Raw genomic sequence first — 112681 nt, forward strand, 5'->3', positions numbered from 1 at the left:
CATGCCTTCGTTTTTTCTGGTGGCCGGCTATTTTTCCACCATGGTCATCGGCAGGAAGGGCAAGATGCCATGGCTCAGACAGCGCTTCCTTCGCCTTGGCGTCCCTTTCATCGTGGCCGTGCTCCTGCTTGGGCCATCGCAGCTTTTCCTGCTGAAACTGGCAGGTATCGCCAAAGGTGATATTCCCGCCGACCGGCTGCTCGCGAACCTGCCGGATTTGCTGTTTCCGGGTGAGCAATGGATCATGCATCTATGGTTCCTACCCGCCCTTATCGCGTATTCGGGTCTGCTTGCCGGCCTGCTATTTCTGGCGGGGCGCCCGCCCCTCGCCTATGCAAGAGACTGGTTCGGCAGGATGCGGGGTCAATATCCAGCCGCGTTTTTCGCAGCGCTCTGCGCCTTCCCTGTTTTATGGGAGCTGACGGTTTACGGTTCGGGCCTGCTTGCTGGCAAAAATGGGAACAGCCTTCTCGTTCTCTATGAACGGGCCTCCGACCCTTACGCGCGTTACGTACCGTTCTTCCTTATCGGGGCTTTGCTTCATCGCGACCGGGCTCTTTTTCACCGCTTCCGCCAGACGGGCATCCTCACGGGCGTCATCGCGTTTGCCGGGATCGCGACAGCGGTTACGCTGCGGTTGGAATATCCTTTTTCGAACTCGGCCCTGCTGATACTCGTCTCCACAATCGCCGCCGTGGCGGCAAGCCGCCTGCTGATCGATATCGCCTGCCGCTTTTTCGACCGGCCAAGCCGGCTTGCCAGGAGAATGACCGACGCTTCCTTCACCATCTACCTGGTTCACCACCCGCTGATTTATGCCTTCGGCACCCTCTTCATCCTGATCTCGCTGCCGCCGATCCTGGAATTCGCCATCATCGTCGTCGCCACCACGATAACGGCCTATCTGCTGCATCAGGCGATACGCCGTAGTCCGCTTGCCCTTTTTCTCTTCAACGGGATCCGCAAACCGAGGCAGGTGGCCAATATCGGCACACAGGTGCCTGTCTCCCAAACCCTTCGTTAATGATAAGGTGCTTATAATCCAGTTGCCTACTCAACTGGAAATGATGGCGTGTGGATTATGGCTATCCTCAACACGGCGGAAAAAGCCTTACCCGCAGGCCTGCGCGCTAAACTGGCGCCGCTGGGGGCAAAAATCGCCGTCGTCGTTTCCGGCAGAGACGATGTCTCCCGGGCCCAGCGCATGGCGCTCGTCGCCTTTGCGGTGCGCATCATCAGCGCCGGTATCGCTTTCATCTCCCAGATCATCCTTGCCCGCCTGATGGGCGAATTCGAATATGGCCTGTTCGCCTTTGTCTGGGTTCTGGTCATCCTGTTCGGCAACCTCTCCTGTCTCGGCTTTCACACCACCGTCATCCGCTTTTTGCCCGGCTACCGCCTGGAGGATGCCCATGACAAGATCATGGGTCTAACCTCGACAGCGCGTCTCTTCGCCATGCTTTCGGCCAGCGCGCTTGCATTTTTCGGTTTCGTCTTCCTGTATTTCTTCGGCGAGCGCATCTCCGCCTATTACCTCATTCCGGTTTCGCTGGCGCTTTTCACCCTGCCGATGGTGGCGCTTGGCGATGTGCTGAACGGGACAGCTCGTGCCAACGGCTGGGCGGTTTCAGCCCTCAGCCCCACCTATATCATCCGCCCGGTGCTGATCCTGCTGTTCATGCTGGTGGCGATCCTTCTCGGCGCGGAAAAAACCGCGACGACAGCGATGCTTGCGGCCCTTTTGGCCACCTATGTCACCACGCTTTTCCACTTCGTGTTCATGAACCGCCGGCTCAACCGGCATTTCCGCAGCGTTGCCCGCAGGGTGCATTTCCGTCCGTGGATACGGTTTGCCTTTCCGATGTTCCTGATCGACGGCATCGGTTTTTTGATGACCAACTCAGATGTGGTAATCGTCGGTCTATATCTGCCGCCGGATCAGGTCGGCATCTATTTTGCCGCGGCAAAAACCATCGTGCTGATGCAATTCGTATTTTTTTCCGTGCAGGCGGCTGCGGCCCCACGTCTGGCCGCGCTCATTGCTGCCAATGACAGGCAGGGGCTGGCCGGGTTCGCCAGCCAGGCGGCGCGCTGGGCCTTCTGGCCATCGCTTGCCGTTGGCTGTCTCGTGCTTCTGGCAGGGCCGTTTCTGCTGTCCCTGTTCGGTCCCGGCTTCGTACAGGGTTACAAGCTGATGTTCTTCCTCTTTGCCGGCTTCCTCGCAAAAGCACTGATCGGCCCGGGAGAAACGCTGCTGAATATGGCCGGCAAACAAAAATTGTGCGTAGCTCTTTATATTATTATCTTCGGTTGTAACATTATACTCAACATGGTGTTGATTCCGGTCTATGGTCTGACAGGCGCTGCGGCAGCTGTCGCGATAGCAATGTGTATAGAAGCTGTGCTATTGCATATTGCCATTCGCCGCACACTCGGGATCGTCCTTTTTGCCTTCAACGATCCCCGGGCGGGTCAAGACACTGGGAAGGCGGTGTAACGATAAGCATGTCCAGCGACCCAAAGAATCCGGATTTTCAGGACCCGCGCATCGCTGCGCTGATGGCGTCTACGGAGCGTGACCGCCCCGTGGCCGACAGCAGCCGGCGCGTGGGACGCGACGGCCGCGAATTCTGCATCTATCCTGGCCGGCTCGGTTACGACATGCAGGAAGAACTCGACTTCCTGTCCAACCGCGTCATGGAGGCAAATGTCTTCTTCACAGGGCGGCTTCTTGCACCCGCCATGCCGCGTATCGATGACAAGTCCGTGCGCTTCGCCCTTATTCGCGACGAGAACGGCGCTAGAAGCCGCATGCGCTTTCTGATGCCCTTCACCGTGGAAAAGCCAGGTTTTTCCATCGGTCCCTCCATCATCCGTGGCTGGGCCAACCCCTTCGGCCCTCTCGGCACGCCGCTGGTCGATACCGAAGGTGCCGCAGAAACGCTCGACAATCTTTTCGATGCCCTTTCCGACCGGGAAATGCGCCTGCCGAATGTTCTGGTACTGCCGGATGTACGGCTTGAAGGGCCTTTTGCCCGGATGTTCAAGGCCATAGCAATCAGCCGCAACCTGCCGGTGACGACGACTGGTAACTATCAGCGGCCGATGCTGGAGAGCCTTCTGGACGGCGAAGCCTATCTGCGCAATTCACTTGCGCCACATCATTTGCGGGAAATGCGCAGGCAGTGGCGACAGCTCGAAAAACTCGGGGCCCTTTCCTACACCGTTACCCGGCAACCGAAGGACATACGCTACCGCATGGAGGAATTCCTGGCGCTGGAAGCGAGTGGCTGGAAAGGCCGCAAACGCAGCGCGCTGGTGAATGACCGCTATCGCGCCGCCTTCGCCCGCGAGGCAATCACCAATCTGGCCGAAGCGGATGCGGTGCGCATTCACACCATCGATCTCAATGGCAGCGCCATCGCCTCCATGATCGTCTTCATGACGGCTGGCGAGGCCTATACGTGGAAGACCGCCTTTGACGAATCCTATTCGCGGTTTTCACCCGGCAAACTTTTGGTGCAGAAACTGACCGACTGGCAGCTGGACGACGCCAATATTCTGCGCAGCGACAGCTGCGCAGTGCCCGATCATCCGATCATGAGCCGCTTCTGGCAGGAACGGCAGGAAATGGGCACTCTGGTCGTCGGGCTTGCGCAGAACAGCGACCGTGACGTGCGACAGGTTTCCACGCAGGTGGACATGTATCGCAACACCCGCAACCTCGCCCGCAGCCTGCGCCAGAAAATCCTCTCCTTCGGGCGCAAGAACAGTTAATCCCGAAGGATGCCGCAGCATCCTTCGGTTTGGTATCTGACTATCCACAGGGCTGACGCTGCGTCAGCGCGAGGCCGTCCGGATCATCTTGCACAATTGGGTCAGTGCGGCGTCATATCCGCCGCCGAGAATATCGACACAACGACGGGCAAGCTTGATCTGCTCGTTTCGCGACATGTCGTTATAGGCCTGTATGGCATTGCGCATGCCACCGGGCGATACCGGCCCCGTGTTGCCGGGGTTTCCAGGATTGCCCGGATTACCGGGGTTCCCCGGATTGCCTGGCGAGCTGGAGCCGCCGATGCCAAGCCCGACACCAAGGCCAAGACCGCTCGATCCGCCCACATTCGCACCAACATTGGCATTGATGCCGCTGGAGCCGCCAACCGAAGCATTGGCGCCCGCACTGACACCGCTCGAGCCGCCGACGGATGCGTTGACATCCGCATTAACCCCGCTGCTGCCACCGACCGACGCGTTGACATCCGCGCCCAGTCCGCCACTGCTCCTGCCGCCGACATCAGCGCTGGCATTGACGCCATTGCTGCCACCCACGGAAGCATCGACACCGAGCCCACCGCTGCCATTGCCGCCCACACTGGCATTCACCCCGTTCTCACCGCCAATCCCGATATCCAGCGCGTGGGCGTTGACCGGTAAAATCAGACAGGCAGACAGTAACAAATTGCGAGAAAGCGCCCTCATAATTTCCTCCTATGAGTTCTGGCTTCTCCCGCCCCGCGTGGAAACTCCACGCAAACATCATAATTCAATTAGCAATTGTGTATATTCTAATTTATTAGTGGTATCTAATATTGCTTTAACGCCACAACCGTCGGTGTACCGATACGGGACGGACAAACGCGACTCTCCTTTCATTCCCCGCCCGGTAAAAGCTCTGAAATGAAGGCTGCAAACGCACGTCATTAGACAGGAAAAATCAGCTTTGGGGTTGCACGCATGCCATTGGCCGTGATAGACGCCGTGGCATTACCACCGTTGCCCCAATGGCGGAATTGGTAGACGCGCCGCACTCAAAATGCGGTTCCGCAAGGAGTGCTGGTTCGATCCCGGCTTGGGGTACCATTTCCAAAATCGCATTGATTTTCTTCGTTTTATTCCGGTCTTTCAAAAAGACCGGTCGATTGCTTCGCGGCCATCGAGACACTCACGAAACTTTGCTCATTCGCCCCTCGAATATTACCGGGCTTTCATTTGCCAGATGCAAAGGACTGGATTAGACGAATCCGGGAATACACCGTTGAACCGGCGACTTAATTTCGCCATCACGCCCGCCTTTTTGAAAGCCCGTTCGGGATATCTGCTTCTTCGTGAAGTTTGGGGAAAACATCATGGCCACTGCAACAACCGCCGACAACAGCCGCACGCTCGCCGCTCTTGGCGTAACGGCGGGAATGATCTTTACTGTCGGCTCCGCCCTCGGTTTCCAGCATATTGGCGGTTATACGCCCTGCGCATTGTGCCTTTTGCAGCGCGATCCCTATTACTACGCCATTCCGTTGGGTATTCTGGCCATAGCGACCAGCATCTTCAAGCTGCCGGTTCAGATCACGCGGCTGCTTCTCGCCCTCATTGGCGTGGCGATGCTGATCGGCGCCGGGCTTGGTGTTTATCACGCTGGTGTGGAATGGGGTTTCTGGGCAGGGCCTATCACCTGCGCCACGGGTGCGCCATCCATCACCACCAATGCCGGTGACCTGCTTGGCAATCTGAATGCCATCAAGGCACCCTCCTGCAACGACGCTGCACTTCGGGTGCTCGGCCTTTCGTTTGCCGGTTGGAATGTCATTGCAAGCGTTGCGCTTGCGGCCGTTGCCTTTTTTGGCGCGAGCCGGAAAAGCCGTTAAACGGAAAAGCCGCGTTGCAGTCCTCAGGATCAAGGCTGCAGCTCGGTATCCCAGTAAAGATAGTCCATCCAGCTTTCGTGCAGGTAGTTGGGCGGGAACAGCCGCCCGTTATTGTGCAAGTCCTGAACCGTCGGCTGGAAGGGCTTCTGCGCCGGGAACATGCCCGCCTGCTTGGGAAGCTTGCTGCCTTTTCTAAGATTGCAGGGAGAGCAGGCCGCCACGACATTGTGCCACGTGGTTTCGCCGCCATGGGCGCGGGGAATCACGTGATCGAAGGTCAGGTCGTCCCGCGTGCCACAATATTGGCATTCGAACTTGTCCCGAAGGAACACGTTGAAGCGCGTGAAGGCGGGGTTGCGGGTGGGCTGGACATAGGTCTTGAGGCTGACGACGCTCGGCAACCGCATGGAAAAGCTGGGTGACGACACCGCGTGATCATATTCTGCAATGATGTTCACACGGTCTAGAAAGACGGCCTTGATCGCGTCCTGCCAGGACCATAACGACAAGGGATAATAACTCAGTGGCCTGTAGTCTGCGTTCAGAACGAGCGCCGGCAGGGCCTGTGGTGAAACTGCAATCGTCAAGGGCTTCTCCTGATCGATTCGGCATCTGCACTTGTATATTAGGTCCGTTGTTACAGGATTGTGAAGCCCATAAATGCAGCGGAGAAGAGCTTAATTTTTCAGCTCTAAAAACGTCTTTTTTGCGTTCCGGACAATCGTGCGGCGAGATAGTCGTCTGGCCACTATCTGGTGATGCGCCCAGCGGTACCGAAGCGATTCGCCTGCCGACGAAGGCTATATTCGTTCTCACCCTCAATGCGGGATCAGTGATATAGTCAACGCGACGAACGATTGGGAAAGCAGAATGCGTATCTGTCGTTCTGTTGAGGGAAGGAAACGGCCATGATCTTGCGCAGGCACCAAACGGCAGCGTTATGGAAGGGCCTGGCGGCTGGCGCCTTTGGCGTGCTGATGGGCCTGCCCGCTTCCGCTTCTGCCCAGCAATATCAGAATTTCGAAGTCACGCCGAATGGCCGTGGCGGTGCGCAGGGAACGATCGGCGGGCGCAATTTCGAGGTCTACCGCAATTACGACCGGCCGCCGGCAAGTCGCAGCAACTCAACCGATACGCGGCGTGAGTACCGAAACGCTGTGCCACAGCAGACATGTATCATAGATGCCGAGGGCCGCACCCGCTGCAAGTAAGCGCCATCGCACCGGTTTCCCCGCTGTTCTATCTCGCTTTAATAAAATTGGATTTCGCTAAAAAGCAATCTATCGACTTAAACGGCCCGCAACGAAGGGTCGCTATGTTGCCATGCACAAGAGACAACAATCGGGCAGAGGCAGAGACATGGCGAAGAGACAAATCCGTCTGGCAAAGACTTTGGCAGTTGCCGTCAGTGTGGCGGCAAGCATCGCGACAATGGCATCGGCCGCCCCGCTTGCGGGCCTGGCGCAGAACCCGACCGCATCGCGTCCCGGCCTGTTCATGACGACAAGCCGCCCGACAATTGCACCCATCGCCTTCGCAAAATTTTGCGACGACGCCGCCGACCAATGTGTCCGGATTGGCGATCGCGACACGGTCGAACTGACCAAGCAGAAGCGCACGGAACTCCAGCGCATCAACGCCGAGATCAACACATCGATAATCTACACAAGCGAAGCGGACGGACAGGACGAATGGAATCTGAACCCCGCAAGCGGTGACTGTGACGACTACGCGGTGACCAAGCGGCAACGCCTTCTGCGCGCCGGCTGGCCCTCGGGCGCCCTGCGCATTGCCACCGCCCGCACCCCTACCGGCATAGGCCACGCCGTTCTGGTCGTCAGCACCAGCCAGGGCGATCTGGTGCTGGACAACCGCACCAACGTCGTCAAACCTTGGAAAGCGGTTGACCTGAAATGGATCAAGATCCAGTCACACGAAAACCCGCGTGTCTGGCTGAAACTCTAGGTCTATCTCGCACAGGATAGTCATCTTCGAACAGGAAGGGGGCGCTCCGTTCCTCTTCAATCGCCGCGGCGCGCCTTGCGAAAATCGACACCGGCTTTCGCAATTCCCTGCCCCGGATAGCTTTGTCCGACGGGGCTTTGGCTGATGCTGTAGCCGTTGCATGGACCCAGGTTTTACGGGCTCTGTGGCGTTGGCTTTCAACACTCTTGACCTCGTGCAAGAGAGACAGTATCGGCATCTATGCCTAAAGTGCTCAACTGGATTCGCGGTCGTAAACAGCCAGCCCCCCGCGACGACCGGAGGCGGCGCAGAATAGACCTCGGCGACAAATCTCCGTCTTTTCCGATCTATGCCATTGGCGACGTCCATGGCAGCCTCGATCTGCTTTTGCAGGCGGAACAGAAAATCCTTGCCGATCTCGCAAGCAATCCATCCCCCGCTCTGGTTATTCTTCTGGGCGACTATGTCGATCGTGGCCGGGATTCCTGCGGTGTTCTCCAGCATCTGCTGCAACCACCGCCGGCGCCCCTGCGCCGCATCTCGCTTTGCGGCAATCACGAACAGCTCTTCAGCGATTTCCTCGAAAATCCGCAAGACAACATGCACTGGCTGGATTTCGGCGGCCGCCAGACGCTTCTGTCCTACGGGGTCGATATCAGCTACTTCATGAACAACGGCCGTCTGCGGCTTCAGCCGTTCAGGGATGCGCTGATTGGCGCGATCCCGCAGGCCCATCGGCAACTTCTAGTCAGCCTGCCTATCTGCGTCCGCATGGGACCCTATTTTTTCGTTCATGCTGGCCTCAAACCCGGGGTGCCGCTTGAGGCGCAGACCGATGAGGACATGTTGTGGATCAGGGAACCCTTCCTGTCGGAAGGGGCGGGACTGGACCTTCTCATCATCCACGGCCATACGCCGGCGCCGGAGCCACAGACAGGTCCGCAACGGATCGGCATCGACACCGGCGCGTTTACGACGGGCAGGCTTACCATTTTAAAGCTCACGGATGCGGGGCCGCGACTTATTGCCTGATGGCTTGCCATCGTTGGATCAGGTTGCACCAGCCAGACGCATCACAATCGCGATTTATTTGCCCTTCAGAATATTGCCGAGCACCGTCATTTGCCGGCGGTTCCATTCGACAGCGTCAAGGAACGCATTGTTTCCCAATTCCTGCCGCTGCTCCCGACTGGAAGAGAGCCTCATAATGGCATTGGCAAAGGCCTGATGATCTCCATCTTCAACGACAATCACGCCACCACGATATCCTTCTGAAAGCCCCCTCACACCCGTCTGGGTGCTGATCGTTGGGACACCCGCAGCCAGAGCGTCAAGCAGTTTTATATTGATGCCCGTGCCAAGCGTGATGGGATTGATGGAAAGTGGCGCGCGCGTGAACGCATCCTTCAAGTTCTCCACCCGGCCAAGCTTGAGAACCCCCTCCATGTCCTCGACCTTTCCACATATGCTGCCTGCCAGCACCAGGCGAATGTCCGGACGGGCCGCCCTGACCAAAGGCAGGACATTGTGAAGGAAACTATTGAGAGAAATGACGTTCGCGTCGTTGCCTGAACCGAGAAACAGAAAATCAGCGGAAGTGAAGTCTTCCACTCTCTGGCCGAGATCCAGAATATGGCTCACCGTTTCAACCACCGGCGGCTCTCCTGCCAGCCGCTGCTTGAACGAACGTTCCTCTTCTTCCTGTATGGCGACAACGACATCGGCGCGGCGGAATGCCTTGCATTCCACGTCCGGCGGAACCGAGAACCAGTACCCAAATCTGTTGGCCGTGTTCACGAACGCCTTGTGACGATCGGCGAAGGAATCGTGCGTGTCGAGAATGCGAAGCACATCATCCGGCAGCCCAAGAAAAGCTCTCGAATGAAAGGCATATTCGACGATAACGGCGTTAATCCCGAGTCGACGCTGAAGATCCAGGACCTGCCTGCCTATTTCCGGATAATAGAACTCGTCGAGGTAATTGTAGAAACCGCTGTCGCGGCCAAGGAGCCGTTGAATTTTCCGACGGGTTCGAAATGCGGTCAACCCAATCTCGAACCTGAAGTCGTCGATGAGCCGTGCTGCAAACCCGCATCTTTCCCTGGACACGACGTGCATATGTCCGGCCCCAAACTCGACCTCATGGGCCGCGGGATCGAAATCAGCTATCATCGGAGTATCGACATAGACGAAATGCACTTCATGTCCGAGGCTACGCACGGCGCGTGTCAGCTGGAGAATCCTGTTCCGCGCACCCTCGTTGGCGGGAACGGCAGGGAATACGGAAACAAAAGCGACTTTCATGAAAATGACTCAAGGCTGCTTGGCGAAGGTTTCGAACACCTGAAAATTCCTTTTGGAAAGGTCCAGAATTTCAGGCAGCTTCTTCCCGACTTTTTCGCGAATCTCATCGGCCTGATCCACAAAATTGATCAAGGCATTCTTGATGCCATCATCCGTATGGAACTTGGCGGGCGAAAGCAGCTCAGCCGCGGAGAGACCGAAATGCTGGTACAACCCTTCGAACTTGCCTTGATACGCAATGCATATCACAGGAACGCCCTTGCCCAGCGCAGCGATCGCAAGATGCATGCGTCCGCTGACGAGGCCATCAAGTTTACCGGCAACGCCTTTTAAAACCGGGGCTGGCCATCTGCCATCCAGATATCGAACCCTGTCTGTCTGTGAAGATGGAGCAAGCTCGGTAATGGCCTTGAGGCAGGCTTGATCGCCCACGTCTTTCCGGTAGTCATGCGGAATGACCAGCCAGCAGACCGGTCTTGCATCGGCAACGAACTCCAGTGCTTCGGCCCCGCGCCTGATGATCGCCGCGATCTGCGCGCTATCCGCATTCTTGAACAGCATGGGATGCAGATTGAAGCCCATGACCCTGTATCCCTCGGCGCGCTTTCGCGCGATCCACGAGATCGTATCTTCATCGGGTTCCGATGGGACAAGGCTAAATGCAGAATCGGAAACCAGTGCCGCCTTGGCCGTGGCAAAGGCGTTCAGACGCTCGAGGGAAACAACGTCACGCACATTGAGCGACACCCCCGGATGAAGGGAGCTGTAGAACTTCGCCAAAGCGGGGTGCGGCGTTTCATTAAAACTGAAACCGAGGATAACGTTTTTGATCCCGGCAGCGGCAGCCAGATCAGCGCTTGCCAGAAGTTTTGCGCTGACCAGCGGATGATAATAGCCATCCATCACGTCGGCACCCACAACGACGATGCAATCGTACTTCCGCACCGAAAATTGCTGGGCAAGGGCCTGGATGAAGTCAGGCTTTCCAAAGATATCGACGGTAACAAAGCCTCTCTGCAAAGCAGAGTCGCCAAAATTCGTTCCGTCGACGAGGATGTCTATCTCGACATCGGGATTGCTCGCACGGGCATTCTGCACGGTCGCCGTGATCATCGCGTCATCGCCGGCGGAACCGAACAGGGTGATGGGATCACCAGCCACGATCAAAAGCCGGTTCAGCCGATCTCCGACATTGATAGGCTTGATACTGTGCTTCAGCTCTTGCAGATCATTGAAGAGTTGCTGGACCGCATTATCCAGATTGCGCCGCTCGTTATATTGCACCAGCTTCCGACGCAGTGGTGCAGGGAGTATTTTTTTCACGAGCTTGCGCATTTTCTTTCCTTTCGAGAACCGATTTTGCTCATGATGAGGGCGATGGCGGACCGGGCCTCGCTTCTCGCGGTCAGAGCCAAAAGCAACAGATATGCGACGCCAAACATACCACCGAGCAGGATGCCGGATACGAGGTCGCCCGCACCCAGCATTTTAACTTCAGGTCGCATCCACTGAACGAGCAGGAAGCAGAGACCGCTGGAACCGAAGCTTGGCAAAAGCAGGAGGAAAATTCTCCACAGCTTGATGCCGAGTTCCCGGGCGACAAAATAAAATGTGAAAGGCGTCGAAGTGAGCTGCCCGAAGACAAACACGATGACGATTTCCCGGATGTTTTCCGTCGGGACAAGCAATATCAACAGGATGGTAGAGATTGCCTTGACCGTCCCGGCAATCAGCACCTTATCCGGCCTGCCGCGTGCGGACAGAAACGGGCCGTTTTGAAACTGGACGCATTGCAATGCACCCAGCAGCAGCAGCGGCCGCGCAACCGCGTCGGCACCCTGCCATTGCGCGCCGAACAGGACGTTGCAGATCTCTGGCGCCAACGCAGCCGAGAGCACGAAGATCGGTGTCGAAAAGATCGACGATATGGTGATGGATTGCTTGTACAGTTCCGCCATGCGCTCCCGCTCGTGCGATATGCGGGACAGCACCGTCAACGAAACATCATATAGCGCCGCCTGAAGCAGCTGCATGAGAAGCTGATAGAGCCTGCTGCCGACGGTGTAGAGCCCAAAGAGGGCAACCCCGTAACGCCCCAGGATCATCACGTCGATCAGCCGCGTGGCTCCGAAATCCACGATGCGCAAACCGAGAGCCGACGAGCCGAAGCGAAGCAATTCGAAAAAAGTGTCGGGCTTGAGCGTGGTGCCCGGAAGCCAGTGCGGTTTGCGCCAGAGCCAGATCAGCGTCACAATGGTTGCAACATAAGTCTGAACGACGAGGCTCCAGACGCCCAGGCCCATGATGGCGAAAGCAATCGCAACGCCACCGCCGATAATATTCGAAATGAAGGTTCTTATTGCCAGCGGCTTGAACGCGAGCGCACGCCGATAATTGACTTCCTGAAAAAGCGAGGCGGTATTCAGCGGCAGCAATATACAGATTGCCACGATGATCGGTGCCAGCCCTTCCACCTCGAACCAGCTTTCCAGTCTGGGCGACAGCAGACAAACAACGATGACAAACACCGTTGCCAGCGCAACGGACACATAAAATGGCAGATTGACGTCGCTTGGCTCCAGATTTCGTTTCTGCACGATCGCATCTGCGAAACCGAACTCCGACAGCATCTGGATGAGCATCAGAACCAGGCCCGCCGTGGCGACCATGCCGTAGTCGGTGGGGCTGAGGAACCGGGCAAGAACGATGAAAAGAATGGAGGTAAAAAGCTTTCCACCCCAGTTCTGGACGATGGACCAGAAAACGCCTGTTATCGCGGCGCTGCCTATCGAACTTTGCTCCGCCATCAACCTGCCGCCTGCAAAGCCGGTCGTGACAGCCCGACCACCGCAGCGGCCAGAAAACGATCGAAGTCCAGCTTGGGGAAACGGACTTTGCCGATATTGCTTTCTACCATGTGCTCTTTCCTTGGAAGAAACGCTTGCAACGGACCCGGTCCGTTGCCGGTCTAAGATGCGCGTAAGGTTCGGCTTTCCCTGCTTTTCGCCAGCACGTCCTCGTAGAGCTTCACATAGTTCTCACCCACCCGGCGCGAGGTGGATTCCTCGACGATATTTCCGAAATCGGCCTCCGTCGGCAATTGCTCGCGCGAAAGCGTCAACACCCGGCGAATGCGTGCGGCAAGGTCCGTGGCGTTGCCCGGTTCGAACAGCCAGTCGTGGTTGGTCTCGCCGATCAGTTCCGGAATGCCGCCCGAGGCAGCGCCGATGACCGGAACCCCCATCGCGTAAGCCTCGTAGATGGTGCGCGGCGAAGGTTCAGCCCAGAAGGAGGGAACGATGAGCACATCGATCTCTTCGAAGAATTCCTTCGGCTTTGCCCAGCCGACGAACTCGATCGGCAGGTCGCCGGCCTGGGCCTTGAAGCGTTCGATGGAATCGTCCATCGCGTGGCCGGCAACAAGACAGCGCCAGTTGCCGTGGCCGATTTCCCTGAAGGCATCGACCATGTTGCCGACACCCTTTTCCGTGTTGATGCGGCCGATATAGCCGAAGGTCATCGGCTTGCCGGTTCGGTCGATCTGCCTGCGTGCGACCGGGTCGCCCTCCGGAACCGTGCAGGAATAAAAGATCACACGGCGCATGCTTTCCGGCAGGTGATGGAAAAGCCCGTGATCGACATGGGTTTTAAGGATTTCCGTGCCAACGCTTGCCACCGCGCCGATGTAGCGCTGCGTGAATTTCTTGGTGAAATTCACCACCTGACAGCCGAGATGGATGTGTTCGCAGGGCTTGCCGCCCTTGAACATGGCGGCGTTACCGCACAGAAGATCATATTCGCAGATCGTGTGGACGATCGGAATGTTGCGTTTATGCGCCGCCCGCCACACCAGCGTCGTCACATCCAGCAGCGAGTGCGTATTGAGAACATCCGGCTTGAAATCGTCAAGAACGGCTTCGAACTGCTTCTCGACGTTGAAATTCCATTGCTGCTTGATCTTCTGCATACGCCTTTGCTGCGGCGTATATTGTGGCCAGTCCTCGAGCCAGAAATCGTTATTGTGGAACATGCGGTAGACGCTGACGCCATTGCGCACCGTTTTGGGTTCGGCCTGCCGCTCTATGCAGGCGGCACCGACCTCATGTCCCATGGAGACGAGTTCCTCGGCAAGATGTTCGACCGAGCGTTCGCACCCGCCAACGATATGCGGCGGATAAAGGCTGCTGAGATGGAGAATTCGCATACGGATACGCTCTATTTCCTTATCGAAAATTTATGACTTCCGCTTGGCCTCGCCCATGTTGCCGGATACTCCGGGACCAATGAGACATGTGCAAAAAACACAAAAGGCAGAGCAGATTTAACGCTTGAAAATATGAATAACCAAAAATCCACTTTCAAAAAGCACGGGAACTGACGGCATTTCAAGTGCTTTTTTTTCGCGGCGCGACAAAAGTCATGCCGTGTTGCGAAAAGAACCTGTCCCGTGTTAGCTTCATTCTCATATGGAAAAACGTACGGGCGGAAGCGGTGAATTCTGTTTCGTCCGCATATAATATCATTAATTTATATATTTATTTCATTTCAGAAACATGGATTTGATGGCGAATGAAGATGCCAAAAACTTCCAGGACAATCTGACATATTGAGAGGCGCCGCCGATATGATCGCGGCTGCTTTTTATAATCTCGCCGGAATGACCAGGAGACGCAGATGAACGGAAAACAGCCGATCACCATGGGCCACCTGACACGGCGCGGCCTGCTTTCAGCTGCACCTTTCGCACTGGTTGCCGCCACGGGTGTGCGCCCCGCTTTCGCGCAGACTCAATCCGTTTTTTCGGCCAGCACGGAAGTCTTTTTGGACAGTGTGGGCGTGTGTGGCCATTTCGCCCGGACAAACGGCATTTATCCGGAAAGCTTCGAGCGCATCCTGCCTGAACTGGAAGCGCTTGGTGTGGGCCACCTGCGTGACGAGGGACTGATTACCGCAAGGGACAGCCGCAACAGCCCGGCTTTCCAGCGCCTGCGCAGGATTGTGGCGGCCAACGTTCGCCTCACGATCATCTGTTACGACAATCTCAACCCCTACGTCTCAACGCCACTGAACAGGATTGCCGATTTCTACAACTGGTGCGACGGCGGCATCGAAGTTTTCGAAGGCAGCAATGAACCGACGCTGACGAAAGACCCGGCCAATGCGCCGCGCATTTCGGCAGAGCATCAGGCTGCACTTTTTGCAACGATCCGCTCAACTCCGGCCGTGAGCAACGTACCGCTTGTCGCGCCAAGCTATATCCAGGCGAATACGGCGCTGGCGCTAAACCTGCAGAACGTGTGCGACTTCGGCAATATTCACCCCTACGCCGGAATGGAACATCCCGAAACGACTGGGCCGGGGGCGCTCTCCAAATCTGTCGCGGCCTCGGCGCATATAGCAGCCGGCCGGCCGGTGATCGCCACGGAGATTGGGTACCACACCTCACTGCAACCGAAGACCTTCCATTTTCCCGTCACCGAAGGCATCAAGGCGCGCTACATGCCGCGCACGCTCCTGTGGTCCTTCATCAGCGGCATCCGCCGGGCTTACATCTATGAAATGGTCTCCAGCTTTGCCGAAGACGAGACAAATCCGGAATCGTCCTTTGGCCTGCTGCGCCACGATCTGAGCCGGACCCCTGCGTACGGGGCCGTTCGTGCCCTTCTTGCGCTTTGCAAGGCAAGTCGACAAACAGAGCCAGCGGAACGCAGCCTCGCTTTCCTCAACGATGATTCCGAAAGGTTTTCCCTGCGCCTGACAAGACCAGACGGCGCGCTGCTCGCCCCGGTGTGGCTTGGCATACGCGGCTGGCAATGGCCGGCGCGGATCGAAAATCCGCCAACCGAACGTGCAACGGCCTTTTCGGTAACCGGCCCGCATAGCCAAGTCATCGCGCACCGGTTCGGCGATGACGGTTCCGTAAGCCAGCGGGTGATCGCAAAGGAAGGTGGGCAATACCGGCTTTCCGTCAGCGACCAGCTTACGGTGCTGGAGGTTTTCTGAACGCGTGCGGGCGAAAGCCGACAAATTTTATATATCGTGTCAGCCTATTGCATGATAGCCTTCTGAAATAGAGGACTTTTGCTCGCTGCTACGAGCGCACAATATTACTGTATAAATTTTTTCTTTTTATAGATGATGACGATGCAAAAAATTGAAAAAGCGCCTGTTTCCGGGGCGCAGCGTCTCGATATTCTTCAAATGATGCGTGCGCTGGCGGCAATCATGATTGTTGCGCTGCACGCGCAGGTGAACTGGGAGTTCTCGCTCGTCAACCTCCATCTCCTGAGGCTGGGTGCGGGCGTCGATCTGTTTTTCGTCATTTCCGGCTTTGTCATCGTTTATGCCTCCCGGCCGTATTTCGCAGCGGAGGGAGGGCGCTCGGCCTTTCTTGTGCGCCGGCTTCTCCGCATCCTTCCTCTTTACTGGTTCGTGTTGACCATGCGGCTCGCCATGGCCGCGGTCGCCGTTCTTCTCAGCGCCAAGGCCTTCCCGTCCTTGCAGGCCGTCCTAACCTCCTACCTCTTCATTCCCTATGACAGCATGGGTTATGGTGACGCTTATCCGTTTCCAATCATCGATCTGGGCTGGACGCTGAATTACGAGATGTTTTTTTATGTCGTATTCGCGGTTTTCATCTTCCTGCCGCTGGAACGCGCCGTGCTGACAACAGCGGCTGTGCTGCTCGCCGCAGTGCTCATCGGCTCCAACTTCAGTCTCGCCTTGCCGTTTAGTTTCTGGTTTCAGCCCATCATTCTGGAGTTCGTGGCGGGAATGTTGCTCGCCGTGCTTTTCCTGCGCGGCGTGCGCCTACCGCCCTTGCTGGGGATTGCGGTGGCCCTTTGCGGCGTGGCGATTTGGACGCTTATCGATCTGAAAAGGTTCGAATTCCAATGCAATCCGGGCTGTTATTCCTATACCCGGCTGCTCGTTTTTGGCGGTGGCGCGATTTTCCTGATGGCCGCGGCAACCCTGACCAGGGGCATCTCCCTGCCCCGTTTTGCGCAGCCGCTGGCGAAACTGGGCGATTCCTCCTACGCGCTTTACCTTCTGCACCCATTCATCTTTCGGGCATTCCTAGTTGCTTCCGGCGGCATCACCTGGCCGCAGGAGTGGAAAAATGTCGTCTATCTCATCGTCGTCGCCAGCACCATCGCCATCGCCCACGCATTTCACGTCCTTGTCGAAACGCCCGCAAATATCTGGCTTCGAGACCGGCTGATAACACCCCGGCGAAAAGTCGCCGTGTCCTGACGCCCAGAGAAAAGTCCTCGTTTCTGCTGTTAAGTATACCCCGAAGTTCCGTTCACAAGTTTATTTTAGCACTTGATCGTTAGCTAGGGCTGTGCGATTTAAAAAGAAAATTTTAGATGTTGGATAACCATATTCAGCATTTCAGCTTACTTAAAATCGTATTTTTTAAAAATTTGGAGAGTTGTGATGTCCCGCCTTCGTATTGGCTCGACGCTCACTGGTGCGGTATTGATCACCAGCCTCGGTCTTTTTTCCGCAGTCGCCAACGCCCAGAACGTGGAATCAGCGCCGCCAGCTGCCGGGCAGCAGACGCCGCCGGTACAGACTGCGACAACTGGCGCACCCGTAAAGGCCGCCGACGAAACCAACGCCGCATTTCTGGCTCGCGTTAACAGCTCCAATCCGGACACGGTTTCCCTTGCTGCCGCGGAACTGTTCAAGCAGTCTCCGACGCAGGCAACGGTCAAGGATCTGGCCGGCATCGCTTCCAGCACCGATGCGGCAAACGCCGAAATCACTGGAAAGGTGACGAACGGCTTTCCGATCATTGCCGTTTCCACCAGCGCGGCGCAGTTCTCCGAACAGCTTTCTGGCCTGATCCTGAGCGACTCCAGCCAGTTGCCCACCATCGTCGCACTGGCCCAGAAGGTCGGCAACAAGGACTTCTCCGAAGTTGTCGGCGAAGGTCTGGCGCTCGCCTATTCTACGGCGATGCAGAGGGGCAACACGATACTTGCCGCCGCAATCCAGTTGCAGACCAAGGGTGTCGGCGTGCCCTCCGATCTTCTGATCGCCTTTAGCGAAAATGTTCAGGGAACGGCGGCCGGTCCGGCAGCGCCTGCGGCAGCTGCAGCTGCTGCCTCACCGATTGGTGGCGCCGGCTCTTCACCTGCAAGCGGCAACAGCATTGGCGGCTCGGGAGCGGCGGGCTCACCAGCCGGTACGGCACAGGCCGGCGGCGGAGCCGCACCGGTTGGCGGTGGCGGCAGCGGTGGCAGCACCGGCAGCGGCGGAACCACCACAACCAACAACTTCTTTGCCGCGCCCCTTTCAACCGGCAGCACCAGCACGCCAGTCAGCACAAGTCCCGTTTGAACCCGGTTTTGCCGCCCGTCCTGCGGGAATGGCGGCCGCCTGTCCTACCATGCAACCGAGACTTGGCGGGTGCCACGCCCGCCAAAAAGAGCGAGGCTGACAGTTGTTGCAAAGGCACGATCCCTTGACTATGGCCGATATCGACAAAAGCGGATTTACAGCCGACTTTATCGATATAGACGCCGTTCTTGCCACGGTCCGCCGACAGTGGCGCGTCGTCCTCGCGGCAGTCGCCATTGCCGGGACAATCGGTCTCGCTTATGCCGCGACGGCCGTTCCGATCTATTCAGCTTCGGCTACCCTTTTGATCGACCGCAACAACAGCCAGGTCGTCGAGCAGCTTTCGACGATCGGCGGCGTCGTGGAGGACGAGGCTTCCATTCTCAGCCAGGTCGAGGTCCTGCAATCGGAAACCATCGGGATTGCCGTCGTCGACAGTTTGAACCTGACGGAAAATCAGGAATTCAGGGCAAACCGTGCCTCGCTTCTGAGTTCGATATTCGGCACGATCCGTTCGCTCGTCAACGTTTCGCAATGGTTCTCACCGGCAAAAGAGACCGTCATCGACGACGGCACGCTGAAGCGGGCGCTGTCGGACCGGCTACTGGACGGTCTCAGCGTCAAGCGTATCGGCCGTACCTACGCGCTGGAACTGACCTACAACTCGACATCACCGGTTCTCGCCGCCCAGATCGTCAACGCGGTGGCGTCGGCTTATCTGGTGGACAAGCTGAACTCCAAATACGAGGCGACGAAGCGGGCCAGCGACTGGCTGTCCGACCGTATTGCCGAGTTGCGTCAGCGGGCACTCGACACCGACCTTGCCGTACAGAAATTTCGCGCCGAACACGGCTTGATCGAGACCGGCAATAACGGCCTGCTTTCCGATCAGCAACTGGCCGAGTCCAACAGCGCGCTTATTCTGGCGCAGTCGGAAACGGCCAGGTCGCGCGCGCGGGTACAACGCATCGAACATATCCTTGCCACGGATGATGTCGACGCCGTCGTCACCGACATTCTCGAGAGCTCGGTTGCAAACGATCTGCGCAAGAAATATCTCGAATCCTCGAAGATCGAAACGGAAATCACCCGCAGGCTTGGCAGCAACCATGTTCAGGCGGTGCGTCTGCGCAACGAAATGCAGGAATACCGCCGGCTGATGTTCCAGGAAATCAGCCGTATTGCGCAAAGTTACAAGAGCGATCTGGAGGTTTCAGAAGCAAGAGAGAAATCACTTGCGGAGAGCGTTGCCAAGGCTACCAGCGTCAGCAACTCGGCCAGCCAGACCCAGGTTCAGCTTCGCGAATTGCAGCGTGAAGCGGAAACTTACAAGAACATGTATCAGACCTTCCTGCAGCGTTATCAGGAAGCGATGCAGCAGCAATCCTTCCCCGTAACGGAAGCACGCGTGATTTCGAGGGCAGTTCCGCCCAACATTCCAAGCAAACCGAACAAACCGCTACTTTTGGCGCTGTTCATGATCATGGGCGCCGCGGCCGGCGGTGGCATCGCCATGTTTCGCGAGTTCCGCGACCGTTTCTTCCGCACCGGAGAACAGGTTCGCGACGTTCTCGGGCTGGAATTTCTGGGCAACACCCCGCTCGTCCAGAACAAGCCGGGCACGGATGTGTTGCCAAAGGGACAGGAGGGGCCGCCTACCGCCACACGCCCGTCCAGCGTTGCCCGCTACACTGTCGATCACCCGCTATCATCCTTCGCCGAAACGCTGCGCAGCACACGGCTTGCGATAGATCTCGGCATTCCCCCGAAAACCGGCGCGCGGGTGGTGGGCGTCGTATCGGCGTTGCCGAGCGAGGGCAAATCGACGATCTCCATCAATCTGGCTCAGCTTCTGGCCGGACAGGGAGCAAGGGTTCTTCTGCTGGATGCGGATATTCGCAACCCGGGCGCCACGCGCGCTTTGGGGCGTCATGCTGCAGAAGGCCTGCTCGAAGTGCTGCTGGAAGGCCGCAATATGCGCGATGTGCTGCTGCACGACGAAAAGACGCGGCTCGCTTTCCTGCCAACGGTCGTCAAGCAGCGCGTACCGCACTCCTCCGAGCTGCTGACATCGGCGCAAATGTACAAATTGCTGGCCGAAGCGAGCGGTCTCTTCGACTACATCATCGTCGACCTGCCGCCTCTCGGGCCGGTGGTGGATGCCCGCGCGATGGCCGGCCGGATCGACGGTTTCGTCTTCGTCACAGAATGGGGCAAAACCGCCCGCAGGGCGGTACGCAATACGATTGAAAACGAAGTCCAGATCCGCAAGAAGTGTCTCGGTGTCATCCTCAACAAGGTGGACACGGAAAAGCTGAAGCTTTACCGAGCTTACGGTTCAAGCGAATATTATCACGCGCGCTACACGCGATATTACCATGATTAGGCGGGACGGAATGGCGGGCCTGCGTAAATTCTTCGCGGTCGTGCCGGTTCTCATCCTTTCCGTGTTTGTTTTATCCGTCGCCGCACAGGCGTTTTCCGAAACCCGGCGGTTTTCCGATGTCGTCGCCTTGGCAAGAATTGCCGACGACAAAAGCGGCCTGGCGCACGATCTTCTGGCGAAGACGGTCGATGGGCTGCACCCCGTCGTTGCGGAGAAAATCTGCCGTTCGGATATCGTCAAGGCCGGGTTACGGCTCGTTCTCGCAGATCTCGATGCAAATGGCCAAGATGCGACGTCGGAGGCCGGTGTGGCGCGTCTCGGCTTTGCCGAAAGCTATATTCGTCACGCGCTCTCCTGTTTGCCTGCAAATGGCGATGTGTGGCTGCGTCTTGCCATGGTTCGTTCGCTGCGTAACGCCTCGCCAATGGAAATCGCCGTTCTGATGAATTTTTCCCAACTTTACGGGCCTGCAGACGCCAACCTGATACGCGGGCGCTTCGTGATGTGGCAGCAATTTCCAAAAGACACACTGCCTCAGGCCGATGCGGCCCGCAATGCGGACACGGCAGTCGTCTGCGGTAAGGAGGGGGAAATCCTGCGATGGACCCTGCGGAAGATCTGTCCGCAGCAGCCGCAGGCCGGCATGAAACGCACCGTGCCGCTTCCGTGAAATAGCGGCCCGCCTCGTCCTTCTACCTTAGACATCGTCGCAGCAACAGTTATTGCAAAGCCGAAAGCCAATGTCGTCCATCGAAGCCCAATCAGAACCGCTATCCTCATCGCCACCGCGACCGGTTGCGTTTCCAGACTATTTTCGGACGGCCGCCATAGTCATCTTCTGGGCTATCTTCCTGCTTGCGCTTCTCAATCGCGGCGCAACTGAAATCGAGAGCCGTATCGTCGTCACCGTTGCAATTTATTTGTTGCTCGTGCCCGCCATCCTGTTGTTCGGGCCGCCCCGGGCTGGTTCAAGCTTGGCACTTGTGGCGACCTGCCTTTTGCTGGGGGCACTCATCATCCAGCTGTGGCTGCAATCATCTGTGCCGGGTATTGCTCCACCCAATCCCGCCTGGTCGACCGCCGCCATGTTCATGCAGTTCGCGCCCGACGCCACGGTTTCGCTCACCCCGGCGGATGATCGGCTCGGCCTGTTAAGCGCCGCCCTGCCCTTCGGCGCCTTCATGGCCGGCCTCGTCATTTTCGATACCGACGAGCGCGCGGCAAAAGCGCTGCGATGGTTCGCAATTGCCGGCGGATGGCTGGCACTGTTGTCAATCGTGCAGTTTCTGCTTTTTCCAGAAACACTCGGCTTCATTCAGAAGCGCTTCTATCTCGGCAGCCTGACCGGCCTTTTCGTCAACCGTAATACCGCCGCCACCTTCTTCGGTCTCATTCTCCTGACCCTCGTCGTGATGCTGCACAAACGGCTGACGGCTCCAGACTGGGGAATGGTCAGGGCGCTGGTGGCAAATCGCCTGACCGTTCCAGTCGGCCAGAAACGCCTCATCCGCAAGGCCGCCTTCATCGGCGTGCTCACTGCCTTTTGCTTCATCGCCCTGATGCTGACCGGATCGCGCGCCGGCATCGCATCAAGCTTTGCGGCACTGAGTTTCCTCATTCTTCTGACCGTCTTCAACTCACCCATCAAAACAGGCCGCAACGCGGCTGCCCTGCGGCGCAAGCGGCGCGGCACGAAGCGCCGCGCGGCGATCGTGCTCGCCATTACGCTTGGCCTGTTCCTGCTCTTCGCTAATCGCGTGGCGCTTCGCATGGAAACGCGATTGGAAGACGACATGCGCTTCTGCTACATGCCGGGCATCGCGCGTGCCATTTCTGACAGCTGGCCTTGGGGAACCGGCCTTGCAAGTTTTACGGAAACCTACGCGCCCTATCATGCGGCGCAATGCGGGGTGGACGCCATCGTCACCCACGCCCACAATGTCTATGCCGAGGGACTGCTGACGCTCGGCCTCGCATTTCCATTTTATGCGGCTTTTTTTGTGCTCGTCCAACTCGCCATTTTTATTCGCGGGGCGCGCAAACGCAAAAACTACCGGTACGCCTCCCATCTCGGCCTCGCCGGGCTGCTGCTCGTCGCATTGCATTCGACACTTGATTTTTCCCTGCAGATCCCCGGCTTCGCAATGGCTTACGCCGTATTCCTTGCGCCCGTCGTCACGCTTTGTCTCAACCCACCAGGTGTTGGACGGGACCGTTCGCGGCGGCGCGAACCATCTCCAACCGATCCCGCAATGCCGGCCTAGATCAGTCCGGATGGACAGCAGCCTTCATTTCGCTGATGCGAAATAGTTGTAACGATTATAAAACCACACAAAGACGCGAGAATTTGGGCATGCGGATATTGCAAATAACGTCGCTGTTTTCTCCGGACCGGGTCGGCGGCGCGGAGATATTCGTGGAAGACCTCGCGCGCGGGCTGGCGGAGAAGGGCCACACGGTAGCGGTGGCGGCGATCTCCCGCAAACAACAGGCCGTGGAGCTGCGCGACGATTTCGCCGTTTACCGCCTCGGACATACCACGCCGTTTTTTATCGGGGACTGGGAACAGCAACCCGGATGGAAGCGAAAATACTACAAGATCGCCGTGCAGCTGGATCCGGGTCTCGTGCGCCGGCTTGCCCGCGTCATCGATGATTTCCGGCCTGATGTCGTCAACACCCATTCGCTGTCGGAGCTGACACCGCTGGTCTGGCCGATGATCCGCAAGCGCGGCATTCCGCTCGTACATTCCCTGCACGATTTCACCAGCATGTGCACCAACGGCTCCCTGTTTCATGACGGTCACATCTGCGACGGCACCAGCAAAAAATGCCGCGCCTTCTCTTACCTGCACTGGCGTTGCCAATGCGCCGTCGACGCTGTCGCCGGTGTCGGCCACGATATTGTCGAGCGCCATGTGCAGGCCGGCTTTTTCACCCATGTACCGGAAAGCCGCCGCACGGTCATCTGGAATGCCATCGCGCCGCCAGCTTCACAGACACAGCGCATTCCACGCGCGCCTGGGGACCCGCTTGTTTTCGGCTATCTGGGCCGCATCGAGGCGCCCAAGGGTGCAGATCTCCTGATCGAGTCGCTGCCGCTCCTGCCGCCGAAGGGCTGGCGACTGGTCATGGCGGGTCGCGCGCCGGGCGGCATCGAAGCCTACGAGCAAAAAACCGCCAACCTTCCGGTCGAATTTCCCGGCTACGTGGACGCCGATAGTTTCTTCGCCGGTATAGATTGTCTGATCGTTCCACCACTCTGGCCAGAGGCTTTCGGGCGCACGGTCGCTGAAGCTATTCTACGCGGTGTGCCGGTTCTCGGCGCCAATCTCGCCGGTGTCGCCGAACAGATCGGTCGGGACCGGCCGGAACGCCTTTTCGCGCCGGGCAACGCCGCCGAGCTTGCCGCCCGCATGACTGACGCGATGCGCAACCCCGCCATTCTCGCGGAAACACCGGAAACCAAAGCGCGCATTTCGCAGGGCGTCGCGCCCGAACGGGTAATCGGGGCATACGAAACGCTTTATTCGGAGCTGCGCAGCGGCATCAGGGCATGAGCCGCAAGATTTCACCCGGGGACATGACTCCTAGACGTCAGGTCTGTTCATGGAAAACCTGCGCATAGCTTTCCGCCGCCTTCTGCCATGAATACAGCTTGCGGTTTTCATAACCCGCCTGGCGAAGATCGCTTGCCAGATGCGGCTCCCGAAAAAGCCGCTCAAGTGCCGCGACAAGGCTGTCAGAGTCCGCGGGATCGAAGGTGAGTGCGCCCTTTCCGGCGATCTCCGGCGTTGCGGAACGGTTGGAGCAGACGACCGGACACCCCAGTTGCTGCGCCTCCAGCACCGGCAGGCAGAACCCTTCATATGTGGAAGGCACGCAAAGGCAGGCGGCGTGGCGGTAAAGGTCTGCCAGTTGATGGTCGTCTATGCCGGAAAGCCGGATCAGTCGCGCCTTCAGCTCCGGATCATCTAGTACGCTGCCGATTTCCTCGGCATCGTCGCGGCCAACATGCACGACGTGCAAATCCGGCCTAACTTTGCCAATCACGGCAAAAGCCTTGCCCAGAAGCGAAAAGTTCTTATTCGACGTCGCGTTTCCGACCGCCAGTATGTAGGGCGCGGCAACTGGCGGCGGGCCGTTTAAACTCGCTAGATCGACATTCAGGGTGCTGTCAGAATGGATAGTCAGGCTTTTCCCGGCAGCCGATGGATAAAACTGCGCCAGATCCTTACGCGTCGCTTCCGATACGCAGGTGATCCGGTTCGAACCAGCCATCATCAGTCGAAAGATCAAATCCGTCGTCAACGTCGCCCGCCAGCCGATCTGTTCGGGAATGGTCCTGAAATAAAGATCGTGAACCAGGGTGACGCGCCGTTTGCCGCCGCTGGGACTTCCGAAGGGATCGGCGTTGAACAGCACATCGATGCCGAGCTTGCGGCAAAGTGCCGGTAGCGTCATGGCCTGACGCAGCACATCAAACACCATGATACGCGGCCGCGGCGTCTCAATCAGCTGAAGGCGGCTTTCGCGCAGGTTTTCGGGCAGCTGTGCCCGCGTCCAGGGAGAGCGCAGGATGTAGTCGTCCCGCGTCTGATCCAGCAGCCGCTCCAGCAGGCTGAAGGTCACGCGGCCGACGCCGGAAGGTTTGCCGCCATACTGGCTCGGCATGTTTACGAGAATACGCATCCTGACCCTTCCGCTTGCCTGCACTTTCTGTCCGAATTGATCGCCAAGAGGCCCCTCACACTGCTTCCGACAGCAAAGCGGAAACAGACCGGCAGGTCTCCTCCAGCGAAAAACGCCGGCTCACATCCTCGCGGCCCTGCTGCGCCAGCCTTTCCGCCAGAGCTGGCTGCGACAGGATGCAGCCTAGTGCTGCCGCAAGCGCCGATGCGTCGCCCGGCGGCACCAGAAGACCCGTTTCGCCGTCCCTAATGATTTCGGTAACCCCACCACCGCGTGTAGCGACAACTGGCCGCCCGCACATCATGGCCTCCACCACCACCCGCCCGAACGGTTCGGCGACAACAGAGGTGTGGGCAACGGCATCCATCGATGCCATCAGCTCTGGTACATCCGACCGGAAACCGAGGAAGCGGACACGACCATCCAGACCGAGACGGGATGCCTGCTCGCGGATGCGCGTCTCATAGGCGTCCTGCCCGAATAGCGCTCCGCCAACGATGACGGCCTGAACGCCATCCATCGCCGCGATCGCGTCCAGAAAGACGTGCTGCCCCTTCCATTCGCTCAGCCGGCCGAACAATCCGACAAGCGGTTCAGGACCAAGGCCCAATTCCGTACGCAACCGCGCAGCTCTGCCGGGATCGTGGGCCACAGCCTTTGCGGGGTCGAAGCCGTTATAAACGATGCGGACCTTTTCTGCCTGCCCGCCAGCTTCAACGAAAGCCCGGCCGGTTTCCTGCGAATTGACGGCCACCAGCCTTGCGAAAAGGCGCGCGAATGCCAGCGAGGCATGGCGATTGGCGGAGCTGAATGCGGGATCGGTGACTATATCGTGCAAAACCCAGACAAGTGGGCGGCGGCTGAGTTTCGCGGCAAGCGCGCAAACGAACAGCGCCTTCTGCGAATTGGCGCAGATTACGTCGTAATGTCTCGCCTGCTGGCTCAATTGCCAAGCGACGGCGACAACATCGGCCGCGCCACGCAGCATTGCGCCAAACGGTGAATCACGGCGGATCGACAGCATTTTTTCGCCAGCGGATAACATGACCGGAGGCCTCCCGGCCGCTGCCAGATCATCAGCAGCACCACCGCCACTGAGAAAACAAGCTCGCCAGGAATGCGGTCCGGCCTTGACGAGGTCCGTCAGAAAAAGCTCGGCGCCACCCTTCTCTCCTGTGTGACTGACAAATAGAGCGGATGTCATGACATCACCTGTGAAGTACCAGAGCACCCAAGTTGCCATTGCCCTAAATTGCGGGCATGAATGGACAGCCCGTGAAAATGACGAGTGCACTTGCCAACGGCAGGGATATTTTCACCGGCAATTTCAGTATAAGAACAACAATGCTTGATTGTGGTTAGAAAAAATAACATTCAAACCTTTATGCGGATAAGAATCCGATATACGTAAATTAAAAGAAAAATATTCTATCTATATATTTTAAAAGAGATCGAAGAAAAATTCGTGACGTATAATTTTACTGCTTTTCGCCGTCCCGTTTCCTGCGTTTTGTCCCCCGGCCTTTCGGCGGAGTTATCCTAGGGCCAGACGAGGAGAACGAACGATGACACCGCTCAAACGCAACATATGCATATATATGACCGGAACGGAAGAGGTGCCGGCATGATCGGCGTATCGCTCGGCATCACCTCCCGAAACATCCCCACCATGGTCCCTTCCCTGAACGCGCTCTCACCCTTGCGCGCGCGTTTGACTGCGGGTCAGAATGCCACGATCTTCGTGAATGGTGACAGCACCGCCTATGCCGATGCCGGACCATTCCAGCAGTTCGCCATGATGCTTGGCGATCTGCACGACACAAGGGTTGTGCTGCACCGCTGGGCAGAATGGCAGACAAACGCCCCCACCGGGCCAAAGGCCTATGCGGATTCGGTTACGCTGCGCGCAGGCATGGGGCCAACGCTCACGGTCTATCTTGCGGCACTGCCCGGCGGCATGGCCGGTTACATGCTCGCGGACCAGCGCGCGGCGGCGTTGAAGATTCCGCGTCCCGACCTGTGCATCACGCATCATGGGCATAATATGCAGAGTTTCGAGACGCCGGGTGGTATCCTAAGCTCCGGACGAGCCGCCCTGCTCGGACCGCTTGGCATGATCGAATGGCAATGGCCGGGTGCCCCCCAACTCATCACCACCCAGAACCCCTGGCGCGATAGCACCGGTTACGACAAGGTCTATAATGCGATCCTTGACCTTGCCCGAGCGCACCCGGGCCTCACGCTGGTGGATACACACGCGTCATTTGTAGCGAGAGGCAAGGACCATGCGCTTTACCGCGACAACGTCCATCCGAACGATGCCGGATCTCAGCTCATCGCCCGAACCTTGTTCAGTTGTTATCTGGGATCGGCGCCCGATAACGTCTTTCAGACACCTTGTTGGCCAAAACTTCCCGCCGCCAATCTTATCGTCAACGGCGATTTCACCGATTGGACGGGGTCCGCTCCATCGGGTTGGAGCCTGGCGGCGTCGGGTTCCGCCATAAAAGCCGCAGAAGTCACCTTTTCTCCGGCTTTCGCTCACAGCCTCGGTTTGCGTGCGAATGGCAACCAGTCGGCCGCACTGGTTCGTTATTTTCGCAATGCGGAGGCCGCCGCGATGATCGGCAAAACCGTTTCATTTGCAGTGCTTTATAAAAATACCGAGGGACAGCGTGCGCCCTATGTCACACTGGTTTCAAAAAGCGGCGGCGCAGTCCGGACGATCAGTTGCTCCGCGCTTCAATTTGGTGGTGCGAACGCCCTCGACAATAGCGGCTGGATGTGGGCGACAGCCAACGACATCGCGATCGATCCTGATATCAGCCCCAGCGGATATGGTTTCTATGTGAGGATCATGCCGGCATTCGGCATGAGCGCGCCGGTTTCCAACGAACCGCTTTACATACAGCGGGTGATCGCCGTTGAGGGCGCTCTGCCAAAAGGCAATCTGAGCGACTGAAAACCATAGAAAATTGTCTTGCGCGGCAACGTCATCAAGACCACTATTCATCGTCATCACCCTGTCGCCTCATGGTGATGACGTCCTCTCCCACAGGGCCGCACCAAGGTCCGCCAGTGAAGGATACAGGCCGGGAATGACCAGAAGCACAAATATGGCGGCATCGCATCAATCGCCGTTGCCGGGTTTCGTTTTGGCGATGCCTCTTTATCCTTCAAAAACCATACAGGTGCCCGGTCTCTTTCTGGCGATCTTCGTTTTTTCCATTGGCTTTTTCATTCAATGCAATGTGCTGACCAGCAATCTGGGCCTGCGCTTCCTCAACATCACCGACATGCTTGTCCTGATGACGCTACCCGTTATTGCCCTGCTTTACATTCGCTGTCTGACGCCCTCGATCATCCTGCTTTATCTCGTTCCGCTAACCATTTTTTTTGCACTTTCGGCTGTCTTTGCCGACGAACGTGGCGAAGGTGAATTTTACACCACCGCGATGGCATATTTTTACGCGGTCTATTTTCTGTTTTTTGCCTATATGCTGTTTAAGGAGAACCTTCTCGAGCTGTTCTGCTGGGGCATCTTCGCCGGCTTCATCGCGGTGACGATCCTGCTTTTTCTGGACATCGTCATTCACGACCAGCTCGCCTCCCTTGGCCTCTCTTTCATGTTCGATGAAACCGCCGTGCTGGCAGCTGCGGCAAAAGGCGAATTGAGCCCGTTGCTTTTGCGTGTCGAAAAAGCGGGTGGCATCTGGCCGGTGGGCAACACAGCCGGACCTGCCTTTGCGTTGGCGGGTGCGGCAGTCGCCTATCTTGCCGAAAGGCAAAAACGTCCCGCGCTGTTTGCCGTATTTCTGCTGGTCTATCTGGCGAGCTTCACACTTACTCTCAACCGGTCCGGAGTATTTGCCGTTCTTGCGATCGGGGTCTATTTCTACATCAGAAATTTTTCCATCAAAATGCTGCTCAGCACCTATTTTGGTTTTGCCTTGTCCGCCCTTGTCATCGCGGCGGTTTTGCCATTGGGTGCTTTCGATTTTGCGGAACAGATATTTTCAAAACGGTTTCTCGAGGACAGCAACAGCAGCAACAATGCGCAGGAGCGCTGGGATACGCTCACTGGCGGCTTTCAGGTGATGCTCCATCATCCTTTCGGCATCGGTTTTACCGCTCGATATGAAGAACTGTCGCGAATATCGAGAATCGGAACACCGCATAGTGGCTTTCTCGCCACGGCCTATGCGTCCGGCATAGGATTTGGCCTTCTCAGCGCCTTTGCGCTTGTTTACGCGATCCTCCGGAAACGAAAAGTCGGTTTCTTCGCCTATTCGGCGATCGCAATCGTTATCGTCTATCAATTTGAAGAGCTGAATTTCAATCCCGTTTTCATGGCCTATATGGGGCTCGTACTCGCCTATACTTTCATTGATCTGGATTTCAGGTTCTTTCTGAAAAATACGATGATGCGGATGGCTGGAATGGCAGAAGAGGACGCTTTGGCGACGGCACGACCGGCGTAAATTGCGGCGAGGTTCTCTCGCTCCAAACCGCACATCCTTGCTGGCAAAATTTGTTCCGTTTTCAAGTGGGCGCTTTAGGTCACTTCGATGATTTCAATCTCTTTGCCGCCCAGGCTGACAACATCACCGGCAGATTTTCCCATCAACACTCCTGCGACCGGGGAGACATAAGACATCGATCCATTGGCCGGATCGGCTTCATCCTCGCCTACGATCCGGAACCGTTGCGTCCTCCCGTCATCACGGCTGAATGTTACCACGCTGCCGAAGGCAACGGTGCCATCAGCAGGCGGGCTCGGCATCAGCTGGGCGGTGCGAACGCGCTCCGCGAAATACCGAATGTCCCGCAGAGGATTGGCTGAAAGCCGACGTCTTTCATTGACGTCTTCGACGGCATTGGCCGTTTCGCAGGCTTCGCGCGCCAATTGCAGCTGCTGCTCCAGCGCTTTCAGCCCAGCCTCCGTCACCAGATTGGGATGAGGCGAAATCACCCGGTCCGGCAGAACCGTTTCGGCTGCGGTTTCGGCACTATCTTCCTTGGTAAAGGCTACACTCAACTCTCGCACTCCATCCCCGTGAGATGCCACTTTGAGCATCTCCCTTGCCGTCCAATCCTGCCACCGCCCATCGCAATGCTGCAATAGCGTGCACCACGGAAACCGCCCATGTACCCCTCATTTCTGGCTCTAACAGGAGGCTTTTCGCCCTGTTAGGGTATTGCCCAAGAGGAGTGAGAAAGCCAACGCTAACGGACAGGAGACGGTCAATGGCCCGGACAGTATTGAATGCGCTTGGAGACACACTCTACTACAGCGACAATTCCACCGGATTTTTTTCCGCCACGGGTTCCGGACCGCTGCTGACAGGCACTGGCCTCAATGATTCCATGTGGGGCGACAGTTCCGTCAATGTGACAATGGCGGGCGGCACGGGCGACGATATTTATTACCTCTATTCCAGTATCAACCGTGCCGTCGAAAATGCCGGGGAGGGTATCGACACCATCGACACCTGGATGAGTTATACCTTGCCCGACAATTTCGAAAACCTGCGGGTAACCGGAGATGGTCGTTATGCCTTCGGAAATGAGCTGGACAACATCATAACCGGCGGATCGGGCAGCCAGACCATTGATGGCGGGGGCGGTAACGACGTGCTGATCGGCGGTGGCGGTGCGGATACATTCGTTTTTACGAGCGGCAACGGCACCGATCTCATCATGGATTTCAGCGCCAACGACACGATCCGGCTTAACGGTTACGGCATCACATCCTTCGAGCAGCTCGTCAGCAATGCCACCCAACAGGGCGATAATCTCTGGCTGAACTTCGCCAACGGCGAGGCCGTCGTTCTTGCCGGAACGACCATCGACGATCTTCAGGCCGACCAGTTCGAGCTCAGCCTCGACCGATCATCCCTCACCCAGACCTTTGCCGACGAATTCGATGCACTTTCACTTCGCAGCGGCGATCAGGGGACTTGGGATGCCAAATATTGGTGGGCACCGGAAAAGGGAAGCTCGCTGACGACGAATGGCGAGGCGCAATGGTACATCAACCCCGCTTATGCCGGCACATCAGAGGTCAATCCCTTCAGCATCAACAACGGTGTCCTGACCATCACCGCTGCGGAAACCCCGCAATCGATCGCCAACGAGGTTGAGGGCTATGATTATACCTCGGGTATGCTGAACACCTATTCGTCGTTCAGCCAGACCTATGGTTATTTCGAAATGCGCGCCGACATGCCGACCGACCGGGGCGCTTGGCCGGCCTTCTGGCTTTTGCCTGAGGACGGCTCCTGGCCACCGGAACTCGATGTCGTGGAGATGCGTGGGCAAAACCCCAATACGTTGATCATGTCCACCCACTCCAATGCAACGGGAGAACAGACATCAGTCATAAACAATGTCAGCGTGCCAAGCACGGAAGGTTTCCACACATATGGCGTTTTGTGGGATGCGGAGCATATTACCTGGTATTTCGACGACGTCGCCGTGGCGCAGACGGATACGCCTGATGACATGCACGACCCCATGTATATGGTCGTCAATCTTGCTGTCGGCGGCATGGCAGGAACGCCGTCGGCGGTTGATTTCAGCGACGGTTCGCAAATGATGATCGATTACATCAAAGCCTATTCGCTTTCCGACTGGGCCGCGTAACGAAAAACGCCGGCAGTTGCGTTCAGAACTGCCGGCGCTTCAGACCTCAGCCTGTCGGCTGGGCCTTGTTCAGTTCAGTCATTCAGCCGCGATCTGCATCCGCTCAGTGTAGAGCGACATGAGATGACGCGCCGTTTCAAGACTCGCGGGCTGTTCGGCACGGTAGCGGCGGCCGATTTCCATCATCAGCACGGTATCCGGCAGGAAGGTCAGCTCCGAGAAGATGCCCTGCCAGTCGATATCTCCCCAGCCGAGCGGCATATGCAGATCGCCGATGCCGAGAGCGGTATTTTCCTGGTCGAAATACGGTTGATAAAAGCCCTGCGGCCGGCCGAAGGAATCGTGGACATGCAAATGGCCGGCAACCGGCGCCATGGCACGAAGCTGTTCGCGAAAATCGAGCCCGCGAAAGGTGGATTCGAGATAGGCGTGGCTGAAGTCGATCAGCGCAACGACGTTATCATGGCCGATGGCCTTAACTGTCTGGGCCACCTCGGCAGGCGTCTGGCGATATTGGCCGGGTTCGGTGGAGAAGATATTCTCAAGCGCGACCCGCACGCCATAGGGCTTGCAGAATTCCGCCAGCTCGAAAAGCGCCTCCCGCTCACGGGCATCGGCATCGGCCCGCTCGGCGATCTGGTCGGCACGCAGGGCACCACCGTGTTGAACGAGGATGCCCGCGCCGATGCGATCGCACAGGACGGCCAGCGCCTTGGCTGCATCTATCTGGTAGCGGCACGTTACCGGGTCCATGAAATTGGACGAAACAAGACCGTGCACCGTGTAGCGGAAGTCGAATTCTTTGGCGAGCGCCACGAACCGTTGAGCGCGCTCCTCGATGATGCGACCGCCTGCGATCAGATCAAGGCTCGTTGCGGCGATTTCAACGGTGTCGCAGCCAATTTCGGCAAGCGCACGAAGATCGCTTTCGAGTGTGGCCAGTTCACCGTCGTCCGAGCTGGCGTTGAAGCCGGTTCCAATAAGATTGCTCATGTCATCATCTCCAGGGGTAAGGAAGGTCATGCGAGTTCAGGCTGCCGTACGGCGCGGCGCGCCGTATCGAACAGGTCCGGGCGGTCGATATTGACGTAGTCTACCCCGGCCAATGCGATCTCATTATGAAGGTTGGCATCATCGCCGCCATAATAAATCATGATTTCCAGACCCGCCTTGCGGCATGCCGCGACAAGGCCGGGCTTGCGCATCTGCGCAGGTGTGATCTCGATGATCGAGGCATGGTGAACAGCCGCAGCCAGCGAAGGCGACTTGGCGATATCGAGCGTCATCATCTTGCGGAATTCCGGCGCGGCGGCGGCCAGGCCCCGGCGCATTTCTTCGGAGAAAGAGAAAAAGAAGGTGTCGCGCACCATGCCGAGGCTCCGTACCAGTGCCGCCACCTTGACGGGATCGCAATATTTCAGCTCGACATAGACGCCGCAGCGGCCGCGCAAATGGCTGAGATAGGCATCGAGCCGCGGTACAGCCGCACCCTTGAAGTTTTCGCCGAACCAGCTGCCGGCGTCCAGTGCATCGATCTCCCTCGACATTATGTGGCCGATGGGACCCGTGCCATTGGTGGTACGATCCAGCGTTTCGTCGTGAAAGACATAAAGCACGCCGTCCGCGCTCTCGCGCACGTCGAGCTCGATGTAATCCGCTCCCTGCTGCAAGGCGAGGTCGGCGGCGGCGAAGGTGTTTTCGGGCGCAAAATGGTTGGCACCGCGATGGGAGACGATTTTAGGCATGGAAATTCCTGTCAGTTTACGGCTTCCGGTTCACGCGCCGGAATAGTCGAATGGTGGGAGAGATCGGCATGCAGCCCGGCGATGCGGTTGCCAGCGGCGTCGAACACGAGCGTCAGCGCCGATTTGCAGCTGATCCCGACACGATCTCCCGGCGCGTGGCGTATCGTCTCGCCATATTCCAGCGCGTGGATCATGCCTGCAGGCGTATCGATCGTGTAGAATACCTCGCGCCCCATGGGCTCGACGGTGGTAACCTGCCCCTCAAGCCGCGCCTCGGACGATGTGACGAGGGCGATATCTTCCGGGCGCAGGCCAAAGGTGACTTCGCCGTCACAGCGGGCATTGAGGTCGAGCAGGGCATCGCCAATCTGCAACTGCCCGCCTTGCGCCCATCCTTTCAAGAGATTCATTGGCGGCGTGCCGATGAAACCGGCCACGAACAGATTGTCGGGCCGGCGATAAAGATCATCGGGCGTGCCGATCTGGGCAATGGCGCCGTTGTTCATGCAAATGATCCTGTCCGCCATGGTGATCGCCTCGATCTGGTCATGGGTGACGATCAGCGTGGTGATCTTCAGGCGCTTCTGCAGGCTTTTCAGCTCGGCGCGCATGGTGATGCGCAGGGTCGCATCGAGATTGGAAAGCGGCTCGTCCAGAAGCAGGATGTTCGGTTCCTTGACCAGCGCGCGGGCAAGCGCCACACGCTGCTGCTGGCCGCCGGAAAGCTGCGAGGGCCGTCGGTCGAGCAACGCGCTGATCTGCACGAGGCTTGCTGCCTCCTCCACCCGCCGCGCTGCTTCTTCACGCGGAACATTCTTGAAACGCAGCGGAAAGGCGATGTTCTGCCGCACCGTCAGGTTGGGATAAAGTGCATAGGACTGGAAGACGATGCCGACATTGCGGTCGCGCGCATCGATGCGATTGACGTTGTGGCCGTCGAAAGAAATCTGACCCGCGGTCGGCGCGTAGAGCCCGGCGAGCAGGAAAAGCGTGGTCGACTTTCCGCATCCGGACGGCCCGAGAACGGCGACGAATTCGCCGTCTTCGATGGAGAGGGTCATCGGTTGCAGAACGCGGGTGTCGCCCCAGCTTTTGGTGACATTGTCGAGGGTGATCCTGGCCATGGCGATTATCCTTTGATCCCGCCGAAACTCATCTGGGTGATGTATTTCTGCGTGAAGATGTAAATGATCAGCACAGGCAACAGATAGATGATGCCTACGGCAGCGATCATGCCGTAATTCACGCCGGCGCTGTCCTGTGCCACGAAGAAGAGATAGAGGCTCATCGTCATCTGGCTTTTTTCGATGAGCAGGGTCTGGACGAAAACATATTCTTCCCAGCCACGCAGAAAGGTGAAGGTGGCAACCGCGATCAGCCCGCTTCTTACCTGCGGCAGAACCACCATGCGAAAGGCTTGGAAGCGGCTCGCGCCATCGGTGACGGCACTCATTTCGATGTCCCAGGGAACGTTGTCGAAAAAGCCCTTGAGAACAAAAATTGCAAACGGCAGCTCAAGCGCACTCATGACCAGCACGACGCCGAAGAGATTGTTGAGCAGGCCCATGTAATGCAACTGCACGAAGATCGCGACGGTGAGCGCGAGCGCCGGAAAGGCATGCAGCAGCAAAAGCCCGCGCAGCACATTTTCACGCCCGGCGAAGGTGAAGCGCGACAGCGCATAGGCGGCCGGCGTGGCGACCAGCGCGACGATCAGCGTCTGGGAAGCGGCAAACAGCAGTGAACTGCGCATGGCGGTCCAGATGGATGGCATCAGCGCCATGCGCGTGGTGCCGGTTTTCTCGATATCGCGGCTCCAGAGGAAACTGTAGTTGTCGATAGTCAGATGCGGCAGCACCAGCACGAAGACGAGCGCCGCAACCACGGCACCAAATGCCAGCCATAGCAGCGCGGGATTGCGCAGGCGCTCGGAAAGAAGCGCAACTGCTATCGCCCCGCCATAGGCAAAAGCGGCGATTGCGCCGCTGCGCCACAGCACAAGTCGGCTGAGATTGTCGTCGGAAGTCGTGAGCGACTTCACCAGCAGCCACAGGTAGGGCAGGAGAACCGGAACCGAAACCACCGTCAGGAACACAAGAATGACGGGAACGAAACCGGCGCGATGGGCAAGGCTGCGCCTTTCAAGACGCGTCCAGTCCGGCTTCAGATCAAGCGCACGCCTGCTGTGGGCAGGCGAGTGGGTGTGGGCGAGCGTCATCACAGCACCTCGATTTTGGCGGGAGCAAAAGTCGAGCGCATATTGCTGATGCGCCATTGAATGAGGGTGATGGCAACGCCTATCGCCATCAGGCCAAGCGCAAGTGCAGCACCATAGGCATAGGCGCCGTTTTCGAAGGCGCGCCGGTAGATATAAAGCGGATAGGTCGTGGAATCGTAGACAGGCCCACCGCCGGTGATGAGCAGGATATATTCATAGGTCGTCATCAGTGAGAGCGCCTGATAGAGCGTGATGAAACGGATCGGTGACGAGAGCGCGGGTGCGACGACATGGCGAAGCACACCCCATTCGCTGGCGCCATCGACGCGCGCCGCATTGGCCAGATGCGACGGTATGGAGCGGATGGCCGATGTGAGGATGACCATGGCGAAAGACGCGCCGACGACACCGTTCGCCACCACCACCAGAAACAGCGGAAAGTCGTTGCGCAGGTTGAGAGCGGGTGCGCCGAGCGCGCCAAGAAACTGGTTGAGCAGGCCGGAAGACGTCGGATCGGCGATCCATATCCACAGCACGCCGTAAAGCACGGCGGGGCTCATGCGCGGCAGCAGCCAGAGGCCGCGAAAGAAGTTGCCTAGCCGGTCCGGTATCGCCGTGGTCGTAACGGCCAGAAGCGCGCCAAGCCCGATATTGAAGATGAACAGCGTTGCGCCGACATAGATCAGCGTCGTCAGCAACACCATCGGCAGGCGCACGTCGCGCTGAAACATGCGCTGGAAATTCTCGACCGTGAATTTGCCCACCCTCAGGTTTGCGCCCATATCGGTAAAGGCGATCACCAGATTGACGACGATCGGGGCAAGAAAGAACACGCCAAGCAAGGCGAGAGCCGGAGCCAGATAAAAGATCGGCCGGGCCGGGCGGCGCGCCCGAAGCTGAAATTGAGACATTACGATATACCGGTGGGAACGCGGAAAAGCCGCCCGGCAGAACCGGGCGGCATGGTTTCGGGCAAACTCAGTTGCTTGCGGCGTCGCGGATTTCGATCTCCGCGCCAAATTGCAGCTCAAGCTCGTCGGCGATGAAATCGACCGCCTGCGCGGCCGTCATCTTGCCGGTCTCAACCGCTTGCAGACCGCTGAACAGCACCTTGTTGTAGCTGCCGAACTTGGTGTGGTTGGGCACGAACTGCGCGTATTTCATCATCGGCGAAGCAGCGGAGAGTACCCAGTTATCGCGGTATTTCGGCATGGCCGTCTGGGCGTTGCTGATGGCCGTATGATAGGATGTCACGGCGTGTTCGTTGTTGAAATAGGGCAATGTCGCAAGCGCCACGAGATCGGCGGCGATATCGGCATTGGCACTCTTCGGATTGAGGGTGTAGAGCAGCGGGTGCGACAGGTTGGCCGGCTTGCCGCCTTTTTCGGCTGCCGGAGCGGAAATCCAGCCGATCTTGTTGAAGTATCCCTTGCCATCTGTCGGCCAGGTCGCGCCGTTCTTGTCACCCACCTGCCAGGCAACCGCCCAGACACCCTGATGGAAGATGAAGGCCTTTTCCTGCTTGAAGGCCGTCTGGATCGCCTCCCAGCTCATGGCGGTATTGTCGACGGGCGTCACGCCTTCCTTGGCATTGCGCTCATACCAGCCGAGCGCCTTGGCCATTTCGGCCTTGGGGAACATCAGCTTGCCGGTCTTTTCGTCCATGAACTTCACGCCATAGGACTGGAACACCATCAGATAGTCGATACCGACATTCGGGCGGTGCAGCATGCCGTATTGTGCGGCCTTGCCGTCTACCACTTCCTTCGACAGGGCCGTCAGATCGTCGAGCGTGAATTCGCCGGCGTCGACCTTGGCCGGAAGGCCTTCGATGAAGGCTTCGTCCTTGCCGATCTTGCGCAGCATGTCCTTGTTGTAGAAGAACATGCGGATTTCCGCGTCCTGCGGAATGCCGTAAATCTTTCCGTCCGTCGCCTTGGCCGAATTCCACAGAACCGGCAGGATATCGCCATAGACCCAGGGAGCAGCGGCGATCTTGTCTTCCATCGGCATGGCATAGCCGTCCTGCGCGAACTGGCCGATCCATTCATGCGGCAGGATGTAGATATCCGGCCCCTGCCCCACCGAAAACGCCTTCAGCGTGTCGAGCGCGAAGGAGTCCCAGCCCTGCACGGCGCTGTTGTTGATTTCGATGACGACGCGTTTGTCGACGCCTGCTGCCTTGAACTGTGCGTTCATGATGCCGGCGGCGGCTTCGATGTTGGTGACGCGGCCCGGCGCATTCTTGTCGGCGAGCGTCCAGAGCTTGATGTTGATGTCTTCGGCAAAGGCGACAGCCGGCAAAAGCGCGCCGAGGGCAACCGTGGCCATCAGGGTGAGAGACTTGAACATGTGATCCATTCCCGTTGAAACTGATTATTTAATTAAGTTGCTTAATTAACAGCTTCATGACATTTCCCTAGGTAAAGCGCGGGAGAGTGAAACTTTGACTGAGAGACGGCAGGGCGGGCTGGCAGGCATTGGCGCAACACAGGGCGCGCTTCTGGGATATATCAGGCGCAAGGGTTCGGCCTCGCGGGTCGAGCTTGCCGACTATTGCAGCATAACGCCGGCTGCCGTGAGCATGATGACGCGAAATCTGCTTGAGCGCGGTATCATCGAGGAAGGTGCACGCCGGCAGGAAGGCCGTGGCGCACCCCATATCGACCTCACGCTCAAAAAAACCGTCGGTTACGCCCTTGGTGCGCACGCCAACCGTTATTCGGTGATGTTAACGCTGTTGAATTTTGGCGGAGAGATCGTTGGAGAATTGCAGATGCGCGGCTCCTACGACGCGTTTTCCGATGTCCAACGGGCGCTTCAGGACGGATCCGAAGAACTACTGACGAAAAATGCGATCAACAGGAGCCAACTGATCGGCGCGGCCATTGCCATGCCGACCCGCTTTCGCAAGGAAGCCATGTCGCTCGATCTTGCCGAAGAGGTTATTTCCTGGGCCGGGTCTGACCTTTCCGCCATGCTGCGCGAGGCGCTGCGTTGTCCGGTGATCATAGAAAATGATGCCAATGCCGCAGCCATGGGTGAACTGACGCTTGGCAATGCGGACGGACACGAAAATTTCGCTTATCTCTATCTCTCCGAGGGGATCGGCGGCGGCATCATTATCAAAAATGAGCTTTATCGCGGTTATCTCGGCAATGCCGGCGAGATAGGCGCCTTGCGCGGCCGCAGCACTTCGCGACCCTCCTTCGAAGACCTGGCGGCATGGTGCGTGGAGCATGTGGGAGAAAAACCCTCGGGGCGCGCACCCGATATCTGGACGGATTACCTCTTGCGCAACTCCGCCGTGTTTGAGGCGTGGCTGGAACGGGCGGGACCGGAGGTTGCGCGCCTCGCCTTCGCTGTGAGCGCCGTTCTGGCGCCCACGGCAATCTTTGTCGGCGGCACCTTACCAAGGATCGTACGACAGCGGCTGGCGGAATGGCTGGATTACGAACGCTCGGACCCGTTCGACGGCGCAAAGGTGATACAGCCGAAAATCCAGCTGCCGGATGTGGTTGCGACAGACCCCGTGGCCTTCGGTGCGGCGGCGATGATCCTGCACGGCGTCGGAGAAGTGCGTTAAAGGCCGGAGCGCATGTCCGGGGGAGGCCTCAGCCGAGATTGGTCACCATGAAATAGATCAGCCAGCAATGCCCGATCACCAGCACGGCCCAGGCCCATTTAGCAAGCCTGATATCGACATCGATGACGGTATTGCTGATTTCCGCCACGCGAAAAGCCTCTTCCTCAACCCGGTTCTCCGGCGGGCGAGATTTCAGCGCCTTCCTAGAAACCGGCTCGCCCACGACATAAAGCCTGTCGTTCGCAACTGATGGACGCGGGCCGTCGTTGGCGCTCCCGTCAAGGGAAAGCACGTCGTCACCCGAGGCGCAACTCACCGCTAATAGCTGTGATGACACCCGCCTGTTACGCATGTTACCTCCATTGGGCATCACAAATCTTCCACACAATAAAAATAAAAAAAATTCACCTGCTGCTCCCGACAAAGCCTTGGCTTTACCGGGCAAATTTGCGATGCGCGCAATACGCGCCGCGCCAGTTGAACCCCTTCTCGCCCCACGCTTTTGCGCTCCCCCGGAAACGCATCGGCATCAGCCCTGCCATTAACGTGCCGGGCTTCCCGGCAAATCGTGCCTTCCCGCGTAAGGCCTTACCTCCCGCTGGATCAGGAAGACGGATTTCTCCACCGGCAGCGGTTCGGCTGTCCGGTAGCGATGAGACCGCTTGGAATATTCAAACCGGATCAGCCTGTCTTCGAACTTCACCGCCAGAACGCGATAGCCGTTGACGACCTCGTTCAGTATTTCCAGCTCTTCTCCCCACAGCCAGCCACCGTAAGAAGTGCCTTCGTTGGAGCGCAGCACGATCTCGAAAAAATGCCCGCCGGCCGCAAATGGCATGCGGAAAATAATATCGAGATTGTCTTCATCTTCGTCGTCGCATGCCGACAGTCTGGCATGGGCAACCTTCGCATGGGCCAGCGCCGAAACCGGATAGAACGGGCGCCCTTTGAACCACATGAACTCACACACCGCATAACCGACGTCGTCGGCACGCTGGTAAGGTTCAGTACGCGGCTCGAACGCCATGTAGCTTCCGTTAAACGCTATCAATTTCGAAAATTCCCGATGCCTGCCAGATGCATGATTGCTGTTTTCCGCCCGTCGCCCGCGCCTCTATTCACGACAATAGGCAAGCGGCGTCACACCAGCGTCAAATGGAACGCCAATGATGACTTTCAATTTCCCGGACACATTGTTAGATGGTGATTCATGAGGGAACGAAATTGGCTGGGAACGCTGAACTGATACCGATCCGGCTTTTTGGCACCCCGCGCTGCGATGCGGTGCGGCAAGCGTTTTTCCCGTCCAAGGGCTTTGCCCTCACTGCCGCCCTGATCCTTGCTCCCAACCAGTCCCTTTCCCGCCAGCAGGCCGCATCGCTGTTGTGGGAAAACGTCGAGCAAAAAAGGGCACTGGGCAATTTGCGGCAGCTGATCCTGCGCCTCCAGAAGCTGTCGAGCGATGACGATGCCATCCTTCTGACAGAAGGGAACGACCTGAAGGCCGGAAAGCTGGCGCAGCGGACCGACCTTGCGATCTTTCTTGCCGGCGCGAGAGCAGAAGATCCGATGCAGCGGCTGCAAGCCCTGCTCGAATTCGGCGGCGATCTGCTGGAGGGGCTGGAGGCTGGGCAGGACCACCTTTATCTCTGGCTGCTGTCTGAGCGACGCCGTCTCAAGGACCTGTTCTTTTCAAGCTATACACCGCTTCTGGAGGAGTTGACGCGGTTCGGCCGCGCCAGTTCGAACAACATCGCATCGCTTGCCGAATGCGCGCTGAAGATCGAGCCGGAGCGCGAGGAAACCTACCGCGCCGCCATGGCGGCCTATGCGCGGGTGGGAAACACCAGCGCCTGCGAGGGAATTTTCCAGCTTCTGATGGAACAGCTCCGCCAGGAGGACCGACCTCCGGAGGCCGAGACAGTGGCGCTTCGACGGCGGATACAAAGTCTGGCCTCGACGATAGTATCCCCCGCCGAACCGGATGAGGGTAGCCGCCGAAAACCGATGGCAAAACCACGCGTCGCCTTCAGCCGTCCGGTGCGGGTGGACGGGCTTGCGGTATCGCCGGTGATGAGTGCCTTTGTCGAGGATGTCGCCAATAGTCTCGTTCGATACCGGACCTTCACCGTTCTTTCGACGCACAGCACCTTTGTAGCGACACACGACCGGACCGACGACAGTTATGCAATGTTGCGGGCGGATTACCGCATCGTCTCCACGGTTTTCGACGATGCCCGCATGTCGGTAGCGCTGATCGAGGAAGCGACCGGAGAAATCGTCTGGTCGCTGGAGGTTGTGCTGACCGCGCGGCATATTCACGCCGCTTTTCGACTGCTGTCCAAACAGGTGGCCGCGGGGCTTGCCCGCGAGATCGAGCGGCTTCAGGTGGAACCAGACCGCAACCACAGCGGCGAGGCCTACCGGCAATTGCTGGAGGGCCAGCAGCTTCTGCGCGGCAAGTGCGACCTGCCGCTTCTTCGAAGAGCACGCTCGATGTTCCGCAAGGCGGTCGATCTGGATAACAGCATGGCGGTTGCCCGCGCCCGCGTGGCGCAGAGCCTGCAGCTGGAATGGCTGATGCTGGGCGGCAACGACCCCCACCTGCTGCACCGCGCCAAGGCGGAGGCAGACGCCTCAGTCGAAATCGATCCCGCTCTTGGCGTCGGCCACTGGATGTGCGCCGTCGTGGCGCTCTACCAGCGGGATTTCGACATATCCGCCGAAAGGTTCTTCGAAGCGGAGGCGCTTGCGCCCAACTCCGCCGACCTTTTGCTCCAGCATGCCGATGCGCTCGCGCATTTCGGCGATGCCGAAACCGCATGGGAAAAGTTTCAGCAAGCCATCGACCTCAATCCGCTCGCACCCGACATCTACTGGTGGGCGGGCGCCAGCATCGCGTTCAAGCGTGAGGATTACGGCACGGCAGTAGAACTGTGCGCGCGCATGGAAAATGACGAGCCGGCATTGCGCGTCTTGACCGCGAGCCACGCGCTCCACGGTGATTTGGACGCTGCCAGGGAAACCGGCAGCAGGCTTCAGGAAAACTATCCGGGTATGACGGCGAGGGAAATCAGCAGCCTGTCCCCAGACCGAGACCCGGTAGCGAATGAAAAATTCTATAACGCACTTCGATTAGCTGGGATCAAATAGGAGTTATTATGTCCTCGCACTTCTTTATTGTCGGAAAAAAGGGTTTCGGCGTTCTCTTCATTCGCACGGCGCCGCTCAGGGTTGCGTCCGTCTCGCATGAGACGATTGCCGCCTATGAAGCCAGCCATCCCGGTGTGGACGGTTACGCGCGCGTTGCTGCGGCGGCAAAATCCATGCTCGTTCGTCAGGACGGCCAGCCCGAAAACGAGCTGGATCAGGTACAGATCCAGGGCATCGAAGCCCTCGTCGCCGGCGGCGCTGTCGTTTCCGAGGCCGATTTCGCCTTTGTCGGCGAAGTGATCGACGCCGGCTGGGATTTCAACCGCATGGTGCAGGCACCGATCGAATCGGCCCTGAAGGCTGTTGGTCCGGCGGGTTCCGTCACCGGCGAGCTGTTCGACGCCATCCTTGCCGACGACACCAACGCGGCGCCTTGATTGCGGCCCCGCAGCCTTGACCGCTGACGGCGCACATATACCAGCGACAGCGGCTTTAGGGCATCCGGACGCTTCGTTCTTTGATCCCGAACTGCTTCGGCGGTTCGGGATTACCCGCGTCGGAGACGTGACCGGTCTCGATATTATCGGCATACCCGTCTGGTTCGCGACGCGGCCCAATTCACGCGGACTGTCTGTCTCCCAGGGCAAGGGGCTTGTCGCGGAGCAGGCACGGCTTTCCGCGATCATGGAAGCGATCGAAGGTGCCGTCGCCGAAGACACCCGCAAACATATCACCACTTTCGGCTCCATTCGTGAGATGCGGGACAAGGGCGCCCCTCTCGTTCCTTTCGAAACAATCGGCCGGGTCGACCCGGACACTCTTGATCTGCGAAACCAACGCGCCTGGGTGAAGGGAACATCCATACGCCAGCAGCTGGAGGTTTTTGCCCCCTATGAACTGGTGGGCATGGATTTTCGCACGGATTTCCCCTGGGACCGGCAGGCCTTTCTCATGAGTTCGCAAGGTCTTGCGGCGGGTTTCGACCATGACCACGCGGTTCTGCACGCCCTGCTCGAACTCATCGAAAACGACGCCTGCTTTCTCGTCGATACCTTCGAAACCCGCAATATCGCGCCGGAACCGGTCGTGTTGCCGATGGGTGTCGACGCATCCTTCGATGCTCTTGCTCAACACCTTTCACATATCGGACTGCCGCCCCGCTTCTTTGATCTCACCAATACGCTCGGCGTGCCTGTAGTCATGGCAAGCCTGCCACGGTCAATCCACGCGCAGGACGGACTTGCCACCCGCAGCGCTGCCGGCGCAGCGTGCCGGTTTGGCACCTATGACGCGGCAATTGCCGCGCTGCTGGAGGCGATCCAGTCGCGACTGACTGACATCAGCGGCGCAAGGGACGATCTCTCTCCTTTGCGCTACCAGCGGGATATGTTTGCGGCGGGACCGGCGGCATCCGAGGTGCGGCCGATGGACCGGATCCCGGCCAGTCTCGATTTTGCGATTAGCGATCCGGCTCTACCCCCGTGGCGTCAGCTTGCAGAGCATCTTTTTGCCGCCGGGATCGACGACATCTATGTCTTTGCGCTGGAAACGGGCGTATCCGGTCTGCATGTCGTCCGGGTTCTGGCAAGCGGCCTCACCCCTGCCGGTGGTGGCCTTCAACGTATATCGCAGCGGACGCTCGACCGGTTCCTGAACCTCGGAGGCCTTTGATGAAGCCGGTGGTTTTTGCGGGCCCGTCCATCCACGGCATCACACCCGCGCAGATTTCCGGCCTCGATCTTCGTGGCCCGGCTGCCTGCGGCGATATTTTCGACGCGGTAAAGCAGGGTGCCCGGACAATCGGGCTGATCGACGGCCTCTACGGTGACTGCGCCGCCGTGTGGCACAAGGAAATCCTGTTTGCACTGACAGGCGGCGTCACTGTTCTTGGTGCCGCCAGCATGGGCGCGCTAAGAGCGGCGGAATGCGCGGCCTTCGGCATGATCGGCATCGGCGAAATCTTTGAAGCCTATCGGGACGGGCTGCGTTTTTCCGACGCCGATGTGGCAGTCAGCCACGCGCCCGGCGAACTCGACTACCGCCCGCTGACAATCGCGCTTGTCGATGCCGAAGCGACGCTCGAAGCGTGTCGCGCCGCTATCGCCCCAGAGGAACACGACGCCTTGCTGAACGCCGCCCGCAAGCTGCATTTTAACCGCAGGACATGGCGTGCAATGGCAACTGAGGCAAACCTCAACCTCGAGACCGCAAATTTTCTGGCCGGAAACGCGGTTTCCGCCAAACGCAACGATGCGGCCCGGCTTTTAGGCCTGCTTGGCAGCGGAGAATTGCCATCCCCGCCGCCGCAATCGTGGAAATTACAGAACACGGTATTTTTCCAGCAATTGGCCACGCGGAAGACGGCGGGAGAAAAAGCGTCTTGACCGCTGCCCCGCACCCATCTCTGCTGCCCGATTGCGGAGGGCTGATCCGGACAATCGCGCTTGCCTTGCCCGCCGCGTTTTTTGCGGGTGACAGGGCTGACGGGGGCGTATCTCCTCTCATCCCGATCGGAAACCTGCTTTCGGCTCTGCCTTCCGACGTCACGGCCCTTGTTCTTATCGATGGCCCCTGTCTCGCCTCCGCTGAAAGCTGGCTCAGCAGGCTGGCAGCCACCTGCACCGCAGAACTGTTGCCGCTCGATGCAACCAGCAGCGTTTCGCACCCGTGGATACAGGACGTGTTCCACGTTCGGACTGCTGATGGGATCGCAACCGAACTGCTTTGTGCATCGGAAAGCGCCATCACTGGCGAGCTCGCCAATCGTCTCGGGCTTGCCGCCAACGCTTCGCATGTCACTTTGCCGGGCGGTAACCAGCTAGTCGGGCCGGACTTTCGATTGGTGGGCCATTCCAGCCTGCAGGACGACAGGGGTATGGCAAACAATGCGGCAACCGAACGGCCGCAACAATGGCGGCGGGTTCAGGCAATCGACTACAGAACCGTGCGCAGTTTCGGATATCGGCCGGAAGACCTCGGCAATGCCTCGGCCTCAATCGCTCTTACCTTGGCAAACACGTCGCCTCCGGCGATCACCTTCGGAAAAATCCACCAATGCGGTTTCCACGTCGACCAGTTCGTTTCGGTCACAGGTCTAAGACGCGATGGCCACCCGCTATTGCTGGTTGCGGATCCGGTGGCCCATGAATGCAACGCCCGTAATGCGATGGATTTGAAACGAAAACTGGATGCCTCCGTTCTATTGCTGGCACAGCAGGGCTTCGCAATCCTGCGAAATCCCATTCCGGTTTTACCCGCCATCGACACCAAAAAATGCCTGCCTCGGCTTTATAACAACGTGCTTGTCGAAAATATCGTGCGCTCCGACCAAGAGAAGCCATTCGTCTGGGTTCCCCATTTCGGTGATGCGGAAACGCTCGACGGTTTCGACCGAGAGAACAGGAAAATTTGGGAAAGACTGGGCTTTCAAGCCATCGGCGTGGCAGGCTGGAGCCATTTTGCCAGCCGAAACGGGGCATTGCGATGTGCAACAAAGGTGATAAACCGTCAACCAGCACAGCATACCGACGGAAAACAGCCTTACTTTATCAGTAACACCTCACAATACCCGTGGAAATTGTGTTGAATGTCTACCTTCAACAATATTAATTGATAAATATCCAATTTAAGAACCTCACAACTGGAGGAGTTCATGATGCAGGCCAAACTACCCAGCCCGATCGATGTGCATGTGGGTACACAAATCCGAATGCGCCGCAAGTCGCTCGGCATGAGTCAAAGCGCGCTGGCGGGCCGGTTGGGCATTACCTTCCAGCAGGTCCAGAAATACGAAAAGGGTGCCAATCGCGTCGGCGCGTCCCGTTTGCAAGCCATTGCATCGGTTCTCGGCGTCGATGTCAGCTCTTTGTTCGCCAATGCGACGCCGGATGTCGGAAACGCCAATCCCGCCCTTGGCACGATCAATGCCATGCAGTCTTTCGTTGCGTCGAATGAAGGATTTTCGCTCAATCAGGCCTTTGCCCGAATCAAGAGCGCAACCGTGCGCAAGAGCATCGTTGCCCTCGTGACATCGCTTGCGGCTACCGAAGCGGCGGAAAATAACGGCGCGCCGGAAAACAAGAGCGACGATTGACGCAGGTGTGACGCTCGCGTGACGCTCGATGTGGTCGAAAATGAACAACGCGGGATCAACGCGTTTTCATACTGTCGACTGTCGAGAGGGAATCATGGTGGCGTCTACCGCAGCAATACTTGAAGAGGACAATGCAGACGAGATTCTGGCGCTCGGGCGGATGGTTTCCTATCTTTGCCAGCGCTCCAAATCTCTGGAACTGGGGATGTCGACCTATTTCCTAGAAATGGCATTGCTGTCGCTGGCCCAGGACATCAATCAGCATGGCTCGCTACCGGCCGGCGCAGAAATGAACGGCAGCAGTTTCGCACACGCCGAACTCCATTAAAACACCGCTTTTTAACGACCGCGTCTGCAATTGCGCAGAGCCGCAGACATTTTTCGTCTGCGGTTCCGGCTGGGCTGAAACACACCGGACGCATATATTTTTTAGTCAACTCCAAGAACTTTTGTTCCCAGCATTTGTCGAGGCCCGGTTTTTACCGGGCCTCGATTTGTAGTGGAAGTAAAGACGACAGAATTCTGTCGTCAGGCAACGACCGCGCCCGGACCGGCCACAGCACCTGATGGCACCTTGCCCAGAATAATCATGCCGAGGACCTCGTCCTTCGTCACATCTTCCGTGCGGGCATGGCCGACCACCTTGCCGTTTTTCATGACGAACACCCGGTCGGCGAGATCGAAGACGTCATGGATATCGTGGCTGATTAGGAAGATGCCGATGCCCTGCCGTTTCAGTTCCTTGACGAGATCGCCGACCTGTGCCGTTTCCTGCGGCCCGAGTGCTGCCGTCGGTTCGTCCATGATGAGGATGCGGGCATCGAACAGAATGGCGCGGGCGATTGCCACGGACTGCCGCTGGCCACCGGAAAGCGCCTTCACCGGCTCCTTGAACCGCCGGAAATTGGGGTTGAGACGCCCCATGACCTCGCGGGCCGAAGCTTCCATGGCGACATCATCCAATGTTCCCCATTTCGTCTTCAGCTCGCGGCCGAGATAAAGATTGGCCGCCGCATCGACATTATCCGCCACCGCCAGCGTCTGGTAGATGGTTTCGATGCCGTATTTCTTGGCGTCGCGGGGATTGCGGATATCCGCATCCTCGCCGTTGATGAGGATTTCGCCCCCATCCCGCCGGTATGCACCGGACAATATCTTGATGAGCGTCGATTTGCCGGCGCCGTTGTGGCCAAGAAGGGCCACCACCTCACCTGGGAAAAGATCGACAGAGGCGTTTTCCACCGCATGGATACCACCGAAGGAAATGGAAATATTGCGCATTTCCACGAGGGGCGTGACTTGTTCCGTCATTGGGGTTCTCCTCGGTTCTTACTTGGCGCGGGCGCGGTAGATGGTGTCGAGCCAGACGGCGACGACCAGAACCACACCGACGACGATGCGCTGAAAGGGCGTATCGATGCCCACAAGCACCATGCCGGATTGCAGCGATTGCATGACGAGCGCGCCGAGCATCGCGCCCGCTATGGTGCCGACGCCGCCGGCGAGCGACGTGCCGCCGATGACCGCCGCCGCGATCGTATAAAGTTCATCCAATTCACCCTGAGCATTGGTGGCCGCGTTGAGGCGGGCAGTCGAGATTGCCGCCGCGATGGCGCAGAGAACGCCCATCAGCGTGAAAATCTTCACCGTGACCCAGCGGGTCTTGATGCCGGCGAGCTCCGCCGCTTCCGGGTTGCCGCCGATGGCGAAAACATAACGCCCGAAGCGAAGCCTCGTCGCGATGAAGGTCATGACAGCACCGACGGCAAGCGCCATCAGCACCGGAATGGCAATGCCGTGCGGAATGAACAGGCCACCATCCGGCCAGGTAATGCCATTGGCATCGGCATAGTTGCGGGCAATGTTGACCGGCCAGGGATAGCTGTTGACGACAGCTACGAAACCGACGACGACGACGCAGCCAAGTGCCACCAGGAAATATTCCGCCCAGACGGGCCGCAGCGGAAAACCGAAACGGCGACGCTGGTGGCGGGAATTCAGGATTGCCGCAACAATGGCGACGCAGGCGACAATGGCTGCGATCCAGCTCCATGTCGCGCCGATCGAGCCGCTGGTGCCGCCACCCATCAGGCGGAAGGTGGAATCCATCGGCGCCACGGTGCGGCCGCTGGTGACGAACCATGTGCCACCGCGCCAGACCAGCAGACCACCAAGCGTGACGATGAAGGACGGCACGTTCAGGAAGGCGATGATCGAGCCCTGCAGCATGCCGATCGCTCCACCGACGAGAATGCCGACCAGAAGCGTGACGATCCATGTCGCCCAATGTTCAAAGCCGAGGAGCTGCGGCAGGATTTCCGCTTGCATGACACCCATGATCATGCCGGAAAAACCGAGGATCGACCCGACCGACAGATCGATGTTGCGGGTAACGATGACAAGCACCATGCCTGTCGCCATCACCGCGACCGAAGCGGTCTGGACGGAGAGGTTCCAGAGGTTTCTCGGCGTCAGGAACAGCCCGCCCGAAAGAATATGGAAACCGATCCAGATCAGAAGAAGCGCGCCGACCATGCCGAGCAGCCGGGTATCAAGCTCCGTGGCACTGATGAAACGCGAAATCGAGCCCGTCTTTTCCGTCTTGGGGGACGCTGTGGAATTGGATTGTGTCATGTCGGCCATGGACTGCCGGTCCTCCTTACATCTGAAAGGCGCCGCGCCACGTATCAGTGGCGCGGCGCCCAAACATCAACCTAGCGGTCTCAGTTGCAGGCCTTGACGGATCCGGCCTTTACACCCTGGCAGGCCGTTTCCTTCTTGATCCAGCCGGCGTCGATGACGACGTTCAGATTGTCCTTGGTAATGGCGATGGGCTTGAGGAAGACTGACTGCATCGTCACTTTTTTCGGACCGCCATCAAAAGCGGCAACGCCCTTGATTTCCGTCATCTTCTTGCCGCCCGCAAGTTCCAGCGCGATGCCGGCAGCTTCCTTGCCGAGTTCGCGGCTATCCTTCCAGACAGATACCGTCTGCGTGCCGAGCGCTACGCGGTTGAGCGCGGCGAAGTCCGCATCCTGACCGGATACAGGAACAGAACCTGCGAGGCCCTGCGCGGCAAGAGCGGCAATTGCGCCACCGGCCGTTCCGTCGTTCGAGGCGACGACCGCATCGACCTTGTTGTTATTCTTGGTCAGGAACTGCTCCATGTTCTTCTGGGCATTTTCCGGCTTCCAGCCATCGGTATAGGCTTCGCCGACATTCTTGATCTTGCCCGCGTCGACAGCGGCCTTCAGAACTTCCTGCTGTCCGGCAAAAAGAAAGTCCGCATTCGGATCGGAAGACGAACCCTTGATGAAGACGTAGTTGCCTTCCGGCTTGACCTTGAAGACTTCGGCGGCCTGAAGGCGACCGACTTCCTTGTTGTCGAAAGTGATGTAGAAGGCGTTCTTGTTTTCGATCAGGCGGTCGTAACCCACCACCGGAATACCTTCAGCGACGGCCTTTTCAACGGCCGGGCCAATCGCGTCGCTGTCCTGCGCAAGAATGATCAACGCATTGGCGCCCTGGGAAATCAGCGATTCCACGTCAGTCAGCTGTTTTGCGGCGGACGACTGCGCATCGGCGGAAATATACTTCGCACCGGCCTTGTCGAGAGCTGCCTTGATTGCCGCCTCATCCGTCTTCCAGCGCTCTTCCTGGAAATTGGACCAGGAAACGCCAACGACGAGATCAGCAGCAATGGCTGCGGTGTGCAGGGAAACGAGTACAGCTGTACCCGCCAAAAGCTTGGCAAACGAATTCATGATGTCCTCCCGGTAAGGGCGAAGCCTGCACCTCCATGCAGGGAAAACGCCCGGAAAAAGCTGTCGGGCTCTGTGATTTCACAATTTTCTCGACAGTCGAGAAAATTAATGTCAGAGATTTCCCATGCTGTCAACAACGGCTGCGGGCAGCATCCGGGTGCCTTGATCTTGCTCGTGGCGTGCGCCATCAGAGGGGATAAGCACGACAGGAAAAAGCCGTTCAGGGAGCATACCCCAGCCCATGTCCGCCATTGCAAGCACGGAACTGGTGCGCCAGAAAAACAGCCTGTCGGTGATGGCAGCGCTGCGCCTTCATGGCAGCCTCTCCCATACGGACATGTCCTCCTTCACCGGGCTTGCCTCCGCCACCGTTTCCGCAATCACCATGGAACTCGAGCGGGCCGGCCTCATCCTGCGCAAAGAGCAGCTAGCCGCCGCAGGGCGTGGGCGGCCGCGCATCCTCTTTGGGCCTGATGGTGCTTTCTGCCACGTCGCCATCGTCATCATTTCGTCCGACAGCGTGCAATATTCGTTGGTCGACTATGCCGGCAAGCTGGTGGACCGCTTCACCGAGCAGAGGATCACGGCTGAAAAAGGGTCATTCGGCGGCTCGATCCTCTCCGGCCTTGCACGGCTTGCGGACCGTTCGCGCATCGACCGGCACGACATTCTTCAGGTGTCGATCAGCAGCAAGGGGCTTGTGGACGCGGCAGCGGCGGTGCTCGTCTGGTCACCGGTGCTCGGCACCGAAAAGATAGATTTCCAGCAGCTCATTTCTCAGGACGGCCGCATCCGCGTGACGCTGAACAACGAAACGCTGCTGGCCGCAAAAGCCATCTGGATACAGGAGCAGGCAAAGGACGGCCCGAAACCGGAGGCACTTGTCACCTTGTCGCTCGGCCACAGCATTGGCCTCGGCATTGCCCGCGCCGCGGGTGGCGGGATAGAGGTTAGCGCCCCCAATTTCGGACATATGCTGCATCTGGCCGATGGCGCCCTCTGCCGCTGCGGCACCAGAGGCTGTATCGAGGCCTATTCAGGGTTTTATGCAATCCTGCGTTCGGCATTCGAGGCCCCGCCGCAGGCGGAACCGGCAAAATTCGTGCCGATTGCCGAAGTGGACAAGATCGCCGCTTCCGCCCGCGCCGGCGGGCGCATGGCGCGGCTTGCCTTCCGCACAGCCGGGCTTGCACTCGGCAACGGCCTTTCACGTCTGTTCAGCCTGCACGGCCATATGCCGGTCTTCATCACTGGCCCCGGCACACGCTACTTCGATCTTCTGGAAATCGGCCTTCACGATGGCCTTGCGCAATCGCAGTCGGTACGCTTCGGCGGAATGCCAAAAATCGGCATCGCGCCCAACGAACCGGAACTGGTGTTCGAAGGGCATATGGAACACGCTCTGTCCGCCGCCGACGACTATATATTGAGCGCCGATGGCCCTGAAAGAGCGGCAAGGAACTCGGGGAACTGACGGGACAACTCGTAAAAGCTCAGGCCTGCTCCGTCACGGCTTCGCCCTTTTCCTTGACACCAGTCAGCGTGGAAACGAATTCATCCAGAGCGGCAGCCTCGTCCCTGCTCAACCGCAGGCCCTGTTTAGTGCGCCGCCAGAGAATATCCTCGGCTGCAAAGGCCCATTCGTGTTCCACCAGCCAGCGCACTTCGCATTCGTAAAGTGTGCCGCCGAAATGCCGGCCGAGGCCGGAAACATCGGTGGCGACACCGAGCAGTTCCGCAGCCTTCGTGCCGTAGTTTCTGATGAGCCGCTCGGCATGGCGTCCATCAAGGAATGGGTAACGGGAGACAAGCGCCCTCACCTGGGCGTCATATCTCTCCGCCCCGAAGTCACCGCCCGGCAGATACGATCCCGCCGTCCAGGGATTGCCCTTTTCTCCGATGGCTGCGCCGATCTTTTCCAGAGCATGTTCCGCCAGCCGCCGGTAGGTGGTCAGCTTGCCTCCGAAGATATTGAGCAGCGGCGCTTCGCCCTCTGCCTCTTCAACCTTCAGCACATAGTCGCGTGTGGCTTCCTGCGCCTTTGAAGCGCCATCATCGAAAAGCGGGCGCACGCCGGAATAGGTCCAGACGATATCATCCGGCTTCACCGGCTCGCTGAAGTATTCGCTGGCGGCATTGCAGAGATAGGAAATCTCCTCCTCGGAGATGCGCACCTTGGCCGGATCGCCCTTGTAGTCGCGGTCCGTGGTGCCGATCAGCGTAAAATCTTGCTCATAGGGAATGGCGAAGATGATGCGGTTGTCCGGGTTCTGGAAGAAATAGGCGCGCGGATCGGAAAACTTCCTGCGCACGATAATGTGGCTGCCCTGCACGAGACGAACATTGTGCACATCGTTGCGCCCGAACACGCCGGACAGCACGTTATCCACCCATGGGCCAGCGGCATTCACCAGCATGCGCGCTCTGTGCGTGGCTGAACGGCCGGTCTTTTCGTCCAGCGTCTCGATAAGCCACACGCCGCCTTCGCGCCGTGCGGAAACGACCCGCGTGCGGTTCATGATCGTCGCACCGCGATCCGCCGCGTCACGCGCATTCAGAACCACGAAACGGGCATCGTCCACCCAGCCGTCGGAATATTCGAAAGCCTTGGCAAAGACCGGCTTCAGAGGTTTGCCTGCCGGGTCTTGCCGAAGATCGACCGTGCGCGTCGGCGGCAAAAGCTTGCGGCCGCCGAGGTTGTCATAAAGAAAGAGGCCAAGCCGGACCATCCATGCCGGACGCACGCCGCCTTTCTGGAGCGGCAGGACGAAGCGCATGGGCCAGATGACGTGCGGGGCCATGGCCCACAGAATTTCACGCTCCATCAAGGCTTCGCGCACCAGACGAAACTCATAATGTTCGAGATAACGCAGGCCGCCATGGATGAGCTTGGTGGCTGCCGAAGACGTACCGGAGGCAAAATCGCCCTTTTCCGCAAGCGCCACGGAATAGCCCCTACCCACGGCATCGCGGGCAATGCCGCAACCATTCACGCCACCGCCGATGACAAAAAGATCGAATATGTTTTCGCCGGACATAGAGCCTCCCAAGACAGCGCCGGGGACCATTTCCCCCTACGTTGAAAGATTATCGTCATAAAAACGAAAACAAAACGAATGTCAAAAGAAAATAAACGAAACCCATGTTTCTAGCACAAGCGAACGGCAACTGCCGCCGGTGAATCACTTCGCCAGCGTGTTTCGGGATGTCGGTACGGGGTCTGTGTTTCAGACGTGTGTCGGAGTGACCTGCTCAAGCTCGTAAAGCACGCCGCCCATATCCTTTGGATGCAGGAAGAGAACGGGATTGCCATGCGCGCCGATCTTCGGCTCGCCATCACCTAAAATGCGGATGCCTTTTTGGACGAGATCGTCTCGCACGGCCAGAATATCCGGCACCTCAAAGCACAGATGATGCGTGCCGCCACCCGGATTTCTTTCGAGGAAGGCGGTAATCGGGGAGTTCTCTCCAAGCGGATGAAGAAGTTCGATCTTGGTATTGTCAGCCTGAACGAAAACCACTGTCACGCCGTGTTCGGGCAGGGATTGCGGCTCGGAAACTTGAGCGCCAAGCGCCCTGTATCGCGAAACCGCGGCATTAAGATCGGGCACGGCAAGGGCGACGTGGTTCAATCTTCCGAACATGGCCGTACTCCTCTCACGCGTTGCGCCGGATGCCTTCCAGCAGATCGAGAACCTTGTTGGCCGCATCCATGACATTGGTGCCGGGTCCGAAAATTGCCGAAACGCCGTGGTCGAGCAGGAACTGGTAATCCTGGCGCGGGATGACGCCGCCGACGACGACGATGATGTCCTGGGCACCCTTCTGCTTGAGCGCCTCCACAAGCTGCGGCGCGAGCGTCTTGTGGCCTGCGGCAAGCGACGACATGCCGACCACATGCACCTTGTTCTGAACCGCAAGATCGGCTGCCTCGGCAGGCGTCTGGAACAGCGGCCCGGCCAGCACATCGAAACCGATATCACCAAAGGCCGACGCGATAACCTTCGCGCCGCGATCATGCCCGTCCTGCCCGAGCTTTGCGACCATGATGCGCGGTTTGACGCCGAGCCGTTCTGCCACGCCGGAAAGCCGCGTAGCGAGCGTGGCAAGCTCCGGCTCGTCCTTGTAGGCCTCGCCGTAAATATCCTCCACCACTTCCGGCACGGCAACGTAATCGCCGAAGACGGCACGCAGCGCATCGGAAATCTCGCCGACGGTGGCGCGGGCGCGGGCGGCGACGACTGCCGCCTCGAGAATATTACCCTTGCCGCTGCGGGCAATCTCAGACAATGCCGCCAGCGCCTTCGAGACGTCCCCGCCGTCGCGGCGACGTTTGGTGTCCTCAAGGCGGCGGATTTGCGCGGCGCGTACGGCGGCGTTGTCGATATCGAGAACGTCGATATCCTCCTCGGTTTCCAGACGGTAGCGGTTGACGCCGACGATGACTTCCTCGCCCTTGTCCACGGCCGCCTGCCGACGCGTGGCCGCTTCCTCGATCAATCTTTTGGGCAGGCCTTCGGCCACCGCTTTGGTCATGCCACCAAGCGCCTCCACCTCCTCAATCAGCGCCCAGGCTTTTTGCGCCAGTTCATCCGTCAGGCTTTCGACGTAGTAGGAACCGGCCAGCGGATCGACGACCTTGGTGACGCCGGTTTCATGCTGGAGAATAAGCTGGGTGTTGCGGGCGATACGGGCGGAAAATTCTGTCGGCAGGGCAATGGCTTCATCAAAGGAATTGGTGTGCAGCGATTGTGTGCCGCCCAGCACGGCGGACATGGCCTCGAAAGCGGTACGGACAATGTTATTGTAAGGGTCCTGTTCCTGAAGAGACACACCGGATGTCTGGCAATGGGTGCGCAGCATGAGCGACGACGCCTTTTGCGGCTTGAACTCTTCCATGATGCGCGACCAGAGGAAGCGGGCGGCGCGCAGCTTTGCGGCCTCCATGAAGAAATTCATGCCGATGGCAAAAAAGAACGACAGGCGGCCGGCGAAATCATCGACATTCAGTCCCTTGGCAAGGGCGGCCCGCACATATTCCCGCCCATCCGCCAGCGTGAAGGCAAGCTCCTGCACCAGCGTGGCACCTGCCTCCTGCATGTGATAGCCGGATATCGAAATGGAGTTGAATTTCGGCATCTCCTTCGCCGTATATTCAATGATATCAGCAATGATACGCATCGAAGGCTCGGGCGGGTAGATATAGGTGTTGCGGACCATGAACTCCTTGAGAATGTCGTTCTGGATGGTGCCGGAAAGTGCGGCACGCGAGACACCCTGCTCTTCCCCCGCAACGATGAAATTGGCGAGCACCGGAATGACGGCCCCGTTCATGGTCATGGAGACGGAGACCTTTTCGAGCGGTATGCCATCGAACAGGATTTTCATGTCCTCGACGCTGTCGATCGCTACGCCCGCCTTACCGACATCGCCTTCAACGCGCGAGTGGTCGCTGTCATATCCGCGATGAGTGGCAAGATCGAAGGCGACCGAAACACCCTGCTGGCCGGCGGCGAGCGCCTTGCGGTAAAAGGCGTTGGAAGCTTCGGCAGTCGAAAACCCGGCATATTGGCGGATCGTCCATGGCCGCCCGGCATACATGGTGGCGCGCGGGCCGCGCGTGAAGGGTGCAAAGCCCGGCAGGCCATCGAGATGTGAAGCCTTTTTCAGGTCATCGGCCGTGTAAAGCGGTTTGACGTCAATGCCTTCGGGCGTATGCCAGACGAGTGCATCCGGTGAACGCTTCAGCTCTTTTTCGGCAAGCTGCAGCCAATCCCGCACCGTTTTTTCACCCGACATGCATATCTCCCCTTCTGCATTTCATTTTCAGTACTGTGACTGGTGATCGTGACCGAAATCCAGCCTACCCCGTAACCCGCTCCGCCCCTCATCCGTTCCTCAAAAACGGTATCAAGCCCTATTCAAATTCGAGGATGACCTCATCCACGGCGAGGCTATCGCCCGGCTTTGCCGACACTTTGGCGACCCGGCCGCGTTTTTCCGCACGCAGGATGTTCTCCATCTTCATTGCCTCCACCGTCGCCAGCGCCTGACCGGCTTCCACCTCGTCCCCCTCGCCAACCGAGATCCCGGTGATGACGCCCGGCATCGGGCAGAGCAACAGTTTCGACGTATCGGGCGGCAGCTTTTCCGGCATCAGCAGCGCCAGTTCCGCCACGCGCGGGCTGCGCACATGGGCGAGAACATCCATGCCGCGCCAGCGCAGGCGAACCGCCGCACCGGCAAGATCGACCTTGGCGGCGATCACCTCGCCCGCCACCGTGAACAGGCCAAGGCTGCGGCCGGGAAGCCAGCCGGTAGCGACTGTCAGCGCAGCACCATCCTCAAAACGGATTGCCATGCCTTCAGCACCGGTCTCCACGCTGACGCTTCGACGGGATCGACCAAGCGAAACCACCCAGTCCTGACCGACAATGCGACGATGATTGCCAATGGTACCGGAAATTTCGACCGCACGGTTTTGAAGCCGCTGGTGGATAACGGTGGCGATGGCTGCGAGCTTGCGCGCGGAGGCCTCATCGGGTTCGACCCCGGAAAAGCCCTCCGGAAATTCCTCGGCGATAAAACCCGTCGTCAAACGGCCGGCCCGAAAACGCTCGTGCTGCATGACAGCCGAGAGGAACGGCAGATTGTGGCCGATGCCCTCCACTTCGAAACGATCCAGCGCCTGCCCCATGGCATCGATGGCGGTTTCACGATCCTTTGCCCAGCTACAAAGCTTGGCGATCATCGGATCGTAATACATCGAGATTTCACCGCCTTCGAAGACGCCGGTATCGTTGCGGATCACGGTGCCGTTTTCCTGCTCGCCCTCTTGCGGCGGGCGATACCGTGTCAACCGGCCGATGGAGGGCAAGAAATTACGATACGGGTCTTCGGCATAAAGCCGGCTTTCGATTGCCCAGCCGTTCAACTTTATATCGGTCTGCCCGAAGGACAGCTTTTCGCCTGATGCCACGCGGATCATCTGCTCGACAAGATCAATGCCTGTGACGAGTTCCGTTACCGGATGTTCCACCTGCAGGCGCGTATTCATTTCCAAAAAGTAGAAATTGCGCTCGCCATCGACGATGAATTCCACCGTTCCGGCCGAATGGTAACCGACTGCTCTCGACAGAGCCACGGCCTGCTCGCCCATGGCCTTGCGCGTTGCCTCATCAAGAAAGGGCGATGGCGCTTCCTCGATGACCTTCTGGTTGCGGCGCTGGATCGAGCACTCTCGCTCGCCAAGGTAAAGGATATTGCCGTGTTGATCGCCCAGCACCTGAATTTCGATATGGCGCGGCTGGGTGACGAATTTCTCGATGAAGATGCGATCGTCCCCAAAGGAAGATTTCGCCTCGTTTTTTGACGACTGGAAACCCTCGCGCGCCTCCGCATCGTTAAAGGCGATGCGCATGCCCTTTCCGCCGCCGCCGGCCGAGGCCTTGATCATCACGGGATAACCGATCTCGGAGGCGATCCTCACCGCCTCATCTGCATCCCCAATCAGCCCCATATGGCCGGGCACGGTGGAAACACCGGCTTCCGCCGCTAGCTTCTTGGAGGTGATCTTGTCGCCCATGGCCTGGATAGCGCCGACCGGCGGGCCGATGAAGATCACACCCGCCTTCTCCAGCGCCTCGGCAAAGGCAGCGTTCTCCGACAGGAAGCCATAGCCGGGATGCACCGCATCAGCCCCGGTCTTCTCGATCGCAGCAAGGATTTTATCGATGACGATATAGGACTGCGACGAGGGCGCCGGACCGATATGAACGGCCTCATCCGCCATCTTCACATGCAAAGCATTGGCATCAGCATCCGAATAGACGGCAACCGTCGCAATGCCCATCTTCTTCGCCGTCTTGATGACCCGGCAGGCGATCTCGCCGCGATTGGCGATGAGAATTTTCTTGATCATTTGCCATCGCCTTCCAAAGTATGATTCTCAATCAGCGTCAGATACGCAGCGGGAACAGCATCGGTCAGCCAGACACCATTGTCGGCTTGAAAAAAGCTGTGGCCAGCGGCAAACATCCGACTGGCATCAACCATTAGGATGGCGGGTTTTCCGTGCCGCTGGCCGACCGCATGTGCCGTCACGCTGTCTGCCGAAAGGTGAACCTGCTGCCGGCTGCCCGGTCGCAATCCTTCCTGCAGGATAGCATCTAGGAAACGTGTCGCAGTACCATGGAAAAGCTGCGGCGGTGGTTCTAAAGGAGCGCTACCAAGATCGACCTTTACTGAATGCCCCTGCGCGGCCCGGATGCGGTGCCCATCTTCCGAAAGGGTGAAACGCATCTTGTCGCTTTCGGTAACGACCGCACGCAGACCGGCCTCGTCGAGCAGCGTGCCACTCGCATTTGCTTTTGCCAATAGATCTCCGACATCCGCCCAACCCTGAGCATCCAAGGTAAGCCCGATGCTTTCGGGCGCATGTCGCAGAACATAGCTCAGGAATTTGCTGGTGGCCGTCGACATTGAATTTCATTCCCTATTGGCGGATGACAGCACACTCAAATCTCGAAAAAGTTCTCGAAGGATTCCGGGAAATTCTGCCGGGCGACGCGCTCGTCGATGACAAGCATCGCCTGGTAGGAAAGCGGATCGAAATTCTTTTCCGCCGGCAAGACCTCGCGGCCGAACAGCAGGCTGAGGCGGGCCGCGTCGAGATTACCGCGCTCGAACGGCTCGGGACCAAAATGGTGCCAGAGCGAGTGCAGGAAGGCCGCATCGATGCGGTGTTCCTTGGAATCGTCCCGCGCCCTTCGAGGTATCATCTTGATGGGCGTTACCCCTTTTGGATTGGCGCGGCGGATGGTGAACTGGATGCCCGTGCTCGGCATGCCGGAGGGAAATCCCTTGTGTTTGGTCATTTCGGGCAGGTTCGCCATCTTTTGTCCTTCCAGAAGCATTTCCATTAAAGCAGGTCCGCTTTTACGTCCGGATATGCGTAAATTCAAATAATTAGAGCGCTTTCATGGTCCTATTAAAACCAGAAGCGCTCTAGTCTTTTCGTTATGCCTTGCCGATTTTGTCCTGCGTCTTCTGCTCGAAGTCGGAGGCATCGTGGCGTTCGTGCAATTGTTCGGACGGATCGCCCGAAGTTTTGTTGACGATCACGCCGCGCTTGACCGCAGGTCGTTCGCCGATTTCAAGCGTCCAGCGCATAAGGTTCTTATAACCGGCCGCTTCAAGGAAAGCACCGGCATCGCCATAAGCCTGGCCGAGCGCGATCTTGCCATACCAGGGCCAGACGGCCATGTCGGCAATCGTATATTCCGAGCCCGCCAGATAACGGTTGTCGGCCAGATGACGGTCAAGCACGTCAAGCTGGCGTTTAACCTCCATGGCGTAACGGTCGATAGCATATTTGATCTTGATCGGGGCGTAGGCGTAGAAATGGCCGAAACCGCCGCCGAGGAAGGGGGCGGAACCCATCTGCCAGAACAGCCAGTTCAGCGCCTGCGTGCGGGCATTGCCCTCTTTCGGCAGGAAAGCGCCGAATTTTTCCGCGAGATAGACGAGGATCGAGCCGCTCTCGAAAACCCGGGTCGGCTCGGGCGTCGAATGATCCATCAGCGCCGGGATCTTGGAGTTCGGATTGACGCCGACAAAACCGGAGCCGAACTGGTCGCCTTCGCCGATCTTGATCAGCCAGGCATCATATTCGGCGCCCTTGTGGCCAGCGGCCAGCAATTCTTCCAGCATGATCGAGACCTTCTGGCCATTCGGCGTTGCCAGCGAATAAAGCTGCAACGGATGTTTGCCGACCGGCAATTCCTTGTCATGGGTGGGACCGGCGATCGGGCGATTGATATTGGCGAACTGGCCGCCATTACCCTTGTCCCAGGTCCAGACCTTGGGCACTTCATATCCGGCGGGAAAATTATCTGCGGAGGAGTTCTCGGCCATAAAAATCAGTCCTTGTGCGTTTCGGGAGGGCACCGAAGGTCGGGCGCCTGAACATCATTATAGTAAGGTGGCCAAAGTATTTTTCCAGCCCCAGGGCAGGTCAGAGCGGAATGGTATCGTGCTTTTTCCAGCGGGTTTCGACGTTCTTGCCCCGCAGCGAGGCAAAAGCACGAGCGATGCGGCGGCGCGAGGAATGCGGCATGATGACCTCATCGATGAAACCACGCTCTGCCGCCACGAAGGGATTGGCGAAACGCTCCTCATATTCCCTTGTGCGCGCGGCGATCTTGTCCGGATCGGAAAGCTCCGAGCGATAGAGGATTTCCGCTGCCCCTTTTGCGCCCATGACAGCGATTTCCGCAGTCGGCCAGGCATAGTTCACATCAGCGCCGATATGTTTGGATGCCATCACGTCATAAGCGCCGCCATAGGCCTTGCGGGTAATCAGCGTCACCATCGGAACCGTCGCCTCGGAATAGGCAAACAGCAGTTTCGCGCCGTGCTTGATGACGCCGCCATATTCCTGCGCCGTTCCGGGCAGGAAACCGGGCACATCCACCAGTGTCAGCAGGGGAATGTTGAAGGCATCGCAGAAGCGCACGAAGCGGGCGGCCTTGCGTGAGCTGTCAATATCTAGACACCCGGCCAGCACCATCGGCTGGTTTGCGACGACGCCTACCGTCTGGCCTTCCAGACGCATGAAACCGGTGATGATGTTTCTGGCAAACGCCTCCTGCAACTCGAAGAAATCGCCCTCGTCTGCGAGCGCATGGATCAGTTCCTTCATATCGTATGGCTTGTTCGAACTGTCGGGGATCAGCGTATCGAGGCGCGCTTCCAGCCGTGCGGGATCGTCATGAAAAGGCCGGACTGGCGGTTTTGCCCGATTATTCAGCGGCAGGAAATCGAAAAGCAGGCGCACATGCTCAAGTGTCTCGATGTCGTTTTCATAGGCGCCATCGGCAACGGAGGATTTTTTGGTGTGTGTGGAGGCGCCACCCAGCTCTTCCGCCGTGACGATCTCGTTGGTTACGGTCTTCACCACATCCGGCCCGGTTACGAACATGTAGGAGGTATCGCGCACCATGAAGATGAAGTCGGTCATGGCAGGCGAATAAACGGCACCACCGGCACACGGCCCCATGATGACAGAGATTTGAGGCACGACACCGGAGGCGATGACGTTGCGCTTGAAAACGTCGGCATAACCGCCGAGCGAAGCAACACCTTCCTGAATGCGCGCGCCGCCACTGTCGTTGAGGCCAATCACGGGCGCGCCGTTGCGCACGGCCATATCCATGATCTTGCAGATTTTCTGGGCATGGGTTTCCGACAGCGAACCGCCGAGCACGGTAAAATCCTGGCTGAAAACATAGACCTGCCGGCCGTTGATGGTGCCCCAGCCGGTAACGACGCCATCGCCCGCCACCTTTTGTTCGGCCATGCCGAAATCCACCGCCCGGTGGGTAACGTACATGTCGTACTCTTCGAAGGAACCTTCATCCAGCAACACATCGATGCGCTCGCGCGCCGTCAGCTTGCCCTTGGCATGCTGCGCCTCAATGCGCTTGACGCCGCCGCCGAGCCGCGCTTCGTCGCGGCGCGTCTGCAATTGCTCCAGAATGCTGGGCATGTTTCCTCCATGCGTTTCCTCAAAATCAATAGCTTAGAAAACATTCGCCTAGAAGCCTTGATCGTGCGCGTATGCGTGGCATAAATATTTACAATATTTACTTTTGCAAAGTTGCAACATGGCTATGGAAAAGCTCTTCATCGGCCGCAAGGTCCGCGGCCTTCGCGAAAACGCCCGCGCCACGCAGGCGCAGTTTGCCGAACGGCTCGGCATTTCGGCCAGTTATCTGAACCAAATCGAAAACAATCAGCGACCCGTTTCCGCCAGCGTTCTGGTGACGCTGGTGGAAAAATTCCAGCTCGACGTAACGGAGCTGGCAACCGGCGAAAACGACCGGCTGGTTTCCGCTGTGCGCGAGGCCCTGAAAGACCCGCTGTTCCTGAATTACGAGCCCGGGCTGCAGGAGCTGAAGCTGATTGCGCAGAACGCACCGGGTTTTGCCCATGCGCTTTTGCGCGCCCACCAGGCCTACCGGCAAAACAGCGAGCAGCTGGTGCAGCTGGATGACAGGCTGGGGCGGGGAACCGCGCAGGTGGAGAGAACACCTTACGAAGAGGTCCGCGATTTCTTTCACTTCGTCGACAATTACGTTGCCGAGATCGATCTTCTGGCGGAAGAACTTGCATACGAACTGGAGATAGAGGGCGGCGAGACCTACGGCATTCTCGCGGCCCATCTACGCAGCCGCTTCGGTGTCCATATCACCAGAACGGAGGCGGCGGGCGGATTGATCCGGCATTTCGATCCGGCCGGCAAAACGCTGGCGCTCAGTTCCTACATGGCAGCACCGACCCGCTGTTTTCAGCTTGCGCTTCAGATCGCCCAGCTTCATGCGGGAGCAACCGTGGACAGAGTGCTAGCCGGCGCCGGTTTCCGTAGCGCCGAAGCCGCGGAAATCTGTCGCATCGGACTTCACAACTATTTCGCCGCCGCGCTGATCCTGCCATATAGGCAATTTCACCGGGCCGCGCAGGAATTGCGCCACGATCTGGAACTTCTGGCCGTGCGCTTCGGCGCGAGCCTTGAACAGGTGGCCCACAGGCTCAGCACTTTGCAACGCCCTGGTCAGAAAGGCGTACCGATCTTTTTCGCCAAGATCGACCGGGCTGGCAACATCACCAAACGCCACAGCGCCACAAGGCTGCAATTTGCCCGTTTCGGCGCGGCCTGTCCGCTCTGGAACATTCATCAGGCCTTCGAAAGCTCCGACAGGATAGTACGCCAGCTGGCGGAAACACCTGACGGCGTGCGCTATCTTTCCATCGCCACACAGATCGAAAAAGCCGGCGCCGGTTTCAACACGGACAGGCCACGCTATGCCATCGCGCTCGGCTGCGAAATTTCCCATGCGCAGAATTTCGTCTATGCCGATACACTCGATCTCGCCAATACCGCCTCCTTCAAGCCCATCGGCGTTTCCTGCCGGGTCTGCGAAAGGGTCGATTGCGTGCAGCGCGCCGTACCGCCGCTAAAACGCAAACTACATGTCGATCATCTCTCACGCGGGGCCTTGCCCTACCGGATCGCAGACTTCTAGCGCCGCGCGGCCATATCAGGGTAGCGGCACCATCGCGCGCCGCATGATATTCGCATAGTAGCCCCAGAACAGCCGGGCGGCGACGGAGCGCCAGGGCGTCCAGAGTTCCGCCCGCGCCGCCAGCCATTTCGCATCCGGCCGTGCCTCGAGCGAAAGCGCGTGGCCCACCGCAGCCCGCAGCGCCACATCGCCAACCGGAAAAATATCGGGGTGGCCGCCGCAGAACATCAGATAGACTTCCGCCGTCCACGGACCAATGCCGCGAAGCGCCACCAGCTCCGAAAGGGCCACATCTGCTTCCTTGCGACTGACGGCATCAAGATCGATGCAGCCATCCGCAACCGCCTGCGCTAACCCTTCCAGCGTTGTTGCCTTGGCCCGGGAAAGGCCGAAAGTGGCGCGCAATTCTTCCGGCACCGCCAGATAGTTTTCCGCCGTCACCGCCCCGCCCGTGCCGGCAAGGATACGGACCCATATGGCGTTGGCGCTGGCGCGCGACACCATCTGCGACACGACGATATGGGCAAGGCCCGCAAAGCCGGGCTCGTGAATACGCAACTCCAGCGGACCGGCTTTTTCGATAATAAGGCTAAGAGCCGGATCGAGGCGGGCAAGATGCGCCAGACCTTCGCTGATATCGTCGAGGCCCCTGATGATTTTCATGTCTACACAGCCCATATTCACGTTGGCCCGGCACCGGGTGGCGAGGCGCTTCAAAACATGGCAGAAGAAATCATGCCTTCGCCCGTCCGTCAAAAACCGGTTTATCGTTTTGCGCCCAGCCCCAATGGCGCCCTGCATCTGGGCCATGCGCTTTCCGCTTTTCTGAACCACGACATGGTGCGGGAAAACAGTGGCCATTTTCTGCTGCGCATCGAAGATATCGACCAGACGCGCTGCACTCCGGAGCTGGAGCAGGCGATCTATGATGATCTTGGCTGGCTGGGACTGGAATGGGAAAAGCCGGTGCGGCGGCAATCGGAGCACTTCGATGAGTATCGCACAGCACTCGACAGGCTGGTCGAGGCCGACCTCGCCTATCCCGCCTTCTTAAGCCGGGGTGAGACGAAAGCCATTGTCAGGGCCTTTGAGGCAGAGGGAAGGCTCTGGCCGCGCGATCCCGACGGCGCGCCGCTTTACCCGGCAATAGATCGGCAAAGGCCGCAGGCGGAACGGGCCGAACTTCTGGCATCGGGCAGGCAACACGCCTGGCGGCTCGACATGGAAAAGGCGGTCCGCACCTTGCACAGCAAGCTGTTCTGGCGCGAGAGCGGCGACGGGCAGACCGGGGAAATCGAAGCTTTGCCGGCGCTGTGGGGCGATGTGGTGCTGTCGCGCTCCGACGCCCCCTCGAGCTATCATCTCTCCGTGGTGTTGGATGACGCGCTGCAAGGCATCACCCATGTGGTGCGCGGCATGGATCTGTTTAACGCAACCGCCATTCACCGGCTGCTGCAACAATTGCTGGACCTGCCGCCACCCGCCTATCACCACCACCGACTGATTTTGGGTGCTGATGGGCGCAAGCTCTCGAAAAGCGAAGGCAGCACCGGCCTTGCAGCGCTTCGGGCGGAAGGAAAAACGCCGTCAGATATCCGCCGGCTTGTCGGGCTCCTCTAGCACCTGCTCGCGGCGCGCACTGTTGCCGGCGATATTGCGGCGGATGATCTGCCGGACCTTGTATTTCATCAGAGCGGCATTCACTTCCGCGCCCAGCATGAAGATGACACCCACCATGTAAAGAAACACCAGAACCACCATCACCGAGGCCAGACCGGCGTAGGTGGCGGCATAATTGGCGAAGGTGGAGAGGTAATAGGCAAAGATCGCCGCGCCGATGACCCAGAAGATCATTGTCAGCAGAATGCCGGGCCAGACATCCCAGATGCGGCGTTTGCCGGCCGGAAGCCACAGATGCGCCGCCACCAGCCCGACCGTCAGCACGACGATGGTGCCGTAAAGTCCGAGGCTGGAAACCGTGTTCAGCGCATCCGTCAGCCAGGGAAACCGCTGCTCGGCAAAGGACGTTGCGACCGGCACCGCAACAAGCACGATGCTGATGCCGGTAAAGACCACCACTGCGATCAACACATACAGCAGACTGAGAAGACGGGTGATGTACCACCAGCGCGTTTCCGTGACGCGATAGGCGCGGTTGAGCGAGATTCGGAGCGCCTCGACGCCGTTGGAGGCAAAATATGCGGCCGCCAGCACCGAAATCGTCAGCAGTCCGCCGCGCGGAATGGTCAGGACCTGCTGCACCTGCGCGGCAAGCGGACCTGCGATCGCTTCCGGCCAGGTGTCAAAAATCAGATGCACCGCCGTCTCGGAAAACTGGTCAGCCCCCAGAAAACCGGCCAAAGCCGTGCCGAAAATCAGGAACGGGAACAGCGCCAGCAGGATGGAAAGCGCCATGTGGCTCGCCATCGCCCAGCCGTCATCCTCGGCAAAATGAGAATAGGCATCGAAGGCAACCTTGCCTGCCAGGCGCACTGCGGCAACCATGTCGCCTCCATTCATCGGCATTTCATTTGTAACTTCGCCCCGAATATGGGAAGTCAGCTCTACTTTGTACAGCGCACAAGCCCGCCTTTCGGTTCCCGCAGGCATACAGATTTTGCGCAATACAATTTTCACAGGCCGGACCATCGGGCCAGCGCAACATTCGGCTTTCCGGAGCGGCATAGATGCCTGAAAAACCCGTCATCATAATTACCGGATGTTCCTCGGGCATCGGAGCCCATTGTGCCGGCGCGCTTCACCGCGACGGCTGGAGGGTGTTTGCCACCGTGCGTCGCATCGTCGATATGGCCGCGCTCGAAAATCAGGGCATAGAAACCCTGATCATGGACTATACCAAGCCCGAAACCATCGCGGCTCTCGTGGATACGGTTGCGGCCAGAACCGGAGGCCGCATCGATGCGCTGTTCAACAACGGCGCCTATGGACAGCCGGGTGCTGTGGAGGATCTGCCGGTGGAAGCACTGCGGCAGCAATTCGAAACCAACGTCTTCGGCTGGCACGATCTGACGCGGCGGGTCATTCCCTTCATGCGCCAGCGCGGTTCAGGGCGCATCGTGCATTGCTCCTCCATTCTCGGCCTCGTTCCCTATCGTTATCGCGGCGCCTATACCGCATCGAAATTCGCCATCGAGGGCCTTGGCGTCACGCTGCGCATGGAACTTCAGGACAGCGGCATCCATGTGAGCATGATCGAACCGGGGCCGATCACGTCGAAATTCACCACGACGGCGCTTGCCCACGTCAGGGACAAGATCGATCTGGAAAACTCGGCCCATGCTGTGGAATACAAGCGTCAGCTGGCGAGGATGGATGGGTCCGGCCCGGTCAACCGCCACAAGCTTGGCCCCGATGCCGTTTACGCCGTGCTGAAACACGCCCTGACCGCCGCAAAGCCAAAACCGCATTATCCCGTCACCGTTCCCGCCAAACAGGGGCTGTTGCTGAAACGGCTCTTGCCTGCCGGACTGTTCTATCGTCTGCTGCGCAGATTCGATTGAGGAGGAGTACCCCCTAAATGTCCGGCTTCACCACTGTTCTGGCCCTTATCGTCATGGGCCTCGTTGTCATCGTGCTGATACGAGGCCTTTTCAACATGCTGAAGGGCCAAGACGCCAACCGTTCCAACAAGTTGATGCAGCTTCGCCTTCTGTTGCAGGCCATCGCCATCGTGCTCATCATGCTGACCCTTTGGCTCACCGGCGGCGGACGCTGACATGGTGAAACTGAACAAGATCTACACCCGCACCGGCGACAAGGGCACGACGGCGCTGGTGTCCGGTCCCCGCCGCCTGAAGCACGATCTTCGCGTCGAGGCCTATGGCACGGTGGACGAAACGAATTCGGCGATCGGCGTGGCGCGGCTGCATACCGCCAATACTGATATTGCCAGCATGGAAAAGCTGGATGCCATGCTGTTCCGCATCCAGAACGACATGTTCGACCTCGGCGCGGATCTCGCGACCCCGGAAACCGGCGAGCCGCCGGCCTACGAACCGCTGCGCATTGTCGAGAGCCAGGTCACGCGGCTGGAAAACGAAATCGACGACCTCAACTCCGCAATTGACCCCCTGACCTCCTTCGTGCTGCCGGGCGGCAATGCGGCGGCGGCCAATCTGCATCTGGCGCGCACGATCTGCCGACGCGCGGAACGGCTCATGGTGGAGCTCTCGGTTGCTGAAAACGAGATCGTCAGCCCGGAAGCGCTGAAATATGTCAATCGCCTGTCCGACTTCCTGTTCGTTGCCGCCCGTTTTGCCAATGACATGGGCAAGGCTGACATATTGTGGATTCCCGGCAAGAACCGCTAAAGCCTATCTCTCGCACAAACGAAGGGCGTTCGATGTTCATACCGCTGCACGATGCGAATTCCCTCAAACATATCCGGCTGCAATATGTCACGATCGGCCTGATCGTGGTCAACGTGCTGGTATGGCTATTTACCGGCGTGCTTGCCAGTGACGTCCAGGCCAATGCCGCAGCGCTCGGCCTCGGTTTCATCCCGGCTGTGGTGTTCGACTACGCTTACCTGGAGCCGGCCTTACAGGTGGTGCCGGATAACCTGACCGTCGTCACCTATGCGTTCCTGCATCTGGATTTCTGGCACATGGCAGGCAACATGCTGTTTCTGTGGGTCTTCGGCGACAACGTTGAGGACGCGCTCGGCCACTTCCGTTTCCTTATCTTTTACATCGCCTGCGCCATAGCCGGCGCGCTGTTGCACGGCTTTGTCGCACCCATGTCGGAAGGGCCGCTTATCGGTGCATCAGGCGCTGTTTCCGGCGTCGTCGCGGCCTATTTTCTCCTGCATCCCAAGGTGCGCGTCTGGGTTCTGGTGTTCATGCGCATTCCGTTGCCCTTGCCTGCATTCATTCCGCTGGCGTTATGGATCGGACAGCAATTTCTGATGCTGGCACTTGGCCTTGAGGAAAATGTTTCCTGGGGGGCACATGTGGGCGGCATATTGGCCGGGGCTGTGATGGTAATTTTCATGCGCCGGCCGGACGTTCCCCTGTTCGACCGCACGATTGTTCCGCCAAGGGCGGCGCAGTTCAAGAATCCGTCGCAAACGGCGGGGTTGTCGCAAATCGAACGGGGCTATGACGGGAGCAGATGAGCCGTTGACGAAGAGATAAATTATTTACGTTAACGTCAACGTAAGGTATGCCTTGCGTGCATGTGATAATGAACATTGCTCCGTTGTATTTGCGGGAAAAATGCTTATCCATGTCGCCAACCTGTTTTTGGAGGTCCGCGCGGTCTTGTCGCCTCGCGGACAGGAGTTTGAGGAAAACCGCCGATGAAGATCCTTGTCCCTGTCAAACGAGTTGTTGATTACAACGTCAAGATCCGCGTGAAGTCGGATGGTTCGGGCGTTGAACTCGCGAATGTGAAGATGTCGATGAACCCGTTCGACGAAATCTCGGTGGAAGAGGCTCTGCGGCTGAAAGAAGCCGGCAAGGCTGAAGAAGTCGTGGTCGTGTCGATCGGGCCTGCCAAGGCGGAAGAGACGCTGCGCACGGCGCTCGCCATGGGTGCCGACCGCGCCATCCTGATCGAGACCGACGAGACGGTCGAACCGCTAGCCGTCGCCAAGCTTTTGAAGGGCGTGGCGGAAGCCGAGCAGCCCGGCCTCGTCATCGTCGGCAAGCAGGCGATCGACGACGACAGTAACCAGACCGGTCAGATGCTGGCCGCCCTTCTCGGCTGGGGCCAGGGCACCTTCGCCTCCAAGGTCGTACCGTCTGATGGCAAGGTCGCTGTGACGCGTGAAGTCGATGGCGGCCTGCAGACGGTCGAACTGAAACTTCCCGCTGTCGTGACCACCGATCTTCGTCTGAACGAGCCGCGTTATGCCTCGCTGCCGAACATCATGAAGGCAAAGAAGAAGCCGCTCGACAAGAAGACCCCGGCCGATTTCGGCGTCGATGTCACGCCGCGTCTGAAGGTGTTGAAGACCGAGGAGCCCGCAGGCCGCAAGGCCGGCATCAGGGTCGGCTCGGTGGCTGAGCTGGTCGAAAAGCTCAAAGCCGACGGCGTCCTCTAAGGTTTCGGAAAAGGGAGATTACAACATGGCCATTCTTCTTCTGGCAGAACACGACAACGCAACCCTTTCCGACCTGACGGCGAAGACGCTGACGGCGGCAACGCAGATTGGCGGCGACGTCCACGTGCTCGTTGCCGGCTCCGGTGCGAAGGGTGCCGCCGACGCGGCGGCGAAACTGTCCGGCGTTGCCAAGGTACTGCTTGCCGACGACGCATCCTATGCCAACGCGCTCGCCGAGCCGCTGGCGGCGCTGATCGTCTCGCTGAGCCCTTCCTATGACGTCATCATCGCACCGGCGACCGCTTCGGCCAAGAATGTCGCCCCGCGCGTCGCAGCCCTTCTCGATGTGGCCCAGGTCTCTGAAATCATCGAGGTCGTCAGCCCGGATACTTTCAAACGTCCGATCTATGCCGGCAACGCCATCCAGACGGTGCAGGCAAGCGACGCCAAGAAGGTCATTACCGTGCGCCCCACCGCGTTTGCGGCAGCCGCTGAAGGCGGTTCGGCACCGGTGGAAACCATCGGCGCTGCCGAGAACCCCGGCGTTTCTGTCTTTGTGTCCGACGCGCTCGCCTCTTCCGATCGTCCGGAACTGACCTCTGCGAAGATCATCATCTCGGGCGGTCGCGCACTCGGCTCCTCGGAAAAGTTCCGCGAAGTGATCCTGCCGGTTGCCGACAAGCTCGGTGCAGCCGTCGGCGCATCGCGCGCAGCCGTCGATGCGGGTTATGCACCGAACGACTGGCAGGTCGGTCAGACCGGCAAGGTCGTGGCACCGCAGCTTTACATCGCTGCCGGCATTTCGGGCGCCATCCAGCATCTGGCCGGCATGAAGGACTCGAAGGTCATCGTAGCCATCAACAAGGACGAGGAAGCGCCGATCTTCCAGGTTGCCGATTACGGCCTCGTCGCAGACCTGTTCGAGGCTCTGCCGGAACTCCAGAAGGCTCTGTGATTTTAAGCCTTTAGCCAAAGGCGGCGCGTTTTTTGAACGCGCCGCCTTCTCTTTTTCGGCGATATGCGTAACATCGCCGCAAATGACGCAGATGAAATCCCATGAGGAGACCAGCATATGACCGCCCCCTTTAAAAACATCGGTATCATCGGAGCCGGTCAAATGGGTTGCGGCATCGCGCATGTTTCCGCCTTGGCCGGTTACAAGGTGCACATTTACGATCTTTCCAAGGACGGCATCGAAGCCGGCCTTGCAACGATCAACGGCAATCTTGCCCGTCAGGTCACCAACGGCAAGCTCTCCGACGACGCCCGCAAAGATGCGCTCGCGCTCATCAGCGGTTCGACTGACGTCAACGATCTGGCGCCCATGGATCTGGTCATTGAGGCTGCTACCGAAAACGAGGAAATCAAACGCAAGATCTATGCGCAGATCTGCCCGGTACTGAAGCCCGAAGCGCTTTTGGCCACCAACACGTCTTCGCTCTCCATCACTCGCCTTGCGTCCGCGACCGATCGCCCCGAACAGTTCATGGGCATCCACTTCATGAACCCGGTGCCTGTGATGAAGCTGGTGGAGCTGGTGCGCGGTATCGCCACCAACGAAAAGACCTTCGATGCGGCGAAGGACTATGTGCGGACGCTGGAAAAGGCGATCACCGTCGCCGAGGATTTCCCCGCCTTCATCGTCAACCGCATCCTGCTGCCGATGATCAACGAGGCGATCTACACGCTCTATGAGGGCGTCGGTTCGGTGGAAGCAATCGACACCGCCATGCGGCTCGGCGCCAACCATCCGATGGGACCGTTGCAGCTTGCCGACTTCATCGGTCTCGACACCTGTTTGTCGATCATGCAGGTGCTGCATGACGGGCTGGCCGACAGCAAATACCGCCCCTGCCCGCTGCTGGTGAAATATGTCGAGGCCGGCTGGCTCGGCCGCAAATCTGGTCGCGGTTTTTACGATTACCGTGGCGAGACACCTGTTCCGACGCGCTAAGGCGCAAGAGATATTCCTCGGATATCATTCGAGGTGACGGGAGGAAAATCCCTCCCGCACTGGACAATTATTTAGCCTTCACTGCCGATACCAACGCCTTGGCATCTTCGCTGTCCCAGGCTGCCGGACCGTTCATGGCGGCAATCAGGCAGCCTTTTTCGTCCAGAAGAAGCGTGGCGGGAAGGCCGAAAGCCAGCCCTTCCTTTTTCAGAACATTGAAGACGCCCATGGAGCTGTCGCGGTAAAGTTTCAGCGCGTCGATCTTGTATTCGTCAATGAAGGCTTTCGGTTTTTCGTCCGCGCCGGTGTCGATATTGACCGCAACAACCTCAAAGCCATCGCTGCCCTTTTCCTTCTCCAGTGCGTTTAGCGCAGGCATTTCCTCCCGGCATGGCACGCACCAGGTGGCCCACAGATTGAGGAGAACCGCCTTGCCCTTGAGATCGGCAAGCGACATGTCCGACCCTTGCGGACCCTTGAAAGACAGCGGGATGACGCGCGGCGTATCCGTGGCCGACATGGCCGCCACCTGGCCCTTCAGAAGGGGTTTCAGCGAGGCGATGCGGTTTGCCGCACCTTCACATAAACCGGCCTCGGCAACCGCTGCCCCTTGAACCGGGCTCTCAGACCCAATATGCCTGAACCAGACCGCACCCGCGCCGAACACGACACCGGCAACGGCAGCAATTGCAACCAATCTGGCGGAAGGAAGCCTGAACGGCCTTTTTTCTGTCATCGAATACTCCAGGGCACGCAGAACATGGCTGACGGCACAGATCAGAAATCCTCCAACCAGATGTGGGGCGGACGTTTCGCTTCCGGGCCATCAGCCATCATGGAAGAGATAAATGCCTCCATCGGCTTCGACAAGAAGCTTTATGCCCAGGACATCCGCGGCTCTATAGCGCATGCCACCATGCTGGCGGAAAAAGGCATTATTTCGCAGGAAGATAAAGACAAGATCGTTCACGGCCTGAACACGATCCTGTCAGAAATCGAGGCCGGCAGCTTCGAATTCTCGCGCAAGCTCGAAGACATTCACATGAACATCGAGGCGCGACTTGCCACCCTCATCGGCACGGCGGCAGGGCGGCTGCACACCGCCCGCTCGCGCAACGACCAGGTGGCGCTTGATTTCCGCCTCTGGGTCAAGGAAGAGCTGCAGAAGACGGAAGGCATGCTGACCGCGCTCATCTCCGCCTTCCTCGGCCGCGCCGAGGAAAATGCCGATACGGTCATGCCCGGCTTCACCCATCTGCAGACGGCCCAGCCCGTCACCTTCGGCCATCATTGCATGGCCTATGTGGAAATGTTCGGCCGTGACCGCGCCCGCGTGCGTCACGCGATCGAACATCTGGATGAAAGCCCGATCGGTGCAGCAGCGCTGGCCGGCACCGGTTATCCTATCGACCGCCACATGACGGCAAAGGCGCTCGGCTTCCGCGAGCCGACCCGCAACTCCATCGACACCGTTTCCGACCGCGATTTCGCACTGGAGTTCCTGTCGATCGCCTCAATCTGCGCCACGCACCTGTCGCGCCTCGCCGAAGAAATCGTCATCTGGTCGACGCCGCAATTCGGCTTTATCCGCCTGTCCGATGCCTTTTCCACCGGCTCGTCGATCATGCCGCAGAAGAAGAACCCCGACGCCGCCGAACTGGTGCGCGCCAAGACCGGCCGCATCAACGGCTCGCTGGTGGCGCTTCTGACTGTGATGAAGGGCCTGCCACTCGCCTATTCCAAGGACATGCAGGAAGACAAGGAACAGGTTTTCGATGCCGCCGAAAGCCTGGAACTGGCCATCGCCGCCATGACCGGCATGATCCGCGACCTTGAGGTGCGCAAGGACCGCATGCGTGCGGCCGCCGGTTCGGGCTATTCCACCGCCACCGATCTTGCTGACTGGCTGGTGCGCGAGGCAGGCCTGCCCTTCCGCGACGCCCACCATGTGACCGGAAATGCGGTGGCACTGGCGGAAAAGAAAGGCTGCGATCTGGCCGATCTTTCGCTGGAAGACCTGCAGGCGATCCATCCGGCCATTACAAGCGGCGTTTTCGACGTCCTTTCAGTCGAGGCATCGGTTGCCAGCCGCACCAGCTTCGGCGGCACGGCTCCTTCCGAGGTCAAGAAGCAGATCGCCTGGTGGCGTGGACGCAACTAACGCATCGGACCGAAAAGTGTGAAGCGGTTTTCGGAAAATCCGATGCGCAGACAAATTAAAATGGGCGGCGGAAACGATTCCATTTTTCTCCGCCGCCCTCATAAATCTGCGTTACGCTGCGATCACAAGAAACAGGGTGCACAAGCGCCCTGTTTTTCGTTATCAGAGAAGCACATATTTCCTTTGGACAGGCTCATGCTTTCAAAAACCGCGCGCAATCTCATCGTTCCCATCAGCATGACGCTCGCCGTCAGTCTTGCTCTCAGTGCCTGCGGGCGAAAAGGCGATATCGATCCGCCGAGCACGCCGGTCGAAATGCGCAACAAGCGCAATGCCGACGGAACCGAGACGAAGCCGGCAACGGCGGAGCGGCCGTTCATCCTCGACAAGCTTCTCTGACGGGAAAATGCCTGTGAACCATTTTGGCTATATCGACGGCGTGCTTCACGCCGAAAACGTGCCCGTGCCTGAGATCGCCAAGGCGGTCGGCACGCCGTTCTATGTCTATTCGACCGCGACGCTGGAGCGCCACTACAAGGTGTTCTCAGGCGCTTTCGCCGATGTGGACGCCATGGTCTGTTACGCCATGAAGGCCAATTCCAACCAGGCCGTTCTGAAGACGCTGGCAAAGCTTGGCGCGGGTATCGACGTGGTATCCGGCGGCGAATTGCGCCGCGCGCTTGGCGCCGGTGTACCGGCAAACCGCATCATGTTCTCCGGCGTCGGCAAGACGGTGGCGGAAATGGATTACGCGCTGGAAGCCGGCATCTACTGCTTCAACATCGAATCCGAGCCGGAGCTTGAGGTCCTCAACCTGCGCGCCGTCAAAGCCGGAAAAAGGGCGCATGTGTCCTTCCGCATCAATCCGGATGTGGATGCGCGCACTCATGCCAAGATTTCCACCGGCAAAAAAGAGAACAAGTTCGGCATTTCCTATGAGCGGGCGCGTGCGGTCTATGCCCATGCCGCCACGCTGCCCGGCATCGAAGTCACCGGCATCGACATGCATATCGGCAGCCAGATCACAGAATTGCAGCCCTTCGAGGATGCGTTCCGTTTGCTGCGCGAACTGGTGGAATCCCTGCGCACGGACGGGCACACGATCAGCCACGTCGATATCGGCGGCGGTCTCGGCATTCCCTACCGCGAGGACAATAATCCGCCGCCGCTGCCGGATGCCTATGCGCATATCGTCAAGAACGAGCTGAAGAGCCTCAACTGCAAGATCATCACCGAACCGGGACGCCTGATCGTCGGCAATGCCGGCATTCTGGTGACGGAAGTGATCTATGTGAAGGATGGCGGCGAAAAGAACTTCGTGATTGTCGATGGCGCGATGAACGACCTCATCCGCCCGACGCTTTACGAGGCCTATCACGGCATCCGCCCGGTCGTGCAGCCCGCGGTAGACGCCCCTCGCATCAAGGCCGATATCGTTGGCCCCGTCTGCGAAACGGGTGACTATCTGGCGCTGGACCGCGAGATGGCCGCACCGCAGCCGGGTGATCTGATTGCCGTCAGCTCCGCCGGTGCTTACGGCGCCGTGCAGGCAGGCACCTATAATTCGCGCCTGCTGGTGCCGGAAGTGCTGGTAAAGGGTGACAAGTTCCACGTCATCCGCCCGCGCGGAACCTATGAGGAGCTGATCGCTCTCGATTCAGTACCCGCCTGGCTCGATTGATCCGCCATATATCCGGCTTGGTCGATCACAATTGAGCGAAGCTGCCTAAAAAATGGGGGTGAGCATCCGCTTGCCCTCGTCTTCGCCACAAAGAATGTTATCCTTGCTTCTCATAATACAAGCAGCTCGCCGTTCCGGGAATGGCGTTTGACGTGGCCAGAACCGGGAGAACGGATTGATGACCACAGCCGGAGAGGACAGGACAGGCAGGAAGCGCCCAACCGGCGCATTCGCGCAGCGGCCGGATCTTGCCCGCCGGGTTGCGGCTAAACGCTTCTTCTCAAAAATCGTGTTGTTTTCGGAAAGAGTAGCACCGAAGACGCTGTGGCCGCTTTCCATCGCCGCCGCGTTTCTGGCGCTCGCATGGTTCGGACTTTACCGTCAGATGCCTGATTTCGTGCGGCTGGGCATCGTTTTCTTGCTGGTTTTCGGTTTCATCAGCACCATCCTGCCAATCGTCCGGCTGAAATGGCCGACAGACAACGACGCGTCCCGCCTTCTGGAAGAACGCAATGGTCTCGCTCACCAGCCAGTCGGCGTGCAGGAAGACGAACCGGCGTTGGACACCCCCATTTCCCGCGCCTTGTGGAAAGAACACCAGATCCGTATGGCGGAACGCATCGCCGCGCTGAATGCCGGCCTGCCGAAACCCGATATCGCCCGTTACGACCGCTCGGCACTACGCGCCATTCCCGCCCTTTTTCTGGTTGTCGCCTTCGGTTTTTCCTATTCCAATGGTGCAGGCACGATTGCAGATGCCTTCCGTAGCCGACCGGCAGCCGGTCCGCTCAATCCCGATATCCGTCTCGACGCCTGGGTCACGCCGCCCGCCTATACCGGCCGCGCCCCGATTTTTCTGACAGGGCGCGATGCGACAGGCCACGACGCGGTGTCCGTGCCACAATCCTCCAAACTGACGATCCGTATGACCGGTGGCGATGGCGGCGAGGAAGTGACCTTCGAGCCTGAGACCGCCGGCGCCCTGCAGAAGCTTGCCCCCGAAGCGGCACGCGCCGACAGCGCAAGTGGCGATGTGGCGGCACAGACAGAAAAACGCGCGCCGGATCAACCTGTTACGCCGCGCACCTTTGCGATGGATGTGACCGAAAGCGGCATGATCACCGCCAATGGCGAACAATGGGTGTTCAACGTCATTCCTGACCAGCCACCGACCATCGGCTTCGACAACATGCCGCGCCGCGCCGTCAATGGTGCGCTGGAGGTGGGTTTCACCGCCAAGGACGACTATGGCATCAAGGAAGCCCACGCCATCATCGAGCCGCTTGGCGTTGCGGAGGGTGCAACAGCACTTTACCCGCCGCCGGAATTCAAGCTCGACCTGCCGCGGCAGAACAACCGCGAGATCAAGGGGCTGACCAGCCGCAACCTGACCGAACATCCCATGGCAGGTAAGCGCGTGCGCATCACGCTGGTGGCAACAGACGGTGCCGGCCAGACCGGCCGCAGCCCCGCGCATGAAATGGTGCTGCCGGGCCGCAATTTCTCTGAACCGCTGGCGGCTTCGGTTGCGGAACAGCGGCAGATATTCTCGCTCGACACGCGCCAGATGCCAAAGGCGATCGCCTATAACGAGGCGGTTGGTCTGCGTCCGGAAGAAACCATTCCCAACACCACGCACTATCTCCTGCTGCAATCGGCGCAGACCCGCATGCGGCTCGCCTATAATGAGGAGATGCTGAAGAACACCGCCGATTATCTCTGGGAGATCGCGCTCGGCATCGAGGATGGTGATCTTTCGCAGGCGGAAAAACGCCTGCGTGATGCGCAGACAGCGCTTTCCGAGGCGCTTCAGCGCAATGCCTCCGATGAGGAAATCGCCAAGCTGATGCAGGAACTGCGTGAGGCGATGCAGCAGTTCATGAGCGAGCTTGCACAGCGCATGCAGAATGCGCCGCAAGCCAACATGAACCAGCAGGCACAAAACGTGTTGCGGCAGCGCGATCTGGAAAACATGATGAACCAGATCGAAAACCTCGCGCGCTCCGGCAACCGTGACGCAGCACAGGAAATGCTCTCGCAGCTGCAACGCATGATGAACAACCTGCAGGCGGGACGGCCGCAACGTCAGGGCCAGCAGGGGCAGCAGCAAAGCAGCAAGATGCGCCAGCAGATCGACAAGCTGGGTGAAATTCTGCAACAGCAGCAGAAGCTGATGGACGAGACCTTCAAGCTCGATCAGGCGCTGCGTGACCGCATGCAGCGCGGCGACCCGCAGGATGGCGGCGAAGGTCAGGACCCGCAGACGGGTGAAAACGGTGAATCACCGCAACAGGGCCAGCAGGGCCAGCAGGGCGAGAACGGCCAGCAAGGCGGACAGCCGAGCGAGCAGATGACGGCCGAACAATTGCGCGAGGCGCTGAAAAATCTGAGGGCGCAGCAGGACGCGCTCGGCAAGCAGCTGGGCGAATTGCAGCAGGGCCTTCGTGATCTCGGCATGGAGCCGGGCGAAAACTTCGGCAAGGCGCAGCAGGAAATGGAAGGCGCCGGCGAAGCACTCGGCAAAAGCCAGGGCGAACAGGCGGTCGAGGGTCAGGGCAATGCGCTGAACGCGCTGCGACAGGGCGCGCAGGATATGATGGGCCAGATCATGCAGGCCATGCGCCAGCAGGGACAGCAGCCCGGACAAGGGCAGGAAGGCATGGCGGGCCAAGGCGGACAGAACGGCCGCGATCCACTCGGCCGTCCGCGCAGCACAACCGGCCCCGATTTCGGCGACCAGGTGAAGGTGCCTGATGAGATCGACGTGCAGCGCGCCCGCGAAATTCTCGAGGCTATCCGCGAAAAGCTAGGCAACAACCCGCCGGGTGAAATCGAGCGGCGTTATCTGGAGCGGTTGCTGGATATACGGTGAGGATGGAGGCCGCCATTCCTAGCGATCGGGCCTGTTTAACCTCGCGCATTTTTGAGGAAAGGCCAGCTTATCAAACACTCAACGTCATCCTCGGCCTTGTCCCGAGCATGACGGCGGAGAGAGTTGACAACTCCGCAACAAAAAAGGCGGCCCAAAGGGCCGCCCTTTCTCAAATCTCTGTAGCCTTATCGCTCAGGCCGCAAGCGCCCGCGCAACGGCCTTGCGGATATCCGGAAGCGCAAAAGGTTTTGAAACCACGTCCACGATCTTTTCTGCCAGATCATCAGCACGTTCGCGCTGTTCGGCATAACCCGTCATCAACAGGATGCGCATGGCCGGGAAGCGTTCGGCGGCGCGGTGCGCCAGCTCGATGCCATCCATGACCGGCATGCGGATATCCGAAAGAAGGAGATCGAAATTGGTTTCCTGAAGCTTCTCCAGCCCCTGCTCGCCGTCTGCCGCCTCGTGGGTCTCGTGACCGTCGAGACGCAGCGCACGGGCAACGAAAGCCCGCAATGCATCCTCATCTTCGGTAATCAGAATCTTCGCCATTAATCATTGCTCCTGGGCATCATTTCCAGCCGTGAGCAACATCGCAGGCTCCTCTTTTCAAGAGGTAAACACCCAGGGTTTCGCTGGGTGAATGGTTAATGAGGCGTCTCCGGCATGTCCCATCCCGGCACGGCAGAAATCGTCAGGCGTCGCCCGTGACGACGCCTACGAAGGGTAGTTCGCGGAAGGCGTAAGCCACATCCATGCCGTAACCGACAACGAAATAATCGGGACATTCGAAACCGACATAGTCGGCCTCCAGATCTTCCTTGCGCTTGACCTTCTTGTCGAGCAGCACGGCGATGGTGACGTGACGGGCGCCGCGTTCGTAAAGCAGTTCCTTGGCGAAACGCAGCGTGCGGCCGGATTCGAGAATATCGTCGATCAGAAGAACATCGCGGTCCTTCACGTCGCTGTCGATATCCTTGACGATCTTCACCCCTTGCGAAACGGTGCCGGCACCGTAGCTCGAAAGCGTGATGAATTCGACTTCGGGGGCAAGGCCGCTGTCATGCAGCGCGCGGATGAGATCGGCCGCGAAAATGAACGATCCCTTGAGCACGGCGATGACCAGCAAATCCTTGGTCGGGCCGCTCGCTATATGCTTGGCCATGTCGCGATTGCGCTCGGCAATCTGCTCGGCGGTGTAAAGCGGCTCAATGTTTTTTCCACGGACAACGGGCATTCTTTCTCCTGTGCTGCGCCTTGCCGATTTTACCTTTCAGTAAAAATACGAAGACCACGCGTTAGCACAGTCAACGTTCGGAAGCACCCGCTTCGACGAAGGAAAGCTTGATCTCAGGCGTTTTTCCACCGGGATGGCGCAACTTTGCCGAAAATCCGTGGCTGAAACCGGGCTGCATCTGCCTGACCGGCGGTTCGATGACCATGCTGGCGACCAGTTGCCCCTTGGCAACAAAGAGGTCGGCGCGAAGTGCCGGCACCTCTTCCAGAGCGGTACCGTTGTTCTCCACAATACCGTTGATGAGCAGGACATCCATGCCGCCAGCCTCCTGCGGCGTGATGGTGACATGGGAAATGGCAAGCGGGTTTGCGGCCGCAACGACCGGCTTTTCCGGCACGACCACCGACAGGCCGCCTGAGCAGATGAAAACAAAAATGACGAGCGCCGCAACCAGCGCCGAATAGGCATCCACAGACAGGCGCGACAATTTGCGGTCCACCCAGCCGATGAACGCGTAACCAAGAGCACTGGCGGTGACGGGCGGTTTTTCCATCTGCCGGCGCATCGCGCCGCGATTATCGTTTCCGGGCTGACGGACACGGTTTTCCTTGATGGTGACAAATTCCGCGTCTACCACATCGGGGCCGGTGTGGGTTGCCCGCGCCGTCCGGCGCACTGGCGCTTCCGGCATCAGGAGGTCGAAATCGAATGCCGCTTGCCGGCGAGATGAACGGAACATAGCCATAGAATTCCTTGGGTGAGGTTTTCCGGCCCGCAAAACTGGGCATTGCAACGAATCCTGCCAAGTTTTAAATTTAATTGGTTAATGCTTCGCAAAAACGGCTCGCATAGGCCATCGGAACCGGGTTAAACGGCGCATCCGGGCCTCACGCGCCAGCGGTTTGCGAACCACCACGAAACGAAGAGACTGGAAGTCCGTTGATCCATTTCGAAAATGTCGGGTTGCGTTACGGCATGGGCCCCGAAATCCTGAGGGACATGACCTTCGACATTCCCAAGGGTTCGTTCCAGTTTCTGACCGGCCCTTCCGGTGCCGGCAAAACCACGTTCCTGCGCCTGCTGCTGATGTCGCTGCAGCCCACACGCGGCAATATCCGCATGTTCAACCGCGATGTGTCGCGCATTCCGCGCAGCGAGTTACCCATGCTGCGCCGCCGCGTCGGCATCGTCTTTCAGGATTTCCGGCTGCTCGATCATCTGACGACCTATGAGAATGTCGCCCTGCCGCTGCGTGTGCGCGGCAAGGAAGAAAGCGCCTACCGCAACGACGTCATCGAGCTTCTGAAATGGGTCGGGCTTGGCGAGCGCATCAATGTGCTTCCGGCCATCCTCTCCGGTGGAGAAAAGCAACGCGCCGCCATTGCCCGTGCATTGATGGACCAGCCGGAAATCTTGCTGGCCGACGAGCCGACCGGCAACGTCGACCCGCCGATGGCCAAGCGCCTTCTCAACCTCTTTCTGGAGCTCAACCGGCTGGGTACCGCTGTGGTCATCGCCACCCATGATTTCGGCCTGATGGACCAGATCGACGCACGCCGGATGATCCTCACCGAAGGGCGGCTCGACATCTATGAATGAGATCAACCGCAAACAGTTAAGACCAGAGGCGACCGCACCGAAGCGGCCGCCGATGCGTATCCGCCCGATGGCACCCATTCTGCCGCCCTCTAACATTCAGGGCAATGCGCTGATGGTGGTGATCGCCATCATGGCCTTTCTCGCCTGCCTGACGCTTGGTGCCGTTTCCATGGTGCGTGCCACCGCCGCCACCTGGCAGAGCCAGATTTCCCGCGAAATCACCATTCAGATCAAACCCGAGGACGGGCTGGACATGAATGCAGCGCTCACCAAGGCACGTTCTCTGGCGCTCACCTTCGTCGGCACGCGGGATGGCACGATCCTCGATGATGCCGCCACCGCGCGTCTTCTGGAGCCGTGGCTCGGCAGTGGCCTCGATCTTTCCGAACTGCCGGTGCCGCGCCTCGTCGTGATTACCATCGATGAAAACCACCCGCCCGATTTTCAGGCCATGCGCGATATGCTGAAAGCTGAAATTCCACAGGCGTTTCTGGATGACCACCGTACATGGGTCGACAGGCTCGTCTCCATGGCCAGGACCACTGTCATGATCGGCGTCGGGGTCCTGATCCTCGTCTTCACCGCCATGGTGCTGACGGTGGTGTTTGCAACGCGCGGCGCGCTTTCCGGCAACCGGCACATCGTCGAGGTGCTGCATTTCGTCGGCGCCGAAAGCAGCTTCGTCGCGCGGGAATTCCAGAAGCACTTCCTGAAGATCAGCCTGAAAGGTGCGGCAGCGGGCAGCGCCCTCGCCGCGGCAGTTTTCCTTGCCGCCGGTTTCTGGCAATCGAGCACGGTTGCAACGCCGCAAAGCGATCAGGCAAGTGCGCTTTTCGGCTCCTTTTCCGTTGGCCTCAGTGGTTATATCGGCATCGCCACGACGATGATCATCATCGCGCTGCTCACCACGATCACCGCGCGTGTGACCGTCATCCGCACGATCGACGATATCGACCGCGTCCGTTCCGATCCGTCTAAAAGCGACGGTGTCGCATCGTGACGACGTCTCCCGGATCTCGCGAGGAAACTGCACCCTTCACACGCCGGATGTAACTTGCGGACGGTGGACAAAAATGCCTGTTCCTTGCCTTAATCGGCGAGTATTCAGGAGGAATGTTTGTGAGTCGGACGGACCATGATCAGGAGCAGACGACCACGCGACAGGCAAAAAAGGGCCTGTTGTCGCGGCGAAGTCGCCTGCGCCGTTTTATTCGCGGTCTCATCCTTCTTTGCGTCATTACTCTCGGGGCTTTTTCCGGCGGTTTTTTGTGGTTCGCAGATTCGGTCGCCTCCATGCGCCCGCCCGAAGGCGCCAAGGGCGACGCGATCATCGTTCTGACCGGTGGTTATCAGCGCATCGAACAGGCGGTCGGCCTGCTGCGGGACGGCGTTGGCAAGCGCCTTCTGATTTCCGGCGTCAATCCGGCCACCACCCGCACGCAAATCCGCAAGATGACGCAAGGCTCTTCGGACATGTTTTCCTGCTGCGTGGACATGGGCTACAAGGCCATAGACACCATCGGCAATGCCAACGAGGCGGCGAGCTGGATACGCGACCACGGTTATTCCTCCATCGTCGTCGTTACGAACAATTACCATATGCATCGCAGCCTGCATGAACTGCACAATGCCAGCCCGCAGACCCAATTCATCGCCTATCCCGTTATCAGCGCCGACCTTGCCCGCACCAACTGGTTCGCGGAGCCAGATGTGGTCCGGACCATGCTCTACGAATACATGAAATTCGTGATTGCAGCAGGACGCGACCTGACCGGGCTCGGCAAGGGCGACGGGTTGCGCAAGGCGGGCGCCGATCACCCCACGATCAAGGCGGCAACCTCCTCCCCGTGAATGGAAAGAACGGAGAGAACACGCTTGCTGCGGAGCCTTGTTTTCGTGTAGGCGTCTGGCATCGGCATCCGGCATCGAGGCGCGCCTGAGCTTCGGAACGGCTGCAACCCGGGAAGTCTGTCGATGCTCAAGCTGCGCTCTTTTCTTTTCAATACGCTGTTTTATCTCAATCTGATTGTCCGCATGATCGTGCTCACGCCGATCTATTTCATCCTGCCGCGCAGAATAGCCTATGAAATCCCCAAGAACTGGGCGCGATCCAACCATTGGCTGATGAAGACCATTGTCGGCACCACCTTCGAGATCGAGGGGCTGGAAAACATTCCCGAAACCGGCTGTATCTTCGCCCCCAAACACCAGTCCTTCTGGGACACCTATGCGCTGCTGCCCAACCTTCCCGATCCGGTCTATATTCTGAAGCGCGAGCTTTTGTGGATCCCGCTGTTCGGCTGGTATGCGATGAAGCAGCGCATGATCCCGGTCAACCGCGCCGCGCGCGGCAAGGTGATGCTGAAGGTCATGGAGCGGGCGAGAGAGGAGATGGCGGCTGGCCGCGAACTCATAATCTATCCCGAAGGCACGCGCCGGCCACCGGGCGCTGAGCCCGAATATCGTTATGGCATCGCACGTCTTTACCGCGACCTCAAAGTCCCCGTCATTCCGGTCGCCATGCATCCCGGCCTCTTCTGGCCACGCCGCTCGACAATGCGTTATCCCGGCCATTTCAAGGTGCGGATCTTGCCGGCCATCGAGCCGGGACTGGACCCGGACGTGTTTTTCAAGACATTGATCAAGGTGACGGAAAAGGCGAGCGACGAGTTGCTGTTGGAGACCGCGCGCAACAATCCGCACCTGCCGCTGCCACCGACCGCCGTGAAGCGTATCGCAGAACTTCAGGGGCAAGACACTCCCGCCGGCTAAACCGCGATCGTGCCGACACTGGCGGCAATGCTTTCCAGCAGCGTGTCGCGAATACCCATATCCTGCAGATGCTGCACGGTATTGAAGACGTAATCGGTATTCGGGCCGGACCGGCCCGATGCGGCAGCCACGATCGTGGCCGCTTCCGCGACACCCAGACCACCAATATACTGCTCGTGGGCGGGATCGGCCACATAGGTCACGGCACTGCCGCGCGTGCCATCGGCGAGCGCAATGGCAACGACGCGTTCCTTGTAGACATTCGTTACCAGCTCGCGCTCGCGCAGATAGGCCATGACCGGACCATGGTCCGCTCCGCGCACGCGAAAGGCAACGCCGAGGCAGGAGCCGCCGCGCTCCAGACCGAGAACAAGGCCGGGCTTTTCCTCAGTGCCGCGGTACACATTTGAACTGATGCAGAGGGAGCGTCGATAACCGTGCAGCCGCGCCTGCTGCCTTTCCTCAAAGGCAAAGCCCGGGTTCCACATCAACGAACCGTAGCCAAAGACCCAAAAATCGTCCATATCCCAAGCCAAATCGAATTTATCTGAAGTCTGTTCATCGGAGATCAATATGGCATCGTCAAGCCAATCCGGCACGGTCAAAAAATTCCTCTGGCTTGGTATCGCCGTCGTGCTGGTTATCGGACTTTACACGGCCGGGTGGTTTTATGCCGCCGACAAGCTGAAGCAGACGGTTCTGAACGTCATCTCGCCTTCGCAGGCCAGAAACGTCAGCGGCGAATGCGGCGACATTGCCTTCAAGGGTTATCCGTTCCGCATCGGCCTTTTCTGCTCCAAGGTAACGGTGGACGACAAGCAGAATGGCGTTTCAGCCTCGTTCGGAGAATTGCGTTCCGCAGCGCAGGTCTACAATCCCGGCCACATTGTCTGGGAACTGGATGCACCGGCTGAAATCCGCACCGCGCATGGTCTGACGGTTTCTGCCGTCTGGCAGAACATGCAGTCGAGCATCGTCACCAAGCTTAGGGGTATCGACCGTACCTCGCTTGTCATTGACGGCCTGAAGGCTCAGGCGGTTTCCACCGTTACCGGCCAGACGATCGATTTCGATGCCGCCAAGACGGAAATGCATCTGCGCCAGAACGGCGCCGATCTAGACGGCGCGATAACGTTGACCGACTCGTCAACCGTCATCAAGGATTGGCCGCAACTTCTGCCGCGCCTCAACGCCATCGCCGATGTCACCCTTGCCGGCAAGGCGGGTATGGTAGACGGCAGCGATACGGCCGGGCTTTACGGTGCGAGCGGCGAGCTTCGCCGGCTGGTCGCTGATATCGGCGAAGGCCGCACCATGCGTATCAGCGGCCCTTTCTCCTTCGATAATGAGGGCTATCTCTCCGGCCAGTTCAAGCTGGAGATCGAAAAGCTTGACGCCTGGTCGGACAATGCCAAGCAGGCGTTTCCGCAGCTGCAATCCACCATCGATACCGCCCGCAAAATGCTCCGCGCACTCGCCGGCGGCGACGACAGGGCGTCCGTCGACCTCGTGGTGGATCGCGGCCGCGCCACCGTCAGCGGTTTCATTCCGTTGGGGAAGATCCCGCCGATTTAACAGAGAGCTTTTGTAAAAAACACCTCAGCGGCATCCTGAATTTTTGAAAGATGCAGGATGCCGGCTTCTTTGTATCCATTGCGACGATGCCACATCTGCGGTTCCCGCTCGTCCTGCTGGCTGGACGTCATCACCAGTGAGGCACCCTGCTCACGCATCAGAGTTTCCCAAAAAACTGTAAGCGTTGCGCCGACGCCATGTCCCCGAAACTCGGGAACGACGCGGATCATGTCCATGTAGGGAATCTTGCCCCAGAACATCGAGAACCGCAGAAAACCGACTAGAATCGTATCTTCTTTCGCGACGAGACATTCGCGGCGTCCGACGCAACGCCGCAACCAATCCTCATCGATCCATTTGTCTTCCCGCAGCAGCCATTCGATATCGTCATCCGTCGCCGCCGATATCAATACCACTTCAGCGCCCTACTTCTTCTGATCCAGCGCGTGACGCCCAAAGTCAGGCGTATCGACGTCCTGACCGGCCTCGATGATGGAGCGGCGGATGGAGCGTGTGCGGGAAAACAGTTCGAACAGCTTGTCGCCCTCCCCCCAGCGGATCGCCCTTTGCAGCGAAGCAAGGTCTTCCGAGAACCGTGCCAGCATTTCGAGGATGGCATCCTTGTTGTGCAGGCAGACATCGCGCCACATGGTGGGGTCCGAGGCGGCGAGACGCGTGAAATCTCGGAAGCCGGAAGCGGAATATTTGATGACTTCCGACTCGGTTACCGTCTCCAGATCATCCGCCGTGCCGACGATGTTGTAGGCGATGATGTGCGGCAGATGCGAGACGATCGCCAGAACCTTGTCGTGGTGTTCGGCATCCATTTCATCGACGCGCGAACCGAGCGCCCGCCAGAAATCCTTGAGCCTTTCCAGCGCCTCCGCATCCGTGCCCGGCAGCGGCGTGAAGATGCACCAGCGCTCGCGGAAAAGACCGGAAAAACCGGCATCCGGGCCGGATTTTTCCGTACCCGCCAGCGGATGGCCGGGAATGAAATGCACATTGTCAGGCATATGCGGCGCCATCTGCGCGATGACAGAGGCCTTGGTAGAGCCGACATCGGTGACGATGGCGCCGGGCTTCAGATGCGGCGCCATCTGCTCGGCAACCGCCCCGGATGAACCGACCGGCACTGAAACGATGACAAGATCAGCATCCCTGACGGCCTGCGCGGCGGATGTCGTATACTCGCTTCCAAGCGCCAGTTTCTCTGCCCGCTTCAGCGTTTCCGCGCTGCGGGTGGAAATCGTGACATGCCGGGCAAGACCCAGTTCCTTGATGTCGCGCGCAATAGACGAGCCGATCAGGCCGATGCCAACAAGCGCGATGCGCTCAAACATGATCTCGCCCATTACGCCTGCCCCATGAACTCGGTGAGCGCGGCGATGACGCCAAGATTGGCTTCTTCCGAACCAACCGTCATACGCAAGGCATTGGGGAAACCGTAACCGCGCACGGCACGCAGGATATAACCGCGGCGGCTCAGGAAGTCGTCCGCATCTGGTGCACGCTTGCCATCCTGGTCCGGGAAATGGATGAGGACAAAGTTGGTGACTGATGGCGTGACCGTGAGGCCGAGACTAGTGAAGACCGTCGTGAGTTTTTCCAGCCAGAGCGTGTTGTGAGAGATCGCCTTTTCCAGGAATGCCTGATCGCGGATGGCCGCGGCACCCGCTGCGATCGCCGGCGCGCTCATGTTGAACGGACCACGCACCCGGTTCAGCGCATCGATGATGGCGGCCGGACCATACATCCAGCCGACGCGCAGTGCGGCCAGACCGTAAACCTTGGAGAAGGTGCGCGTCATCACCACGTTGCGGTTGCCAGACACCAGCTCGAGACCGGCCTCGTAGTCGTTCTTGCGTACATATTCGGCATAAGCCGCATCAAGCACGAGCACGACATGTTTCGGCAGACCAGCCTGAAGGCGGCGGATTTCCGCGACCGGAACATAGGTGCCGGTGGGATTGCCGGGATTGGCGATGAAAACCATCTTCGTCCTTGGCGTGACGGCGGCGAGAATGGCGTCCACATCGACGGCGCAATCCTTTTCCTTCACCGTCACCGGCGTTGCGCCCGCACCCATGATCTGGATCTTGTAGACGAGGAAACCGTGTTCGGTGATGATCGCCTCATCGCCCGTACCCAGATAGACGTGGCAGAGCAGCCCAAGAAGCTCATCCGAGCCGTTACCGCACATGATATTCGCTATGTTGAGGCCATGCACGTCTGCAATCGCCTGACGCAGCGCAATCGCCTGTCCGTCGGGATAGATTTCCAGATGGCTGGCGGTGGCGGCGAATGCCTCGATCGCCTTCGGGCTTGGCCCGAGCGGCGTTTCGTTGGAGGAGAGCTTATAAACCTTCGCGACGCCATCCACATGTTCCTTGCCGGGAACATAAGCGGCGATGTCCAGAATACCGGGACGCGGACGAGGTTGGCTAAGCTCTGCACTCATTTGATCGACCTTCGGAAATGCGCCGGGGACCCCGGCAAAAGCAATGCCGGAGGCATTAGACCGGAATGGCCCCTTTGTCGAGGGTCAGCGCGGCTTTCCGTGCTTTGCGGCGGTGCGGGTGGTGGGCACACCCTGAGGCGCCAGGACCGGCACGAAAACCCGGCGTGAGGCGCGCTGGGTAACGGGCAATCCCTGATAGAGACGTTTCTGTGCCTCAACCACGATAACGCCGGAAAACAGCGGCCAGAGCCTGCGGCCGGTAAGCTCAAGGTATCGGCGGAATTTCAGTACCGGGCGGCTGGTGGTGGGCGGAAAGAACAGCGCTTCGGCGCTTGCCCCCGGCGTAAAATTGGTCTCGCGCAGAAGCGCCGTCAACTGCCCGCGCGAATAGGGCCGGCCCGAGCCGAAAGGTGTGTGTTCCATGCGTGCCCAGACCCCACGCCTGTTCGGCACCACGATCACCAGACGCCCGCCGGGCGCCAGCACCCGCCAGAGTTCTTTCAGGGTTTCGCGCGGATTTTCGGCAAATTCCAGAGCATGCACCATCAACACCCGGTCTATCGACGAATCGGGTAGCGGCAGCTCCTCGTCAAACACCAGCGCCGTGGAGGAAAGCTCGCCTGCCGGCCAGTTCACCGCTCCCTGCCCCGCCGGCATGAAGGCAAAGGTGCGCTCCGTGTCATGACGGAACCGCTCCAGAAACGGCACGGCGTAACCGAGGCCGACCAGCCTTTCCTCCGGCAAAGGCGGCCAGAGCGATGAAAGCGCCATGGTGATCGCCTGCTCGGCCGAGCGGCCAAGCGGGGAATGATAGAATTCGCGCAGATCGACGATATCGGTGTTCATGGGCGAGAATGTAGCATCAGGCGGTTGGACTTCAAGGCGTCTGCGCCTACATTGAAATTCAGGCGGACAAATGCGCCGGCTAAGGCCGGCAAATGGAGAGGACCACGATGAAACCTTTGGAAATAGACGTCTTTCTTTGCCGCAGTGATAATTTTGGCGTTCTGCTGCACGATCCAGAAAGCGGGGCGACCGCCGCGATCGATGCGCCGGAGGAAGGCCCCATCCTGCAGGCTCTTCATGGGCATGGCTGGAAGCTCACACATATCTTCACCACCCATCACCATCAGGACCATGTGGAAGCCAATCTGGCGCTGAAGGACAAATTCCAGTGCGAAATACATGGCCCACATGATGAGGCGATTGCGATCCCCGGTCTCGACCGTTCCCAGGCCGATGGCGACGAGTTCGAATTTGCAGGACGGCGCGTTCAGGTCATTGCCACACCCGGTCATACGGCGGGGCATATCTGCTACTACCTTCCCGATGACGGCCTGCTGTTTGCAGCCGATACGCTGTTCGCCATGGGTTGCGGTCGCCTGTTCGAACGTACGGCAACAGATATGTGGCACTCTTTCCAGAAGTTAATGGCGCTGCCGGATGACACGAAAGTCTATTTCGGCCACGAATATACACTTTCGAATGCCCGTTTCGCGCTCACCGTCGATCCTGATAACGCGGCTCTAATCGAGCGCGCCGAAAGCGTCGAAAAGGCGCGGCAGGCGAATGAATTCACCATTCCCACCACCATCGGGCTGGAAAAACAGACCAACCCTTATATGCGGGTGGCCGATGCTGGCATCCGCAGTCATCTTGGCCTTGAAGGCGCAACCGATGCCGAAGTCTTTGCCGAAATCCGCACACGCAAGGACAATTTCTGATGGGCGCCGATCTGTCTTCGGCAGCGATCATTCGCGAACTGGAACTGGAGCCGCACCCCGAGGGCGGTTTTTACCACCAGACATTTCGCGACAAGGCAGGTGGTGAGCGCGGCCATTCGACGGCGATCTATTATCTTCTGGAAAAGGGGACGCGCTCGCACTGGCATCGCGTCACCGATGCGGTGGAGGTCTGGCACTATTATGCCGGCGCTCCGATCACCCTGCATCTTTCCGAAGATGGCAGGGAGGTACAGACCTTTACCCTCGGCCCCGACATTCTGGAAGGCGAGCGCCCGCAGGTGATCGTGCCTGCCAATTGCTGGCAATCGGCCGAAAGCCTCGGCGACTTCACCCTCGTCGGCTGCACCGTCTCGCCGGGTTTCGCCTTTTCAAGCTTCGTGATGGCCGAACCCGGATGGTCGCCGGGCGATACGCCATAACTGCATCAACCGCCATATTTGGTGGCGGTGATGTAGACTTGGCCTACCCGCGTCGGAATGACGGCGTAGACCGGGGCATAGACATCCATATTGTCGGATTTGGCGAACCATATCTCCATGGAAATGGATTTCAGGTATTCGATATCCTTGCGGCCCTGGCGATAACCCGACTTTGGCACGTAACGCGCCTTGCAGACCACGGCATCGCCGCTGAAGCCATTCGTCTTGAAGGGCTTGGTGCCGCTGGGGCTCAACACCAGATCCAGCCGCGATTCGCCGTCATAGATCGGCAGGCGCGACGGGCAGATGCGGCCGCCGGCGGGAATGATGAGGCCAGAGATTGGATCGAGGACGGAGCGCAGGTCGCCGTCCTTCACATTCACCCAATTGTCCGGCCGCGCCTTCGGCTCCGGTTTCACCGTCGTCGATGTGACGTTGCCGTTACGATAGACCACATCATAGGTCCGCACCCGCTTGCCATCCTTGTAAACAAGCGAATATGTATTCGCCTGCAGCCGATGGCCGCGTTTGGCACCCGAAATCGTCGTCTTGCCGGAAATATCCGCCAGAACGCTTGCAAGCCCTGCTGAGCTGAAGGAACCGGAAATCGAATAGTTCGGGCCGTTCATGCGAGTCGAAAAACTCGCCTTGGCAATTGGTAGAATACCGAGATTGATGCTGTATTCGCTTGTATGGCGGGCTTCGGCGGCGAGCGAGGGAGATACGCCTGCAAACGCCATTGTCACAGCCATGAAAATGCTTTTTCCTCTGGCAATCATTTGGATATCACCTTAAAAGAGGCGCGGAAGCGGCCTTATGGGGCGATCATATACGCCGACTTGTGGCAATAAAAAAGCGGATGCCGGTTGAAAACGCCGGAATTTCCTTTCATTTGCTCGCGAGCGGCTTGACTGTTAAGTCCCGTCTGACTATAGAACCGCAACTTTCCAATCATGGCCAGTTGGATTGCCACCACGGTTTTGCCGGTGGCGAGCCAGTGGTGAAACAGACAAACGAAATAGGTGTACCCATGTCCCGTGTATGCGAATTGACCGGCAAGGGCGTCCAGACGGGCAACAACGTCAGCCACGCCAACAACAAGACCAAGCGCCGGTTCCTTCCGAACCTCTGCCAGGTTACGTTGATCTCCGATGCTCTCGGCCAGCGTTTCCGCCTGCGTGTTTCCGCAGCAGCTCTGCGCTCCGTTGAACATCGTGGCGGCCTCGATGCCTTCCTTCTGAAGTCCGGCGAAAACGAACTGAGCATGCGCGCTCGTCTCCTGCGCCGCCAGATCGCCAAGAAGACGGCCGAAGCTGCTTAATTAGCGGTTTCGACATCACTGATATTCAGAAGGCTTGAATGGCTTTTGCCGCTCAAGCCTTTTGCTTGTTCTAATTCGGCTCCAACTGGTGGCATCACCCAGGATAAAAAAATGCCCTACCTGCGCTACACGCTCATTTACGTTGTGCTGATGACACTGGTGGTCGTCGCGTCCAATATTCTGGTGCAATACCCGCTTTCCGGATCGCTGTTCGGCGTCAATCTCGGCGATCTTTTGACCTGGGGTGCCTTTACCTATCCGGTCGCCTTCCTCGTCACAGACCTTACAAACCGCCAGTTCGGCCCGTCAGTCGCGCGCCGCGTCGTACTTGCCGGTTTTATTGTTGGTGTCACACTGTCCTTCTGGACCTCGATCCCGCGTATCGCCGTTGCCTCCGGCACCGCCTATCTGATTGGCCAGCTGCTCGATATTTCCGTATTCAACCGCCTGCGCCGCCAGCGCTGGTGGCACGCACCGCTTGCCGGCTCCATGCTGGGTTCGGTGCTGGATACCGCGCTGTTCTTCTCCATCGCCTTTGCTGCGAGTTTCTCCTTCGTCGGTCCCAACGATGCCTTCGCCATTGAAAATGCCCCCGTGCTCGGCATCTTCGCTCTGGAGGCACCGCGCTGGATTTCCTGGGCGCTCGGCGACCTCTCAGTGAAGATCCTCGTTGGCCTCGTGATGCTCCTGCCCTACGGCGCACTGATGAACACGCTGAAGCCGATGCCAAAGGTCGCCAAATCGGGCTGACACCATTGTCATCCAGGTTTAAGGCTGGGGTGGGAGCGTGGATCGAATCGCGCTTGCAAACCAGCCGACTGCGTTGCAGTCTGCGGTCCGTGGCACAGCTCAGAGGCAGGCAGATATGCAGATCAATGACGTTATCGATATTGTGGAGGCCGCCAGCGCCACGCTTTCAGGCTCCAGCTTCAACGACGTCAATCTGTCGGGTACGGTGTTCAACGACGTCAATCTCGCCGGAACCAGCTTCAACCAGATCAACTTTTCCGGCGCGTCATTTACCGACAGCAACATGTCCGGCTGGTCGATCGACGATGTTAATCTTTCCGGTCTGAAACTGAGCAACGCCAACCTGTCCGGCGCGCAGATAACAGGATGCCGAATGACAGGGATGAAGATCGACGGCATTCCCGTCGAGGATCTGATGGCTGCCTACAAGGCGGCGCAGCAGGTGTGAACCTTCACTCCACCAGCTTGAATTCCAACATCAGATTGCGCTGGAGAAATGAGTGATTGTCATCGGAAACGATGATGAGGCGCGTGGAACCATCAGGCCCCTTCACCACATCCATGCCTTCCATATTATCGATCTGGTAGACCATGCCTGCTTCCAGCAGGATTTCGCCATCCACCACCGCGCCCGGCCTGATATTGGCAGCCTTGATGCGGCGGATGCGCATCCCCACCCCTTCAGCGAAATTGAAGCGGCGCTCTAGAAGCAGCAGGTCGCCATCGGGCAGGAAAGCGCCGTCCGTCACGTCGAATGAGGGGTGATGGGTGACCGCGAATGTGCCCTTCAACGGGCCTTCCAGTATGGCGGCAAGAAGATTGCCGTCGGCATCGATGCTTTTCTCAGCCACCACGACAAGGGCACCGCCAAGCGGCGAATCGGCCGGCGAGACCGCAAGGGCCTCCATGCCGCCATTGTGGCGTAGTTCGCTGTTGGGAATGAGATGAGGCAGGCGGCTGAGCGGCTTTGAGGTCTCGAACCCCGGATCGGGATAGGCATCGATCCTGTGCCGCTGCTCGTAGCTGACGAATACCTTGCCATCCCGCAGCGCCAGACCTTCCGCATCCATTTCCATCTTGCGGGAAGGTTCACGGCCGCTGGCATCCAGCATGGCAGTGATACGCACGTCAGCCAACCCGGACAGCGCGCCCGACGGGCCGCGTGCGATCTTGCCCGTGAGCCAGTGGCCGGTATCCAGCACAGCAACGAATTCCTGCCCGTTTGGGCGAAAGCGGATGGAGGATATGGCACCGAATAGTTTTTCCGGCGTGCTCATCACCATGCCGCCGATAAATTCCAGCTTGCCGAAACGCCTGGCGCTGGTGCCGACCTCGAAGCCTGACAACAGACGGACGCTGACCGGAACATCGATGGTCGATGCGCCAATGGGAACCGGAACAAGCGCTGCGACCGCAAGAACTGCAGCCATCGCCAGCGATTTACAGGAAAGAAAAGCCCGGCCCCGCTTATCCCGCACGGCGAACCTTGCGGGACGAGCTGGCGGTATTGGTATCCTCGAAGAGAGCAGCAAGCTGTTCGGTCATCGCGCCAGCCAGTTCGTCCGCATCCACGATCGTCACGGCGCGACGGTAATAACGCGTCACATCATGGCCGATACCGATCGCCAGAAGCTCCACCGGCGAACGTGTCTCGATCTGTTCGATAACGGCGCGCAGGTGCCGCTCCAGATAATTGCCCGCATTGACCGACAGCGTCGAATCGTCCACCGGCGCACCGTCCGAAATCATCATCATGATCTTGCGCTGCTCGGGGCGACCGATGAGGCGGTTATGCGCCCACATCAGCGCTTCGCCGTCAATGTTTTCCTTCAGCAGGCCTTCACGCATCATCAGGCCAAGATTGCGCCGTGCACGCCGCCAGGGTGCATCCGCCGACTTGTAGATGATATGGCGCAAATCATTAAGCCGACCCGGCGAGCCGGGTTTGCCGCTGGCCAGCCATTGCTCGCGCGACTGACCGCCCTTCCACGCCTTGGTGGTGAAGCCGAGAATCTCCACCTTCACACCCGACCGTTCCAGCGTACGCGCAAGAATATCGGCGCAGGTGGCCGCAACCGTGATCGGGCGGCCACGCATCGAACCCGAATTGTCGATGACGAGCGAAACCACCGTGTCGCGGAACTTGGTGTCGCGCTCCTTCTTGAAGGAGAGCGGCTGCATGGGATCGATGATAAGCCGCACGAGGCGAGCCGGATCGAGATAGCCCTCTTCCAGATCGAAATCCCACGAACGGTTCTGCTGCGCCATCAGGCGGCGTTGCAGCCGGTTCGCCAGACGTCCGACGGCGCCCTGAAGATGGGCGAGCTGTTTGTCGAGAAACGCGCGCAGGCGGTCAAGCTCCGCCTCGTCGCACAGTTCCTCGGCGTGGATTTCCTCGTCGAATTCCTGGGTGAATATGCGGTAGTCGACCTTCTCGTTGAAATCGTCGAAGGGGCTGTTGGGGCGGCGGGTCTCGCCAGGCGTCTCGGAATCCTCATCGAGATCGTCGGACATTTCCTCGTCCGACATCTCGGCGCCGTCCATCTCGCCTTCTTCCATCTCCTCCTGCGAGGCCTCGCTTTCATCAGCGGGCGTCGCATCGGAACCGGCTTCTTCCTCGACCTGTTCTTCTTCGGTCTCGTTAGTGCGCGGCTGCTCCTCGTCGGATTCTGCCTCCTGGCTTTCCGGCTCGTTATCGTCGTCGCCGAATTCCTCCGCCATCTGCATGGAGGTCAGCATCTTGCGCACCAGCCGCGAAAAAGCCTTCTGGTCGCCAATCACCTTGGAAAGGTCGCTCAGGTCGCCGGCGGCCTTGTCCTCGATGAAGTCGCGCCACAGGTCGAGAACCTTGCCGGCACTGGCCGGTGGCTTTTCACCGGTAAGCTTCTCGCGCACCAAAAGGGCGACGGCTTCGGCAAGCGGTGCATCGTCCTTGGTGTTGATGCCCGAAAAATTCGCCTTGGCATATTTTTCCGTGTTCATGGCCTGAATGTTGGAGGCCATGCCCGGCATGCGCAGTGCACCGATGGATTCCACCCGCGCCTGCTCAACAGCGTCAAAGATCAACCGCGCCTCGGCACCCTGCGGCGACATCACCGCATGGGTGTCAGCGTCATGGCAGGCAAGGCGAAGCGCCATGGAATCGCCAAGGCCACGGGTGACGGCGATTTCCTGCGCGGTGGGTTTCTTGGAAATTTCCGGCAGGCGCATGCGCTCTCCGGCAAGGCCAGGCCGCTCATTGGCGAAAACGACCTCAACCTCTGCATCGCCGGCAACCGATCGCACACATCCGGCAATCGCCTGACGCAACGGTTCGGTATCGACCGCCGTACCCGGTTTTGCTCTGGAATTGTCGCCGCGCGCTGCCATTGTCTTTCCTGTCAGTTGTCGACGCTTCGGAGCCGCCCATCCAAGGATGCGCGGCCCGCCGGCGTCTTCAAGTCATCGGTGATGTTCTCCGGACAAGCCGGGGAAGATCAGGCGCTGAGAACGATGTTCGCAGCACTTTCCTTCAGCTCGACGCCGAAAGCCCGCTGATATTGTTCGGCAACCAGCGTGCGCTCCAGTTCGTCGCACTTGTTGAGGAAGGTCACGCGGAACGCAAAGGCGAGATCGCCAAAGATTTCCGCATTTTCCGCCCAGGTAATGACGGTACGCGGGCTCATGACCGTGGAAAGGTCGCCGTTGACGAAGGCCGAACGGGTAAGATCGGCCACACGCACCATCTTGGAGACGGTTTCGCGACCCTTCGGATTGTTGAGGCTCTTTACCTTTGCGGCAATGATGTTCACTTCCTGCTCATGCGGCAGGTAGTTCAGCGTGGTGACGATGGACCAGCGGTCCATCTGCGCCTGGTTGATCTGCTGCGTGCCGTGGTAAAGTCCCGTCGTGTCGCCGAGGCCGACCGTGTTGGCGGTCGCAAAAATGCGGAAGGCGGGGTGAGGACGGATAACGCGGCTCTGGTCGAGCAGCGTCAGGCGGCCCGAGGATTCCAGCACGCGCTGGATGACGAACATCACGTCCGGGCGACCGGCATCGTATTCGTCGAAGACCAGCGCGACATTGTGCTGGTAAGCCCAGGGCAAAATGCCGTCCTTGAATTCGGTGACCTGCTTGCCGTCTTTAAGGACGATGGCGTCCTTGCCGACGAGGTCGATACGGCTGACGTGGCTGTCAAGATTGACGCGCACGCAGGGCCAGTTCAGGCGGGCAGCTACCTGCTCAATATGGGTGGACTTGCCCGTGCCGTGAAAGCCGGAAACCATGACGCGTCGGTTGTGAGCAAAACCGGCAAGAATAGCGAGCGTCGTATCGCGGTCGAAAAGATAGTCGGGATCAAGGTCGGGCACATAGGCGTCGCCCTGCGAATAGGCGGGAACCCGCAGATCCGTATCAATGCCGAAAACCTCCCGCACGGACACCGTCGTGTCGGGCAGGTTGGAAATATCAAGGTCGATTTTGCTCATCACGTCTCCAAGGCGGGCGGCGGCCACCCGGCCACATCATCAATCAGGCGGTAAACACGAACGTTGGCTTAGCAGAAACCTGACTGCTTTAACAATTGATATGCTTGAACAACAGCCCGAAAACGTTCTTCCGAGCCGCGATCGCCACCATTAGCATCAGGATGGTGCTTTTTGACAAGCTCCTTATAGCGCCTTTTTATCTCTTCCTGCTTTGCACCCGCAGAAAGGCCGAGCGTATCGAAGGCTTTCGCCTCCAGCGTCTTCAACTTGCGGTCCTGCTGCAGGCGCTGGCCGCCGGCCTTTGCCCCGTTTGCAAAACCATTCGTGAAGCCAAAAGGATCGCGGATGCGGGCATTGGCCGCGCCCGCCGCGCCGGAACGCAGCGTGGAGTGCAGCGGGCTGTCGCGCGCAGTCTTGTTCACGCCAACCGTCCAGGTGGGACGATGGCCGGTGATCGCTTCCTTCTGGTAACGGGCGATCTCGGTGTCAGACAGGCCAGAGAAATAATTATAGCCCTTATTGTATTCCTTCACATGCTCGAAACAGAACAGGAAGAATTGCCCCTCGGCATTGCGGCCGACAGGTGCACGGTGAGCGCCCGGCTTGTCGCATCCGTCCCACTGGCAGGTCGGGGCCTGAACCTCAGGTTCCCTGTCCCTTTTTCTGCGTGTACGGATGCGGTCGAAATATTTCGAATCCAGTTTCATGATGCCCTGATTATGGGGTGCGAAAAGGCGCACAACAAGAATTGACAAAGCGGAATGTTGCAGGCTTTTAGGTAGCCCCTTTTAAAGACCAGCCAACAGGATTGGAGCCCATCGCATGTCCCTGCGAGAACGCATAGAAACAAAGCTTCGGCAGAGCTTTTCGCCGGAACGCCTGGTGGTGATCGATGAAAGCCAGATGCATGCCGGCCATCAGCCGGACATAACCGGCACCGGCGAGACGCATATGCGTGTTCAGATAGTGTCTGAAAGCTTCGCAGGCAAGTCACGCATTGAGCGCCACCGGGCGATCAATGCACTTTTGAAACCGGAACTCGACGCCGGGCTGCATGCCCTCGCCATCGAGGCGGCGGCGCCGGGGGAGCCGACGCGGTTCTAGGTAACGCGCGCCTTAAGCCTCAGCCGGGATGCTTTTCCGACAGGAAAGACTGCACCTCGGACGTCGCGACATCGTCGGCCACGAAGGACTGGCCGATGCCGTGAGTGAGGATGAAGGTGAGCTTGCCGCCCTTGACCTTCTTGTCCTGCGCAATTGCCGCCATCAGCATCTCGACCGGCGGCAGTTCACCTGGAATATCCTTCATTGACACTGGCAGACCAACCGCCTTGAGATGCGCTTCAACGCGCGCGGCATCATCAGGGCTTGCAAGGTTGAGGCGGGCGGAAAACTGGTGCGCCAGCACCATGCCGATGGCGACACCTTCGCCGTGCACCAGCCGCTTGCTGTCATAATTCGTTGCTGCCTCAAGCGCGTGGCCGAATGTGTGACCGAGGTTCAGAAGGGCGCGTACGCCGTTTTCCTTCTCGTCGGCCACCACCACATCGGCCTTCGCCTGGCAGCTTGTGGCAATCGCCTGGATGCGGGCGGGACCGCCGGTGCGGATTTCATCCCAGTTCTTTTCCAGCCAGAAGAAAAAGTCCGGCTTGTCAATCAAGCCGTATTTCACCACCTCGGCGTAACCGGCGCGGAATTCGCGCTCGCTCAGCGTATCGAGCACCGCGGTATCGGCCAGCACCAGATCGGGCTGATGGAAAACGCCGACAAGGTTCTTGCCTTGGCGGGTATTGATGCCGGTCTTGCCGCCGACGGAGGAATCCACCTGCGACAGAAGCGAGGTCGGTATCTGCACGAAACGCACGCCGCGACGCACGATGCCCGCCGCAAAACCGGCGAGATCGCCGATAACACCGCCGCCAAGTGCAATCACCGCATCGTTGCGCTCCACCCGTGCGGAGAGGACGGCATCGCAAACAGTGACCAGATGTTCGAAGCTCTTGGTCTTCTCGCCCGCGGGCAAGGTCAGCGAAACGGCTTCGATGCCGTCCGTCTGCAGGCCGTCCATCAGGCCTTCGAGGTAAAGCGGTGCAACATGCTCGTCAGTGATGATAGCGGCACGCCTGCCCTTCAGCCGCGACGAAATCTCGCCGCCCGCCCTGCCGATCAGGCCAGGCCCGATCAGAATGTCGTAAGCGCGATCACCGAGCGGCACATGGACAAGACGTTCGTCGGTGTGGATTTCGGAAGGCGTCATGATGCTCAGTCTTTCTGTTCAAGGCCGGCGATGGCGGCCAGCACTTCGGTCACGATGATCTCCTTGCGGACATCGCGGGATTCGATGGTCAGATCCGCTTCCGCATAGATCGGATACCGTTTCTCCATCAGGGCCGCCAGCGTGGCCTTGGGGTTTTCGGTCTTGAGAAGCGGGCGATGATCACGCTTGTTGACCCTTTCCCACAAAACCTCGATATCGGCCTTCAGCCACAGCGACACACTGCCGCGCGTGATGTGCCGGCGGGTATTGTCGTTGATGAAAGCGCCGCCGCCGGTAGAAATGACCTTGGGGCCACCGCGCAGCAGCCGCTTGACGACCCGCGTTTCCAGCGCCCGGAACTCCTCCTCGCCATAGGTGGCGAAAAGTTCGGCTATCGTCATGCGGGAAACACGCTCAATTTCGACATCCGTGTCGATGAAGGAGACCTTGAGCTGCTGGGCGACCATGCGACCGATCGCGGACTTTCCAGCCCCCATCAGTCCGACAAAGACGACGTTGCGCCCGGCGAGCTTGGCCCGCGCTTGCTCCCCGAGTGTGACCGGGACAGATAAATTCTTTTCATTCATAAAATTGAAAGCCCGTTTGGCATGGATATCTGCAAATGTTTACGAAGCGTCAAGCCAAATTGCTGACTGAATTGCGTTGAATCACATTCATCGCCGCATGCAGCAGCGGCGGACTACCGCTTTTTGATCTTGTCGCCGCTTTCGCTGCACCGCATATACATTCAGACTGCCACCCTCACGGAGCCGCCATGCCAACCCTCTTCCGCTTCACGATGATACTGGCAACCATCGCGGGGCTGATCTATGGCGGCATGGTGCTGCTGGTCATGTTCGTCAAGCCCAATGATCGCGAGGTGACGGTGCGCATTCCTTCCGAGCGGCTGAACCCGCCGTCGGCGGAGCCGGCAAGGCGCACCCCATGAGTAGCAAAGAGATGAGCGGGCGGGACGGCGCGCGGCTCGAAAGTTTTCTGGAAATGATGAGCGCCGAACGGGGTGCCGCCGCCAATACGCTCTCTTCTTACGAACGCGACCTTTCCGATCTGCGTGAATTTCTCGGTGGCCGAGGCCAGTCCTTGATGGAAGCCGCCACGGCAGACCTGTCGGCCTATCTGACCCATCTTTCCACTCAGGGCTTTGCAGCCACGTCGCAGGCAAGACGCCTGTCTTCCATGCGGCAATTCTACCGGTTCCTCTATTCTGAAGGACTTCGCGGCGACGACCCGACCGGTACCATTGATGCGCCCAAGAAGGGCCTCACCCTGCCCAAGACGATGAGCGTCGCGGACGTGACAAAACTTCTTGGCATCGCTGCTGAAGAGGCCGCCTTAACCGGCCCCGGCCAGCTTGCCCGCATCCGCATGCATCTCCTGCTCGAACTTCTCTACGCGACCGGTATGCGCGTCAGCGAACTCGTTTCGCTGCCGGTCAAGGTTTTGCGCCAGGAGGGACGCTTCCTGATGATCCGCGGCAAGGGCAACAAGGACCGCATGGTGCTGCTGTCTCGCGCGGCCATCGACGCGATGGACAAATACGACGCGGCCAGGAAGTCGCTCGTACCTGAGAAAAGCAGGACGCCCGCGTCCCCCAAAAAGGCTGACAGTCCGGAAAGTCCGTGGCTGTTTCCTTCAAACAGCAAGGAAGGGCATCTGCCGCGACAGGTTTTTGCCCGCGACCTGAAGGACATTGCCATTCGAGCTGGCCTCAATCCCTCGGCGGTGTCACCGCATGTCCTGCGCCACGCCTTTGCCAGCCACCTTCTGCAGAACGGCGCCGACCTGCGCGCCGTGCAGGAACTGCTCGGCCATTCCGACATTTCCACGACACAAATCTATACACATGTGCTGGAAGAACGCCTGCAAGAGCTGGTACAAACACATCACCCCCTTGCCAAACAGGGCAAAAACCTTGATTAGAGCGACCGGAACCGCCGGATAATCCGGCTCAAACCTTGCGCAAAACGATCGGAAACGGATCTCATGCACAATTATCTCGACTTCGAAAAACCTATCTCGGACCTTGAAGGCAAGATCATCGAGCTGAAGAAGCTTGCCGATGAAGACGAGAGCATAGACACCTCGGAGGAGATCAATCGCCTGGAATCACGCGTCAATGACGCGATGCAGGACATCTATTCCAAGCTGAACGCCTGGCAGAAAACGCAGGTCGCGCGCCATCCGCAGCGCCCGCATTTCGTCGATTACGCCAAGGCGCTGTTCACGGATTTCACGCCGCTTGCAGGCGATCGCAAATTTTCCGAAGACGCTGCCATTCAGGCAGGCCTTGCCCGCTTTAATGGCCAGCCCGTCGCCATTATCGGCCAGGAAAAGGGCAATGACACCAAAAGCCGCCTGAAGCACAATTTCGGCAGCCCGCGTCCGGAAGGTTACCGCAAGGCGATCCGCGTGCTGGAACTGGCTGACCGCTTCTCGCTGCCGGTCGTGACCCTCATCGATACCGCTGGTGCCTATCCCGGTGTCGGCGCAGAGGAGCGCGGTCAGGCAGAAGCCATCGCCCGCTCGACGGAAATGTGCCTCAACGTCAAGGTGCCTATCGTCTCCGTCGTCATCGGCGAAGGCGGCTCGGGCGGCGCAATCGCGATCGCCACGGGCAACCGCGTCTACATGCTCGAACATGCGATCTATTCGGTGATTTCGCCGGAAGGTGCCGCTTCAATTCTCTGGCGCGATTCGACCCGTGCCAAGGAGGCCGCGACCAACATGAAAATCACCTCGGAAGATCTGAAGTCGCTTGGCGTCATCGACGGCATCATTCCCGAGCCGATGGGCGGCGCGCATCGTGATCCGGCGGCCGTGATTGGTGCCACCGGCGACGTTATCGCCAAGGCGCTCGCCGATCTTTCGCAGCGCTCGGGCACGCAGCTGCGCGCCGAACGCCGCCAGAAATTCCTGGATATCGGCAGAAACCTTTAGAGCGTTTCCAGTAAAAGTGCGCAGCGGTTTACGTCCGGAAATGCGCAAAAAGAGGGAGTTAGATTTTTTGGTGGATCGAAAAGAAGCCAAAACAATCTAGCTCCAGCCTTATTTTCCTTGAATCTCGCCCCAACTCGGCCATAGTCCGGTCACATCAACAGATGTATCGGCGGTCGCAGGGGCGGGTCCGATTTGAGTTAAGAAGATGTAAACGGTTAATACCGTATTTAAAATACACGCGGGACGGTGTAGAACTCCGTCGCCCGTGCCATCGTCTTTCGGATCAGATCATGCGTTTGACACATTTTGCACTTCTCGCCTGCACCGCGCTCATTCTCAGCGGCTGCAACGATACGCTCGAAACCGTCGAACGCGACGTCTCCCACGTTAAGAACAAGGTTGATTACCCGCTTTCTCCGTCCATTCTTGCCGAGATCGACAAGAAGAACATGGATCGCACCTCACCGATCATGATCCGCATCTTCAAGGAAGAAGGCGCGTTGGAAATCTGGAAGGCCAAGCGCGACAACCGCTTCGACAAGATTGCCGAATACCAGATTTGCGCCTGGTCCGGCAAACTCGGCCCCAAGGTGAAAGAGGGCGACCGGCAGGCGCCGGAAGGTTTCTACAACCTGACGCCCGCGCACCTCAATCCCAACTCTAAATATTACCTCGCCATCAACACCGGCTTTCCGAACCGCTACGATGCCGCCAACGGCCGCAACGGCACCAACCTGATGATCCATGGCGCCTGCTCGTCATCCGGCTGCTATTCGATGACGGACGCGCAGATCCTTGAAATCTACGGTTTCGCCCGCGACGCCTTCAAGGGTGGCCAGAAGACCGTTCAGCTGCAGGCCTTTCCCTTCCGCATGACCGCGGAAAACATGGCCCGCCACCGCCAGAGCGAACATCTCGATTTCTGGAAGATGCTGAAGGTCGGTTACGACAATTTCGAAGTCACGAAACGCCCGCCGGAAGTGAATGTCTGCGAGAAGAAATATGTCTTCAACCAGCAGACCGAAGGCGGCACGTTCAACGCATCTGCGCAATGCCCGGCTATGAGCACGCCCCCGGCGCTGGTGAGCGCGCTTTCGAGCTACGAAAAGACCTATGATCTCGCCTATGAAAAGGCGATGAAGAAATATGACGGGATGGCCTGGTACGACCCGAGCGAGGCGGAGCGCAAGGCGCTGGTTGCCGAAAAGCGCAAGGGCCGCGAACCCGCTTATGCTCCGACCGGCTCGGCGCTGAAGGCCGGCAAGCTGATGAAGGAAACGGAATATGCCGCGCTGATGGAGAAGAAGGCGCAGCAGGTGACCTCGTCTTCGCCGGCGACCACCGCAACCGCGTCTTCTCTACGGACCCCGCATCCTTCGGCAACCCAGCCCGCAGCTCCGCAATCGAACCCTGCCCCGGCGGCCCCGACAATGGTTGCCGCTGCTACGCCTGCGGCTTCGGGGCCCGGTCAGAACGGAACTGCCGCCCAGGTCCCTGTGCCGGCCATGAACCCGCTCGCTTTTTCCGCAGCACCGCCGGCGGAAGCACCGGAAAAGAAGCCGTTCTGGAAGTTCTGGGCCAAGGAATGACCGACACGGCTGACATAGTTTTCGACTTGAGGGGGCTTAAATGCCCCCTTCCGGTTTTAAGAAGCCGTAAAAAACTCTCTGGCCTGCAGGCGGGCGATGTTCTTGTTGTAGAGACGACCGACCCGCTGGCGGTTATCGATATTGCCCATATGTGCAACCAGGATGGGCATAGCCTGGTTGAAACTACGACGTTGACCAAAGGACACCGATTCAGGATCGTGAAGGGAGCGTAATTACCCTCGCTGGCGAGAATACTCCACTCGATCTCCCCCTCGAGTGTGAGATATTCGACAAGGTAAAGGGGTGCCCTGCCCACAGGTTTCAACCACCGTTTTGCGACCTAAAACCTCAACCCCGAAACCGCCAGCGGATTGTCCGTCATCGCCTGCCTGTCCGGACGGTCGATGCCCGGCGTGCCGGTGAACGCAGCAAACAAGTCCTGCACGAACGCCTCCGGCAAATCCTTTGTAATCAGCACCATGCGCGTGCGCTGGTCAGACGGGTCCGGCCATGCCGCGAGGCGCTCGGGTGTGTGGAAAATGTTCTGTACCCCGTGCAGCACAAGGGGTCGGTCCGGATTGTCCGACAGCTTGACGACGGCCTTCATCCGCAACAACTTTTCCCCATGCGCCGAACGCAGCAAGTCCACGAACATGTCGATCGCCATCGGGGCTATCGGCTGGTCGTGAATGATCGAGAAGGAACGGATCGACGCGTCGTGCCGGTTCACATCGTGGTGGTGATGGTGGCCATCGTGGTCGCCATGATGGTGGTGGTCATGGTCATGATCGTGGTCTTGGTGATCGTGTTCCGCCTCTTCCCCCAGCCAGCGGCCGACATCGGCATTTTTGCTGCCGGGATCGTAAAGACCGTTATCCAGCAGTGCGGCAGCACTCCAGTCGGCCCGGTCACCATCCTCGATCGTCGCGCGCGGGTTGAGCGCCTGAAGGCGAGCCGTCAGCGTGGAAATTGTGGAAGCATCGGCAAGCGCGCGCTTCGTCATCACCAGCCTGTCGGCCACCGCCGCCTGCTTCACCGCTTCCTCGTGATTATCGAGTGTGGACAGGCCGTTCACGGCATCCACAACCGTAATGATGCCGTTCAGAACGAAATTCTGCGCAATCACTGGGTTGCCCATGACAGACTGCATGACGGGAGCGGGATCAGCAAGACCAGTGGTTTCGATCACGACACGCTTCACCGGCTTCAGCTTGCCGGTCTGGATGCCGTCCATCAGTTCCGCCAGAGTATCCACCAGCTCGCCGCGAACGGTGCAGCAAAGGCAGCCTTCCGCCAGTTCGATGATGCCCTCGCCTGCACTTTCAACCAGCATATGGTCGATGCTGACATCGCCGAATTCATTGATGATGATCGCGGCGTCGCTCATATCGGGGTCTTTGAGAAGCCGGTTGAGCAGCGTCGATTTTCCGGCGCCGAGAAATCCGGTGATGATGGAAACCGGTATGCGATCGCGAGACATGTCTTGCCTGTATGTTGATGGCCGCTCCGGCAGATCGTTGGACGAGATTAGATCCGGAACCGCGCAATAATCACAAAAAATCGCCCGGGGCCTGAAGGCCACGAGCGACACTGTAATATCATAACAAACCGAAGCTGCGAATACAGATTCCGCGCAGCGTTCAGGCTTCGCGCGCGCCCTCATCCATAAAGAGTGCGGTTAGGCGAAATCAGAATGTCGGACGCGGGATGGGAATCGGCACGTTGGCCACTTGTGCCTTGGCGCTTGCACCCTTGGCGGTGTTGACCGCCACCGTCTCACTGCCGGGAATGAGACCCGCGAAAGAATATTCCGGCGGACGGGTCATTTCCGTAACGTAGGGCGAATGGATGACCATGCGGCCGGTCTCGTCGCGGCTTTCGCTGCGCACCTTGGCTGCCTTCGGATTGCAGATTTCGGCACTGATGTCGTTTACCTCGGCGGTATCGCCATAGGGTGCCAGCGAGGCGAGTGAAACGCCTTGGCCCGAGGGCGCCGTCAGTCCCATCTGCAGCAGATCAGCGGACTGGTCGGTTCGCCCGGCAAGGCTATCTGCCCCCAGCACCACAGTTATGACCGAACGGCCGTTGCGCACGGCGGAGGACACCTGGTTGAAACCGGATGCGCAGATGAAGCCGGTCTTCATGCCATCTGCGCCATCAAAGCGGCCAACAAGCATATTGAAGTTGGCGTAGTCCTTCTTGCCGGTGGTGACACCTTCCAGCGAGAAATAATGGGCATATTCCGGGAATTCCCGCTTGATGATCAACGCCAGAAGCGCAAGGTCACGCGCCGTCGTATATTGGCCCTTGCCGGGCAGGCCGTTGGCGTTGATGTAACGGGTGGAGCTCATGCCCAGCCGCTGTGCCTGCGCATTCATCTGCGCCACGAAATTATCGCTGGTGCCGCCGATGGTTTCGGCAATCGCCACGGCGATATCATTGGCGGATTTGATGAGCAGCAGCTTCAGCGCGCTGTCCATCGTCAGTTTCTGGCCGGGCTTGAAATACATTTTCGAGGCCGGCTGGTCGGCGGCCTTCTTGCTCATCACCACTTCCGTCTGCGGGCTGAGCTTGCCGGCCTTCATCTGCGAAAAGGCGATATAGGCGGTCATCAGCTTGGTCAGCGAGGCCGGATACCACTTGCGGAACGCTTCCTGGTGGGAAATCACCTTGCCGGTTTTGACATCGACCACCATTTTCGGATTGGCATTCGCCACGGGTGCAGCGGCAACAAGGCCGGCGGTCATGATGGCAATGGCTGCGGAGAGCCGTCGGGCGGCGTTTGGCGATTTAAGATTCTGTGGCAAGGCTTATCCTCGAATTCCCGTCTTCAGTCAGGGAATGGCAATATTCACCATATATGTCCTAGCAATGGCAAAGTACATTGATTACGTCAATTATGCGGCGCACTATCCACCGCGGAGGATAGGCTTTTACGCCATGCCGCACCGATGAACCCAGGAATGAACGAATGCCGATTTTGAACAGAGCCGCCGAACTTCAGCAGGAAGTCAGCGAATGGCGGCGTCACCTGCATGAAAATCCCGAGATTTTGTATGATGTCGACAACACCGCAGCTTTCGTTGCGGACAAGCTGAAATCTTTCGGCGTTGACGAAATCGTGACCGGTCTTGGCCGCACGGGCGTGGTCGGCATCATCAGAGGCAATATTACAGGCAATCGCACCATCGGCTTTCGGGCGGATATGGATGCTCTTCCCATTCTTGAAGAAACCGGCAAACCCTGGGCTTCCAAAACCGCAGGCGCCATGCATGCCTGCGGCCACGACGGCCACACCGCCATGCTGCTTGGCGCCGCCAAATATCTCGCGGAAACCCGCAATTTCACCGGGTCCATCGCGGTCATCTTCCAGCCCGCCGAAGAAGGCGGCGCGGGTGCGCTCGCCATGGTGGAGGACGGCCTGATGGAGCGGTTCGGGATCGATGAGGTTTACGGCATGCACAATATGCCGGGTATTCCGCTCGGCTCGTTCGCCATCCGCAAGGGCGGCATCATGGCGGCACCGGACAAGTTCTCGATCACTGTCAAAGGTCGTGGCGGCCATGCGGCCCAGCCGCACCGGACGATCGACCCGATCACGATCGGCGCACAGATCGTCGGCAATCTGCAGATGATCGCCTCGCGCAATGCCGATCCGATCCGATCCGTGGTCGTGTCCGTCACCCGCTTTCACGCCGGCTCCAGCCACAACATCATTCCCAACGACGCGCTGATTGCCGGCACGGTGCGTAGTCTGGACGAGACGGTGCGTGATCTCGCGCAGGATCGCATCAAGCAGATGGCGGAAGGCATAGCGCTAGCAAATGGAGCGGAAGCCGAGGTCGTCTATGAGCGTTATTGCCCGGTGACCTTCAACCATGCGGACGAGACCGACCACGCCATCCGCGTCGCCCGCGATGTAGCTGGTGAAAAGAACGTCGACCCCGATGTCGACCCTTCCATGGCGGGCGAGGATTTTTCCTTCATGTTGAAGGAAAGGCCGGGTGCCTTCATCTTCATCGGCAACGGCGATTCGGCCGGCCTTCACAACCCTGGATACGATTTCAACGACGACGCCATCGCCTACGGCATTTCCTATTGGGTGAAACTTGCCGAGCAACGCCTGACGAACTGACTGCCGGGATACAAAGAAAGCAGAGGAACAGATCGACCGCGATAAAGAACGCGGTTGATCCGCCGGCTACGGCAGGTTAAAGAGCAATTCAGTGTCCACGTAGCTCAGCAGGATAGAGCACAGGATTCCTAAGACAAATTGGGGGTTGCGCCCGGAAACGACGCAATCGATCTGCTCAAAGTCGGGGAAAGCTTCGCTGGTCTTCCAGCATGCCAATCCCGAGCCAAGCTCCGGAGAAATCCGGTGAAGGTGTAGAGACTGGATGGGCAGCACCTAAAAGCCGAAAGGCTCACGGTGAAGGGACAGTCCAGACCACGAACGTCCTATCCAATGGAGATGGGCGGCGGCTAAAGCCGAAGTGGTATGAATCCTGGGGTCGGAGGTTCGAATCCTCTCGTGGACACCATTTTCCTGTAAATTCAGTTTAAAACAATAATATAAAAAAGAGCGGAATGTCGTGACCCGCTTCACTGCTCGCCATGCGGCTCTAGTCCTAGACAAACATAATAGCTGTCCCGTTTCGGTCAGCGTGCACACCGGTATTTTCGAACGACGACCGCATCGATTGGTCACGTTCGTTTTACCAATTAGCTCCGGTCTTTTGCGCGTTTGATCGCAAACACATCTCGTGCATCCACAAACAGCACCTATCTAAGATGCTCACACCCGATGAAGGAGACAGAATGATCAACGAATATGGCCCATACGTACAGATGGGAACGCTTGCAGAGCAGATGGCCACCCGATACCGGATGGACCCAAATCTCGCACTGGAACCGCACCTGTTGCACTATATGGAAGAGGTCGAGGTAAATATCGCCGCCGACAGCTTCGATCATGTTGGGTTCATGGACAAGATCCGCAGCCGGCTGGAAATGACACTGGCGAAGACCGTCGACCCTCGATGCAGAGAATTCCTGCATGCGGTTGTGGTCGCACTTCAGGAGCGTATCGATCGTCATTCACTCGACGTTGCGTGATCGCCGTTCCTCCTTCCATGTTGCATCAGGTCTCTGCAAATGAACTTCTATGACGCGGGCAAGAAGCTGCCTGCGACGCGGCGTTCAGCCGCGTGGTGCGCAAGCCGTCAAAAATTCACTCGATGAAAACGCGCACGCTCGAAGCGCGGCCATCGGCGTCGATCACGGTCAGCGTTGAAAACCCCTGCCCTTCCGGTCGCCATTCGCTGTTGCGGCGAAGCGAAGCATCCGGGAGCGGCCTGCCGTTGGCGAGCCAGCGGAAGGGCGCGCGGCCGCCTTGCAGCTTCAGCACTAGCGGCGAAATGCCTGACTGGCTGGAGAGCTCCACCCTAGCCCCTTCCGGTGGATAGACGATGCGCGGCGCGCTTTCGCGCCTTGAGGCCGAAAGCAGGCCGCTTGCGGTCAATGTGAAACGCCGCTGGTTGGCGGGAAGGTCACTCACGGCCACCCGCGCGACGCCAGAAGGTGCAGCAGGCATTGGCGTGATAGCTATGCCGGATTTCTCGAAAGCCTCGAAGAGGATCGGGGCTGCCGTCGCATAACCGGCAATGCCCGGGACGGCGCCGTTATCGGCACGACCGACCCAGATGCCGATGACATGCCGCCCGTCATAACCTACCGACCAGGCATCACGGTAACCGTAGCTAGTGCCGGTCTTATAGGCGATGCCGCGCTGCTTCATGCCGAGTGGCGGCAGCACACCGGACAGAATGTCGGAGACGTTCCAGATCGCAGCGTCGGCAAACAGCCGATCTCCGGCAAGCCGTTGCGGCGCGGAGCGCACACCGTCCCCCAGCCGCACAGGGTCGCCGCCGCCGGCAAGGCCCGCATAAAGCTGCACCAGATCAACCAGCGAAATACCAGCACCTCCTAGCGCAATGGCAAGCCCCGGCGCCTCGGTGGTGGGAAGCACGAGCTTCACGCCCACGCGGCGGAAACGCACCATCAGCGCAGACGGGCTGACAGCATCCAGAAGCTTTACGGCGGGCACATTGAGCGACAGTTGCAGTGCCTGCCTGATGCTGACATCACCCTGATAATGCATGTCGAAATTACGCGGGCGGTAACCGGAAAAATCCGCCGGGCGATCCTCGATGATAGTTTCCTGCCCGATGAGACCATTTTCAAAGGCAAGGCCATAGATGAACGGCTTGAGGGTGGAGCCCGGCGAGCGCACGGCGCGGCTCATCTCCACGAAACCGCGCCTTGCAGTATCGAGATAATCAGCGGAACCAACTTCAGCCACAATATCACCGGTCTGCGCGTCGGCCATGACGATGGCGACGGAGACCTTTTCTGTCAGCTTTTCCGCTGCATGGCGGGCAACGGCTTCCAGTTCCCGCTGGATCGGCAATCTGAGCGTCGAGTGCGCCTCGGTGGCATTGGGAAACTTCACGCGTGCGGCAGCCGCCATATGCGGTGCATAGGCCGGCAGATCACGCCGGTTGGCGGGAACGGCTGCAAGGGTCGCCCGCTCTGCTTCGCCTTCACCCACCACGCGTTCCACGGCAAGGCGCTGCAAAACCCTCTCCCGCGCCTGCCTTGCCGCATCCGGAAAGCGATCCGGTCGGCGTTTCTCCGGCAATTGCGGCAGCGCAACCAGAAGAGCCGCCTCTGCCGTGTCGAGCCGGGCGGGCTCCTTGCCAAACCAGGCGAGGCTTGCGGCACGAACACCCTCAAGATTGCCGCCATAAGGCGCGATATTCAGATAAAGATCGAGGATTTCCGCCTTGTCGAGCCGTCTTTCGATCTGGAGCGCGCGCAATCCCTGCAGAAACTTCGCCGAAAACGACCGGTCGGTGCGCGGTTCGATCAGCCGCGCCACCTGCATGGAAAGCGTCGAGGCGCCGGAGACGATCCGGCCGTTGCTTGCTAATTGCCAGGCGGAGCGCAGCAGCGCCCACGGGTCAATGCCGTGATGGTCGTAAAAACGCTGGTCCTCATAAGCGATCAGCATGCGCAGGAACTGCGGATCGACTTCTGCAGCGCTGGTTTTCAGCCGCCAGCGACCATCAGGTGTCGCAAATGCGCGCAGCAACCGCCCGTCTCTATCCAGCACCTCGAAGGACCGCTGCTGCGCAGCCTCCAGCGGTGGCGGATAGGCGTTGTCCAGCGCATCGAGACCGAAGGCCGCACCGCCTACAAGCAGAGCGGCCGACACGATGCCGACGATGATCGCCTTTTTTCGCCTCATGGGGTTGCCGAACGCACCTCCATGCGGCCCGTTGCCGTGCGGGCGGAAAATTGCGGCCGGTACATATCCTCGACCGAGGCCGCCGGATGATCATAAGTGCCCGGGGTGACGGCCCGGACCACATAGGCCAGCGTGATTTCCGAACTGTCGCCAGCCGTGCGGTCGAAGGCCGCAACGAACCGGTCGTAGCGGAATTCGGTATGCGCAGCTTCGGTTTCCGGCAACCAGTCGAAATTCGAAAGGGCGGCAGAATTGACGAGGCTCGGATTGTCGATCTCGAAACCGGAAGGCAGAAGGTCAGTCACGAGAATGCGTGCTTGCCAGTCATTTTTAGGAGTGACATTCAGCACCGCCACGTAACGCTCGTTCTGCACCACCTCGCTCGCGTTCACCTCCTCGCCATCCATGGAATAATAGGTACGGGTAATGGTGAAGCCCTCGCCACCGGCGGCAAGCGGTTGTGCCGGGGGCGCGACCGTGGTGACCACCGCCGTGACCGGATCAGCCGACGCGTTGGCGATCTTCAAGGGTGCCGCCAGCAATTCGTCGCCGGTCATCCGCTTGCCGAAACCACCGGTCTGCAAATCGCCGTTCACATCAAGACGGATATCCTTGTCCTCACCTTTGACGGCGCGGGCGGCAAGCAGCATCCATGCCTGTTCCTGGGTGCTGGTATAGGGTTTCTTTTCCCATTCCTTCGCCACGGCACCTGCAAGTTGCGGCACGACGGCAGGAACCGGACGGCTTTCCGCCGCAAGCGCCAGCGTCGCTGCGCCATCACGCAGGGCGGAACCGTAATCCGCCCTTGCGAAGCTAACCTTGGTGGCACGGCTCGCCATATCGAGCGAGGCACCGAACACAGTCTTCGCGCGTGCCTGATCGCCATAAAGCGAAAGGGCTGCGGCAACCTGCGCCTTGGCAAGCGGTGTGGGGAAATCGGCAAGGGCCGTATCCGCATAATATCTGAGATCGTTGATCGCCGCCTTGCGGTTGCGCGCCAGAACGTAAAGCGAATAGGCGATCTCGTTGCCGCGATCCTTGACATTGCTATCGTAGGAAAGACCGTTTTGCAGGTTGCTCAAAGCCTGCACCATCGCCTGTTCGGGAACATCGTAACCCTGCTCGCGCGCACGGGTCAGGAAGTCGCTGATATAGGCATCCAGCCACAGATCTCCGTAACCGGGAGACCAGAGGCCGAAACTGCCGGAACTCGACTGGAAGGACAGCACCCGGTAGATCGCCTCCTGCACGCGGCGGCGGGTATCCGGGTCCTCGGCAATGCCGCTATCCTTGGTCATTTCCGAGAGATAAAGCAGCGGCAAAGCGCGGCTCGTCGTCTGCTCGGCGCAGCCGTAAGGATATTTGTCGAGCATCATCACCAGCGCCGGAATATCGAAGGCTGGCGAGCGTGTGACGTTGACGGCGACGGACGAACCGAGAAGCATGCTATCGGCCAGAAGGTCGCCATTTATCGTCAGGCTGCTATTGGGCGCGATCTTGATTTCACGCCGCGTCGTGACCGGCAGAACGGCTGGACGCACGGGAACATTCAATACCTGCTCCAGCGAAAGACCGGCGGCATTGGAGACCTTGATGGTGATTGCGCCATTGCCCGGCTGTTCGCCTGTCAACGGCACGGTCAGCGACGACTTGCCGCCCTTTTGCAGTGCCAGGGTCTGCGACATCTCACCCTGATCGACTGTAAGTGCCGTGTTGCTGGTCACATCCAGCCGGTAGTCGCCGGCCTCGCCATCGGTATTGGCGATATCGAGCCGCAATTGCGAGACATCGCCGGGCGCGAGGAATTTCGGTGCACTGGCAGTCACCACCACGGGGTCTCGAATGACGGCGTCGGAGAC

107 protein-coding genes and 1 tRNA gene (2 of these 108 cut by a window edge) are annotated in these 112681 nt (G+C 58.9%); 58 read left to right on the top strand and 50 right to left on the bottom strand.

Features of this window, described 5'->3' with window-relative positions; genetic code table 11:
* The 3 genes in view from AB4Z23_RS06065 to AB4Z23_RS06075 are tightly spaced (at most 57 nt apart) and all read left to right on the top strand, a layout consistent with a single transcriptional unit that may run on beyond the window.
* Window positions 1-1024 carry the 3' portion of an acyltransferase family protein gene (locus tag AB4Z23_RS06065; protein WP_081308484.1) on the top strand. It extends 179 nt beyond the left edge of the window, so only the last 1024 of its 1203 coding nucleotides appear in the window; its start codon lies off the left edge, out of view; its stop codon occupies window positions 1022-1024.
* 57 nt (window positions 1025-1081) lie between these two features.
* Complete coding sequence (uppV, locus tag AB4Z23_RS06070) at window positions 1082-2497, top strand: Wzx-type polysaccharide biosynthesis protein UppV (RefSeq protein ID WP_019564817.1); 1416 nt, start codon at window positions 1082-1084, stop codon at window positions 2495-2497.
* An 8-nt stretch (window positions 2498-2505) separates the two neighbouring features.
* Complete coding sequence (locus AB4Z23_RS06075; RefSeq protein WP_003511245.1) at window positions 2506-3777, top strand: GNAT family N-acetyltransferase; 1272 nt, start codon at window positions 2506-2508, stop codon at window positions 3775-3777.
* Window positions 3778-3840: 63 nt separating this feature from the next.
* On the opposite strand, the gene uppQ is transcribed toward AB4Z23_RS06075, so the two are convergent.
* On the bottom strand, window positions 3841-4482 hold the full coding sequence (uppQ, locus tag AB4Z23_RS06080; protein ID WP_003511246.1) for a polysaccharide biosynthesis GNAT family N-acetyltransferase UppQ: 642 nt from the start codon (window positions 4480-4482) through the stop codon (window positions 3841-3843).
* A gap of 296 nt (window positions 4483-4778) precedes the next feature.
* Here uppQ and AB4Z23_RS06085 point away from each other — a divergent pair.
* Window positions 4779-4863 (top strand) — tRNA-Leu (locus AB4Z23_RS06085).
* Between the two features lie 266 nt (window positions 4864-5129).
* A complete protein-coding gene (locus tag AB4Z23_RS06090) occupies window positions 5130-5645 on the top strand; it encodes a disulfide bond formation protein B (RefSeq protein ID WP_013761732.1) in 516 nt (171 codons plus the stop codon).
* 29 nt (window positions 5646-5674) lie between these two features.
* Here AB4Z23_RS06090 and AB4Z23_RS06095 read toward each other — a convergent pair whose 3' ends face one another.
* Window positions 5675-6232 carry an HNH endonuclease gene (locus AB4Z23_RS06095; protein ID WP_003511248.1) on the bottom strand — a complete coding sequence of 186 codons (558 nt, stop codon included), beginning with the start codon at window positions 6230-6232 and terminating at the stop codon, window positions 5675-5677.
* A gap of 321 nt (window positions 6233-6553) precedes the next feature.
* Between AB4Z23_RS06095 and AB4Z23_RS06100 the strand changes: the two genes are divergently transcribed.
* The 3 genes from AB4Z23_RS06100 to AB4Z23_RS06110 all read left to right on the top strand — a co-directional run bounded on the left by AB4Z23_RS06100 (window position 6554) and on the right by AB4Z23_RS06110 (window position 8642).
* Window positions 6554-6856, top strand: coding sequence for a hypothetical protein (locus AB4Z23_RS06100; protein ID WP_065687882.1), 303 nt, complete (start codon window positions 6554-6556; stop codon window positions 6854-6856).
* 148 nt (window positions 6857-7004) lie between these two features.
* Complete coding sequence (locus tag AB4Z23_RS06105) at window positions 7005-7610, top strand: transglutaminase-like cysteine peptidase (protein ID WP_025595463.1); 606 nt, start codon at window positions 7005-7007, stop codon at window positions 7608-7610.
* A gap of 240 nt (window positions 7611-7850) precedes the next feature.
* On the top strand, window positions 7851-8642 hold the full coding sequence (locus tag AB4Z23_RS06110; RefSeq protein WP_003511251.1) for a metallophosphoesterase family protein: 792 nt from the start codon (window positions 7851-7853) through the stop codon (window positions 8640-8642).
* A gap of 54 nt (window positions 8643-8696) precedes the next feature.
* On the opposite strand, the gene AB4Z23_RS06115 is transcribed toward AB4Z23_RS06110, so the two are convergent.
* The 4 genes from AB4Z23_RS06115 to AB4Z23_RS06130 all read right to left on the bottom strand — a co-directional run bounded on the left by AB4Z23_RS06115 (window position 8697) and on the right by AB4Z23_RS06130 (window position 14118).
* On the bottom strand, window positions 8697-9914 hold the full coding sequence (locus AB4Z23_RS06115; RefSeq protein ID WP_065687883.1) for a glycosyltransferase family 4 protein: 1218 nt from the start codon (window positions 9912-9914) through the stop codon (window positions 8697-8699).
* Between the two features lie 9 nt (window positions 9915-9923).
* Window positions 9924-11249 carry a polysaccharide pyruvyl transferase family protein gene (locus tag AB4Z23_RS06120; protein WP_035199577.1) on the bottom strand — a complete coding sequence of 442 codons (1326 nt, stop codon included), beginning with the start codon at window positions 11247-11249 and terminating at the stop codon, window positions 9924-9926.
* Window positions 11234-12721, bottom strand: a complete 1488-nt coding sequence (locus AB4Z23_RS06125; protein WP_065687884.1) for a lipopolysaccharide biosynthesis protein — start codon at window positions 12719-12721, stop codon at window positions 11234-11236. Before AB4Z23_RS06125 ends, AB4Z23_RS06120 begins: the two co-directional genes overlap by 16 nt.
* 161 nt (window positions 12722-12882) lie before the next feature.
* Window positions 12883-14118 carry a glycosyltransferase family 4 protein gene (locus AB4Z23_RS06130; RefSeq protein WP_019564824.1) on the bottom strand — a complete coding sequence of 412 codons (1236 nt, stop codon included), beginning with the start codon at window positions 14116-14118 and terminating at the stop codon, window positions 12883-12885.
* A 470-nt stretch (window positions 14119-14588) separates the two neighbouring features.
* Between AB4Z23_RS06130 and AB4Z23_RS06135 the strand changes: the two genes are divergently transcribed.
* The 7 genes from AB4Z23_RS06135 to AB4Z23_RS06165 all read left to right on the top strand — a co-directional run bounded on the left by AB4Z23_RS06135 (window position 14589) and on the right by AB4Z23_RS06165 (window position 24208).
* A complete protein-coding gene (locus AB4Z23_RS06135) occupies window positions 14589-15917 on the top strand; it encodes a hypothetical protein (RefSeq protein WP_065687886.1) in 1329 nt (442 codons plus the stop codon).
* A gap of 132 nt (window positions 15918-16049) precedes the next feature.
* On the top strand, window positions 16050-17168 hold the full coding sequence (locus AB4Z23_RS06140) for an acyltransferase family protein (RefSeq protein WP_035199581.1): 1119 nt from the start codon (window positions 16050-16052) through the stop codon (window positions 17166-17168).
* Between the two features lie 186 nt (window positions 17169-17354).
* Complete coding sequence (locus AB4Z23_RS06145; RefSeq protein ID WP_065687887.1) at window positions 17355-18263, top strand: hypothetical protein; 909 nt, start codon at window positions 17355-17357, stop codon at window positions 18261-18263.
* A 130-nt stretch (window positions 18264-18393) separates the two neighbouring features.
* Window positions 18394-20649 (top strand): polysaccharide biosynthesis tyrosine autokinase, encoded by a 2256-nt coding sequence (locus AB4Z23_RS06150; protein ID WP_003511263.1) that lies wholly within the window; start codon window positions 18394-18396, stop codon window positions 20647-20649.
* Between the two features lie 10 nt (window positions 20650-20659).
* Window positions 20660-21319, top strand: a complete 660-nt coding sequence (locus tag AB4Z23_RS06155) for a hypothetical protein (RefSeq protein WP_065687888.1) — start codon at window positions 20660-20662, stop codon at window positions 21317-21319.
* A gap of 70 nt (window positions 21320-21389) precedes the next feature.
* Complete coding sequence (locus AB4Z23_RS06160; protein ID WP_065687889.1) at window positions 21390-22913, top strand: O-antigen ligase family protein; 1524 nt, start codon at window positions 21390-21392, stop codon at window positions 22911-22913.
* 89 nt (window positions 22914-23002) lie between these two features.
* A complete protein-coding gene (locus AB4Z23_RS06165) occupies window positions 23003-24208 on the top strand; it encodes a glycosyltransferase family 4 protein (protein ID WP_065687890.1) in 1206 nt (401 codons plus the stop codon).
* A 37-nt stretch (window positions 24209-24245) separates the two neighbouring features.
* Here the strand turns inward: AB4Z23_RS06165 and AB4Z23_RS06170 are convergent, their stop codons facing one another.
* Both AB4Z23_RS06170 and AB4Z23_RS06175 read right to left on the bottom strand, forming a co-directional pair.
* On the bottom strand, window positions 24246-25340 hold the full coding sequence (locus AB4Z23_RS06170) for a glycosyltransferase family 4 protein (RefSeq protein ID WP_065687891.1): 1095 nt from the start codon (window positions 25338-25340) through the stop codon (window positions 24246-24248).
* A gap of 55 nt (window positions 25341-25395) precedes the next feature.
* On the bottom strand, window positions 25396-26544 hold the full coding sequence (locus tag AB4Z23_RS06175) for a glycosyltransferase family 4 protein (RefSeq protein ID WP_026330708.1): 1149 nt from the start codon (window positions 26542-26544) through the stop codon (window positions 25396-25398).
* Window positions 26545-26964: 420 nt separating this feature from the next.
* Here AB4Z23_RS06175 and AB4Z23_RS06180 point away from each other — a divergent pair, with 420 nt between their 5' ends.
* Window positions 26965-28302 carry an SGNH/GDSL hydrolase family protein gene (locus tag AB4Z23_RS06180; protein WP_065704386.1) on the top strand — a complete coding sequence of 446 codons (1338 nt, stop codon included), beginning with the start codon at window positions 26965-26967 and terminating at the stop codon, window positions 28300-28302.
* Window positions 28303-28438: 136 nt separating this feature from the next.
* Entirely contained in the window at window positions 28439-29821 is a 1383-nt protein-coding gene (locus tag AB4Z23_RS06185) for an O-antigen ligase family protein (RefSeq protein ID WP_065662497.1), read from the top strand.
* Window positions 29822-29895: 74 nt separating this feature from the next.
* On the opposite strand, the gene greA is transcribed toward AB4Z23_RS06185, so the two are convergent.
* The gene (greA, locus tag AB4Z23_RS06190) at window positions 29896-30378 is read right to left on the bottom strand and encodes a transcription elongation factor GreA (protein ID WP_065687892.1); all 483 of its coding nucleotides are present in this window, start codon (window positions 30376-30378) and stop codon (window positions 29896-29898) included.
* A 209-nt stretch (window positions 30379-30587) separates the two neighbouring features.
* On the opposite strand from greA, the gene AB4Z23_RS06195 reads away from it, so the two are divergent.
* Window positions 30588-31985 (top strand): family 16 glycosylhydrolase, encoded by a 1398-nt coding sequence (locus AB4Z23_RS06195; protein WP_065687893.1) that lies wholly within the window; start codon window positions 30588-30590, stop codon window positions 31983-31985.
* A gap of 78 nt (window positions 31986-32063) precedes the next feature.
* Here the strand turns inward: AB4Z23_RS06195 and AB4Z23_RS06200 are convergent, their stop codons facing one another.
* The 6 genes from AB4Z23_RS06200 to AB4Z23_RS06225 all read right to left on the bottom strand — a co-directional run bounded on the left by AB4Z23_RS06200 (window position 32064) and on the right by AB4Z23_RS06225 (window position 38300).
* A complete protein-coding gene (locus AB4Z23_RS06200; RefSeq protein ID WP_065687894.1) occupies window positions 32064-32978 on the bottom strand; it encodes a TIM barrel protein in 915 nt (304 codons plus the stop codon).
* A 26-nt stretch (window positions 32979-33004) separates the two neighbouring features.
* Window positions 33005-33730 carry a glycerophosphodiester phosphodiesterase family protein gene (locus AB4Z23_RS06205; protein WP_065687895.1) on the bottom strand — a complete coding sequence of 242 codons (726 nt, stop codon included), beginning with the start codon at window positions 33728-33730 and terminating at the stop codon, window positions 33005-33007.
* 11 nt (window positions 33731-33741) lie between these two features.
* Entirely contained in the window at window positions 33742-34854 is a 1113-nt protein-coding gene (locus tag AB4Z23_RS06210) for an ABC transporter ATP-binding protein (RefSeq protein ID WP_019564839.1), read from the bottom strand.
* A 5-nt stretch (window positions 34855-34859) separates the two neighbouring features.
* Window positions 34860-35948 (bottom strand): carbohydrate ABC transporter permease, encoded by a 1089-nt coding sequence (locus AB4Z23_RS06215; protein WP_065687896.1) that lies wholly within the window; start codon window positions 35946-35948, stop codon window positions 34860-34862.
* Entirely contained in the window at window positions 35948-36859 is a 912-nt protein-coding gene (locus AB4Z23_RS06220; RefSeq protein ID WP_013761758.1) for a carbohydrate ABC transporter permease, read from the bottom strand. Before AB4Z23_RS06220 ends, AB4Z23_RS06215 begins: the two co-directional genes overlap by 1 nt.
* Window positions 36860-36926: 67 nt before the next feature.
* Complete coding sequence (locus AB4Z23_RS06225) at window positions 36927-38300, bottom strand: ABC transporter substrate-binding protein (RefSeq protein ID WP_065687897.1); 1374 nt, start codon at window positions 38298-38300, stop codon at window positions 36927-36929.
* 94 nt (window positions 38301-38394) lie between these two features.
* On the opposite strand from AB4Z23_RS06225, the gene AB4Z23_RS06230 reads away from it, so the two are divergent.
* Window positions 38395-39534 carry an ROK family transcriptional regulator gene (locus tag AB4Z23_RS06230; protein WP_112191711.1) on the top strand — a complete coding sequence of 380 codons (1140 nt, stop codon included), beginning with the start codon at window positions 38395-38397 and terminating at the stop codon, window positions 39532-39534.
* A 28-nt stretch (window positions 39535-39562) separates the two neighbouring features.
* Here the strand turns inward: AB4Z23_RS06230 and AB4Z23_RS06235 are convergent, their stop codons facing one another.
* Entirely contained in the window at window positions 39563-39886 is a 324-nt protein-coding gene (locus AB4Z23_RS06235; RefSeq protein WP_162719847.1) for a hypothetical protein, read from the bottom strand.
* A gap of 189 nt (window positions 39887-40075) precedes the next feature.
* A complete protein-coding gene (locus AB4Z23_RS06240; protein WP_065687900.1) occupies window positions 40076-40561 on the bottom strand; it encodes a hypothetical protein in 486 nt (161 codons plus the stop codon).
* 173 nt (window positions 40562-40734) lie between these two features.
* Here AB4Z23_RS06240 and AB4Z23_RS06245 point away from each other — a divergent pair, with 173 nt between their 5' ends.
* The 7 genes from AB4Z23_RS06245 to AB4Z23_RS06275 all read left to right on the top strand — a co-directional run bounded on the left by AB4Z23_RS06245 (window position 40735) and on the right by AB4Z23_RS06275 (window position 47108).
* On the top strand, window positions 40735-42687 hold the full coding sequence (locus tag AB4Z23_RS06245) for a BTAD domain-containing putative transcriptional regulator (RefSeq protein WP_065687901.1): 1953 nt from the start codon (window positions 40735-40737) through the stop codon (window positions 42685-42687).
* 8 nt (window positions 42688-42695) lie between these two features.
* The gene (locus AB4Z23_RS06250) at window positions 42696-43124 is read left to right on the top strand and encodes a hypothetical protein (RefSeq protein ID WP_003511290.1); all 429 of its coding nucleotides are present in this window, start codon (window positions 42696-42698) and stop codon (window positions 43122-43124) included.
* 127 nt (window positions 43125-43251) lie between these two features.
* On the top strand, window positions 43252-44358 hold the full coding sequence (locus tag AB4Z23_RS06255; protein WP_236736221.1) for a YcaO-like family protein: 1107 nt from the start codon (window positions 43252-43254) through the stop codon (window positions 44356-44358).
* Window positions 44358-45071, top strand: a complete 714-nt coding sequence (locus AB4Z23_RS06260) for a TfuA-like protein (RefSeq protein ID WP_065687902.1) — start codon at window positions 44358-44360, stop codon at window positions 45069-45071. Before AB4Z23_RS06255 ends, AB4Z23_RS06260 begins: the two co-directional genes overlap by 1 nt.
* A complete protein-coding gene (locus AB4Z23_RS06265) occupies window positions 45068-46273 on the top strand; it encodes a hypothetical protein (protein WP_065687903.1) in 1206 nt (401 codons plus the stop codon). The genes AB4Z23_RS06260 and AB4Z23_RS06265 overlap by 4 nt, the downstream gene beginning before the upstream one ends.
* Window positions 46274-46342: 69 nt before the next feature.
* On the top strand, window positions 46343-46780 hold the full coding sequence (locus AB4Z23_RS06270) for a helix-turn-helix domain-containing protein (protein WP_025595440.1): 438 nt from the start codon (window positions 46343-46345) through the stop codon (window positions 46778-46780).
* A gap of 94 nt (window positions 46781-46874) precedes the next feature.
* Entirely contained in the window at window positions 46875-47108 is a 234-nt protein-coding gene (locus AB4Z23_RS06275) for a hypothetical protein (RefSeq protein WP_065687904.1), read from the top strand.
* A 200-nt stretch (window positions 47109-47308) separates the two neighbouring features.
* On the opposite strand, the gene AB4Z23_RS06280 is transcribed toward AB4Z23_RS06275, so the two are convergent.
* From AB4Z23_RS06280 to xylF, 3 genes are all read right to left on the bottom strand, one after another.
* Complete coding sequence (locus AB4Z23_RS06280; protein ID WP_065659662.1) at window positions 47309-48091, bottom strand: ATP-binding cassette domain-containing protein; 783 nt, start codon at window positions 48089-48091, stop codon at window positions 47309-47311.
* Between the two features lie 18 nt (window positions 48092-48109).
* Entirely contained in the window at window positions 48110-49423 is a 1314-nt protein-coding gene (locus AB4Z23_RS06285; RefSeq protein ID WP_003511299.1) for a sugar ABC transporter permease, read from the bottom strand.
* Between the two features lie 80 nt (window positions 49424-49503).
* A complete protein-coding gene (gene xylF / locus AB4Z23_RS06290) occupies window positions 49504-50544 on the bottom strand; it encodes a D-xylose ABC transporter substrate-binding protein (protein WP_003511300.1) in 1041 nt (346 codons plus the stop codon).
* A 241-nt stretch (window positions 50545-50785) separates the two neighbouring features.
* On the opposite strand from xylF, the gene AB4Z23_RS06295 reads away from it, so the two are divergent.
* On the top strand, window positions 50786-52018 hold the full coding sequence (locus tag AB4Z23_RS06295) for an ROK family transcriptional regulator (RefSeq protein ID WP_065687906.1): 1233 nt from the start codon (window positions 50786-50788) through the stop codon (window positions 52016-52018).
* A 19-nt stretch (window positions 52019-52037) separates the two neighbouring features.
* On the opposite strand, the gene AB4Z23_RS06300 is transcribed toward AB4Z23_RS06295, so the two are convergent.
* The 8 genes from AB4Z23_RS06300 to AB4Z23_RS06335 form a co-directional block, all read right to left on the bottom strand.
* Window positions 52038-53582, bottom strand: coding sequence for a glycerol-3-phosphate dehydrogenase (locus AB4Z23_RS06300; RefSeq protein ID WP_065687907.1), 1545 nt, complete (start codon window positions 53580-53582; stop codon window positions 52038-52040).
* A 189-nt stretch (window positions 53583-53771) separates the two neighbouring features.
* Entirely contained in the window at window positions 53772-54188 is a 417-nt protein-coding gene (mce, locus tag AB4Z23_RS06305) for a methylmalonyl-CoA epimerase (RefSeq protein WP_003511303.1), read from the bottom strand.
* A gap of 13 nt (window positions 54189-54201) precedes the next feature.
* Window positions 54202-56343: a methylmalonyl-CoA mutase gene (scpA, locus tag AB4Z23_RS06310; protein ID WP_003511304.1), complete on the bottom strand. Its 2142-nt coding sequence runs from the start codon at window positions 56341-56343 to the stop codon at window positions 54202-54204.
* Window positions 56344-56461: 118 nt separating this feature from the next.
* Window positions 56462-58465 carry an acetyl-CoA carboxylase biotin carboxylase subunit gene (locus AB4Z23_RS06315; protein ID WP_065687908.1) on the bottom strand — a complete coding sequence of 668 codons (2004 nt, stop codon included), beginning with the start codon at window positions 58463-58465 and terminating at the stop codon, window positions 56462-56464.
* Entirely contained in the window at window positions 58462-59025 is a 564-nt protein-coding gene (locus AB4Z23_RS06320) for an RNA 2'-phosphotransferase (RefSeq protein WP_065687909.1), read from the bottom strand. The genes AB4Z23_RS06315 and AB4Z23_RS06320 overlap by 4 nt, the downstream gene beginning before the upstream one ends.
* A gap of 35 nt (window positions 59026-59060) precedes the next feature.
* Window positions 59061-59438: a hypothetical protein gene (locus tag AB4Z23_RS06325; RefSeq protein WP_013761770.1), complete on the bottom strand. Its 378-nt coding sequence runs from the start codon at window positions 59436-59438 to the stop codon at window positions 59061-59063.
* A gap of 124 nt (window positions 59439-59562) precedes the next feature.
* Window positions 59563-60459 carry a glutathione-dependent disulfide-bond oxidoreductase gene (gene yghU, locus AB4Z23_RS06330; protein ID WP_003511310.1) on the bottom strand — a complete coding sequence of 299 codons (897 nt, stop codon included), beginning with the start codon at window positions 60457-60459 and terminating at the stop codon, window positions 59563-59565.
* A gap of 100 nt (window positions 60460-60559) precedes the next feature.
* Window positions 60560-62092, bottom strand: coding sequence for an acyl-CoA carboxylase subunit beta (locus AB4Z23_RS06335; RefSeq protein WP_065687910.1), 1533 nt, complete (start codon window positions 62090-62092; stop codon window positions 60560-60562).
* A gap of 118 nt (window positions 62093-62210) precedes the next feature.
* Between AB4Z23_RS06335 and AB4Z23_RS06340 the strand changes: the two genes are divergently transcribed.
* Window positions 62211-63629, top strand: a complete 1419-nt coding sequence (locus tag AB4Z23_RS06340) for a helix-turn-helix domain-containing protein (protein WP_065687911.1) — start codon at window positions 62211-62213, stop codon at window positions 63627-63629.
* Between the two features lie 15 nt (window positions 63630-63644).
* Here AB4Z23_RS06340 and AB4Z23_RS06345 read toward each other — a convergent pair whose 3' ends face one another.
* A complete protein-coding gene (locus AB4Z23_RS06345) occupies window positions 63645-64292 on the bottom strand; it encodes a DNA-3-methyladenine glycosylase family protein (RefSeq protein WP_065687912.1) in 648 nt (215 codons plus the stop codon).
* A 72-nt stretch (window positions 64293-64364) separates the two neighbouring features.
* On the opposite strand from AB4Z23_RS06345, the gene gluQRS reads away from it, so the two are divergent.
* A complete protein-coding gene (gluQRS, locus tag AB4Z23_RS06350; RefSeq protein WP_065688020.1) occupies window positions 64365-65249 on the top strand; it encodes a tRNA glutamyl-Q(34) synthetase GluQRS in 885 nt (294 codons plus the stop codon).
* Here gluQRS and AB4Z23_RS06355 read toward each other — a convergent pair.
* Entirely contained in the window at window positions 65217-66134 is a 918-nt protein-coding gene (locus AB4Z23_RS06355; protein WP_003511315.1) for a YihY/virulence factor BrkB family protein, read from the bottom strand. The genes gluQRS and AB4Z23_RS06355 overlap by 33 nt on opposite strands.
* A gap of 182 nt (window positions 66135-66316) precedes the next feature.
* Here AB4Z23_RS06355 and AB4Z23_RS06360 point away from each other — a divergent pair, with 182 nt between their 5' ends.
* The 7 genes from AB4Z23_RS06360 (at window position 66317) to AB4Z23_RS06390 (ending at window position 71650) form a co-directional block, all read left to right on the top strand.
* Window positions 66317-67150 carry an SDR family oxidoreductase gene (locus AB4Z23_RS06360; RefSeq protein WP_003511316.1) on the top strand — a complete coding sequence of 278 codons (834 nt, stop codon included), beginning with the start codon at window positions 66317-66319 and terminating at the stop codon, window positions 67148-67150.
* Between the two features lie 17 nt (window positions 67151-67167).
* A complete protein-coding gene (locus AB4Z23_RS06365) occupies window positions 67168-67365 on the top strand; it encodes a twin transmembrane helix small protein (protein WP_003497428.1) in 198 nt (65 codons plus the stop codon).
* A 1-nt stretch (window position 67366) separates the two neighbouring features.
* Window positions 67367-67960: a cob(I)yrinic acid a,c-diamide adenosyltransferase gene (locus AB4Z23_RS06370; RefSeq protein ID WP_065659670.1), complete on the top strand. Its 594-nt coding sequence runs from the start codon at window positions 67367-67369 to the stop codon at window positions 67958-67960.
* A 32-nt stretch (window positions 67961-67992) separates the two neighbouring features.
* Entirely contained in the window at window positions 67993-68766 is a 774-nt protein-coding gene (locus tag AB4Z23_RS06375) for a rhomboid family intramembrane serine protease (protein WP_065659671.1), read from the top strand.
* A 183-nt stretch (window positions 68767-68949) separates the two neighbouring features.
* Window positions 68950-69696 carry an electron transfer flavoprotein subunit beta/FixA family protein gene (locus tag AB4Z23_RS06380; protein ID WP_013761780.1) on the top strand — a complete coding sequence of 249 codons (747 nt, stop codon included), beginning with the start codon at window positions 68950-68952 and terminating at the stop codon, window positions 69694-69696.
* 25 nt (window positions 69697-69721) lie between these two features.
* Window positions 69722-70651, top strand: coding sequence for an electron transfer flavoprotein subunit alpha/FixB family protein (locus AB4Z23_RS06385; RefSeq protein ID WP_003511321.1), 930 nt, complete (start codon window positions 69722-69724; stop codon window positions 70649-70651).
* A 117-nt stretch (window positions 70652-70768) separates the two neighbouring features.
* On the top strand, window positions 70769-71650 hold the full coding sequence (locus AB4Z23_RS06390) for a 3-hydroxybutyryl-CoA dehydrogenase (protein WP_013761782.1): 882 nt from the start codon (window positions 70769-70771) through the stop codon (window positions 71648-71650).
* 67 nt (window positions 71651-71717) lie between these two features.
* Here the strand turns inward: AB4Z23_RS06390 and tlpA are convergent, their stop codons facing one another.
* Window positions 71718-72386, bottom strand: a complete 669-nt coding sequence (gene tlpA / locus AB4Z23_RS06395; RefSeq protein WP_003511324.1) for a thiol:disulfide interchange protein TlpA — start codon at window positions 72384-72386, stop codon at window positions 71718-71720.
* A 24-nt stretch (window positions 72387-72410) separates the two neighbouring features.
* On the opposite strand from tlpA, the gene argH reads away from it, so the two are divergent.
* The 4 genes from argH to AB4Z23_RS06415 all read left to right on the top strand — a co-directional run bounded on the left by argH (window position 72411) and on the right by AB4Z23_RS06415 (window position 78364).
* Window positions 72411-73811 carry an argininosuccinate lyase gene (gene argH / locus AB4Z23_RS06400; RefSeq protein ID WP_441360028.1) on the top strand — a complete coding sequence of 467 codons (1401 nt, stop codon included), beginning with the start codon at window positions 72411-72413 and terminating at the stop codon, window positions 73809-73811.
* 195 nt (window positions 73812-74006) lie between these two features.
* Window positions 74007-74210 carry an LPS translocon maturation chaperone LptM gene (lptM, locus tag AB4Z23_RS06405; RefSeq protein ID WP_019564864.1) on the top strand — a complete coding sequence of 68 codons (204 nt, stop codon included), beginning with the start codon at window positions 74007-74009 and terminating at the stop codon, window positions 74208-74210.
* A 13-nt stretch (window positions 74211-74223) separates the two neighbouring features.
* Window positions 74224-75492 (top strand): diaminopimelate decarboxylase, encoded by a 1269-nt coding sequence (lysA, locus tag AB4Z23_RS06410; protein WP_019564865.1) that lies wholly within the window; start codon window positions 74224-74226, stop codon window positions 75490-75492.
* 178 nt (window positions 75493-75670) lie between these two features.
* Window positions 75671-78364, top strand: a complete 2694-nt coding sequence (locus AB4Z23_RS06415) for a TIGR02302 family protein (RefSeq protein ID WP_441360029.1) — start codon at window positions 75671-75673, stop codon at window positions 78362-78364.
* 192 nt (window positions 78365-78556) lie between these two features.
* Here the strand turns inward: AB4Z23_RS06415 and AB4Z23_RS06420 are convergent, their stop codons facing one another.
* The 3 genes from AB4Z23_RS06420 to AB4Z23_RS06430 form a co-directional block, all read right to left on the bottom strand.
* A complete protein-coding gene (locus tag AB4Z23_RS06420) occupies window positions 78557-78916 on the bottom strand; it encodes a response regulator (protein ID WP_003511329.1) in 360 nt (119 codons plus the stop codon).
* 142 nt (window positions 78917-79058) lie between these two features.
* Window positions 79059-79601, bottom strand: coding sequence for a hypoxanthine phosphoribosyltransferase (gene hpt, locus AB4Z23_RS06425; protein ID WP_003511330.1), 543 nt, complete (start codon window positions 79599-79601; stop codon window positions 79059-79061).
* A gap of 70 nt (window positions 79602-79671) precedes the next feature.
* Window positions 79672-80340 carry a hypothetical protein gene (locus tag AB4Z23_RS06430; protein ID WP_035199624.1) on the bottom strand — a complete coding sequence of 223 codons (669 nt, stop codon included), beginning with the start codon at window positions 80338-80340 and terminating at the stop codon, window positions 79672-79674.
* Window positions 80341-80540: 200 nt separating this feature from the next.
* Between AB4Z23_RS06430 and ftsE the strand changes: the two genes are divergently transcribed.
* From ftsE to AB4Z23_RS06450, 4 genes are all read left to right on the top strand, one after another.
* Complete coding sequence (gene ftsE, locus AB4Z23_RS06435) at window positions 80541-81200, top strand: cell division ATP-binding protein FtsE (protein WP_003511334.1); 660 nt, start codon at window positions 80541-80543, stop codon at window positions 81198-81200.
* A complete protein-coding gene (locus tag AB4Z23_RS06440; RefSeq protein ID WP_065687913.1) occupies window positions 81193-82200 on the top strand; it encodes a cell division protein FtsX in 1008 nt (335 codons plus the stop codon). The genes ftsE and AB4Z23_RS06440 overlap by 8 nt, the downstream gene beginning before the upstream one ends.
* Before the next feature lie 113 nt (window positions 82201-82313).
* Window positions 82314-83051, top strand: coding sequence for a YdcF family protein (locus AB4Z23_RS06445; RefSeq protein ID WP_003511336.1), 738 nt, complete (start codon window positions 82314-82316; stop codon window positions 83049-83051).
* A gap of 123 nt (window positions 83052-83174) precedes the next feature.
* Window positions 83175-83972 (top strand): lysophospholipid acyltransferase family protein, encoded by a 798-nt coding sequence (locus tag AB4Z23_RS06450; protein WP_441360030.1) that lies wholly within the window; start codon window positions 83175-83177, stop codon window positions 83970-83972.
* On the opposite strand, the gene AB4Z23_RS06455 is transcribed toward AB4Z23_RS06450, so the two are convergent.
* Complete coding sequence (locus AB4Z23_RS06455; protein ID WP_013761788.1) at window positions 83969-84496, bottom strand: gamma-glutamylcyclotransferase; 528 nt, start codon at window positions 84494-84496, stop codon at window positions 83969-83971. The two genes, AB4Z23_RS06450 and AB4Z23_RS06455, sit on opposite strands and share 4 nt — an antisense overlap.
* 49 nt (window positions 84497-84545) lie before the next feature.
* Here AB4Z23_RS06455 and AB4Z23_RS06460 point away from each other — a divergent pair, with 49 nt between their 5' ends.
* Window positions 84546-85547, top strand: coding sequence for a DUF2125 domain-containing protein (locus AB4Z23_RS06460; protein ID WP_441360031.1), 1002 nt, complete (start codon window positions 84546-84548; stop codon window positions 85545-85547).
* Here AB4Z23_RS06460 and AB4Z23_RS06465 read toward each other — a convergent pair.
* The 4 genes from AB4Z23_RS06465 to AB4Z23_RS06480 all read right to left on the bottom strand — a co-directional run bounded on the left by AB4Z23_RS06465 (window position 85544) and on the right by AB4Z23_RS06480 (window position 88854).
* Window positions 85544-85963: a GNAT family N-acetyltransferase gene (locus AB4Z23_RS06465; protein ID WP_035199629.1), complete on the bottom strand. Its 420-nt coding sequence runs from the start codon at window positions 85961-85963 to the stop codon at window positions 85544-85546. The two genes, AB4Z23_RS06460 and AB4Z23_RS06465, sit on opposite strands and share 4 nt — an antisense overlap.
* 9 nt (window positions 85964-85972) lie before the next feature.
* Entirely contained in the window at window positions 85973-86902 is a 930-nt protein-coding gene (locus AB4Z23_RS06470; protein ID WP_441360032.1) for a prephenate/arogenate dehydrogenase family protein, read from the bottom strand.
* Window positions 86902-88008, bottom strand: coding sequence for a histidinol-phosphate transaminase (gene hisC, locus AB4Z23_RS06475; RefSeq protein WP_065687914.1), 1107 nt, complete (start codon window positions 88006-88008; stop codon window positions 86902-86904). Before hisC ends, AB4Z23_RS06470 begins: the two co-directional genes overlap by 1 nt.
* A gap of 84 nt (window positions 88009-88092) precedes the next feature.
* Window positions 88093-88854: a class I SAM-dependent methyltransferase gene (locus tag AB4Z23_RS06480; protein ID WP_003511344.1), complete on the bottom strand. Its 762-nt coding sequence runs from the start codon at window positions 88852-88854 to the stop codon at window positions 88093-88095.
* 107 nt (window positions 88855-88961) lie between these two features.
* Here AB4Z23_RS06480 and gloB point away from each other — a divergent pair, with 107 nt between their 5' ends.
* Window positions 88962-89732: a hydroxyacylglutathione hydrolase gene (gene gloB / locus AB4Z23_RS06485; protein ID WP_003511345.1), complete on the top strand. Its 771-nt coding sequence runs from the start codon at window positions 88962-88964 to the stop codon at window positions 89730-89732.
* Window positions 89732-90172 (top strand): cupin domain-containing protein, encoded by a 441-nt coding sequence (locus AB4Z23_RS06490; protein ID WP_013761794.1) that lies wholly within the window; start codon window positions 89732-89734, stop codon window positions 90170-90172. The genes gloB and AB4Z23_RS06490 overlap by 1 nt, the downstream gene beginning before the upstream one ends.
* A gap of 5 nt (window positions 90173-90177) precedes the next feature.
* Here AB4Z23_RS06490 and AB4Z23_RS06495 read toward each other — a convergent pair whose 3' ends face one another.
* A complete protein-coding gene (locus tag AB4Z23_RS06495; protein WP_013761795.1) occupies window positions 90178-90951 on the bottom strand; it encodes a DUF3108 domain-containing protein in 774 nt (257 codons plus the stop codon).
* Between the two features lie 251 nt (window positions 90952-91202).
* Here AB4Z23_RS06495 and rpmB point away from each other — a divergent pair, with 251 nt between their 5' ends.
* From rpmB to AB4Z23_RS06510, 3 genes are all read left to right on the top strand, one after another.
* On the top strand, window positions 91203-91493 hold the full coding sequence (gene rpmB / locus AB4Z23_RS06500) for a 50S ribosomal protein L28 (protein WP_003509888.1): 291 nt from the start codon (window positions 91203-91205) through the stop codon (window positions 91491-91493).
* A 111-nt stretch (window positions 91494-91604) separates the two neighbouring features.
* Window positions 91605-92243 (top strand): queuosine precursor transporter, encoded by a 639-nt coding sequence (locus tag AB4Z23_RS06505; RefSeq protein WP_065687915.1) that lies wholly within the window; start codon window positions 91605-91607, stop codon window positions 92241-92243.
* 115 nt (window positions 92244-92358) lie between these two features.
* Window positions 92359-92691: a pentapeptide repeat-containing protein gene (locus AB4Z23_RS06510; RefSeq protein ID WP_013761796.1), complete on the top strand. Its 333-nt coding sequence runs from the start codon at window positions 92359-92361 to the stop codon at window positions 92689-92691.
* 4 nt (window positions 92692-92695) lie between these two features.
* On the opposite strand, the gene AB4Z23_RS06515 is transcribed toward AB4Z23_RS06510, so the two are convergent.
* The 4 genes from AB4Z23_RS06515 to AB4Z23_RS06530 form a co-directional block, all read right to left on the bottom strand.
* On the bottom strand, window positions 92696-93673 hold the full coding sequence (locus AB4Z23_RS06515) for an esterase-like activity of phytase family protein (RefSeq protein WP_441360033.1): 978 nt from the start codon (window positions 93671-93673) through the stop codon (window positions 92696-92698).
* Window positions 93674-93710: 37 nt separating this feature from the next.
* Entirely contained in the window at window positions 93711-95612 is a 1902-nt protein-coding gene (cobT, locus tag AB4Z23_RS06520) for a cobaltochelatase subunit CobT (RefSeq protein WP_013761798.1), read from the bottom strand.
* A gap of 107 nt (window positions 95613-95719) precedes the next feature.
* The gene (gene cobS, locus AB4Z23_RS06525) at window positions 95720-96709 is read right to left on the bottom strand and encodes a cobaltochelatase subunit CobS (protein ID WP_003511352.1); all 990 of its coding nucleotides are present in this window, start codon (window positions 96707-96709) and stop codon (window positions 95720-95722) included.
* Between the two features lie 68 nt (window positions 96710-96777).
* Window positions 96778-97416 (bottom strand): J domain-containing protein, encoded by a 639-nt coding sequence (locus AB4Z23_RS06530; protein WP_013761799.1) that lies wholly within the window; start codon window positions 97414-97416, stop codon window positions 96778-96780.
* A gap of 115 nt (window positions 97417-97531) precedes the next feature.
* Here AB4Z23_RS06530 and AB4Z23_RS06535 point away from each other — a divergent pair, with 115 nt between their 5' ends.
* Window positions 97532-97813: a BolA family protein gene (locus AB4Z23_RS06535; RefSeq protein WP_019564879.1), complete on the top strand. Its 282-nt coding sequence runs from the start codon at window positions 97532-97534 to the stop codon at window positions 97811-97813.
* 19 nt (window positions 97814-97832) lie between these two features.
* Here the strand turns inward: AB4Z23_RS06535 and aroB are convergent, their stop codons facing one another.
* A complete protein-coding gene (gene aroB, locus AB4Z23_RS06540) occupies window positions 97833-98966 on the bottom strand; it encodes a 3-dehydroquinate synthase (RefSeq protein ID WP_019564880.1) in 1134 nt (377 codons plus the stop codon).
* 5 nt (window positions 98967-98971) lie between these two features.
* The gene (locus AB4Z23_RS06545) at window positions 98972-99553 is read right to left on the bottom strand and encodes a shikimate kinase (protein WP_003511357.1); all 582 of its coding nucleotides are present in this window, start codon (window positions 99551-99553) and stop codon (window positions 98972-98974) included.
* Between the two features lie 188 nt (window positions 99554-99741).
* On the opposite strand from AB4Z23_RS06545, the gene AB4Z23_RS06550 reads away from it, so the two are divergent.
* The 5 genes from AB4Z23_RS06550 (at window position 99742) to AB4Z23_RS06570 (ending at window position 103746) form a co-directional block, all read left to right on the top strand.
* On the top strand, window positions 99742-99915 hold the full coding sequence (locus AB4Z23_RS06550) for a hypothetical protein (RefSeq protein ID WP_003511358.1): 174 nt from the start codon (window positions 99742-99744) through the stop codon (window positions 99913-99915).
* An 11-nt stretch (window positions 99916-99926) separates the two neighbouring features.
* Window positions 99927-100907 (top strand): site-specific tyrosine recombinase XerD, encoded by a 981-nt coding sequence (locus AB4Z23_RS06555; RefSeq protein ID WP_410171195.1) that lies wholly within the window; start codon window positions 99927-99929, stop codon window positions 100905-100907.
* Window positions 100908-100970: 63 nt separating this feature from the next.
* A complete protein-coding gene (locus AB4Z23_RS06560) occupies window positions 100971-101924 on the top strand; it encodes an acetyl-CoA carboxylase carboxyltransferase subunit alpha (protein WP_003511360.1) in 954 nt (317 codons plus the stop codon).
* 290 nt (window positions 101925-102214) lie between these two features.
* A complete protein-coding gene (locus AB4Z23_RS06565; RefSeq protein ID WP_025595405.1) occupies window positions 102215-103513 on the top strand; it encodes a L,D-transpeptidase family protein in 1299 nt (432 codons plus the stop codon).
* On the top strand, window positions 103510-103746 hold the full coding sequence (locus tag AB4Z23_RS06570; RefSeq protein ID WP_025595404.1) for a sulfurtransferase TusA family protein: 237 nt from the start codon (window positions 103510-103512) through the stop codon (window positions 103744-103746). Before AB4Z23_RS06565 ends, AB4Z23_RS06570 begins: the two co-directional genes overlap by 4 nt.
* Window positions 103747-103853: 107 nt before the next feature.
* On the opposite strand, the gene AB4Z23_RS06575 is transcribed toward AB4Z23_RS06570, so the two are convergent.
* A complete protein-coding gene (locus AB4Z23_RS06575; protein WP_025595403.1) occupies window positions 103854-104993 on the bottom strand; it encodes a CobW family GTP-binding protein in 1140 nt (379 codons plus the stop codon).
* Window positions 104994-105201: 208 nt separating this feature from the next.
* On the bottom strand, window positions 105202-106260 hold the full coding sequence (locus tag AB4Z23_RS06580) for a D-alanyl-D-alanine carboxypeptidase family protein (RefSeq protein ID WP_441360042.1): 1059 nt from the start codon (window positions 106258-106260) through the stop codon (window positions 105202-105204).
* Between the two features lie 224 nt (window positions 106261-106484).
* On the opposite strand from AB4Z23_RS06580, the gene AB4Z23_RS06585 reads away from it, so the two are divergent.
* Together AB4Z23_RS06585 and AB4Z23_RS06590 are read left to right on the top strand one after the other, a co-directional pair.
* Window positions 106485-107648: a M20 aminoacylase family protein gene (locus AB4Z23_RS06585; protein ID WP_421413097.1), complete on the top strand. Its 1164-nt coding sequence runs from the start codon at window positions 106485-106487 to the stop codon at window positions 107646-107648.
* Window positions 107649-108331: 683 nt separating this feature from the next.
* Window positions 108332-108628, top strand: a complete 297-nt coding sequence (locus AB4Z23_RS06590) for a hypothetical protein (RefSeq protein ID WP_013761805.1) — start codon at window positions 108332-108334, stop codon at window positions 108626-108628.
* Window positions 108629-108743: 115 nt separating this feature from the next.
* On the opposite strand, the gene pbpC is transcribed toward AB4Z23_RS06590, so the two are convergent.
* Window positions 108744-110822: a penicillin-binding protein 1C gene (pbpC, locus tag AB4Z23_RS06595; RefSeq protein ID WP_174068909.1), complete on the bottom strand. Its 2079-nt coding sequence runs from the start codon at window positions 110820-110822 to the stop codon at window positions 108744-108746.
* On the bottom strand, window positions 110819-112681 hold the final stretch of the coding sequence (locus tag AB4Z23_RS06600) for an MG2 domain-containing protein (protein WP_441360034.1). It continues 3582 nt past the right edge of the window; 1863 of the gene's 5445 nt are visible here — the last part of the coding sequence; the start codon falls outside the window, past its right edge — the gene reads right to left on this strand; it ends in the stop codon at window positions 110819-110821. The genes pbpC and AB4Z23_RS06600 overlap by 4 nt, the downstream gene beginning before the upstream one ends.

It is taken from the genome of Agrobacterium sp. MCAB5, from assembly GCF_052114365.1.
In the GTDB taxonomy this organism is placed as follows: Bacteria; Pseudomonadota; Alphaproteobacteria; order Rhizobiales; family Rhizobiaceae; genus Agrobacterium; species Agrobacterium tumefaciens.

Excerpts from the sequence above, each read along its gene's own strand:
- AB4Z23_RS06340 (WP_065687911.1), top strand. The coding sequence starts at position 62,211 with ATGGCTATGGAAAAGCTCTTCATCGGCCGCAAGGTCCGCGGCCTTCGC.
- AB4Z23_RS06280 (WP_065659662.1), bottom strand. The coding sequence starts at position 48,091 with ATGACGGAACAAGTCACGCCCCTCGTGGAAATGCGCAATATTTCCATT.
- AB4Z23_RS06450 (WP_441360030.1), top strand. The coding sequence starts at position 83,175 with ATGCTCAAGCTGCGCTCTTTTCTTTTCAATACGCTGTTTTATCTCAAT.
- AB4Z23_RS06570 (WP_025595404.1), top strand. The coding sequence starts at position 103,510 with ATGACCGACACGGCTGACATAGTTTTCGACTTGAGGGGGCTTAAATGC.
- AB4Z23_RS06455 (WP_013761788.1), bottom strand. The coding sequence starts at position 84,496 with ATGGACGATTTTTGGGTCTTTGGCTACGGTTCGTTGATGTGGAACCCG.
- AB4Z23_RS06460 (WP_441360031.1), top strand. The coding sequence starts at position 84,546 with ATGGCATCGTCAAGCCAATCCGGCACGGTCAAAAAATTCCTCTGGCTT.
- hpt (WP_003511330.1), bottom strand. The coding sequence starts at position 79,601 with ATGCCCGTTGTCCGTGGAAAAAACATTGAGCCGCTTTACACCGCCGAG.
- AB4Z23_RS06545 (WP_003511357.1), bottom strand. The coding sequence starts at position 99,553 with ATGAATGAAAAGAATTTATCTGTCCCGGTCACACTCGGGGAGCAAGCG.
- AB4Z23_RS06510 (WP_013761796.1), top strand. The coding sequence starts at position 92,359 with ATGCAGATCAATGACGTTATCGATATTGTGGAGGCCGCCAGCGCCACG.
- AB4Z23_RS06195 (WP_065687893.1), top strand. The coding sequence starts at position 30,588 with ATGGCCCGGACAGTATTGAATGCGCTTGGAGACACACTCTACTACAGC.
- AB4Z23_RS06205 (WP_065687895.1), bottom strand. The coding sequence starts at position 33,730 with ATGCCTAAAATCGTCTCCCATCGCGGTGCCAACCATTTTGCGCCCGAA.
- AB4Z23_RS06120 (WP_035199577.1), bottom strand. The coding sequence starts at position 11,249 with ATGCGCAAGCTCGTGAAAAAAATACTCCCTGCACCACTGCGTCGGAAG.
- AB4Z23_RS06560 (WP_003511360.1), top strand. The coding sequence starts at position 100,971 with ATGCACAATTATCTCGACTTCGAAAAACCTATCTCGGACCTTGAAGGC.
- uppQ (WP_003511246.1), bottom strand. The coding sequence starts at position 4,482 with ATGAGGGCGCTTTCTCGCAATTTGTTACTGTCTGCCTGTCTGATTTTA.
- gluQRS (WP_065688020.1), top strand. The coding sequence starts at position 64,365 with ATGCCTTCGCCCGTCCGTCAAAAACCGGTTTATCGTTTTGCGCCCAGC.
- AB4Z23_RS06270 (WP_025595440.1), top strand. The coding sequence starts at position 46,343 with ATGCAGGCCAAACTACCCAGCCCGATCGATGTGCATGTGGGTACACAA.
- AB4Z23_RS06110 (WP_003511251.1), top strand. The coding sequence starts at position 7,851 with ATGCCTAAAGTGCTCAACTGGATTCGCGGTCGTAAACAGCCAGCCCCC.
- AB4Z23_RS06130 (WP_019564824.1), bottom strand. The coding sequence starts at position 14,118 with ATGCGAATTCTCCATCTCAGCAGCCTTTATCCGCCGCATATCGTTGGC.
- AB4Z23_RS06225 (WP_065687897.1), bottom strand. The coding sequence starts at position 38,300 with ATGTTCAAGTCTCTCACCCTGATGGCCACGGTTGCCCTCGGCGCGCTT.
- AB4Z23_RS06345 (WP_065687912.1), bottom strand. The coding sequence starts at position 64,292 with ATGAAAATCATCAGGGGCCTCGACGATATCAGCGAAGGTCTGGCGCAT.
- AB4Z23_RS06170 (WP_065687891.1), bottom strand. The coding sequence starts at position 25,340 with ATGCGTATTCTCGTAAACATGCCGAGCCAGTATGGCGGCAAACCTTCC.
- AB4Z23_RS06245 (WP_065687901.1), top strand. The coding sequence starts at position 40,735 with ATGGTGATTCATGAGGGAACGAAATTGGCTGGGAACGCTGAACTGATA.
- AB4Z23_RS06505 (WP_065687915.1), top strand. The coding sequence starts at position 91,605 with ATGCCCTACCTGCGCTACACGCTCATTTACGTTGTGCTGATGACACTG.
- AB4Z23_RS06145 (WP_065687887.1), top strand. The coding sequence starts at position 17,355 with ATGTCCCGCCTTCGTATTGGCTCGACGCTCACTGGTGCGGTATTGATC.
- AB4Z23_RS06550 (WP_003511358.1), top strand. The coding sequence starts at position 99,742 with ATGCCAACCCTCTTCCGCTTCACGATGATACTGGCAACCATCGCGGGG.
- AB4Z23_RS06335 (WP_065687910.1), bottom strand. The coding sequence starts at position 62,092 with ATGCCCAGCATTCTGGAGCAATTGCAGACGCGCCGCGACGAAGCGCGG.
- gloB (WP_003511345.1), top strand. The coding sequence starts at position 88,962 with ATGAAACCTTTGGAAATAGACGTCTTTCTTTGCCGCAGTGATAATTTT.
- AB4Z23_RS06495 (WP_013761795.1), bottom strand. The coding sequence starts at position 90,951 with ATGATTGCCAGAGGAAAAAGCATTTTCATGGCTGTGACAATGGCGTTT.
- AB4Z23_RS06260 (WP_065687902.1), top strand. The coding sequence starts at position 44,358 with ATGAAGCCGGTGGTTTTTGCGGGCCCGTCCATCCACGGCATCACACCC.
- AB4Z23_RS06220 (WP_013761758.1), bottom strand. The coding sequence starts at position 36,859 with ATGTCTCAATTTCAGCTTCGGGCGCGCCGCCCGGCCCGGCCGATCTTT.
- AB4Z23_RS06555 (WP_410171195.1), top strand. The coding sequence starts at position 99,927 with ATGAGCGGGCGGGACGGCGCGCGGCTCGAAAGTTTTCTGGAAATGATG.
- AB4Z23_RS06380 (WP_013761780.1), top strand. The coding sequence starts at position 68,950 with ATGAAGATCCTTGTCCCTGTCAAACGAGTTGTTGATTACAACGTCAAG.
- scpA (WP_003511304.1), bottom strand. The coding sequence starts at position 56,343 with ATGTCGGGTGAAAAAACGGTGCGGGATTGGCTGCAGCTTGCCGAAAAA.
- AB4Z23_RS06155 (WP_065687888.1), top strand. The coding sequence starts at position 20,660 with ATGGCGGGCCTGCGTAAATTCTTCGCGGTCGTGCCGGTTCTCATCCTT.
- AB4Z23_RS06180 (WP_065704386.1), top strand. The coding sequence starts at position 26,965 with ATGATCGGCGTATCGCTCGGCATCACCTCCCGAAACATCCCCACCATG.
- uppV (WP_019564817.1), top strand. The coding sequence starts at position 1,082 with ATGGCTATCCTCAACACGGCGGAAAAAGCCTTACCCGCAGGCCTGCGC.
- AB4Z23_RS06325 (WP_013761770.1), bottom strand. The coding sequence starts at position 59,438 with ATGGCGAACCTGCCCGAAATGACCAAACACAAGGGATTTCCCTCCGGC.
- AB4Z23_RS06125 (WP_065687884.1), bottom strand. The coding sequence starts at position 12,721 with ATGGCGGAGCAAAGTTCGATAGGCAGCGCCGCGATAACAGGCGTTTTC.
- AB4Z23_RS06135 (WP_065687886.1), top strand. The coding sequence starts at position 14,589 with ATGAACGGAAAACAGCCGATCACCATGGGCCACCTGACACGGCGCGGC.
- AB4Z23_RS06420 (WP_003511329.1), bottom strand. The coding sequence starts at position 78,916 with ATGGCGAAGATTCTGATTACCGAAGATGAGGATGCATTGCGGGCTTTC.
- AB4Z23_RS06565 (WP_025595405.1), top strand. The coding sequence starts at position 102,215 with ATGCGTTTGACACATTTTGCACTTCTCGCCTGCACCGCGCTCATTCTC.
- AB4Z23_RS06480 (WP_003511344.1), bottom strand. The coding sequence starts at position 88,854 with ATGAACACCGATATCGTCGATCTGCGCGAATTCTATCATTCCCCGCTT.
- AB4Z23_RS06490 (WP_013761794.1), top strand. The coding sequence starts at position 89,732 with ATGGGCGCCGATCTGTCTTCGGCAGCGATCATTCGCGAACTGGAACTG.
- xylF (WP_003511300.1), bottom strand. The coding sequence starts at position 50,544 with ATGAATTCGTTTGCCAAGCTTTTGGCGGGTACAGCTGTACTCGTTTCC.
- AB4Z23_RS06285 (WP_003511299.1), bottom strand. The coding sequence starts at position 49,423 with ATGGCCGACATGACACAATCCAATTCCACAGCGTCCCCCAAGACGGAA.
- pbpC (WP_174068909.1), bottom strand. The coding sequence starts at position 110,822 with ATGAGGCGAAAAAAGGCGATCATCGTCGGCATCGTGTCGGCCGCTCTG.
- AB4Z23_RS06240 (WP_065687900.1), bottom strand. The coding sequence starts at position 40,561 with ATGGCGTTCGAGCCGCGTACTGAACCTTACCAGCGTGCCGACGACGTC.
- AB4Z23_RS06215 (WP_065687896.1), bottom strand. The coding sequence starts at position 35,948 with ATGACGCTCGCCCACACCCACTCGCCTGCCCACAGCAGGCGTGCGCTT.
- AB4Z23_RS06275 (WP_065687904.1), top strand. The coding sequence starts at position 46,875 with ATGGTGGCGTCTACCGCAGCAATACTTGAAGAGGACAATGCAGACGAG.
- tlpA (WP_003511324.1), bottom strand. The coding sequence starts at position 72,386 with ATGACAGAAAAAAGGCCGTTCAGGCTTCCTTCCGCCAGATTGGTTGCA.
- AB4Z23_RS06515 (WP_441360033.1), bottom strand. The coding sequence starts at position 93,673 with ATGGCTGCAGTTCTTGCGGTCGCAGCGCTTGTTCCGGTTCCCATTGGC.
- cobT (WP_013761798.1), bottom strand. The coding sequence starts at position 95,612 with ATGGCAGCGCGCGGCGACAATTCCAGAGCAAAACCGGGTACGGCGGTC.
- AB4Z23_RS06575 (WP_025595403.1), bottom strand. The coding sequence starts at position 104,993 with ATGTCTCGCGATCGCATACCGGTTTCCATCATCACCGGATTTCTCGGC.
- AB4Z23_RS06360 (WP_003511316.1), top strand. The coding sequence starts at position 66,317 with ATGCCTGAAAAACCCGTCATCATAATTACCGGATGTTCCTCGGGCATC.
- AB4Z23_RS06165 (WP_065687890.1), top strand. The coding sequence starts at position 23,003 with ATGCGGATATTGCAAATAACGTCGCTGTTTTCTCCGGACCGGGTCGGC.
- AB4Z23_RS06235 (WP_162719847.1), bottom strand. The coding sequence starts at position 39,886 with ATGCGTAACAGGCGGGTGTCATCACAGCTATTAGCGGTGAGTTGCGCC.
- AB4Z23_RS06250 (WP_003511290.1), top strand. The coding sequence starts at position 42,696 with ATGTCCTCGCACTTCTTTATTGTCGGAAAAAAGGGTTTCGGCGTTCTC.
- lptM (WP_019564864.1), top strand. The coding sequence starts at position 74,007 with ATGCTTTCAAAAACCGCGCGCAATCTCATCGTTCCCATCAGCATGACG.
- AB4Z23_RS06140 (WP_035199581.1), top strand. The coding sequence starts at position 16,050 with ATGATGACGATGCAAAAAATTGAAAAAGCGCCTGTTTCCGGGGCGCAG.
- AB4Z23_RS06430 (WP_035199624.1), bottom strand. The coding sequence starts at position 80,340 with ATGTTCCGTTCATCTCGCCGGCAAGCGGCATTCGATTTCGACCTCCTG.
- AB4Z23_RS06100 (WP_065687882.1), top strand. The coding sequence starts at position 6,554 with ATGATCTTGCGCAGGCACCAAACGGCAGCGTTATGGAAGGGCCTGGCG.
- hisC (WP_065687914.1), bottom strand. The coding sequence starts at position 88,008 with ATGAGTGCAGAGCTTAGCCAACCTCGTCCGCGTCCCGGTATTCTGGAC.
- yghU (WP_003511310.1), bottom strand. The coding sequence starts at position 60,459 with ATGGCCGAGAACTCCTCCGCAGATAATTTTCCCGCCGGATATGAAGTG.
- AB4Z23_RS06160 (WP_065687889.1), top strand. The coding sequence starts at position 21,390 with ATGTCGTCCATCGAAGCCCAATCAGAACCGCTATCCTCATCGCCACCG.
- AB4Z23_RS06115 (WP_065687883.1), bottom strand. The coding sequence starts at position 9,914 with ATGAAAGTCGCTTTTGTTTCCGTATTCCCTGCCGTTCCCGCCAACGAG.
- AB4Z23_RS06175 (WP_026330708.1), bottom strand. The coding sequence starts at position 26,544 with ATGACATCCGCTCTATTTGTCAGTCACACAGGAGAGAAGGGTGGCGCC.
- AB4Z23_RS06355 (WP_003511315.1), bottom strand. The coding sequence starts at position 66,134 with ATGGTTGCCGCAGTGCGCCTGGCAGGCAAGGTTGCCTTCGATGCCTAT.
- AB4Z23_RS06090 (WP_013761732.1), top strand. The coding sequence starts at position 5,130 with ATGGCCACTGCAACAACCGCCGACAACAGCCGCACGCTCGCCGCTCTT.
- AB4Z23_RS06530 (WP_013761799.1), bottom strand. The coding sequence starts at position 97,416 with ATGAAACTGGATTCGAAATATTTCGACCGCATCCGTACACGCAGAAAA.
- AB4Z23_RS06295 (WP_065687906.1), top strand. The coding sequence starts at position 50,786 with ATGTCCGCCATTGCAAGCACGGAACTGGTGCGCCAGAAAAACAGCCTG.
- argH (WP_441360028.1), top strand. The coding sequence starts at position 72,411 with ATGGCTGACGGCACAGATCAGAAATCCTCCAACCAGATGTGGGGCGGA.
- AB4Z23_RS06590 (WP_013761805.1), top strand. The coding sequence starts at position 108,332 with ATGATCAACGAATATGGCCCATACGTACAGATGGGAACGCTTGCAGAG.
- AB4Z23_RS06210 (WP_019564839.1), bottom strand. The coding sequence starts at position 34,854 with ATGGCCAGGATCACCCTCGACAATGTCACCAAAAGCTGGGGCGACACC.
- mce (WP_003511303.1), bottom strand. The coding sequence starts at position 54,188 with ATGTTCGGAAGATTGAACCACGTCGCCCTTGCCGTGCCCGATCTTAAT.
- aroB (WP_019564880.1), bottom strand. The coding sequence starts at position 98,966 with ATGACGCCTTCCGAAATCCACACCGACGAACGTCTTGTCCATGTGCCG.
- AB4Z23_RS06440 (WP_065687913.1), top strand. The coding sequence starts at position 81,193 with ATGAATGAGATCAACCGCAAACAGTTAAGACCAGAGGCGACCGCACCG.
- AB4Z23_RS06375 (WP_065659671.1), top strand. The coding sequence starts at position 67,993 with ATGTTCATACCGCTGCACGATGCGAATTCCCTCAAACATATCCGGCTG.
- AB4Z23_RS06585 (WP_421413097.1), top strand. The coding sequence starts at position 106,485 with ATGCCGATTTTGAACAGAGCCGCCGAACTTCAGCAGGAAGTCAGCGAA.
- AB4Z23_RS06580 (WP_441360042.1), bottom strand. The coding sequence starts at position 106,260 with ATGACCGCCGGCCTTGTTGCCGCTGCACCCGTGGCGAATGCCAATCCG.
- AB4Z23_RS06470 (WP_441360032.1), bottom strand. The coding sequence starts at position 86,902 with ATGGGCGAGATCATGTTTGAGCGCATCGCGCTTGTTGGCATCGGCCTG.
- AB4Z23_RS06150 (WP_003511263.1), top strand. The coding sequence starts at position 18,394 with ATGGCCGATATCGACAAAAGCGGATTTACAGCCGACTTTATCGATATA.
- AB4Z23_RS06390 (WP_013761782.1), top strand. The coding sequence starts at position 70,769 with ATGACCGCCCCCTTTAAAAACATCGGTATCATCGGAGCCGGTCAAATG.
- AB4Z23_RS06535 (WP_019564879.1), top strand. The coding sequence starts at position 97,532 with ATGTCCCTGCGAGAACGCATAGAAACAAAGCTTCGGCAGAGCTTTTCG.
- AB4Z23_RS06385 (WP_003511321.1), top strand. The coding sequence starts at position 69,722 with ATGGCCATTCTTCTTCTGGCAGAACACGACAACGCAACCCTTTCCGAC.
- AB4Z23_RS06320 (WP_065687909.1), bottom strand. The coding sequence starts at position 59,025 with ATGTCGACGGCCACCAGCAAATTCCTGAGCTATGTTCTGCGACATGCG.
- AB4Z23_RS06105 (WP_025595463.1), top strand. The coding sequence starts at position 7,005 with ATGGCGAAGAGACAAATCCGTCTGGCAAAGACTTTGGCAGTTGCCGTC.
- AB4Z23_RS06200 (WP_065687894.1), bottom strand. The coding sequence starts at position 32,978 with ATGAGCAATCTTATTGGAACCGGCTTCAACGCCAGCTCGGACGACGGT.
- AB4Z23_RS06415 (WP_441360029.1), top strand. The coding sequence starts at position 75,671 with ATGACCACAGCCGGAGAGGACAGGACAGGCAGGAAGCGCCCAACCGGC.
- AB4Z23_RS06365 (WP_003497428.1), top strand. The coding sequence starts at position 67,168 with ATGTCCGGCTTCACCACTGTTCTGGCCCTTATCGTCATGGGCCTCGTT.
- AB4Z23_RS06075 (WP_003511245.1), top strand. The coding sequence starts at position 2,506 with ATGTCCAGCGACCCAAAGAATCCGGATTTTCAGGACCCGCGCATCGCT.
- AB4Z23_RS06445 (WP_003511336.1), top strand. The coding sequence starts at position 82,314 with ATGTTTGTGAGTCGGACGGACCATGATCAGGAGCAGACGACCACGCGA.
- AB4Z23_RS06300 (WP_065687907.1), bottom strand. The coding sequence starts at position 53,582 with ATGTCCGGCGAAAACATATTCGATCTTTTTGTCATCGGCGGTGGCGTG.
- AB4Z23_RS06370 (WP_065659670.1), top strand. The coding sequence starts at position 67,367 with ATGGTGAAACTGAACAAGATCTACACCCGCACCGGCGACAAGGGCACG.
- rpmB (WP_003509888.1), top strand. The coding sequence starts at position 91,203 with ATGTCCCGTGTATGCGAATTGACCGGCAAGGGCGTCCAGACGGGCAAC.
- AB4Z23_RS06315 (WP_065687908.1), bottom strand. The coding sequence starts at position 58,465 with ATGATCAAGAAAATTCTCATCGCCAATCGCGGCGAGATCGCCTGCCGG.
- AB4Z23_RS06185 (WP_065662497.1), top strand. The coding sequence starts at position 28,439 with ATGACCAGAAGCACAAATATGGCGGCATCGCATCAATCGCCGTTGCCG.
- cobS (WP_003511352.1), bottom strand. The coding sequence starts at position 96,709 with ATGAGCAAAATCGACCTTGATATTTCCAACCTGCCCGACACGACGGTG.